The organism is Paracoccus sp. R86501 (assembly GCF_042466435.1).
Classification (GTDB): domain Bacteria; phylum Pseudomonadota; class Alphaproteobacteria; order Rhodobacterales; family Rhodobacteraceae; genus Paracoccus.
The window spans coordinates 891530-1004709 of the sequence record NZ_JAXHPZ010000001.1 but is presented as its reverse complement, the minus strand read 5'-3'; the positions used below and the strand labels follow the sequence as shown (position 1 = coordinate 1004709).

Here is a 113180-nt window from a genome sequence, read left to right as displayed (position 1 = left end):
GATGCCCGACACTGACGGCGCATGGGGCACGACGCGCTTTATGGACCCCGCCGATCTGCGCCACGACATGCATATCACCGTCGTGACGTTCAAACCCGGTGGCTCGATCCCTTTTGCGGAAACCCATGTGATGGAACACGGGCTCTATGTGCTTGAGGGGAAGGCCGTCTATCGTCTGAACCGTGACTGGGTCGAGGTCGGCCCCGGCGACTACATGTGGCTGCGCGCCTTCTGCCCTCAGGCCTGCTATGCTGGCGGACCCGGCCCGTTCCGCTATCTGCTCTATAAGGACGTCAACCGTCACGCGCCGCTTTGGGGCAATCGCTGAGACCCGACAGCAGGGGGTCCGGGGGGCGCGCAGCACCCCCGGCCATCGCGGGACGCAATCAAAGCTTCGTTGCGCTGACGACAGGCGTTTTCGTCCGCGCACGCAACCGCGCCTCGCGCCAGGTAATATAGCTGATCGCCCCGATCATCAGGCCACCGCCCAGAATGACCCATCCGTCCAGAGGTTCGGCAAAGACCAGAACCCCGATCAGGCTTGCCCAGACCAGCTGCAGGAAGGTCACCGGCTGCGTGACCGTCAGGGGCGCGGCCGCAAAGGCCCGCGTCATGGTATAATGCCCGGCCGTGGCAAAGACCGCGACCAGTCCCAGCCAGCCCACCTGCCCCCATGTCGGCGTCACCCATTGCGCCCATGCCAGCGGAGCCAACCCCACCGCCACCGTCAGCGACATCATCGCCACCACCACGGATGCCGGGACCCGTTCCGACAGTCGCTTGGCCACCAGATAGGATGACCCGAACGCGACCGAGGCCATCACCTGCGACAGATGCCCCGCATCCAGCGCCCTCAGCCCCGGGCGCAGCACGATCAGCGCCCCCAGCAGCGCCACCGTGATGGCGGCAATCCGGCGTGCGGCCAGCTTTTCGCGCATGAACAGGGCGGCGCCGATGGTCACGATGATAGGGTTCAAAAAGCCGATGGCCGTGACTTCGGCAATGGTGATGCGCGACATGGCAAAGAACCATGCCACGACCGCCACCACATGCAGGCCCCCGCGCAGGGCGAACATGCCCCAGACCTGCGGGGTAAATCCGCGTCGCAGGGCGGGCCAGACGACCGGCATCAGAAAAACCACCCCGATCACGAAGCGGATGAAGGCCGCCTGAGCGGCGGGCAGTGCCCCGTCCAACCCCCGAACGATGGTGTTGACGCCGACAAAGCACAGCCCCGTGACCAGCATCCAGCCGATCCCGATCATGTCCCGCGAGGTGGTGTTCACGTTTTGCATGATCTGCACCTGCAGCCTTTCCGGCGACATGGCAAGCGTCATGCCGCCTTAGTTGAATGCAAGCCGCAGCGCGATGGCCCACATGACACAGCCTACCCCGACCTCCAGCCACTGCCAGGCGACGGGTTTGCGAAACAGCGGCTCCAGCAGGCGGGCGCCATAGCCCAGTGAAAAGAAGAAAAGGAACGACCCCGTCACCGCCCCTGCCCCGAAAACCCCCGGCATCGGCCATTGCGACGAGATCGCCCCCAGCAGCACCACAGTATCCAGCCAGACGTGTGGGTTCAGCCATGTCAGCGCCGCGATGGTGGCCAGCGATGCCCCCAGCCCGCGCATCTGGCCCTCGGGGCGCAAGGCCTCTCCGCCACGCCACGCCGCACGGAACGCCCGCAGGCCATAGACGACCAGAAAGACCACGCCGCCCCAACGCATCGCCTCGAACAGCCACGGCCAACGCAGCCCCGCTGTCGCCATGCCCGCGACGCCCAGCACGATCAGCAACGCGTCGGACAGCGCACAGAACAGGCAGATGGCAAAGACATGCTGCCGCAGGATCCCCTGCTTCAGGACAAAGGCGTTCTGCGCCCCGATCGCCAGGATCAACGACAGCCCGGTTCCCAGCCCCGCCAGATATGACAGCATGTCCATCCCCCGTCGTGAAAGGTCGCCGGTGCAGCCCTGCTGCCCGGCGACCCCCTGTGTCATCGAAATGCGGCAAGACCTTACAGGCTGGCCGCGACATCCTCGGAGAGGTCGAAGTTGCCGATGACGTTCTGGACGTCGTCGTCATCTTCCAGCGTGTCGATCAGCTTCATCAGCTTCTGGGCGGTTTCCACGTCGGTGATCTCGGTCGGGGCCTGCGGCTTCCAGATCAGCTTGGCGGTCTCGGATTCGCCCAAGGTGGCCTCAAGTGCGGTGGCGACTTCGTTCAGATCGGTGTCGGCGCAATAGATCCAATGGCCTTCCTCGTCGCTCTGGACGTCGTCGGCACCGGCTTCGATGGCGGCCATCATGACGGTATCGGCGTCGCCCACGCTGGCCGCATAAATGATTTCACCCACACGGTCGAACATGAAGGCGACCGAGCCGGTCTGACCCATGTCACCGCCCGACTTGGTGAAATAGCTGCGGACGTTCGACGCGGTGCGGTTGCGGTTGTCGGTCATCGCCTCGACCAGCAGCGCGATGCCGTTGGGGCCGTAGCCTTCGTAGCGGATCTCGTCGTAATTGTCGCCGTCACCGGCCTGCGACTTCTTGATGGCGCGGTCGATCACATCCTTCGGGACGGATTTCGACTTGGCTTCCTTGACGGCCATCCGCAGACGCGGGTTCTTTTCAGGATCGGGGTCGCCCATTTTGGCGGCCACGGTGATTTCCTTGGCCAGCTTCGAGAACAACTTCGAGCGCTGAGCATCCTGCCGGCCCTTGCGATGCTGGATGTTGGCCCATTTTGAATGACCTGCCATGTCGGGTCGCCCTTCACAATTCAATTGAAAATCTTGCGTGCTTTTAGTCCACAGGACGGGTGCATCGCAAGGCGAACCGGAATGCCACCTGCAGCGTTCGGTGCGACGGCCCGAACGATGGCCAGCACGAGGACACCCATGACCCCCCAACAGATAATGCTTTTCGCCCTTTTGGGCCTGATGATCGCGCTGATGCTCTGGGGGCGGTGGCGATATGACCTCGTGGCCTTCGGGGGGCTGATGGCGGCGGTCCTGATGGGGATCGTCCCGTCCGAGGATGCGTTTTCGGGCTTTGGCAACCCCACGACCCTAATCGTGGCGCTGGTGCTGATCGCGACGGCGGGTCTGAACCGGTCGGGCGCCGTGGCGCGGCTGGCGCGGCTGATCGCATCGCGGCCACGCGGAACCACGGCGCATGTGCTGATCTTCGGCACGGTCGGCGGGATCCTGTCGGGCTTCATGAACAACATCGCAGCCCTTGCCATGCTGATGCCCGTCGATTTGCAGGCGGCCCGCAAGGCCAATCGCCAGACCGGCCTGACGCTGATGCCACTAGCATTCGCGACGATCCTTGGCGGCATGCTGACGCTGATCGGGACACCGCCGAACCTGATCGTTTCCGGCTTCCGCGCCGATGTCTTGGGCGAGCCTTATCGCATGTTCGACTTTCTGCCCGTCGGCGGTGCGGTGGCCGTGGCGGGCATCGCCTTTATCGGGCTGGTGGGCTGGCGGCTGATCCCCGGCGCGCGGGACGACGGTCCAAGCGACGCGGACGGCCCGCAGCGCCGCTATGTCGCGACCCTTGTCGTGACCGAGGCCAGCCTGACCAGCGCCCGCCTGATCGCCGAAGCCCGCGCCGAGGCCGCCAAGGCCAACGTCCGCATCGTCGGATTGCGCCGCCACGGGCAGGACATTGCGGGCAATCTGGACGGGCTGACCATCACCGACGGCGATGTCATCGTCCTGCGCGCCGATCCGCAGGCGCTGGATGAATTCCGGTCCACCAACAACCTTGCCTTCCCCGATGGCCGAATGGAGCCGCGCGCCCGCAAGGATGCCGAAGGACAGCAGCTGATCGAATGCCTTGTGCCGCGCGCATCAGCTATCGCTGCCCGTTCGGTCCAGTCGTTCGGTCTGACGAACCGCCATGACAGCGTGATGATCGGGATGCGCCGTCAGGGCTTGGCACAGCGCCGCGACCTGTCGCGCCAGACGCTGCAATCGGGCGACATGCTGCTGTTGCTGGTCCCCGAAAGCCGGATCGAGGATATGCTGGCCGCCACGGGCCTCTTGCGCATCGATGGCGGCAGCCTCTCGGTCCAGCGCGAACGCCATATGCGTGCCGCCGTCGGACTGTTCGCATTGGCGGTCGCGGCCGCTTCGCTTGGGGTGACGACGATGCCGATCGCGCTTGGTTGCGTAATCATCGCCTATACCCTGTTCGGGGTTCTGTCGGTGCATGAACTGTATGACCACGTCGATTGGCCGGTCATCGTGCTGCTGGGATCAATGATCCCCCTTGGGCTTGCGCTGGACCGGACCGGTGGTTCGGCCCTGATCGCGCAAGGATTGGCCAGCCTGACGCAAGGATACCCCGCATGGATCGCGCTGGTATTGTTGATGGGGGCGACGATGATGCTGTCGGATGTGCTGAACAACAACGCCACCACCATCATCGCGGCCCCCGTCAGCATCCGTCTGGCCGAACAGCTTGGCGTCCAGCCCGATGCCTTTCTTATGGGGGTGGCGGTGGCTGCGTCCTGCGCCTTCCTGACGCCGATCGGGCACCAGAACAACACGCTGATCTTGGGGCCAGGCAATTATCGCTTTGGCGATTACTGGCGGATGGGCCTGCCGCTGGAGATCATCGTCATGGCGGTATCCGTGCCTTTGCTGCTGATCGTCTGGCCATTATAACCCCCGAAACGCAAAACGCGGCCCCGAAAGGGCCGCGAAACACGTCTGCGGTCGGGCCGCAAATGGATTACAGCGCTGCAGCGCCGCCCAGAATACGACGGATCTCGCTTTCGCGGGTCACGCCTTTGGCGGCCAGTTCTTCGTCCGACAGCTGGCTCAGCTTGTTCAGCGAACGCATCTGAGGGCTTGCTTCGGCCAATGTGACCATGAAGCGCCCGATGGCACGGAACGGAGCCAGCAGAGCGCTGGTCGGAAATGCTGCGGTCTTGTGGCCGGCAGTTGCGATAGTCGCCATGTGGAAACTCCTTGCGAATAAGTCGTTTCCTCCCCTGTGGCTATAGATCGTCGTTCCGGCCGCGGATCACAACCGACGATGCTGCATGGCAGCATTGCGATCCGCGAAAGGTTACGCAGGGGCGTCAAAGCGGCCAGATCAGCGGGATCAGCATGGACGCCACCAAGGCCATCAGCAGGTTCAGCGGCAGGCCGACCTTGATGAAGTCGGCAAAGCGATAGCCGCCCGGACCATAGACCAGCGTGTTCGTCTGATAGCCGATGGGCGTGGCGAAACTGGCCGAAGCCCCCATCATCACCGCCACCACCAAGGGCCGCGGATCGACGCCAAGCGAATTGCCCAGACTGATCGCAAGGGGCGTGACGATGACCGCAACGGCGTTGTTCGTCACGGTTTCCGTCAGCGAGGTCGCCAGCATATAGACCGCCAGCACCAAGGCCCAATGCGGCAGCGTCGCCAGCCAGGGCGCGACCTTATCGACAACCAGTTGCACCGCGCCGCTGTTTTCCAGCCCTGCCCCTACGGCCAGCATGGCAAAGATCAACGCCATCAGGCGGCCATCGACGAAGGACAGCGCCTCATCGGCGTCGATGCAGCGCGTGCCCAGCACGACCGCCACCCCGATGAAGGACAGCAGAAGGATCGGTGCGACCTCGAAGGCGGACAAGACGACGACGCCGACCAGCGTGGCCACGACGATGGGTGCATGACGGCGGCGATAGGCGCGATCCGAGGGCGCGGTGACCTCGACCATATCCATGTCGCTGGCAAGACGCTGGATGTCGGTCGAAGCGCCCTCCAGCAGCAGGGTGTCGCCGACGCGCACAACCAGATCGTCCAGCTGACGGCCGATGTTCTGGTTCTTGCGGTGGGCGGCCAGCACATAAACGCCATAACGTCGGCGCAGGCGCATCGACCCGAGGCTGCGCCCGACCATGTGACAGCCCGGCGTGATCAGGACCTCGACGGTCGAGGTCTGGACCGAGGACAGCTTGTCCACCATCCGCAGTTCCTTGTGGGTCTGCAGGCCCAGAACCTCGGACATGGGGGTGCGCAACACGACGCGGTCGCCTTCCTCCAACAGGACGGCAGCCAGATCGCGGCGCAGGGACGCATCGCCCCGCAGAACGTCGATGACGCGGGCGCTGTCGCGGGCGAAGATGTCAACCTCGTCCAGCGTCTTGCCGATCAGGGCCGAACCTTCGGGAATGGCAACCTCGGTGAAGAATTTCATCTTGCTGCGGCCCGACAACAGCTGCGACATCGAATCGCGGTCGGGCAGCAGGCGCGGCGCGAAGATCAGCAGATAAGTCACGCCGACGATGGCCATGGGGAAGCCGACCCATGTGATCTCGAAGATGGTGAAATGCTCCATCCCGGATGCGCGGGCAACGCCATCCACCAGCAGGTTGGTCGAGGTGCCGATAAGCGTCATCGTCCCGCCAAGGATCGACAGATATGACAACGGGATCAACAGCTTGGAGGGGGATTTCCCCATTTCCTTGGCCAGCTGCATGAAGATCGGCATCATCACCACGACCAGAGGCGTGTTGTTCACGAAGGCCGACATCGCGCAGACCAGCACCGAAACCGATGCCAATGTCAGGATCGGATGGGCACCGGCATGACGCGCAGCGCGCTGGCCGATCCAGTCCAGCGCCCCGGTTCGCACCAGACCGCCGACGATGATGAACATGAAGGCGATGGTCCAAGGGGCCGCGTTCGACAGCACGCCCGAAATATGGCTGACATCCAGAATACCAAGGCTCAGCAAGGTCACGGCACCAATGATGGCCGTGACTTCCGGGGGATATGTCTCTCGGATGAACAAGGTCAGCATGGCGATGATGATGAAGATCGTCACCACCGCACCGGTCATCCCGGTCAATTCAAATCCGAACATTCAAAACTCATTCCTTGCGCGGGCCCTGCGCCCCGCATTCGCGGCATATTGCGCCGGAAGACCAAAGCCCCGCAAGCGGTCTTCGCAGGTGCGGCACCCGGCCGGCGGCATGATGACCGCGGGCCGGGCACAGGTGTCAGGCGGGGTGCGTCTGCGCCAACCGCCCACCGTCGCGCACCGGATGGATGGCCTTGGCCATGCCGGTCTTGTCGTCGGTTTCGACCAGCACACCCGACAGCGTCGCCTCGCCATCGGCGGGGGTAAAGCGGTCGCGGGGCATGCCGGTGATGAAGCGGCGCATCGGTTCGGTCTTTTCCATGCCGATGACGCTGTCGTAATCGCCGCACATCCCGGCGTCCGACAGATAGGCCGTCCCGCGCGGCAGGATCTGCGCATCGGCGGTCGGCACATGGGTATGGGTGCCCACAACCAGACTGGCGCGCCCGTCGCAGTAATGGCCCATGGCCATCTTTTCGCTGGTCGCCTCGGCGTGGATATCAACCAGAACGGCCTGCACCATGCCACCCGGCGGATGGGCGCGCAGCACTGCATCAAGCGCCGAGAACGGATCATCATAGGGCCGCGACATGAAGACCTGACCCAAGGCCTGGGTGATCAGCGCCTTTCGTCCGCGCGCATCGCTGATGATCGTCGCGCCCCTGCCCGGAGCGTCGCGGGCGAAATTCAGGGGGCGGATGACCCGCGGGTCTTTTTCGATGAAGGGCATCATATCCTTCTGATCGAAGGCGTGATCGCCAAGCGTCAGGCAATCGGCGCCCGAATCAAGCAGCAGTTGCGCGTGACCGGCGGTCGCCCCGCGCCCTCCGCTGGAGTTTTCGGCGTTGACCACCACAAGGTCGGCCTTCAACCGTGCCCGCAGACCGGCCAGACGTTCGGAAATCGCCCGACGGCCCGCGCGGCCCATTACATCGCCTAGAAACAGAATACGCATTTTGCCGTGCTATGCCAAAGGCGTCCGACCCTCAAGCAGCCGGGACGCGGAAATAGAAAAAGGGCCACCCGAATGGGCGGCCCTTCGAAACATCGCATCCAAAGGATGGATCAGGCGAACTGAACGTTCGTTGCCAACTCGCGACCGTCGCGGCCACGCTCCAGCTCATAGGTCACCTTCTGGCCATCGGCGGGAGCCGACAGACCAGCGCGCTCAAGAGCGGAGATGTGCAGGAAAACGTCCTGACGGCCGCCTTCCGGTTGAATGAAGCCGAAGCCTTTGGTGCTGTTGAACCATTTCACGGTGCCGTTGGCCATCGTGAGATCTCCTGTCAGTATATGCCACCCGCAGTATGCAGTGGCTCGGCTGGTCAGATTAACAAAGCAGACTGAAGCCGGAAGCTAGACAGGATGCAGAGAATTTAACGTAGCAAGGCACCATATAGGGCAAACTGGCCGGACTGGCAAGGGTTGTTACGAAATTGATGGTGCCGGCTGAGGGATTTGAACCCCCGACCCCCTGATTACAAATCAGACGCTCTACCACTGAGCTAAGCCGGCAATCCCGTTGCAAATATCGCGCGTTCACGGCTTGCGCAAGTCATCCTTGCGACCGCCCAGGTTGGTGCGTGCCAGCAGCGCTACGGCCAGGATCCCCACGGCCATCACCACCAAGGCGGCGGGGGCAGCATTGCCCAGGTCTTCCAGACTGGCGCGTTCATGGGTGCGGGTGGCCAGCGTTTCGTAATTGAAGGGCCGCAGCAGCAAGGTAGCGGGCAGCTCCTTGACGCAATCGACGAAGACCAGCAGCAGCGCCGCCCCCACCGATCCGCGCATCAGCGGCAGGAAGACATCGCGCAGGACGCCCGCGTTGTCGCGACCCAACGACCGTGCAGCCATCGGCAAGGATGGCGGCACGCGGGTGAAGGCGCCATCGATGGCGCCCTGTCCGATGGCAAAGAACCGCACGGTATAGGCAAAGACGATGGCCGCCCCCGTGCCGGTCAGCATCAGTCCCGGATCGGTGCCGGTCAGCGCCAGCCATGCGTCCGCCAGACGGTGGTCCAGCGCCGCCAGCGGGATCAGGATGCCCACCGCCAGCACCGCCCCCGGCGCGGCATAGCCGACCGTCGTCACCGGCTGCAGCAGGCGCGGCAGCGCCCGTCCCGACAGCCGCGTGCCATAGACCATGATCAGCGCCATCCCCACCGTCAGCAGCGCCGCCATCGCGCCCAGACTGACCGTGTGCCACGCGGCCTTGCCCAAGCCCGGCGACACCCAACCCTGCGGATAGGCCAGCGCATAGGACAGGATGACGCCCACCGGCAGGACGAACCCCATGGCGAAGGGCAGGATGCAGGCCAGCATCGCCCCCAAGCCCGGCACCAGCGACAACCGCTGGCGCTGGATCGGGCGCGGCTGGCGGGCGCTTTGGTGATAGCGGGCGTTGCGGCGGCCAAAGCGTTCCCACAGCGCCAGAATGACGACGATCAGCAAGATGACGCAGGCGATCTGCGCGGCCCCGCCGGCGTTGCGGCGTTCCAGCCACGTGGTGAAGATGCCGGTGTTCAGGGTCTGGACGCCAAAATAGCTGACGACGCCGTAATCGGCGACGGCCTCCATCATGGCGATGGCGGACCCCGCCACGATTGCCGGCCGCGCCAGCGGCAGACCCACGCGGCGGAACAGCCCCCAGGGGCCGGTGCCAAGGGCACGGGCGACCTCATATGCGCTGCCCGATTGTTCGTGCAGCGCCGCGCGCGTCAGCAGATAGACATAGGGCGCCTGCGCCGCCGCCATGACGACCACTGCCGCCTCCAGCGATCTGATGCGCGGGAACCAGTAGTCGCGGGCGGTTTCCCACCCGAACCAGCCCCGCAGCGCGATCTGCACCGGACCCGAGTAGTCCAGAAAATCCGCCAGCGCATAGGCGCCGATATAGGCAGGCACCGCCAAGGGCAGCAGCAGCAGCCATTGCAGCCAACGCCGCCCGGGAAAGTCGTACATGCTGACCAGCCAGGCCGAGCCCGTCCCCATCGCCGCGGCCAAGGCCCCGGTCCCCACCGCCAGGATGACCGTATTGCCGAAGTATCGCGGCATCACAGTCGACAGCAGATGCGGCCAGATGTTGTCGGTCGGATTGGCGGCGATCCAGACCACCGCCAGCACCGGCATCAGCACAAGTGCTGCCACGATGACGGCAGCCAGGGACCAGCCCATGCCACCCCCCTGTCGCAGGGCGGTGTCGTGACGGCGCCGGGGCGTTCGGTCTGGAGCGGTGCTGGTCATGCCGGTTGCGATATGCCAAAGCGGTTTGACTGTCCACGGCGGACAGGTAATCTGCGCCCGAAAGCGGGCCGCAAGGGTGCGCCAGGAACAAAGCGGGACGGTCACGATGCAGATGGTTTTTCACTTAGGTGTTCACGCGACCGACGGCGACCGGCTGCTCAAGACCCTGTTGAACAACCGATCCGCGCTGCAGAAGGCCGGGACCGAGGTCGTGACCCCGAACCGCCACCGCGGCATGTTCGACGAGGCGTTGAAGTCGCTGGATGGCGGCACCGCCACCGTCGAGATGGAACAGATCATGCTGGACGCCATGCTGGACAGCGACGACACCGCACGGGTGGTGATGTTGACGCCGACCTTCATGGGCGCGCCGGGTCGTGCGGTGGGGCAGGACGGGCTCTATCCGCAGATGGGGGCGCGGGCGGCGGCGCTGGCGCGTCTGTTTCCTTCGGCGCAGGCGGAATTCCACGTGGCGCTGCGCAACCCCGCGACGCTGCTGACGGATGTGCTGCCGCAGGTGGCGGGCGGGGACTACAAAGCCCTGATGCAGGGGTGCCATCCGTTGCAACTGCGCTGGCGCGTGACCATCCAGAACCTGGTCCGCGCCGCGCAAGGCCGCCGCATGGTCGTCTGGTGTCATGAAGACGTCCCGCTGATCTGGCCCGAGATCGTGCGCATCGTCGGCGGTCTGCCCAACAACGTGCCGCTGTCGGGCGGCCTGCTGTACATGCATGAAATCCTTGGCGACATCGGCATCGCGCGGCTGCGCGACGCAATGGGCATTCAGGATCAGGTGTCGGTGACGCAGCGGCGGCAGATCTATGGCGACGTGCTGCAAAAGCACGCCCTGCCCGGCACGCTGGATCAGGTGGTCGAACTGCCCGGCTGGACGCAGGAAATCGTCGATCAGGTGACCGACAACTATCGCGCGGATGTCGCGGAAATTGCCGTGCTGCCGGGCGTCGAATTTATCATGCCGTAAGGGACAAGGGCCGGGACGACGCCCCGGCCCCTTGGTTCAGCCCATGCCCAATGCGGTCTTGTACATCTCGAGGATGGCTTCCTCTTCGGCGATGTCGTCGCGGTCGCGTTTGCGCAGGGCGATGATCTTCTTCATCACCTTGGTGTCATATCCGCGGGCCTTCGCCTCGGACATGATCTCCTTCTGCTGTTCGGCGATGTCCTTCTTTTCGGCTTCCAGCTGTTCGAACTGTTCGATGAACTGGCGCAGTTCGTCTGCGGCCACGCCATAGGCTTGATCGTCCGACATGTCATTCTTCCTTCCTGAGCTTTTGGACGATGTGTTAGGCGGTCTTGTTGCGGGGTGCAATCGCCGCTAGGGGCGGCGCAAGGCTGCCATGAACACGGGCTGTGAACGCAAGGGGACGCGACATGACGATTTTCGACTGGCTGATCTGGACGGGTGCTGCGCTGACGGTGGTTGGCCTTGCCGCCTTGGTCTGGTGCATCTGGACGGTCGCGCGCGCCAAGGCACAGGGTCTGGACGACGAAACCCTGCGTATCCGCATGCGCACGGTGTTGGCCGTCAACATGGGCGCGCTGGCGGCATCCTGCATCGGGTTGATGATGGTGGTCGTGGGTATCTTCCTGGCCCCCTGATCCAAAGGGAAACCAAAATGAGAGTTCTTGCCCAACGCGTGTCAAATGCCTCGGTCCGGGTCGATGGCGACATCATCGGTCAGATCGGCGAAGGTTTGCTGCTGCTGGTCTGCGCCATGCAGGGCGATGACGAGGCCGCCGTCAACAAGATGGCCGCCCGCGTCGCCAAGCTGCGCATCTTCCGCGACGATCAGGGGCGGATGAACCGCGCCCTGGCCGATACCGGCGGATCGGCGCTGGTCGTATCGCAATTCACGCTGGCCGCCGATCTGCGCAGCGGCAATCGCCCCGGCTTTTCACGGGCCGCGGCACCCGATCTGGGCGAAACCCTGTACCGGCGCTTTGCCGACAGCCTGCGCACGCAGGGGATCGCAGTCGAAACCGGGCGCTTCGGGGCGGACATGAAGGTGTCGCTGCTGAACGACGGTCCGGTCACCATCTGGCTGGACAGCGCAGACCGCGCTTGACTTTCGGGGCAACCTGCCCCATCTGCACCCCATCGCCAACCGCTGCCGCGTGAGCAGTCGCAAGCATCGCTTGTCATGGCGGCGATACCAATTCCAGTTTCCCATTCACGCGGGGAGGCATGCAGGCACCCTCGTATCTCGCCTGCACCCCTGCAATACGCCGCGCCATCGTTTGCGCGGCCCATGCCTTGCGTCCGATACGAGGGATGCATGGCTTGAAAGTCTTTGATGGAACAGAACAACACCCGCCGCCGCCCGAACCGTGGTGGCAAGTCGGCCCCGCGCGTCTCGCCCCATGCCATGGCCAACGAAGGCCGCCGCGCCCCCGCGCGCGATCCGCTGGCCACCGGTCCCTTTGCCGATATGGGCATCGACCACCGCATCAATTCGAACATCGATGCGATGGGCCTGAAATCGCCCACTCCGATCCAGGAACAAGGCATTCCGGCCATCGTCGAAGGTCGTGACGTGCTGGGTCTGGCCCAGACCGGCACCGGCAAGACGGCAGCCTTCGGCCTGCCGATGCTGACCCGCCTGATCAAATTCGGCAAGAAGCCCGAACCGCGCACCTGCCGCGCGCTGATTCTGGCCCCGACCCGCGAACTGGCCACCCAGATCGCCACGAACATCGACGCCTATGCCGAAGGCACGCCGATCCGCAGCTTCCGCGTCGTGGGCGGTGCCTCGATCAACGTGCAGACGGAACGTCTGTCGCGCGGCGTTAACGTGCTGATCGCCACGCCCGGTCGCCTGATGGACCTGATCGAACGTCGCGCCATCAGCCTTGAGGCCACCACCTATCTGGTGCTGGACGAGGCCGACCAGATGCTGGACATCGGCTTCATCCACACGCTGCGCAAGATCGCCCGCATGTTGCCGCGCGAACGTCAGACGTTGATGTTCTCGGCCACGATGCCCAAGCTGATGTCGGAACTGTCGGATACCTATCTGACGAACCCGGTCAAGGTCGCCGTGAACCCTCCGGGTCAGGCTGCCAAGCAGATCGAACAGGGCGTCCACTTCGTCGGTCAGGGCGACAAGGCCACCCTGCTGGCCGAATACATGTCCAAGCACACCAACGAACTGTCGATGGTCTTTGGCCGTACCAAGCATGGCTGTGAAAAGCTGGCCAAGCTGCTGGAAAAATGGGGCTTTGCCGTCGCCGCAATTCACGGCAACAAATCGCAGGGCCAACGTGAACGCGCGCTTGAAGCCTTCCGCAAGGGTGACATCAAGGTGCTGGTCGCGACCGACGTTGCCGCCCGCGGTCTGGATATCCCCGAGGTCGCGCATGTCTACAACTTCGACCTGCCGAACGTGGCCGAAAACTATGTCCACCGCATCGGCCGCACCGCGCGCGCCGGTCGTGACGGACGCGCCGTCGCGTTCTGCGCCCCGGCCGAGGTCGGCGAATTGCGCGCCATCGAAAAGGCCATGAAGAACTCGATCCCCGTGATCGGCGGAGAGGTTCCCTTCGGTGCGCCCCCCGCAGGCGGCCTGCAGCGCGGACGCAAGTTCGGCGGCCCGGACAACGGCGGCAACAAGCGCCCCGCACGTCGCCCGTCGCGTGCGCCGAAGGCCCGTCAGGGCTGATCGGTTCAGTCAAACCAGGAAAAGGGCCGCAGGATCAACATCCTGCGGCCCTTTTTTCATACGACGACGGCGTTTCTGTCAGGCGGCGGCGCGCAACCGCAGCCGTGGCAGCGACAGGGCCGCGGTTGCCCAAGCCAAGGCCGCGCAGGTCGCAATAGCCGGGACCATGGTCGATGCGGTGTTGTTCATGAAAGGCCCCGTGATGGCGATCATCAGGCCGCCTGTCAGCATCTGGAACGTCCCGCCAAGCGAGGACGCCAGCCCGGCGATATCGGGATGCGGGTCCAGCGACATCACCATCGCGGTCGGCATCACAAGCCCCAGGAAGGCATAGGACAGGAACAGGCCCGCCATCACCACCGGCAGCGCGTCAAACCCCGACCAGACCACCAGCGTGGTGAACAGGGCCATGCCCGCAAACCCGGTGATCGCGATCGAGATCACCCGCTCCATTCCGAAACGCTCGGCCAGACGACCCGCGAACTGCGAGGCGCTGAAGAAGCCGATGGCATTGGCGGCGAAGGCCAGCGAAAAGCCCGTGGGGCTGAGGCCGTATTGCTGCGTATAGACGAAGCTGGCGCTGGACAGGAACACGAAAAAGCTGGCCATGCCAAAGCCGCCGATCATGGTCAGCCCCATGAAGCGACGGTCGGACAGCAGCCGCTTGGCCCCCGCCCACATGACGGCGCCGCGCACAGGCTGGCGGCGTTCGGGCGGCAGGGTCTCGGGCAGGGCAAAGACGATCAGGCCGAAGCTGAGGATCGATGCGACGGCCAGCACGGCAAAGATCTCGCGCCAGCCGCCCCATGCCAGAACCAGCGATCCGGTCAGCGGCGCCAGCATCGGCGAGATGGAAATCACGATCATGATCGCCGCCATCATCCGCGCGGCGGCAGGACCGGTGGCCACATCGCGGATGACCGCACGCGGCACTGCCATCAGCGCCGCCGCACCCAACCCCTGAACCGCCCGCGCGGCAATCAGCCAGCCAAGGGTCGGCGCCATCGTCGCGGCAATGGTCGCGACACTGAACACCCCCACCCCGATCATCAGCGGCCGCTTGCGCCCCAACGCATCGGCCATCGGGCCATAGATCATCTGCGCCAGCCCGAAGACCAGGAAATAGGCCGTCAGCGTCAGCGCCGCGCCCGCCTCGGAGGTCTCCAGATCGCGCGCCACCTCGGGCAGCGCGGGTAGGTACATGTCGATGGCAAAAGGGCCGACGGCGGACAAAAGGCCCAGCACCAGGGCCATGCGGAAGAACGGATCACGCATCATGGCTGACCTTGTAAAAATTCGGTTCATGGAAATGGGCCGGACGCACCAGCCACCGCGCTTTTGCCACGCACCCCCGTGCCGCGCAACCTTGATGGCCGGACGGGACGGCGCTATGGGCTGCACGCATGGCCAAGTTGTATTTCAATTACTCGACGATGAACGCGGGCAAAAGCACGATGCTTTTGCAGGCGTCCTACAACTATCGCGAACGCGGGATGGACACGTTGCTGCTGACGGCGGCGGTGGACAGCCGCGCCGGCACCGCCCGCATCGCCAGCCGCATTGGCATCGCCGACGAGGCGCAGATCTTCGAGGAAACCACCGATCTGTTCGCCTTGGCGTCCGGCGTCATTCCCGGCATCGCCTGCGTCTTCATCGACGAAGCCCAGTTCCTGACCCGCGATCAGGTCTGGCAGCTGGCCCGGATTGCCGACGATCTGGGTGTGCCGGTCATGTGCTATGGCCTGCGCGTCGATTTTCAGGGCGAGCTGTTCCCCGGTTCGGCGGCTCTTCTTGCCCTTGCCGACGACATGCGCGAGGTACGCACCATCTGCCATTGCGGGAAGAAGGCCACGATGGTCATCCGCCGCGACGGCGAGGGCCGCGCCATCACCGAAGGCCAGCAGGTGCAGGTCGGCGGGAACGAGACCTATGTCTCGCTCTGCCGTAGGCATTGGCGGCAGGCCGTGGGGCGCTGAACGCCCCCGGCAATCGGACCCCGGTGATCAAATTTTCCCCATCGCAGGATGGGCGCGTTGCGGGCCGGGGGGGCATGATGTAACCATCGCCTCAAACAGGCAGAGGACATATCATGCGCGCATTTTTCCTGAAGGTCGCAGCCTTGCTGGCTTTGGCGGCACCCGCGCAGGCATTCGACACAAACGCCACCTCTGCATGGGTCTACGACGTGCAGACGGGCACCGTGTTGATGGAAAAGGACGCCGACAAGCCGATCCCGCCTGCCTCGATGTCCAAGCTGATGACCCTTTACATGCTGTTCGAGGCACTGGACGAAGGCCGTGTCCAGATGGACACCCAGCTGCCCGTCAGCAGCCGCGCCCGCGCGATGGGCGGCTCGACCATGTTCCTGAACGAATTGGACCGGCCGACCGTCGAACAGCTGATCAAGGGCATCATTGTCCTGTCGGGCAACGACGCCTGCGTGGTCGTGGCCGAAGGCCTTGCCGGAACCGAGGACGCCTTTGCCCGCCAGATGACCGAACGCGGCAAGCAGATCGGGTTGGAAAACTCGACCTTCCGCAATTCGAACGGCTGGCCCAACCCCGAACACCGCATGTCGACGCATGATCTGGGCACCGTCGCCCGCCTGCTGATCGAAAAATTCCCTAAGTATTACGAGTTCTTCGGCCTGACCGAGTTCCAATACGAGGATCGCGCGCCCTCGAACCGCTATAACCGCAACCCGCTGCTGAAGCTGGGCATCGGTGCGGACGGCCTGAAAACCGGCCACACGCAGGAGGCTGGCTACGGCCTGGTCGGCTCGGCCGTTCAGGACGGGCGCCGGGTGGTCTTTGTTATCAGCGGGCTGGACAGCGACCGTGCGCGGGCCGAGGAGTCCGAGCGCATCGTCAATTGGGCGTTTCGACAGTTCACCATGCAGAACCTTGTTCCGGCTGGGGAAACCGTCGTCGATGCCCCCGTCTGGCTGGGTACCGACAGCCATGTCGGGCTGACCACCGAAAAGGGCGTCAACGTGCTGGTCCCCGCCGGTGCGCAGGATCAGGTCAAGGTCGAGGTCGTCTATGACAGCCCCCTTCCCGCCCCCATCGCCAAGGGCCAGCAGGTCGGCAAGCTGGTCGTCACCATCCCCGGCACCCGCGACACCGTCACGCCGCTGGTCGCCACCCAAGATGTGCCCGAAGCGGGCTTTCTGGGTCGCATGAAGGGCGCCGTGATGCAGCTGGGTCAGCGCGCCTACAGCGCCGTCCGCAGCTGATGCTGATCAGCTTCGAAGGCATCGACGGTTGCGGCAAGTCCACGCAGGCCCGCCTGCTGGCCGAGGGTCTGCGGGCGCAGGGGCGCGACGTCCTTCTGACCCGCGAACCGGGCGGCAGCCCGGGGGCCGAGGAAATTCGCCGCCTGCTGGTCGAGGGTGCTGGCGAACGCTGGTCGCCCGAGACCGAATGCCTGCTGTTCACCGCCGCCCGCCGCGACCATCTGGAACGCAGCATCCGTCCTGCGCTAGCGGCTGGTCAGGTGGTCGTCACAGACCGCTTTGCCGACAGCACCCGTGTCTATCAGGGCGCGGCGCGGGGTGATCTGCGGTCGATGGTGGACCGGCTGCACGACCTGATGATCGGCACCGAACCCGACCGTACTTTCGTCATCGACATCGCCCCTGAAACCGGGTTTGCCCGCGGCATGGCCCGCGGCGGGGCCGAGGATCGCTTTGAAAGCCTTGGCATCGGGTTTCAGGAACGGCTGGCCATCGGCTTTCGCGCGCTTGCCGCAGAATATCCCGACCGCGTGCGGCTGATCGACGGCAGCGGCACCCCTGAACAAGTCGCCGCCCGCGTGATGGCGGCGCTGTGAAGGCCGATCCGGACGATATCCCCGAACCCGACCGCGTTCCGGGCGCACCGCATCCGCGCCATACGCCCCGCGTCATCGGGCAGGATCACGCCATCGCGGAATTCGTTCAGGCCGCACACAGCGACCGCCTGCACCACGCCTGGCTGCTGACCGGGCCGCGCGGCGTCGGCAAGGCGACCATGGCTTGGGCGATCGCCCGCTGGTTGCTGTCGGGCGCCGAAAGCCCCGACATGCGCGTCGATCCCGACACCCCCGAGGCGCGCCGCATCAGCGCCCTCTCGGAACCGCGCTTGCAGCTGATCCGCCGCCCTTGGGACGACAAGACCGGCCGCCTGCGGGCCGAGATCACGGTCGATGAAATCCGCAAGCTGCTGTCCTTCTATCATTTCTCATCCGCCGAAGGTGGCCGCCGCATCGCCATTATCGATGCCGCAGACGACATGAACATCCCCGCCGCCAACGCCCTGCTGAAGGTGCTGGAGGAACCGCCGAAGGACGCGCTGATCCTGCTGATCGCGCATCAGCCCGCCCGCCTATTGCCCACCATCCGGTCGCGCTGCCGCACCCTGCGCCTGATGCCGATGAAGCCCGCGCAGATGGGCGGCATCTTGGCCGACCAAGGTATCGACGAAGACGCCCAGGCGCTGGCCGCCCTGTCCGACGGATCCGTGGGCGAGGCGCTGCGTCTGGCAGGCCAAGGCGGGCTGGACCGCTATCAACAGCTGGTCGATCTGTTCGCCACCCTGCCCCGCATGGACCGGCTGGCGGCGGCCAAATTCGCTGATGGCGCGGCGGGACGTGCGGGGACCGAGGGTGATCCCTTCGATCTGACCATCACGCTGCTGGACCGCTTCCTGGTCCGGCTGGCCCGCGCGGGCTTGATGGGGGCGCCGCTGCCGCAAGCCGCCAAGGGCGAAGGCGCGCTGATGGCCCGCCTGTCCCCCGACGATCTGGCCGCCCGCATCTGGGCCGAAGCGCAGGCCCGCCTGTCCGCCCGCGCCCGCACCGGTCGGGCGGTCAACCTTGACCCTGCGGCGCTGGTGATGGATATGGTTCTGGAACTGGCGCAATTGCCACCGGCGCAATCCGCCCCGACTGCCAAAGGATGACCTATGCAAGACGCGGCAATTCCGCTGATCGTGGACAGTCATTGCCATCTGGATTTTCCCGATTTCGACGGCGAACATGACGAATTGATCTCTCGGGCGCGGGCGGCTGGCGTGTCGCGGATGGTGACCATCTGCACGCGCCTGCGGCTGGAACCACAAGTGCGGGCCTTGGCCGAGGCGCATGATTGCGTCTTCTATGCCGCCGGCACCCACCCGATGAGCGTGGCCGACGAACCCATGGCAACGGTCGAGGGACTAGTCGCCTTGGCCCAACACCCGAAATTCGTGGGCATCGGCGAAACGGGTCTGGATTACCATTACACCGCCGAAAGCGCCGTGGCCCAGCAGGAAAGCCTGCTGATCCATATCGAGGCCGCGCGCCAGACCCGCCTGCCCCTGATTATCCATTCCCGTGACGCCGATGACGACATGGCCCGCATCCTGACCCGCGAACATAAGGCGGGCGCATTCAGCTGCGTCATGCATTGCTTCAGCAGCAGCGCGGAACTGGGCCGTGCGGCGCTGGATCTGGGTTTCTATCTGTCGATGTCGGGGATCGCCACTTTCCCGCGATCCCAGGACCTGCGCGACATCTTTGCCGCCGCACCTATTGACCGTATCCTCGTGGAAACCGACAGCCCCTATCTGGCCCCGAAACCGCATCGCGGGCGGCGGAACGAACCTGCCTATGTGGCCAAAACCGCCAAGGTTGGCGCAGAGGTCTTCGGGATGGGTTACGCCGATTTCGCCGCGCAGACGACTGCGAACTTCGACCGCCTGTTCTGGAAGGCCGCACAATGATCCGCGCGACGATCCTGGGCTGCGGATCGTCGGGCGGCGTGCCACGGCTTGGGGGACGTTGGGGGGCCTGCGATCCGCAGAACCCCAAGAACCGCCGCCGCCGCTGTTCACTGCTGGTGGAACGCAACGGACCTGATGGCACCACGCAGGTGCTGATCGACACCGGTCCCGATCTGGTGCCGCAAATGCTGGATGCGGGCGTCGCCACGCTGGATGCGGTCGTCTATACCCATGCCCATGCCGATCATGCCCATGGCATCGATGACCTGCGCCAGTTGGTCTTCAACTCCCGCAAGATCCTTCCGCTCTGGGCCGACGAACCCACCGCCGAGGCGCTGCAGACCCGCTTCGGCTATGTCTTCGAAACGCCCGAGGGCAGCTTTTACCCGCCCATCTGCCAGCTGAACCCGATCACGGGCCGCATCGCCATCGACGGCCCCGGCGGCGTGATCGAGATGATCCCCTTCCGCGTCCAGCACGGCGAGATCACCGCATTGGGCTTCCGCATCGGCGGTCTGGTCTATCTGCCCGACGTCTCGGACATTCCGCAGGCGGCTTGGCACCTGATCCAGGACGCGCCGGTCTTTGTCATCGATGCCCTGCGATACGAACCCCATCCCAGCCACGCGCATCTGCAGCAGGCGCTGGACTGGATCGCCGCGGCCCGCAGTCCGCGCGCCGTCCTGACCAACATGCACATCGACATCGACCACGACACGGTCGCGCTTGAAACCCCCGACCACGTGATCCCTGCCTTCGACGGCATGACCATCACCACCACCGCCGACACCCCCGACCTGCCCCCCGCGGCATGAGCGCGCTTTTCACCATCATCCTGCCGGTCTTCCTGATCGTGGGCTTCGGCTATCTGGTGTCGTGGCGCGGCTGGTTCCGCCCAGAAGGCGTTGACGGGCTGATGTCATTCGCCCAGAACTTCGCGGTGCCGACGCTGCTTTTCGCCTCGATGGCACGCCTGGATCTGGGGACCGAGTTTCGTGTCCATCTGCTGATCCCCTTCTATGCAGGTGCCTTCAGCAGCTTTCTGGTCGCTTGGGCGGGCGCCAAGTTCATCTTCAAGCGACCGCCGATGGATTGCGTGGTCATCGGCTTTGTCTGCCTGTTTTCCAACACGCTGCTGCTGGGGGTGCCGATCACCGAGCGCGCCTATGGGCCGGATGCGCTGGCGGGCAACTGGGCGATCATCGCGATGCATTCGCCGCTGCTCTATACCTTCGGGATCACGGTGATGGAGTTCACGCGCGCCCGCGGCAGCGATCTGTCAGTGGGCCGCGTGGCGCTGCGGGCGCTGTCGGGCGTGCTGAGGACGTCGCTGGTGATCGGCATTCTGCTGGGGCTGGTCACCAACCTGCTGATGCAGGCGGGGCTGGTGCTGCCGACGGGCTTCTGGGACGGGGTGGACATGATCGGGCGGGCGGCACTGCCCGCGGCGCTGTTCGGGCTGGGCGGTGTTCTCTACCGCTATCGCCCCGAAGGGGATATGGCGACCATCGCCATGTGCTGCGCCTGTTCGCTGCTGCTGCATCCGGCCATCACCTTCGGGATGGGGCATCTGTTCGGGCTGGATGTGGCGGGGATGCGGTCGGCGGTGCTGACGGGGGCCATGGCGCCGGGGATCAACGCCTATCTGTTCGCCAACATCTATGGCGCTGCCAAGCGCGTGGCGGCCTCGACCGTGTTGGTCGCGACCGCCATTTCGACGCTCAGCATCTGGATGTGGCTGGCGATCCTTCCCTGACCACCAGCCGACAGGTCATTGCGGAGACAGCCCGCGGATGCGTTCGGACCGGCGACGCAGCAGCTCCACCGTCGTCAGCAGCGCGATCGAGAAGATCACCAGCAGCGTCGCCACCGCTAGGATCGCCGGACTGATCTGTTCGCGGATCCCGTTCCACATCTGGCGCGGGATGGTCTGCTGTTCGGGGCCTGCGATGAACAGCACGGCCACGACCTCGTCGAACGAGGTGACGAAGGCGAACAGCGCCCCCGACACGACGCCCGGCAGGATCAGCGGCATGGTGACCCGGAAGAAGGTCACCCGCGGGTTCGCACCCAAAGATGCCGCCGCACGGTTCAGCGACTGATCGAAGCCCACCAGCGTCGCCGTCACGGTGATGATGACAAAGGGAATGCCAAGCGTGGCATGGGCCAGGATCACCCCCAGATAGCTGCCCGCCAGCTTGCCGCATTGGGGGGATAGGCCGAAAATGGTCAGCAGTTCGCAGGGGTTCGAATAGAAGAAGAACATCCCCGTGGCCGTGATGATCAGCGGCACGATCATGGGCGAGATCAGGATCGCCATGATCGTCCGGCGGAAGGGCATTTCCGGACGCGATAGCCCAAGCGCCGCCAACGTGCCAAGTGATGTCGCCACGATGGTCGCGCAGACCCCGATGATGATCGAGTTCTTCGCCGCCTTGACCCATTTCGCATTCGCCCAGGCATCCGCCCACCACGACATGTCGCGGGTGGCGTCGGGCGCCTGCATCCCGAAGGTCAGCAGGCTGTCGTACCAGCGCGTGCTGTATCCTTCGGGATCGAAGGACAGCATCTTGTCGGTGAAGGTGAAATAGGGCTCGGCGTTGAAGGACAAGGGCATGATGACGATGATCGGGGCGATCAGGAAGAAGAAGATCGCCACGCAGATCGCCACATAGGCGTAATGCCAGACGCGCTCCAGCGGGGTTGCATAGGATGGTACGGCCATATCGGTTACCCCAGCTTCAGGTTGTCGACGCCCACCAACCGGTCATAGAGCCAGTAGAGGACAAGAACCGCACCCAGCAGCAGGGCGGCAAGGGCGGCGGCCATCGACCAGTTCAGGGTCGAGGTCATGTGCTGCGCGATCATGTTGGAAATCAGCTGCCCCGAAGAACCGCCGACCAGCGCGGGCGTGATGTAATAGCCGACCGCCAGGATAAAGACCAACATGGCCCCCGCCCCCAGCCCCGGCAGCGTCTGCGGGAAATAGATGCGGCGGAAGGCCGTCCAGCTGGTCGCCCCCAGACTGCGCGCGGCCCGGACATAGGACGGGTTGATCGTCCGCATCACGGAGTAAAGCGGCAGGATCATGAAGGGCAGCAGGATATGCGTCATCGCGATGATCGTGCCCGTCTGGTTGTAGATCATCTGCAACCGCTGGCTGCCGCCGATGACGCCCAGCCAGACCAGGATGTCGTTGATCACGCCCTGCTGCTGCAACAGCACCATCCAGCTGGTGGTGCGCACCAGAAGCGACGTCCAGAACGGCAGCAGCACAAGGATCATCAGCAGGTTCGATTTCCGCATCGGCAGGGTCGCCAGCAGATGCGCGATGGGAAAGCCCAGCACGAAGGTCAGCGCCGTGATCAGCCCCGACAGCCAGAAGGTCCGCCAGAACAGCATCAGATAGACACGCTGGTTTTCATCGACCTGCTGGATATTGCCATCCACGTCGCGTGTCCGGTCAACCGACGCCAGATAGAAGTTCGCGGTATAGGGGGTCGAGACCTCGCGCATGGTCGCCCAAAGCTGCGGGTCGGCCCATTCCTCATCGATCTCCAGCAGGGTCTGCTGATATGGCGGCTCGATCCCCTTGCGGACCTTGCGCCCGGTCGAGGTGAACAGCGAACGCGTCCCCGGCATGTCATAGTTCACACGGGTGCCGACCACGCCGATGTTGCGCGCCTCGGCCGAGGCCTGAAGGTCGGTTGCCAGCGCCTGCCATGCGGCATCGTCGGGCACGGTCCCGCGCTCGGTCTGGGCGAACCAGGCCGAGATGTTCGGCATGTTCGCGGAAAAGCCGTCGTTGTGGAAGGATCGCTGCAGCATCTGGCCGATGGGCACCACGAAGGTGATGACGATGAAGGCCAGCAGGGGCAGCACCAGAAGAAAGGCCTTGCGGCGGGCGCGCGACTGGCTGCGGGCCAGGGCCCGGACCAGCGGTTTGCCATCTGCGGTGGTCAAGGGCTGCGTTGCGACACCGGATGCGGTGGCAGCGACGGCAGCATGCGGATCAAGTGCGGTATTCGCCATGTCGTCCCCGATATTCGGATCCGTCACCCCATGACCGGGGTGACGGCGTTTTGCATCAGGAAGAGGCGAGCCAGCTATTGAAACGCTCGCTCAGTTCGGCGGAATGGTCGGCCCAGAATTCCGGGTCGTCCAGGACGGCGTTTTCAAGGTTCTCGGGCGAGGTGGGCATATGCGGCGCCATCTCGGTCTTGCCGTCCTTGTACATGCCGACCAGCTCGGCCGAGGATTTGCGCGCCGGACCATAGCTGATGTATTGCGCCTGATCGGCCAGCCGCTGCGTGTCGGTGGCGAACTTCAGGTATTCCATCGCGGCTTCGGGGTTCGGGGCATCGACCGGGATCACGAACATGTCCAGATCCATGTACTGGCCGTCCCAGATGACTTCGAAGGGCTGGTTTTCACCGACCATCGCGTCAAAGATGCGACCGTTATAGGCGGTGGTCATGCTGACCTCGCCGTCGGCCAGCAGCTGCACGGGCTGGGCGCCGGCTTCCCACCAGACGACCTCGTCCTTGATGGTGTCCAGCTTGTCGAAGGCACGCTGGACGCCTTCGTCGGTGCCCAGTTCGTCATAGACGTCGGCGGCTGCGACACCATCGGCGATCAGCGCCAGATACAGTGTGCGCTTGGGGTTCTTGGGCAGGCCGCGCTTGCCGGGGAAGGTCTCGGTGTCGAAGAAATCCACGGCCGAGGTCGGCGGGTTGTCCGTGAACTTGGTGGTGTTATAGGAGATGACCGTGCCCCAGACGATGTTCGCCACGGCGCAGTCCAGCAGCGCACCATCGACGAAATCATCGGCAGCGGCGGTGCCATCGGGGGCTGCGGGCAGCATGGCCGGGTCGATCTCGATCAGGGCGCCCTCGTCGCACAGGCGGATGGCGTCTGACACTTCGACGTCGAAGACATCGCCGGTGACGTTATTGGCCTCGACCTGCGCGCGCAGGGGCGTGGCGGGGTTGTCGGCGGCGATCATGTTGACCTTGATGCCGGTCTCTTCGGCGAAGGGCTTGTTGTATGCCTCGACCTGGCTGGCCTCATAGGCGCCGCCCCAGGATACGACGTTCACTTCCTGCGCGGTGGCGCCGAATGCGATGCCGGCCAGTGCGGTGGACATGATAAGCGTGGTTTTCACGGTAAGCTCCCTTGTGGATTTATGCCGGACTTTCTGTCCGTTTTCTTTGCCCCGTCGGGGCGTGGCGGTCTGGCAAAGCCTTGCCGGACCGCAATTCGCGGCTGTGGCGCCGGATCAGATGGGATCCAGCGCGCGGGCATCTTCGGGATGCCAGCCGATGCGGACGGATTGACCGGCCTGCAGATGAGTCTGGCCGATGGTGTTGCGCATCTTCATGACGAAACTGTCCGACCCCGCGACCCGCAGACGCGCGCGCAGGATATCGCCCATATAGATCACCTCGATGACCTGAGCCTCGATGGTATGGGCGCCGGGGGGCATCATCTCGGGCTTGAACTCGACCCGTTCGGGCCGGATCGAGACCGTCGTGCGCTGCCCCTTTTCGCGGATGTTGACGGCGGTCGCGTCGATCAGACCGCCATCGTCCAGCCGCACCAGGGCCTTTTCACCGTCCAGCTGTTCGATCGTGCCGGGCAGTGCGTTGTTTTCACCGATGAAGCCCGCGACAAAGCTGTTCTGCGGGCGTTCGTACAGCTCTGCAGGGGGCGCCAGCTGCTGGATCCGCCCGTCGTTGAAGACGGCCACGCGGTCCGACATGGTCAGCGCCTCGCCCTGGTCATGGGTGACATAGACCACGGTGATGCCCAGCTGTTCGTGAAGGTGCTTGATCTCGAACTGCATGTGTTCGCGCAGCTGCTTGTCCAGCGCGCCAAGCGGTTCGTCCATCAGGACCAGCTGCGGATCGAAGACCAGTGCACGCGCCAAGGCGATCCGTTGCTGCTGACCGCCCGACAGTTGCGCCGGACGGCGGTTGATGAAACTGCCCATCTGCACCATGTCCAGCGCCCGCTTGACGCGGGTCTCGCGTTCATCGCGCGACATGCCGCGCACTTCCAGCGGGAAGGACAGGTTTTCGCCCACCGTCATATGGGGGAACAGGGCATAGTTCTGGAACACCATGCCGATGCCGCGCTTGTGGGGCGGCACCTGATTGATCGGTCTGCCGTCCAGGCGGATCTCTCCGTGGGTGGCGGTTTCGAAACCGGCCAGCATCATCAGGCAGGTGGTCTTGCCCGAGCCTGACGGCCCCAGCATGGTCACAAACTCGCCCTTGCCGATCGAAAGATTCAGGTCTTTGACGACAAGTGTCTGTCCGTCATAGCTTTTTTGCACATGCTCGAATGCGACGAAAGCCTCGCCGTGTCGGTCGTCCAGCAAAAGGCGCTCTCCCTGTTGTCGGTTTCTTGTTCAGCGCTGATGCAGGTTAAGCGGGCATCCGCCAATCATGCAACATGAATTGTATGCCTACATGCCGACGTGAAAGCGCGCCCGACAGGCCAATCGGACCTGGGGCGCGCTCAATTCTTGTGGTGATCGGGGGTCCGGCGGCGTTGCCTGAAATTCAGTCAGGACGCCGACGAAGCGTGCAGATCAGTCGGGACGCTTGGGACCCTTGCGGTGGGGTTTGCCACCAGCGGGCTTTTCAAAACGCGGCTTGCCCTTGGCGGCCCATGCGGGCTTGCCGGCGGCACCGGGCTTGCGCGGACCCGCACCATCGGCCGAGGATTTCTTCTTCCACGCCTTCACCGCGGGCTTGGGGCCTTCGGTGCGCGGGTCGGCCAGACCTGCGTCATCGGGGATCCAGCCGCCCTTGGCCGCCTTGACGCGGTCCTGATGCGAGCCTTCTTCCTTACGGCGGGGTGCAGGCTTGGCGCGTGCAGGACGATCCTCGCGCGGGCCTTCGTACCGGGGCGCACGGGGGGCGCGTTCGATCGGCGCGTCCAGATCCGGGGCGCCTTCCATGCGGCGCATGCTCACCTCGGGGGTGATTTCCATGAAATCGCCGAAACGATCCGCCACTTCCTGTGCGATCTGCACATAGCTCAGGTCCTGCTTGACGCGGATGGCGCCGATGCTGTCACGGGTGATCCCGCCCGCATCGCAGATCTTGGGCAACAGCCAGCGGGCTTCGGCGCGACCCGAATGACCGACCGACATGGTGAACCAGACCGAGGGGCCGAATTCACGCTGCACGCGGGGGGCCATGGGTGCGGGCGGGGCCTGCGTCTCCATCAGTTCCTCGGCGGCGGGGCGACCTTCGCGCCACATGCGCAGGAAAGCCACGGCCACCTGTTCGGCACCGAATTTTTCCAGCAACTGTGCGGCCAGCGGCGCATCCTCGCCCGGCGCGTCGCGCAGGGCTTCGTGGTCCAGCATGCGCTGGTCGTCACGTTCGCGAACCTCGTCAGCCGAAGGCGCCTTGGCCCATTCGGCCACGACCTTGGCGTTCTGCATCAGACGCTGTGCGCGCTTGTAGTCGGACGACGGCACGATCAGCGCCGAAACACCCTTGGAACCGGCACGGCCCGTCCGGCCCGAACGGTGCAGCAGGGTTTCGGGGTTGGTCGGCAGATCGGCGTGGATCACCAGTTCCAGACCCGGAAGGTCGATCCCGCGTGCGGCAACGTCGGTTGCGACACAGACGCGGGCGCGTCCGTCACGCAGCGCCTGCAGCGCGTGGGTGCGTTCCTGCTGGCTCAGTTCACCCGACAGGGCGACGCATTTGAAGCCGCGGTTCGACATGCGCGCCAACAGGTGGTTCACGTTCGCACGGGTCTTGCAGAACACGATCGAGGTCTGCGCCTCGTGCATGCGCAGCAGGTTGAAGATCGCCGGTTCGCGGTCGCGTGCCGTCACGCTGTAGGCGCGATAGGCGATGTCGCCGTGCTGGCGGGCTTCGCCAAGGGCGGCAATCCGCAGCGCGCTGCGCTGGAAGTCGCGGGCCAGCTTTTCGATGGCAGGCGGCACGGTGGCCGAGAACATCAGCGTGCGACGTTCTTCGGGCGCAGCGGCCAGAATATATTCAAGGTCGTCGCGGAAGCCCAGATCCAGCATCTCGTCGGCTTCGTCCAGAACGGCGGCGCGAAGCGAGGTCAGATCGAGGCTGCCGCGGTCGATATGGTCGCGCAGACGGCCCGGCGTGCCGACGACGATCTGTGCGCCCTGCTGCAGGTTGCGGCGTTCGGTGCGGTAATCCATGCCACCGACGCAGGTCGCGATGCGGGCATTGGTCCCGGCATACAGCCATTCCAGTTCGCGTGCGACTTGCAGTGCCAGTTCGCGGGTCGGCGCGATCGCCAATGCCAGCGGACGGTCGCCTTCCAGCGTCTGGCCGTCCAGCAGCAGATCTGCGCCGATCGCCAGACCGAAGGCCACGGTCTTGCCCGAGCCGGTCTGCGCCGAAACCAGCAGGTCGCGCCCCTGAGCGTCATCGGCCACGACGGAGGATTGCACGGTTGTCAGGCTGTCATAGCCCTTGGAAGCCAGCGCCGCCTGAAGCGGTGCGGGGAAGTTCAATTCGGTCATTTGATTCGCCAAATGGGGGGTGTCATTCACCCGATGAGCGGCACCCCGTCGCTGCGACCGGCCCACCCTGCACCCGCCGCCCCGGACATGCGGAGCCAAAGAGGGGTTCCTATGATACGTGGCGCGCAAAGTCCACCGATGATCTCAACTGTTTTTACCCTCGGCTTTTCCTTGACTTGCCCCCGTCGCGCGGCCCTGATGCCGCGACCCCCGAACACAGGTTCCCCGATGCCCCCGACAGCCCATCCCCCGATCAAGGATGCCGCCGCCACATGGGCGCGGATCGCCGCGCTCAGCTTCGGCGGACCCGCAGGCCAGATCGCCGTCATGCACCGCATCCTGGTCGAGGAACGCCGCTGGATCGACGAGGATCGCTTCCTGCACGCGCTGAACTTCTGCATGCTGTTGCCCGGCCCCGAGGCGCAGCAGCTGGCCACATACATCGGCTGGTTGATGCATGGCGTACGCGGCGCGCTGATCGCAGGGGTGCTGTTCATCCTGCCCGGCGTGGCGGCGATCATGGCGCTCAGCCTGATCTATGTCACGCTTGGCGACGTCGGCATTGTGGCGGGGATCTTCTTCGGGCTGAAGGCGGCGGTGCTGGCGATCGTGGTGCAGGCGGTGATCCGCCTTGCAGGACGGGCGCTGAAGGGACCGGCGCTGCGCCTCATTGCGGGGGCGGCCTTCGTCGCGCTTTTTGCGCTGGATGCGCCCTTTCCGCTGGTCATCGCCATGGCGGCACTGGCAGGTGCGCTGATGGGTGGCAGCATGCCACCCGCCGATGCCCGCCCCCTGCCCGCGCAGGATGCAGGCGCCGCCCGCCGCGCGGCGGGTTGGGCGCTGGTGCTGTGGCTGGCGCCCGTGGCAGCGCTGGTCATGCTGCCCCCCGGCAGCGTCTTTACCGACATCGCCACCTTCTTTTCGCGCCTCGCGGTCCTGTCCTTCGGAGGCGCCTATGCCGTCCTTGCCTGGGTCGGGCAAGAGGCCGTGGGCCGCTATGGCTGGCTTGAACCAACCCAGATGCTGGACGGGCTGGGCATGGCCGAAACCACCCCGGGTCCGCTGATCATGGTGCTGCAATTCGTGGGGTTCATGGCGGCGCATGGCGCAGGTCACGCCCATCCGCTGCTGGCCGCCGTGCTGGGCGGGCTGCTGGCGACATGGGTGACCTTCGCGCCCTGCTTCGCCTTCATCTTCATCGGCGCGCCTTTCATGGAGGGGATGCGCCGCAGCGCCCGCCTGTCCGCCGCCCTGCGTGCCGTCACCGCCGCGGTCGTGGGCGTCATCCTGAACCTTGCCCTCTGGTTCGCCATCCACCTGATCTGGTCGCAGACCATCCCGTGGCAGGCAGGTCCGATCCGGGTGGATGCGCCGGTCATGGCCTCGCTGGACCCGGTGGCGGCCCTGCTGTGCGCGGCCACCCTGTTCGTGGCCCTGCGCCTGCGTCCTGGCATGGCGACCCTGTTGGGCGGGGCCGCGCTGGCGGGGATCGCGCTGCAGATGGCGGGTCTGACCTGATCCCCCTTGCGGGCGATCCCGCACCCCGCTAGCCTTCAGATGCAAACCGTTGGGGTGCCCCGTCACCGGGGCTGAGAGGCGACAGCCAACCCATCGAACCTGATCCGGGTCATACCGGCGGAGGGAACGGTGCAGATGATCGCGGGCCCGCCCCGCCCTTTGTTCCCCCTTGCGCCGTCATGTCCCCCGACCGCACAAGGAGGCCATCTTGACCGCCATCGCCCTGACCATCGCCGGTTCCGATTCCGGCGGAGGCGCCGGCATCCAGGCCGACCTCAAGACCTTTTCGGCACTTGGTGTCTATGGCGCCAGCGTCGTCACCGCCCTGACCGCTCAGAACACCCGCACCGTCAGCATGGTCGCCCCCACAAGCGCCGCGATGATCACCGCCCAGATGGACGCGGTCTTCGACGATCTGGACATCCGCGCCGTCAAACTGGGCATGCTGGGGGGCGTCGATGCCATCCGCGCCGTCGCGGAGGGGCTGCGGGGGTGCGACCTGCCCATCGTGCTGGACCCGGTGATGGTGGCGAAATCGGGCGATGCCTTGCTGGATGACAGCGCCATCGGCGCATTGCGTGACATGCTGCTGCCCCGCGCGACCCTGCTGACCCCCAACCTGCCCGAGGCCGCACGCCTGACCGGCACCCCCACCGCCCGAACCCGTGATCAGCGTCTGGATCAGGCGCAGGCGCTGATGGGCATGGGCGCACAGGCGGTGCTGATGAAAGGTGGACATGCAGAGGGGGCCGAATGCCTCGACCTGCTGATGACGCCGGGCGGGGTGGTCGAATTGACCGCCCCGCGTCACCCGACGCGCAACACCCATGGCACCGGCTGCACCCTCTCGGCGGCAATCGCGGCGGGCATGGCGCAGGGGCTGCCGCTGCCCGATGCTGTCGCCATGGCGCATCGCTATCTGCAAGGTGCCATCAGGGCGGCGGATATGCTGTCGGTCGGTCATGGGCACGGGCCGGTGCATCACTTTCACTCGGTCTGGTCCCATGCGTGACATCACCATCATCGGCGCGGGCGTCGCTGGATTGTTCGCAGCCTTTCAGCTGTCGCAACAGGGCTGGCACCCGCGCATCATCGACCGGAACGGCCCCCCCGGTCCGCACGGCTGTTCGTGGTGGGCGGGCGGCATGCTGGCCCCGATCTGCGAAGGCGTCACTGCTGATCCCGTGATCGCCCGCCTTGGCGCGCAGGCCGCCGATGACTGGGCGCAGGTCACGACCGTCACCCGCCGCGGCACGCTGGTCGTCGCGCTGGACCGCGACCGGGCCGAGCTGTCACGCTTTGCCCGCCGCGCGCCGGGCCACGTTGCGCTGGACGGCGCGGCGTTGAGGGGCCTGGAACCCGATCTGGCCAATCACCGCCATGCCCTGCATATCCCGCCCGAGGCGCATCTGAACCCCCGCCAAGCCCTTGCCGATGTGGTCGCCATCCTGCAGGCGCGCGATGTCGCAATTGAAACCGCCGACGCAGAGCCGCAGGACATGGCAGGCCCGGTGATCGACGCCCGCGGCATGGCCGCCCCCCTGCCCGATCTGCGCGGCGTCCGGGGCGAGATGATCGTCCTGCACGCCCCCGACATCACTCTGACGCGGCCCGTGCGGCTGCTGCATCCACGCCATTCGCTGTATGTTGTGCCGCGCGGCGGTGGCATCTTCATGCTAGGCGCGACCCAGATCGAGAGCGACGCCCGTCGCGCCGTCACCGCCCGCGCCCTGCTGGAAATGCTCTCGGCCGCCTATGCGCTGGATGCCCGCTTTGCCGAGGCCAGCGTTCTGGAAACCGGCACCGACCTGCGCCCGGCCTTCCCCGACAATATCCCGCGCGTGACGGTGCGGGGCCGCGTGCTGCATCTGAACGGCCTGTTCCGTCACGGCTATCTGATGGCCCCCGCCCTTGCCCGACAGGCCGCCGATTACCTGACCCATCAAACCCGTGGAGAGTTGATCCATGAAGATTGAGCTGAACGGCACCCCCCGCCAGATCACCGCCTGCAATGTCGCCGATGCGCTGGTCGAATTGGGCTGGGCCGATGCCCGCGTCGCCACCGCCCTGAACGGTGACTTCCTGCCCAGTGCCGCCCGTGCCGACAAGCCGTTGCAGGATGGCGACCGGCTGGAGGTTCTGGCCCCCATGCAGGGAGGATGACCCATGCGTGATTTCTATGGCGTGATGCTGGACAGCCCGCTGATGCTGGGGACGGCGCAATACCCCTCGCCTGCGGTGATGCAGCAGGCCTTTGCTGCATCGGGGGCCAGCGTGGCGACGGTATCGCTGCGGCGCGAAAGCGGTCAGGGGCAGGCCTTCGGGCAGATGGTGCGCGATCTGGGCATCCATATCCTGCCCAACACCGCAGGTTGCCATAACGCGCGCGAGGCGATCACCACCGCCCGCATGGCGCGCGAGATCTTCGAAACCAACTGGATCAAGCTGGAGGTGATCGGCCATGCCGACACCCTGCAACCCGATCCCTTCGGCCTGCTTGAGGCCGCCGAGACGCTGGCCGCTGAAGGCTTCGACGTCTTTCCCTATACGACCGAGGATCAGGTGCTGGCCCAACGCCTGATCGACGCGGGCTGTCGCGTCCTGATGCCTTGGGGTGCGCCCATCGGGTCGGGCATGGGCCTTAACAACCGATACGGACTGCGGACCCTGCGCGCAGCCTTCCCCGACATTCCGATGGTGATCGATGCCGGGATCGGCATGCCCAGCCACGCCGCCGACGCGCTGGAGATGGGCTTCGACGCCGTCCTGCTGAACAGCGCCGTCGCGCAGGCGGGCGATCCGGTGGCGATGGCGCGGGCCTTCGGGCTGGCCGTGCAGGCGGGTGCCATGGCCGCGGGGGCCGACCCGATGGGAATGCGCGACATGGGGGCACCCTCGACCCCACTGATCGGAAAGGCATGGCTGTGATGTTACCGCGTTTCTACCCGATCTTCGACGATGTCAGCTGGCTGGAGCGCGCCCTGCCGCTTGGGGTCAAGCTGGTGCAGCTGCGCATCAAGGATGCTTCGTCTGCCGATCTGCGCGCTCAGATCAAGCGCGGGCTGGCGCTGGCCCGTCAGCATGGCGCGACGCTGGTCGTCAACGACCACTGGCAGATCGCCATCGACGAGGGCGCAGATTGGCTGCATCTGGGGCAGGAGGATCTGGACGAGGCCGACCTGCCCGCCATCCGCCGCGCGGGGCTGCACTTGGGGCTGTCCACGCATGACCATGCCGAACTGGACCGCGCATTGGCCTGCACCCCCGATTATATCGCGTTGGGTCCGGTCTATCCGACGATCCTGAAAAAGATGAAATGGCATCAGCAGGGTCTGGACCGCGTCACCGAATGGAAGCGCCTGATCAGCCCCATCCCCCTGGTCGCCATCGGCGGGTTCAGCGTGGATCGCGCCAAAGGAGCCTTCGACGCGGGCGCGGATGTCGTTGCGGCCGTCACCGACATTACGCTGAACGCGGACCCTGAAACCCGCATCCGCGAATGGCTGACGCTGTGACCCGCTATGCCCGCCAGATGATCCTGCCGCAGATCGGTCCTTCGGGTCAGGACCGGCTGTCACGGGCGCATGTGCTGATCGTCGGCGCGGGTGGGTTGGGCGTGCCTGCGCTGCAATATCTGGTCGGCGCGGGCGTCGGGCGGATCACTCTGATCGACGGCGATGTGATCGAGGAAACCAATCTGCACCGCCAGCCGATCTATCCAATAGCCAGCATTGGCCAACCCAAGGCCACGGCTGCCGCGCAGATCATGACCGCAATGAACCCCGACGTGCATATCGACGCCCGCCCAGAATGGCTGGACCCTGCCAGCACGCCTGCGCTGGTCGCGGGGGCAGATGTCGTGCTGGATTGCGCCGACAGCTTTGCGGTCAGCCTGACGCTGTCGGATGCCTGTCTTGCGGCGCATGTCCCGCTGATTGCGGGGTCAGCATTGGCGACGTCGGGCTATGTCGCGGGATGCTGCGGCGGCGCGCCCAGCCTGCGTGCGATTTTTCCCGACCTGCCCACAGGTGGCGGGACCTGTGCTACCAACGGGGTGATGGGGCCGGTGGTGGGGATGATCGGCGCATTGCAGGCGCAGATAGCGATGGCGGTGCTGCTGAACCTGCCCGACAGCCCCTTGGGGCGGCTGATCAGCTTTGATGCCGCGACGTGGCGCATGGGCGGGTTCCGCTTTGACCGCGCGCCCGAGCCGGACGATCCGCTGCCCTTCATCGGACGCACGCAGATCACGGAACAAGACCTGCTGATCGATCTGCGGACCGAGGCGCCCCCCTTTCACCCCGCTGCCCGCCATGTTCCGCCCGAAGACATCGGCCAGCTGTCCCCGCCCGACGACCGCCGGGTGGTCTTGGCCTGCAAAACCGGACTGCGGGCACATCACGCGGGTCAGGCGTTGCGGGATGCATGGGCAGGCAAGATCGCCCTGCTGGCCCTGCCCGAGGCATGAAAAAAGGGCCGCCCCATCGGGACGGCCCTTCGTCTCAATGCACCGATCTTACCAAGAGGTCAGAACGGCACCTTCGTATTTTTCATCGATGTAGGTCTTGATTTCGTCGCTGTGATAGGCCTCGACCAGCGTCTTGACCCAAGGTTCGTCCTGACGGCCCTGCTGCACCACGATGATGTTCACATAGGGGCTCTCGGCCTTTTCCATCGCGATGCTGTCATTGCGCGGGGACAGACCGGCAGCCAGCGCATAGTTGGTGTTGATGATCGCGATGTCGGCATCGGCCAGCGCACGGGGCAGCTGGGCGGCATCCAGTTCAAGGAAGCGCAGGTTCTTGGGGTTGTCTTGAACATCCAGCGGGCTGGGGACCAGACCCGTGCCCTCGGCCAGCGTGATCACGCCCAGATCCTGCAGCAGCAGCAGCGCGCGGCCACCATTGGTCGGATCGTTCGGGATGGCGACCTGTGCGCCGTCTTCCAGATCGTTGACCGAAGCCAGCGTGTCGGAATAGATGCCCATTGGGGTGGTGATCGTCGTGGCGACCTCGGTCAGGTCGAAGCCGCGATCCTTCATCTGGTTTTCCAGATAGGGGCGGTGCTGGAAGCTGTTGGCATCCAGATCGCCGTCGGCCAGTGCGGTGTTCGGCACGACGTAATCAGAAAACTCGATGACGTCGATGTTCAGGCCCATAGGCTCGGCGACCTTGGCGACCTCTTCCATGATCTCGGCGTGTTCACCCGGGGACACACCGACCTTGATGTCTTCGGCCATGGCGGCGGTACCAAGTGCAAGGGCGGAAACGAATGTGGTCAAACGCAGCATTGTGGCGTTCCTTTCTTGTCTGTTCGGAAAATCAGTGGCCGCGATTGCGGGCGGCGCGGCGGTTGACGCGGGCGGCGATCCATTCGCCAAGCGACTGGACCAACTGCACCAGCACGATCAGGATGACGACAACAGCCAGCATCACCTCGGGCATGAAGCGCTGGTACCCATAGCGGATGCCCAAATCGCCAAGCCCTTGTCCGCCCACAGCACCGACCATGGCGGAATAGCCGATCAGGCTGACGGCGGCCAAGGTCAGGCCAAGAGTGATGCCGGGCAGTGCCTCGGGGATCAGGACCTTGCGGATGATCTGCATCGGCGTGGCACCCATGGCGCGCGCAGCCTCGATCAGGCCTGCCTCGACCTCGCGGATGGCGTTTTCGACAAGGCGCGCGATGAAGGGCACCGCGGCCAGCGTCAGCGGCACGATGGCAGCATTCGTGCCGATCGAGGTCCCGACGATCATCCGTGTGAACGGAATGATGGCCACGACCAGAATGATGAAGGGCACGGAACGCGCGGCGTTGACCACCAACCCCAGCACCTTGTTGACCCAAGGCGCCGACAGCAATTCACCGCGCTGCGAGGTCGCCAAAAACACGCCCAAAGGCAACCCGCCAAGCGTGCCCAGCAGCGCCGAGATGGCGACCATATACAAGGTCTGCAGGGTGGATTCCCACAGGATCGGGATCAGGTTAGCGGACATATCCCAGCACCTCCGTCGTCAGGCCGTGGCGTTCAAGAAAGGCGCGGGCCTCGGGGGCGCGCGGGGCGTCGATCGACAAAAGCAGGTTGCCGAAGGGATGGGGACCGATTTCCTCAATGGCACCGGCAAGGATGTTGGCTGCGATGCCCAGCTCGGTCGCCAGCATGGCTAGCATCGGGTCGGTGGCATGCTGTCCGGCGAATGTCACGCGGATCACCTCTTGTGAGGGGCCGTCGGGGCGGTCCAGCGTCATGCGGGCGGCCACGAAGGCCGGCAGGTTCGCACCGGTGACGCCCGACAGGAACGACCGCGTCGTACCGTGGTTCGGCTTGGCAAAGACATCATAGGTCGGGCCGGATTCGACGATGCGGCCACCCTCGATGACGGCCATATGGCTGGCGATGTCGCGCAGCACGGCCATTTCATGGGTGATCAGCAGGATCGTCAGACCCAGATCGCGGTTGATCTGGGACAGCAACTCCAGCACGGTCTGGGTGGTTTCGGGGTCCAGCGCACTGGTCGCCTCGTCCGACAGCAGGACCTTGGGGCTGGTGGCCAACGCGCGGGCGATGCCGACCCGCTGTTTCTGCCCGCCCGAGAGTTCCGCCGGATAGCGATCACGCAGCGCCGACAGGCCGACCTGATCGACCAGCTGATCGACCCGCGCCTTGATCTGACCCGAAGGCGTGCCCGCGATCTCCAGCGGCAGGGCGACGTTGCCCCAGACCGTCCGTGATGCCAGCAGGTTGAAGTGCTGGAAGATCATCCCGACGTCGCGGCGGATGGCACGCAGGTCACTGCCGCGCGCGCCGCCGACATCGCGACCGGCCACCTGAACACTGCCCTCGGTCGGGCGTTCAAGTCCGTTCACCATGCGCAGCAGGGTCGATTTCCCCGCGCCGGACCGGCCGATGATGCCCGTAACGCTGCCCGTCGGAACCGTCAGCGAGACGTCCTGCAGCGCCATGACCCGGTCGCCGCCCGATTTCGGAAAGGATTTGCCGAGCCTGTCAAAGATGATCGCCGCATTGTCTGGTGGCGTGCCGCTCATGTTGTCCTGCTTATCCTCGGTGCAAAGGGCGACGGGATGCCTGAAAGCGCGACCATGTGCAAGCGTGCCGGGGGTCGGTGTTTTCCAGCCATCAGAACGCAACCCGGTGATCGGACGTTCCACGCCGAACGGTCCGCGGTGGCAAGGCCGTTACACTGGAACGACCTTGCCCCGACCGGCATCCTGCCGGAATGCCGTTCTTATTGCGCGGCTTGCACGAAATCGCGGGCCAGCAGTCCTGTCAGGATCGAGCGCAGCATATCGGGCCGGAACGGCTTTTCGATCAGCGGGGCATGGTCGTATCCTTCGGGCAGATGTTCGCGCCCATAGCCCGAGACAAAGCAGAACTGCACCCCGCGCTGCGTCAGCAGGGCCGCGACGTCATGGACGGCCTCGCCTTTCAGATTGCCGTCCAGCAGGGCGATGTTGACGTGATTGGTGCGGATCTTCTCCAGCGCCTCGGCGACGGTGCGGGCGATGGCGACGACGGTAGCGCCCGCGTCCTCCAATTCATAGCGCAGGTCCAGGGCGACCAGCGGTTCATCCTCGACCAGCAGTACGCGGCAATCCGACAGGCTGACGGGGCGTTCGGTGGCCGGGGCCGAGGTCGCTTCGGGACTGGACTGCAGGGTCTTCAGCGGCGTTACGCCGTCGGACAGGCGGATGGTCCAGACCACGCCTTCGGGGTTCCACTCGACCTCGGCCGAGGCGTTGTCGCCCCCACCCGCCGCCGTGATCAGCGTGGTGCCGAAGCCGCTGCGGGCGGGCGCCGTCACCCTTGGGCCGCCGGTTTCGCGCCATGTCAGCTGCAACTGACCCTGATCCAGCGCCCAATCCAGATGCACCATGCCTCCGGGCGCCGAAAGCGCGCCGTATTTCGCAGCATTCGTGCCCAGTTCATGCAGCGTCAGTGCAAGGCGTAGCATGGTGTCGGGGGCCAGATCCACCAACGGACCGTTGCGCTGCAGCCGTTCGCCGTCCAGCGTCCCCGAACTGATCTGGTCGTCGATCAGCTGATCCAGAGGCGCACTGGTCCATGTGGCATCCGACAGGATCGAATGCGCCCGCGCCAGCGCCTGCAGGCGGCCACCGAAGCTGGTCTCGAACTGGGACAGGCTGTCGGACTGACGCAGGCTCTGGCGGGCAATGGCCTGCACGTTGGCCAGCGTGTTCTTGATGCGGTGGTTCAATTCGCCGATCAGCAACGAACGGACCTCTTCGGCCTGCTTGCGTTCGGTGATGTCCAGGATCTGCAGCGACAGCGACTGCTGGCCCGTGCCGTCCGACAGGACCGAGCCATAGACCTCGCAGCTGATCGCCCCGATGTCGGCGTGATCCAGCTGCAATTCGCCCGAAAAGCGCGGGGCACTGTCGGATGGGGCCTGCAGCCAACCCGACAGCAACTGTTCGGCATCTTCGTCCAGCCAGCCGCATTCGGTGCCCTTGGTGCCCAGCAGATCGCCCTTGGCACGCCCGAACATCCGCTCGGCCCCTTGCGACCAGTCGCGGATGCAGCCCTTGCTGTCCAGCGTGACAAAGGCCAGCGGCGAATTGTCGGCATGGGCACGCAGCTGGGCCATGGCGCGGTCGCGATGCATGGCGATCTCTCGCAGCTCGTCGCGCTGGCGGGCCAGTTCCTTGGCCTGCTTGCCGATGCGGAAGAACACCTCGGCCTTGGATTTCAGGATGACCGGGTCGATCGGCTTGAAGATGTAATCGACGGCGCCGGCCTCGTATCCGCGAAAACGGCGGGCCTCGTCCATCTCGGCGGCGGTAACGAAGATGATCGGCACGCTGCGGGTGCGTTCGGTCGAGCGCATCAGTTCCGCCAGCTCATAGCCGTCGGTGCCGGGCATCTGCACGTCCAGAAACGCCAGCGCATAGTCGTGCATCAGCATCAGCTCCAGCGCCTCGCTGGCCGATCTGGCACGGTTGACGACAAGGCCGTCGCGCCGCAGCAAGGCCTCCAGTGCCATGATGTTTTCGGGGATATCATCAACGATCAGGAATCTGATGGGGTTATGGGGCATTCAGCATCTCCTGGTCGGCGTTGCGGCGCCAGATCCGGTCGGGTTCGTCAAAGGTCGAAAAGGCCGCCGCATGGGCGGAAAAGCGCAGCGTTTCATGGGAACCCAGTCCCAGGAAACCGCCGCGGGTCAGCGCCTCGGCAAACAGCCCAAGCGTGCGGTCCTGCAGCGTGGTGTCGAAATAGATCAGCACGTTGCGGCAGGATATCAGATGCACTTCCGAAAACACCTGATCGGTGGCCAGATTGTGTTCGGTAAAGACGGTTCGCGACCGCAGATCGCGGTCGAAGGCGGCGCGGCCATAGGCTGCGGTGTAGTGGTCCGACAGCGACCCGCGCCCGCCCGCCTTCTGATAGTTCTGCGAAAAGACCGGCAGGCGGTCGATGTCATAGACGCCCGCCTCGGCCTTGGCCAAGGCGCGGCGGTTGATTTCGGTCGCATAGAACAGGGTGCGGTCGAACAGCCCCTCTTCCTTGAACATGATGGCCATCGAATACAGCTCTTCTCCGTCCGCGCAGCCGGCCACCCAGACCTTCAGCGACGGAAAGGTCCGCAGGTGCGGCAGCACATCGCGGCGCAGTGCCAGATAATATTCCGGGTCGCGAAAAATCTCGCTGACCTGAACGGTCATCGCATCGATGATGTCGGGCAGCACCGCGGGTTCGTGCAACAGGCGACCCTGCGCCTCGGACAGGGTCGTACAACCCAGCCTTTCGCGGACCAGATCGGCCCGCCGCGCCAGGGACGCCCGCGAATAGGACCGGAAGTCATAGTGGAACCGCCGGTTCAACGCCTCGAGGAACAGATCCAGTTCGATATCTTCGCCGGGTCCGGCGGGAACGGGTTCGACGCTCATCGGGGCATCCAGACACGGGTCAGCGACAGCAGCTTATCGACGTCAAGCGGCTTGGGCAGGTAGTCATTGGCACCGGCGGCGATGCATTGATTCTGATCCTCGGCCATGGCCTTGGCGGTCAGCATGATGATGGGCAGGGTCTTCCAGCGGTCGATCTTGCGGATTTCACGCGTGGCGGTCAGCCCGTCCATTTCCGGCATCATCACGTCCATCAGCACCAGATCCACCTTGGGCGCAGCCCCGTCGTTGATGCGGCCCAAGGCGTCCAGCGCCTCGCGGCCGTTGCGGGCGATCTGGACGGTGGCGCCATGGGGTTCGAAGACGCCGGTCAGGGCATAGACGTTGCGGATGTCATCCTCGACCACCAAGATGCGGCGGCCTTCCAGCTGGGCATCGCGGTTCAGGGATGCGGCCAGCATCTCGCGCTGCTTCTCGGGCAGATCGCTGACCACCTGATGCAGGAACAGCGTGACCTCGTTGATCAGCCGCTCGGGCGATTTGGCACCCTTGATGATGATCGATTTGGAGTAACGGCGCAGGCGCTGTTCCTCGGCCTCGGACAGGGCGCGGGCGGTATAGACGATGACCGGCGGGAAGGATGCCGTGCCGTCGCCGTCCAGCTGTTCCAGCAGTTCGAACCCCGAAGCATCGGGCAACGTCATGTCCAGCACGATGCAATCGACCGTCTGCGTGCGGCAGACGTCCAGCGCCGCAGCGGCGGTGCCCGCACCCACGGTCTCGACCTCATCGCTGGCCAGCAGCGCTTTCAGGCCCTCCATCTGGGCGGGATCATCCTCGACGATCAACACCCGGCGCAGTCGCTGTTCCATGCGGCTTTCCAGATTACGGATGGCCGTGGCCAGCGTGTCGCGCTGGATCGGCTTCATCATATAGCTGATGGCCCCCTGCGCCAGCGCCTGCTTGGTGTAATCCTCGGCCGAGACCATATGCACCGGAATATGGCGGGTGCTGGTGTCGCGCTTCAGACGGTCCAGCGCCGACAGGCCCGAATGGTCGGGCAGCCCGACATCCATCACGATCGCATGCGGCAGGAAGTGACGCGCGGCGCGCACGGCATCATCGGCACGACCAACGCAAATGCAGCGGAACTGCAACTCCTGCGCCAATTCGTACAGCAGTTGCGCAAAAGCCGGATCGTCCTCGACCACCAGCATGACGCGGTCGCCGGGACGGGTGATGTCGCGGTCGTCCTCGACCCCGTCCAGCGCGCCCAGAATGATGCTGTCATCGGTGATCTCAGGCGCGGCGGGCGCCGTCGGCATGGACCGCGATGCGGTGGGTTTACGCGACGCCGGGGTGTTGGGCAGGATCAGCGTAAAGACGCTGCCCTTCCCGGCCTCGCTGGTCAGCGTTACGCGACCGCCCAGAAGATCCGCCAGTTCGCGCGAGATCGAGAGGCCAAGCCCCGTTCCCCCGAACCGGCGCGAGATCGTGCCGTCGGCCTGACGGAAGGCCTCGAAGACGGCCTCCTGCTGATCGGGCGCGATGCCGATGCCGGTGTCATGAACTGCAAAGGCAATGCCCTGCGGAACCCGCGTGATCTTCAACGTCACCCGGCCCCGTTCGGTAAACTTCAACGCATTCGAGACAAAGTTCCGCAGCACCTGCTCCAACCGCTGGCCATCGGTTTCCAGCGCGGCGACGTCGGGCGCAACCTCGGCGGTCAGTTCCAGCCCCTTGGATTGGGCCTGAACCTCGAAGGCGCGGACCAGCTTCTTGGCGACATCCGCGGGTTCGATGGCATCGCGGGCGACTTCCAGCTTGCCGGACTCGATCTTGGACAAATCAAGGATGTCGTTGATCAGCAGCAGCAGATCCTTGCCCGAGCTCTCAATCGTTTCCGCCCAACGCACCTGTTCCGCCGTCAGCGTCTTGCCCCGGTTCTCGGCCAGCAATCGCGACATGATCAGCAGCGCGTTCAGCGGCGTGCGCAATTCGTGGGACATATTGGCGACGAATTCGGATTTATAACGGCTTTCGCGGGCCAGTTCGGCAGCCTGATCCTCCAGCATGCGGCGCGAGCGGGCCAAGGTGTCGCGCTGTTCCTCAAGCTCCTGCGTCTGGCTTTCCAGCTGGGCGTTCTGCTGTTCCAGTTCGACCTGTTGGGCCTCCAGCCGCTGCTGGCTGTCCTGCAGGGCGCGGGTCTGCTCCTCCAACTCCTCGTTCGAGGAGGCGAGTTCTTCGGAATGGCTGCGCAGTTCTTCGGCCTGAAGGCGCGTTTCCTCAAGCAATTCATGCATCTGCGCGCGATATTGAACGGATCGCAACGCGATGCCCAGCCTGTCGGACGTCCGGTCGAACAGGTCACGCACGCGGTCGGACACCGGCTTGTCGAAGCCCAGTTCCAGCACCGCATTCACGTGCCCGTTGTCCAGCAGTGGTACCAGCACCACGCGACCCGCGCGCCCCCGCGTCAAACCGCTGGACCAACCAAGGGCGGCTTCGGACGGCATCTCCAGTTCCAGGATCTCGGCTTCGGTCATGCAGCGGCCCAAGTGGCCGTCATCGACGGAAACGCGTTCGGCCAGCGCCGCTTCATCGACGCCCCAGGTTGCCAAGCGGCGCAGGCTCTCGCCTTCGCGGGCATAGATCACCGCGGCGCGTGCATCGACGCGCTGCGCCAGACTGCGCAGAACCTGCTGTCCGAAACGTTCCGCCGACAGTTCGCCCTGGATTGCCCGTCCGGCCGCCACCTGCCCTTGCTGCACCCATTCGGTATGCAGCAAGCGTTCGCGCGTCCGCACCATGCCGCGACCGCCAAAGCCCAAGGCCAGAAACACCAGCCCCGCCATCGAACGGTTGGCAATGGCCACACCGGTTCCGAACGACGCCTCGTCGAACATGAAGCCCAGTGCCATGCCCACACAGGCCGCCACCGCCACCAGAACCGGTGCGATCGGCCAGGGGCACATGAAGGACACGACCAGCGGCAGCAAGTAGATCAGCCAGACCGCCGTTCCCAATGGAAATGTCAGGTCGAGGGCGAAGACACCCCCCAGCGCAAGAACGACCGCAGCAAGGATCGTCAGGTTCTTGTTGTCGTACACGGGGGCTCCTGCAGGGGTCGGCGCAATCCGCCAGGTTAACGGTTCCCGTCGAACGCAAAGCGGCGCCGTTTTGTTCATCTTGCGATGATAAATAAATGATAATTTTACTGCGGCGCCGGAACCGCGCCGTCATCCAACATCGCATTCTAGTCTTGCGATGCATCGAAGTCGACCGCAAAGCACCCTGCGCTGCCGTCGCGTCAGTCCCGGCGACCGATCGGCCACATCCGCGACCAGACCCCGTCGTGCTGGATCAACGCATGGTGCAGCGCCGCGCCGATATGCAGCGCCAGCAGCGCGATCAGCAGAAAGGCCGCGATCTCATGCATCTCGCTGGCGGCCTCGGCAAAAGATTTGTTCCGTGCCACCAACGTCGGGATGCCCAGCGCGTCCAACGCCTCAATCGGGTATCCTCCGGCGCGCACCCGCAGATAGCCGGTCACCGGCATCACCACCAGCAGTGCATAAAGCGCCAGATGCGACAGCGCGGCGATCCGGCGCTGCCACATCGGGATCTGTGGTGGCAGGGGCGGTGCGGGATGGGTCATCCGCCAGATGATCCGCACCACCACGATCAGCAACAGCAAAACGCCGATGTTCTTGTGGAACAGGAACAGCACGTCCTGCAATGCCCGTGGCAAACCGTCGCGCACCATGATCAGACCCGCCGGGATCATCAGCAGCACGCCAAGCGCCACCAACCAGTGCAAAAACCGCGCTGTCGCGCCATATCGGGGTTGCCTGTCAGCCATTCCGCGATGGTATCACGCTGCGTCCACAGGGCAAGCGTCCGCTTGACGCCGCGCGGCCCTGTCATATCCTTGCGCGATGGACCCAAGGCCCCTTCGATGACCGCCCAGCCCGAAACGGAACAGCACGCCAGCCTGCCCTCGGGCATGCTTTCTTCAGGCGTGGCTGCCATCGCCCTGACATGGATGACGGCGTTGGTGATGGGGCATCAGCCGCCCTATCTGGCGCCAGCGTTGTTCCTGCCTGCGCTGCTGGTGGTCATGCGGCTGACGCAGCGCCATTATCCGCATGGGCGGTTCGGGGCGGCAAACACCATCACGCTGCTGCGGATGTCGCTGGCGACGGCGCTGCTGGTGTCCGTCGCTGTGGGGCCGGTGACGGGGTGGATGGTGGCGGGCGTCGCGGCGGTGTCGCTGGCCTTGGACGGGCTGGACGGATGGCTGGCGCGGCGACAGGGGCTGACCTCGGGGTTCGGCGCCCGCTTCGACATGGAGGTCAACGCCGCCCTCGCCCTGATCCTGGCCCTGCACGCCCTGCGCGGCGATCCCGTCGGCCCCGAGATCATGGTCCTTGGCGTCATGCGCTATCTGTTCATCGGTGCGGCGCATCTGCTGCCGTGGCTGGCCGCGCCGCTTTATCCCAGCTGGCGGCGCAAGGCGATCTGCGTGCTGCAGATCGCGACGCTGATCGCCCTGCAACTACCCGTCATGCCCGATGGCGTGGGCATCATCCTTGCCCGCATCGCCGCCGCAGCACTGATCTGGTCTTTCCTGCGCGACATCCTTTGGCTGAGGGCACAGCGGTGATGCGCCTGCTGAGCGCCTTGTTGGTGCTGCATCTGGCCACCGCCCTGCCCGATCCACGCGTCCTGCCCGGTCTGGACATGGTGGCGCTGGCGCTGTTGCTGGTCCTTTGCGGTCGCAGGGCGGCGGGACGGCTGCTGCAGGGGCTGGCGACCTTGGCGCTGATGCTGATCGTGGTGCTGCGGTTGGCCGACCTGACCATGGCCGAGAGCCTTGGCCGCCAGTTCAACCCCGTGGCCGACCTGCCGCTGATCGATGCATTGGTGCGCCTGCTGGCTGGCACCGTCGGCGTGCTGGCGGCGGTGGGCGCCTGCATCGGGGCTTTGCTGGTCGGCGGACTGCTGGCATGGGCGATCTGGTGGTCGCTTGGCACCATCCGCCGCGCGGGCGGGCGTGCTGTTCTGCCGGTGCTGGTGCTTGCAGGACTGGCGATGATCACCCCCGCCATGCCCGGCCTGAGGTTCGCACAGGACCGCATCCAGCTGGCGGCGCGGACCGTGACGCAGCTTGCCGATTTCCGCCGTCAAAGCGAAAACGATCCGATGCGACAGCTGTCCGCGCCCCTGTCGCTGATCGACCGGGATGTGCTGGTGGTCTTTCTGGAAAGCTATGGCCGGACCAGCTTTGACACACCCTTCTACGGCGATCTGCACCTGACAACCCTGCGCGAGGCGCAGTCGCGGCTGTCCAAGGCCGGTCTGGCGATGCGGTCGGGATTCCTGACGTCGCCCACGCATGGCGGGCAAAGCTGGCTGGCACATGCCACCTTCATGAACGGAATGTGGATCGGCGATCAGACGCGGTATCAGGCTTCGGTCGCCAGCGATCGCTGGACGCTGTTCGATCACGCGCGACATGCCGGTTTTCGCACGGCAGCCATCATGCCCGCCATTACCCGCCCTTGGCCCGAAGGGACGCGGATGGGTTTCGATACCGTCTTCGCCGCCGGTGATCTGGGGTACCGTGGGCAACCCTTCAACTGGGTCACCATGCCAGATCAGTTCACACTGTTCGCGACCGACCGCATCCGGACGCGCGATCACGATCCACGCCCGCTGTTCGCGCAGGTCGCGCTGATTTCGTCCCATGCGCCCTGGACGCCGGTGGCGCGGATGATCCCATGGCAGGACGTCGAAGACGGCGCGGTCTTTGACGACATGGCCACGACCGGCCCCACCCCGCGTCAGGTCTGGCGGGACCGGGAAATCGTCCGCCAGCATTACCGCGACGCCATCGACTATACCCTGCAGGCGGTGACCGAATATGCCGAACGGCAGGCAGGCGACCCACCCCTGATGGTGCTGCTGGGGGACCATCAGGCGGCCAGCAGCATCGGTCTGGACCAGCGCAGGCAGGTGCCGATCCACGTCATCGGCCCTGCCCCGCTGGTCGCACGCACCGCCGGTTGGGGCCTGACCCCGGGCCTGATCCCCCCCGCCGATGCCCCAGCCATCCCGATGGAGGCCATGCGCGACAATCTGCTGCGGAGCTTTTCGCCGCCCGCGGACGTTCCCCCCGCATGACGCTGAACAAGGCCCTGCAAATGCTGACCGCCCTGCTGCTGCTTGGCCTGCTGTTCGCGGGCCTTGATGGTGGTCAGGCGCTGTCGTTGCTGGCACAGGCGGACCTTGGATGGCTGGCCACAGGGCTGTTGGCGCTGACGGCGCAGACGCTGCTGTCGGCATGGCGGTGGCAATTCACGGCGACGCGCCTTGGCCAGACACTGACGATCGGTCGGGCGATCCGCGAATATTATCTGGGCCAAGTCGTCAATCAATCGCTGCCCGGTGGCGTTCTGGGCGATGCGGGTCGCGCCTATCGCGCCCGCCATGACGGAGGGCTGCGCCGTGCCGGGACCGCCGTCATGATCGAGCGCACCTTGGGCCAATTGGCGCTGCTGGCGATCATGCTGACGGCATTTTTGCTGTACGACGGCCCTCCGCTGCCCGCCACGATCAAAGGCCTGATCACCGCAATCTGCCTTGGCGGAGCGTTGCTGATGACAGCTTTGCTGGTCGTGACGTGGTGGCGCGGATGGCTGGCGGTGGCACGACCCGCCCTGCTGGACCGTGGTGCACTGCCGCGACAGATCGGGCTGAACCTTGCCATCGCAGGCCTGAACATCGCGGGTTTTGCCTGCTGCGCCCATGCGACGGGCACGCTGATGACCGCGCCGCAGGCCGCGCTTTATGTTCCCTTGATCCTGCTGACCATGGTCATCCCGATCACGATCAGCGGTTGGGGCATCCGCGAAGGCGCGGCGGCCACGCTGTTCCCGCTTATCGGGGCCAGCGCCTCGGCGGGGCTAGCGGCCAGCACGGCCTTCGGTCTGATGTTTCTGCTCAGCACCCTGCCGGGCCTGCTGGTTCTGGCGCTGCAAGGCAGCACATCACCCCGATATCCCAAAGCCAATCTGACGGTGGATCCATGACCCGACCCGCGACCTTTGCCCTGCCGGGCGATATCACCACTTTGACGGGGGGATATCTGTATGACCATCAGCTGGTGCAGGCGCTGCGCGATCAGGGACGTTCGATGCAGGTCTTGCAGCTGCCCGACAGCTTTCCGACCCCGGATGCGGCAGACATGGCGCAGGCCGTGGACCAGCTGTCCGCCCTGCCCGCCGATCAGCCGGTCATTATCGACGGGCTGGCCTTTGGCGCCCTGCAGACCGAGGCGCTGGCTTCGGTCCGTGCGCCCATCGTCGCGATGATCCATCACCCGCTGGCGCAGGAAAGCGCCCTGCCCGCCGAACTTGCCGACCACCTGCTGCGGACCGAGCGGGCGAACCTGACGTTGGCACGCCATGTTCTGGTCCCCAGCCCACACACCCGCGACATGCTGATCGAACGCTATGACGTGGCCGCGGATCGCATCACCATCGCGCGTCCCGGCACCAAGGCACGCCAGCATCCTCAGGTGCCGAAGGCCGATCCGGCGATGATCCTCTCGGTCGGGATCCTTCATCCGCGCAAGGGTCACGACGTGCTGGTGCAGGCGCTTGGGATGCTGGGCGATCTGGAGTGGCAGGCGCAGATCGTCGGCAACCCTTGGGATGATGCGCATGTCGGCCAGCTGTGCGACCGGATCGCCCGCAGCGCCATGGGCGACAGGATCACGCTGGCGGGGCGGGTGTCCGACGGCCGGCTGCAGAACCTCTATGGGCAGGCGTCGGTCTTTGCGCTGGCCACCCGGTACGAGGGCTATGGCATCGTCTTCGACGAGGCGCTGTCCCACGGCTTGCCCATCGTCAGCACGACGGCAGGGGCGGTTCCCGGCACGGTTCCCGCCGATGCGGGCCTGCTGGTTCCCCCCGATGACGCAGGCGCCCTGTCTGACGCCCTGCGCCGCATGCTGACCGATGCGCCATTCCACAAGGCGCGCGTGAAAGCCGCGCAGCAGGCCGGCGCAGCGCTGCCCAGCTGGGACGACACCGCCCGCATCGTCGCCCGCGTGCTGGACAGTGTCATGGATGCGCCTGCCTAGTGGACAGTTTGCAGATCCTGCACCACCATGCGCCAAACCACCGACCGGAGAACGCGATGAAATCCCTGTTCCACCTTGCCATCCATGTGACCGACCTGGATCAGGCGCGACGCTTCTATGGCGACATTCTGGGCTGCACCGAGGGTCGGTTGACCGACAGCTGGGTCGATTTCGATTTCTTCGGCCACCAGCTTTCGCTGCATCTGGGCCAGCCTTTCGCGACGACGCGCACTGGCAAGGTGGGCGACCACATGGTGATGATGCCGCATATGGGCGTTGTGCTGGCCCTGCCCGATTGGCTGGCCCTGGCGGACCGCCTGCAGTCGCATGGCGTCGAATTCGACATCCCGCCCGTCATCCGCTTTCAGGGTGAGCCGGGCGAACAGCGGACGATGTTCTTCTTCGACCCCTCGGGCAACCCGATCGAGGTCAAGGGCTTTGCCGATTTCGAAGGGCTTTTCGCATCATGACGCTGCCCACTGTCACGCAAGCCACCCTGCCCATCCATAACAGCAATGACCGCTTTCCGGTCCGCCGCATCTTCTGCGTCGGGCGCAACTATGCCGATCACGCGCGCGAGATGGGCCATGACCCCGACCGCGAACCGCCCTTCTTCTTTACCAAACCCGCCGATGCCGTTCTGACCGACGGCGCCGATCTGCCCTATCCGCCTGCCACCTCGGAGCTGCACTACGAGGCTGAACTAGTCGTGGCCTTGGGCGCGGGCGGCACGGACATCGCGCCGCAGGATGCCACGGCGATGATCTGGGGCTATGCGGCGGGCAACGACTTCACCCGCCGCGACCTGCAGGCGCAGGCCAAGAAGATGGGGCGGCCTTGGGACATGGCCAAGGGGTTCGACCTTTCAGCAGCCATCGGCCCCCTGCATCCCGCAGCCCAGACCGGCCCGTTGGACAAGGGCCGGATGCAACTGCTGGTCAACGGCGATATCCGGCAGGACAGCGATCTGTCGCAGATGATCTGGCCGGTGGCCGATATCATCAGCCACCTGTCGGGGCAGGTCCGACTTGCACCGGGCGATCTGATCATGACCGGCACGCCCGCAGGCGTCGGTGCCGTCACGCGCGGCGATCAGGTGACGGTGCGAATCGAGGGCCTCAGCCCCCTGACCACCCGTATCGCCTAGCCCAGGGAATATCCGGTGCCGCGGACCGTGCGCACCGGATTGTCGCCGCCGTTCTGCATCAGCGCCTTGCGCAATCGGCCCACATGCACGTCGATGGTGCGCGTATCGACATAGATGTCGCGCCCCCAGACCCGGTCCAACAGCTGTTCGCGTGTCCAGACCCTGCCCGGCTTTTCCATCAGCGTGGACAGCAGGCGAAACTCGGTCGGGCCCAGATGCAGCGATTGGCCGGCACGAAAGACGCGGTGTTCGGACGCATCCAGAATGATGTCCGCAAACGACAACCGTTCGCCCATGCTGGCGGGACGCGTGCGGCGCAGCTGGGTGCGCAGACGCGCCATCAACTCGACCACGGAATAGGGTTTCACGACGTAATCATCGGCACCTGTTTCAAGGCCGCGGACGCGGTCGGCCTCTTCGCTGCGGGCCGACAGCATGATGATGGGGATGTTGCGGGTGGCGGGGTCGGCCTTTACCTGACGGCAGACCTCGATCCCCGAGACCTTGGGCAGCATCCAATCCAGCACGATCAGATCGGGCATTTCTTCCTGAACCAGCAGCAGCGCGTCTTCACCATTGTCGGCGACGACGCATTCGAAACCCTCAGCTTCCAGATTGTAGTGCAGGACTTCGCGTTGCGCGCCTTCGTCTTCGACGATCAACACGCAGGGGGCCTGGCGGGACATGGATCAGCCCTCCTTGACGGTGTCAACCATCGGGACGCTGTTGCCCTTGGGGCGCGCCTCGTCGGGCAGTTCGCCGGTCACCAGATAGACCACCTGCTCGGCGATCGAGGTCGCATGGTCGCCCATCCGTTCGACGTTCTTGGCGATGAAATGCAGATGCATGCAGGAGGTGATGTTGCGCGGGTCTTCCATCATATGGGTCAGGAATTCGCGGAACAGCGCGTTGTACATCTGGTCCACCTCAAGATCGCGCTGGCGCACGTCCTGCGCCAGATCGGCGTCGCGGCGGATATAGCTGTCCAGCGCATCCTGCAGCATCTTGTTCACGGCATTGCTCATCCGGCGCAGCGCCATGCCCGCGCCTTCGATGGCGGGCATCTGCGACAGGACCGAGGTGCGCTTGGCCATGTTCTTGGCGTAATCCCCCACCCGCTCCAGCGAGGCCGAGATCTTGATGACGGCCAGCACCATCCGCAGGTCGGTCGCGGTCGGTGCGCGCAGGGCGATCAGGCGGGCGGCATCCTCGTTGATCTGGGCCTCCAGCGCGTCGATGGCCTTGTCGCGGCGGCGGACCTCGTCGGCCAGTTCCTCGTCGCGGGTGTCCAGCGCGGTCGAGGCGTCGGTGATGGCGGCTTCCACCATGCCGCCCATCTTGACGACCAGCGCTTGGATGGTTTCCAGATCACGGTCGAACGCCGAGGAGATGTGCTTGTCGCGGTTCATGATCGCTTCCTTCTGTCGGCTCAGCCGATCCGGCCCGAGATGTATGCCTCGGTCCGGCTGTCGCGCGGTTTGGTAAAAATGTCGTCGGTATCGCCGTATTCCACCAAGTTGCCCAGATGGAAGAAGGCCGTCTTCTGGCTGACGCGGGCGGCCTGCTGCATCGAGTGCGTGACGATCACCACCGAGAATTTCTCGCGCAGTTGGTCGATCAATTCCTCGACCTGGCTGGTGGCGATGGGGTCCAGCGCGCTGCAGGGCTCGTCCATCAGCAGGACCTCGGGGGCGGTGGCGACGGCACGCGCGATGCACAGGCGCTGCTGCTGGCCGCCCGACAGGCCGGTGCCCGGTTCGTGCAGGCGGTCCTTGACCTCGGTCCACAGGGCGGCACCGCGCAGGCTGTTTTCGACGATCTCCTCCAGCTCGGCCTTGTTGCGGGCAAGGCCGTGGATGCGGGGGCCATAGGCGACGTTGTCGAAGATCGACTTGGGGAACGGGTTCGGCTTCTGGAAGACCATGCCGACCTTGGCCCGCAGCTGCACCGGATCGACACGGCGGTCATAGATGTCGTCGCCGTCGATGCGGATCTCGCCCTCGATGCGGGCGATGTCGATGGTGTCGTTCATCCGGTTGATGCAGCGCAGGAAGGTCGATTTCCCGCAGCCCGACGGACCGATGAAGGCGGTTACCGTCTTGTCCAGAATTTCGACGTTCACGTCCTTGATGGCGTGCTTTTCGCCATAATAGACCTGCACGTTCCGGGCCGAGATCTTGATGTCTTGTTGGCTCACGGCGCTCTCCGTTCGGGTCGTGTCATACATTTTTATACGGCCTTCTTGTGCAGGTTACCAACGGCGCTCGAACTTGCGGCGCAGGAAGATCGCCAGCAGGTTCATGCACAGCAGGAAGATCAGTAGGATGATGATGGCGCCCGAGGCCCGTTCGACAAAGGCCGGGTCGCTGCGCTGCGTCCAGTTGTAGATCTGGACCGGCAGGGCGGATGCCGGGTCGAACAGTCCTTCGGGCGGGGCTGCGGGGAATTCGCGCACAAAGGCCACCATGCCGATCAGCAGCAGCGGTGCGGTCTCGCCCAAGGCCTGCGCCAGACCAAGGATGGTGCCGGTCAGGATGCCGGGCATCGCCAGCGGCAGGACGTGGTGGAAGACCGACTGCATCTTGGACGCACCCACCCCAAGCGCCGCATCGCGGATCGACGGCGGCACCGCCTTCAGCGCCGCACGCGTCGAGATGATGATCGTCGGCAGCGTCATCAGCGTCAGCACCAGACCGCCGACGATGGGGGCCGATTGCGGCAGGCCCGCGAAGTTGATGAAGACCGCCAGACCCAGAATACCGAAGACGATGGACGGCACGGCGGCCAGGTTCGAGATATTGACCTCGATGATGTCGGTCAGGCGGTTCTTGGGGGCGAACTCCTCGAGATAGATCGAGGCGGCGACCCCGATCGGCACCGACAGGAACAGCACCACCAGCATCATATAGAGCGACCCGAGGATCGCGATGCCGACGCCTGCCGCCTCGGGGCGTTGGTCGGACGCGTCGGGATTGGTGATGAATTCGCGGTTGAAGCGGGTCACCAGCACGCCATCCTCGGCCAGCGCATCCGCCAGCATCAGCTGCTGGGGCGAGGTGTTGCTGTCCCGCTCGGCGCTTTCCTTGGTGACGCGGCCCTTGAAGTATCCGTCGATCCGGCCGTTCACCAGCACGTTCACCTCGACCGTCTGGCCGATCAGTTCGGGGTCGGCCAGCACGCGGTCGCGCAGTTGGGCAGATGCCTCCTTCGAGACCAGACCCTTGATATCCTTCTTGGACAGGCCTTCGATCTGGCTTTCCATTTGGGCGACCGCCGCATCCAGCGCGTCATCCAGCACGCGGCCATAGGCCAGCGTCAGCACCTTGGACATTTCCGCCGGATCACGGTTGCCCTTGGGGTCCAGCTTTTCGGCGCTCAGCGCGACGGGCATCGACAGATAGGTCTGGCGGAACGCCCCCGAACCGTCACGCACGATCGTCCCCACCAGCACCACCAGCGCGATGACGGCGATGCAGATGGCGATGGCTCCATAGGCGCGGAAGCGTTTTTCGGCGGCGTTGCGGCGGCGGGTGCGCGGATCGACCTCGAACAGGGAAATCTTGGCGGGGTGGTTCGACATATCGGTCATTCGTACTGCTCGCGGTATTTGCGCACGATGATCAGCGCGACGATGTTCAGGCACAGGGTGATGACGAACAGGGTCAGACCCAAGGCGAAGGCAACCAGCGTTTCAGGTGATGAAAAGTCGTTGTCGCCGGTCAGCTGGCTGACGATCTTGACGGTGATGGTGGTCATCGCCTCAAGGGGGTTCAAGCTCATGGTGGCGGCAGCACCGGCACCAAGGACCACGATCATGGTTTCCCCGATGGCGCGGCTGGCGGCCAGCAGGACGGCGCCGACGATGCCCGGAAGGGCGGCGGGCAGCACGACCTGGCGCACGGTTTCGGACGGTGTCAACCCAAGGCCCAGCGCTGCATCCCGCAGGCTTTGCGGCACGGCGTTGATGATGTCATCGGACAGCGAACTGACGAAGGGGATCAGCATGATGCCCATGACCAGACCCGCGGTCAGCACTGATGACGCCGAATTGCCCAAACCCAGCGGTTGCGCGATCCAGTCGCGCAGCAGCGGGCCGACGGTGATCAGGGCGAACAGGCCGTAGACGATGGTGGGAATGCCGGCCAGCAGCTCGACCATGGGTTTGGCAAAGCTGCGGATGCGGGGGCTTGCGTATTCCGACAGATAGATCGCGGCGAACAGCCCGATCGGCACCGCCACCACCAGCGCGATGAACGAGATGTACAGCGTCCCCCACAGCAGCGGCAGCATGCCCAGTTGCGAATTGCCGTCAAAGCGCGGCGTCCATTCGAGCCCAAAGAAGAACTGCTGCCAACTGTATTTCTGGAAGAAGCTGCCGGTCTCGAAGATCAGCGACAGCACGATGCCGATGGTCGTGGCGATGGCGATCATCGAACAGATGATCAGCAGCGACATGACCATCCGCTCGACCGCGTTGCGGGCCTGGAAATCGGCGCCGATGCGGCTGATGCCCCAGCCCAGCCCCAGGATCGCGCCGCCCAACACGGCAAGGCCCGCGATACCGCCCGCCTCGGGGGCGATCTGGCCACCCATGCGCAGCAGCGATACCAGAACGACGATCGCCGCCGCAGGGCCGAAGGTGGTCAAGGCAACGCTGAGGCCGTGATAGGTCGGGCGGCTGTGCAGCACCCGCACGTCAGGGCCTGCGGCACCAAACGCGCGGTTGCGACCGATCAGATATCCGGCGACGGCCAGAAGCAGGCTGGCGATCAAAGCCCAGGACAGTGGCATCGGTGCTGTTCCTTGCTGATGGAAAAAGGTCCGGACCGCGGGATCATACCCCGCGGTCCGCAATGCGTCTTACTGCATGGTCGTTTCGTCGGCGACGGCGGCCTGGGTTTCGGCCAGCTCGGGATCGGAAACCAGACCGTATTCGGCCAGCGGGCCGTCGGGGCCTGCGATTTCATCCGCGACGAAGAATTCGGCGAATTCCTTGACGCCCGGCACTTCGGCGATGTGGGCTTGCTTCACATACATGAACAGCGGACGCGACACGGGGTATTCGCCCGAGGCGATTGTCTCGGTCGAAGGGGTCACGCCGGACATGGTTGCGACCTGCAGAGTGTCGGTGTTGTTTTCATAGAACGACAGACCGAACACCCCGATGCCATTGGGCGAGCTGTTGATGCGTGCCAGCGTTTCCGTGTAATCGCCGTCGATGTCGACCGATTTGCCATCGGTGCGCAGGGTCATGCAGGCGGCCTCGGCTTCGTCTTCGCCCATCTCGGCGGTGAAAGCTTCCATCGCGCCGCTGTCTTCGCAGCCCTTCAGGATGACTTTTTCCTCGAAGACTTCTCGGGTGCCGTGACGGGTGCCGGGCACGAAGGCCAGAATTTCCTGATCGGCCAGATCGGGGCTCACATCCGTCCAGTTGGCGGCGGTGTTGTCAACGATCTTGCCGTCTTGGACGACCTTGGCCGACAGAGCCTTGAACCAATCGGCGGGGGTGAATTCGAAGGCATTGCCATCGGCCAGGTTGGCGAAGACGATGCCGTCATAGCCGATGCGGACTTCCATGATGTCGGTCACGCCATGGGCTGCGCATTCCTCGACTTCGCTGTCGCGGATCTTGCGGCTGGCGTTGGCGATGTCGATGGTGTTTTCGCCGACGCCCTCGCAGAAGCGGCGCAGACCGGTGGACGATCCGCCCAATTCCACGACCGGCGTGGCAAAATCGCTGTTTTCGCCGAACAGCTCGGCCACGATGGTTGAATAGGGCAGCACGGTCGAGGAGCCTGCGACCTGCACCTGATCGCGCGCGGCGGCAGCGCCAGCCGACAGGGCGATCACGGAAATGGCGGTCGCGGTAAAGCCGATGGTCTTCATGCGTGTTCTCCGGGATTGGATGGAACGGAATGTCATGACGGCAGGCCTAGTAAGTTCTGATGACGCCTATGTATGATTTTCGTGACAATCATATGACAGCCACTTGGGCTTCCCGCAGAAAAAAGGCCCCTGCGTCGTATGACGCAGGGGCCGTTCATCAACAAATGCAGGCGTTTCAGCCCCAGTCGGCCTCGAACTCGCGCCATTCGCGCGCGCCCATACCGCTGTCCTGCTGTGTGACGGTTTCCCCCGCAAGGCGACGTTTCAACACGGCGGCGGCCTGTGCGGACAGGCTGACAGCATCCATCCGGTAATCGCGGAAAGCACCGAATGCGGCCGGAACCCAGTCCTTGACGATGTCGCACATGACATCGGCATAGGCGCGGATCTCGTATTGCGCATGGCTGTCGGCACGCAGGCGCAGGAAGTGCAGCAGATTGTGCAGATCGACCTTCCAGTACCACTGGGTATAGATGTTCGTCGGCAGGTTCATCCGCGCCAATTCGCGCGCCAACCCCTGCTGACCGTCCTGGCTTAGCATAAATTCGTAATTGTCATAGCTGCGCATCGCGTCTTCGCGCAGCAGGTTCAACACGCGCTGCGCTTCCTCGCCCTGCAAGACCTCGCCGCGACCCTGATGGTTCTGGCTGGATTGCGCGGCCAGCTTGTCTTCGGCCGGGATATAGAATTCACGGTCCATCACCGAATAGCGGCCCGAATATTCATTGATGTTCGCGGTGCGGTGGCGGATCCACTGACGGGCGACGAAAACCGGCAGTTTGACGTGCAGCTTGACTTCGCACATCTCGAACGGGGTCGAATGCCAGTGCCGCATCAGATAGCGGATCAACCCTTCGTCGTTCTGCACCGACTTGGTGCCCGTGCCATAGCTGACGCGCGCCGCCTGACAGATCGCCGCATCGTCGCCCATATAGTCGATGACCCGCACGAAGCCATGATCCAGCACCGGATAGGCGGTATAGAGATGCTGCTCCATCCCGTCGGCGACGGTCCGAAGGGTCTGGCGCGGAGTTTGGCGCTGTTCGTCGATCTGGGCCTGCTGTTCGGGCGTCAGGGGCATTTGGGGACCTCATGGATGGCAAGCCTTCCTTTGCCATGCGGAACAATCCGCTGCAACCGCGTCGGACGGCGCGGCGTTGATTGGGCCGGCAAGGCGTGCCACCTTGCGCGCCACAAGACAGGAGATCCCATGAAAACCCGCTATCTGCACACGATGGTCCGCGTGAAGGACCTAGAAAAGACGATGGAATTCTTCGGCCTGCTGGGCCTGAAGGAAACCCGCCGCATCGACAACGACAATGGCCGCTTTTCGCTGATCTTCATGGCACCCGAAGGTCAGTCCGAATGCCCGGTCGAACTGACCTACAACTGGGACGGCGACGAAGGTCTGCCCTCGGACAGCCGCCATTTCGGCCATCTGGCCTATAGCGTCGGCAACATCTACGACATGTGCCAAAAGCTGATGGATGCAGGCGTGACCATCAACCGCCCCCCGCGCGACGGGCATATGGCTTTTGTCCGCAGCCCCGACAACATCTCGATCGAGCTGCTGCAGGAAGGCGACAGCCTGTCCCCGCAGGAACCCTGGTCCAGCATGGAAAACACCGGCAGCTGGTAAAGACGCCCGCGCGCGCATTCACCGAGGATGCGCGCGCGACCTTAGTAGATATAGCGGATCTGTTCCGTCCAATACCGCTCGATCCGACGGTGCTGCAGGTTGACCAGATCCAGCATCGGATCCTCCAGAACGCCCGACATCGCCAGATCCTCGGCGTGGCGGATGAACATCCCGCGAACCATATCGCGCACGATCTGCCCTTCCTCGGTCAGTCGCACTCGCACCGAACGCCGATCGGAATCGCAGCGTTCGTGATGGACATAACCCATCGCCACAAGCTTTTTCAGGTTATAGCTGACATTCGATCCCTGATACATGCCGCGGGATCGAAGTTCCCCTGCCGAGACCTCGGCCTCGCCCAGATTGTACAGGATCATGGCCTGCACCGGGGTCAGATCACCGCGGTGCAGCCGTTCGAATTCATCCTTGATCGTGTCCAGCATCAGCCGGTGCATCCGCTCCAGCAACTGCAGCAATTCAAGGTAGGCCACCGTCAGGTCGGACATGTCGTCCGCAAGGTGGCTTTGGTCATTTGTCGGGCGCGGATCGCGCGGGGCCTGTGCGAGCATGGCGGTAAGATGTCCTGTCCTGTTCGTCGTGATTTGACAATCGCGGACAAAAGGAAATCTTGAGTTAATTCTGCAGCACCCCGCCCGAAGATTTCAGAACAATTTTAGCGACCTGCCGCGAATCTTTCCCCGGCATGCGCCGCGATGCGATCAAGCAGCGGCGAGAACATGGCGGCAGCCAGATCGCGCGCGGCTCGCGTGTCCTGCCCGATGCGCGCCGTGACCCATAGATACAGGTCCTGATCGTTTTCACCCAGCATCCGTTCGTACAGATCCAGATCATCCGCCGACAGCGTGGCAAGCTGGTCGTCGGCGAAATGGCCCAGGATCAGGTCCATTTCCTTCATGCCCCGCCGCCAGCTGCGCATATGCAGGCGCTTCAGCCGGTTTTCGGGGGTTTCCATCGTCTCAGCCATGACCCAAAGCCTCTTCCATGCGTTCGATGCGGGCGCAGGCTTCGGCCAGCAACTGACGCAATTCGCGTAGTTCGGACCGCAGGGCCTGACCTGCTGCGGTGTCTTGAGGCCCCGCCCCCTCTGCCGTCAACAGCCAAACGGGCGAAACACCTGCAATCGCGGCGATCCGCCCCAGGATCGAGGGCGTCGGCTCGGCCTGGTCAACCTCCCATCCCTCAAGCGTTTCAGGGCGCAGGCCCAGCTGTTCGGCCATCTGATCGACCGTCAGCCCGACCCCTTCGCGCGCGGCGGTCAGCCGGTCACCCATCGTTGCCACCGGATCGGCATAGCTGTCCATCGTGATCAAACCCCTGCTTGTGGCACATATCGGCAAAGCGTATGCCAAGCCTGCCCACAGTTCAAACGCAGTTCCCATAACGACAGGTGCACCATGGCATTCATTTCCGACCGGCTTGCACGCATCAAGCCCTCGCCCACCATCGCCATGACGACCCGCGCGGCGGAACTGCGTGCCGAAGGCCGCGACATCATCGGCCTGTCGGCGGGCGAGCCGGACTTCGACACGCCCGAACATGTTCGCGACGCCGCCAAATCAGCCATCGACGCGGGCCATACGCGATATACGGCGGTCGATGGCACGCCTTCGCTGAAACGCGCCATCGCAGATAAATTCGCACGCGAAAACGGGCTGGATTACGCGCCATCGCAGATCACCGTCGGCACGGGGGGCAAGCAGATCCTGTTCAACGCGCTGATGGCGACGCTGGACGATGGCGACGAGGTGATCGTCCCCGCCCCCTATTGGGTCAGCTATCCCGATATGGTGCTATTGGCGGGGGGCACGCCGGTTGTCGTCGAATGCGGCATCGATGTCGGTTTTCGCCTGACGCCCGACGCGCTGGAGGCCGCGATCACCCCGCGCACCAAATGGCTGATCCTGAATTCGCCGTCGAACCCGTCGGGGGCTGGTTATGATCGCGCCCAGATGCAGGCGCTTTGCGATGTGCTGCTGCGCCATCCGCAGGTCTGGGTGCTGGCCGACGACATCTATGAACATCTGGTCTTCGACGGCTTCGAATTCTGCACCCCCGCGCAGGTCGAGCCGCGCCTGAAGGACCGCGTGTTGACCATGAACGGGGTCAGCAAATCCTATGCCATGACCGGCTGGCGCATCGGCTATGGTGCCGCCCCCGAAACGCTGATCAAGGCGATGGCCAAGCTGCAATCGCAATCGACCTCGAACCCCTGTTCGGTCAGCCAATATGCCGCCGAGGCCGCGCTGACCGGCCCGCAGGATTACATCCACGACAGCCGCGCGGTCTTCCAGCGCCGTCGCGATCTGGTCGTCGCGGGACTGAACGAATGTCCCGGTCTGGAATGTCCGGTGCCGCAGGGGGCGTTCTATGTCTATCCTTCGATGGAGGGTCTGATCGGGGCGACCTCGGCGGGGGGCACGCTGATCCGCGACGACGAGACCTTTGCCAACGCCCTGCTGGACGAGGAAGGCGTCGCCGTCGTCTTTGGCGCCGCCTTCGGCCTCAGCCCGCATTTCCGCATTTCATACGCGACGGCGGACGATGTCCTGCGTGATGCGGTCGCAAGGATCCGCCGGTTCTGCGAGGGGTGCAACCGCCTTTGACCGGCACGCGTTGGGTCCGGAACACAACCAGGAAAGGACCTCTCATGCTGCCCCACAACGCCATGGTGGTCGTCGCTGACGGCCATTCCGCGACGATCTTTCGCAATATCGCCAAATACGGGATCGAACTGTCAAAGACCCATCATGTGACGCCGGCTTCGCTGTCGAAGCCCGCTCATATGGCGATCCCGGACGAGGCAGCTGCGAACAGCCAGCATGACGAGGCCGCCTTTGCCATCGACCTGACCCATCATCTGAACACTCTGATGTTGCAGCGTGATCTGGACGATGTCGCGATCATCGCCGACCCTTCGACCCTTGGCGTGATGCGCAAGCATTATCACAAGGAACTGCAGTTTCGCCTGCGCCGCGAAGTTGCCAAGACCATGACCAATTCGGACATCCGCAGCGTCCAGACCCTGCTGGACTGAGATCTGACCGACCAGTTAAAAGGGCGCCCCGATGAAACGGGGCGCCCTTTCTGCATCAGAAGATGCCAAGAACATAAAGAACGATGATCACGACGACCGGAACACCCAGAAACCAGGCTGCGATACCCTTCATTGCGTTTCTCCTTACGCGATATGTCGGGTAACGCGGCGTTCTGTCGCGGGTTCCCTCAAAGCGCCGTCCAACCGCCATCGACGCTGATCGAGGTGCCGGTGATCTGGGCCGCCGCATCACTGCACAGGAAGACCGCCGTATCGCCCAGCTGGTCCGTGGTGGCGAATTCCTTGGAGGGCTGGCGTTCCAGCAGGATCTTCTCGATCACCTCGTCGCGGCCCATGTCGTATTTCTTCATCGTATCGGGGATCTGCAATTCGACCAGCGGCGTCAGGACATAGCCGGGGCAGATGGCATTGCAGGTGATCGGCTCGCGCGCGGTTTCTAGGCCGGTGACCTTGCTGAGACCAAGGATGCCATGCTTGGCCGCGACATAGGCCGATTTGAACGGGCTGGCCGTCAGACCATGCGCCGATGCGATGTTGATCACCCTGCCCCACCCCGCCTTGCGCATCATCGGCAGCGCCGCCGCCGTCGTGTGGAAGGCCGAGGACAGGTTGATGGCGATGATCGCGTCCCATTTCTCGGTCGGGAAATCGGGAATGGCGGCGACATGCTGGATGCCCGCATTGTTTACCAAGATGTCGCAGGCCCCCGCCTTTTCGATCAGCGCGCGGCATTCGGCGCCCTTGGACATATCGGCCGCGATGTATCGGACGCTGACGCCATGTTCGGCGGCCATGTCGCGGGCCAGCTGATGGTCGGTGTCGCTGTCGGTAAAGCTGTTCAGCACGATATCCGCACCCGCCTTTGCCAGACGGTGGGCCACGCCCAGCCCGATGCCGGAATTCGATCCGGTGATGATTGCGGTCTTGCCTGTCAGGAATTTCTCGAACATCGGCTGCTCCTCGGGGTTGGCCTCGTCCGGCGTGCTTGGGTCCGGGCGATGTTGCAGGCGCAGCATGGGCAAAAAAAAACGCCCGCACAAGGCGGGCGCAAGTTATGAGGCAGGTTTCATACAGGCAAGAAACCTATCGAGCAGTGCCCTATTTATACGCGAGGAACCGCCCGAGTCCAAGACAGTTCTTCTGCGCTTGGTTGACGCCCCCTTGGCGAGCCTGTTGATAATGCGATCAAAGAAAGACAAACGGGGCGGCGGGCAATGCAAATCTTGGAAATCCTTAACAATTGCGGAACGGATCGTGTCCTCTCGGCGATCGCGGCCTTGACAATCGGTGTTGCAGCAATGCCTCTGGCAAGCCTTGCCGAACCTGCACATGGTCTTGCAATCTATGGCAAACCTGCACTTTCGCCCGATTTTTCCCATCTTCCTTATGCAAATCCTAAGGCGCCGAAGGGTGGCGCAATTCGGCTGGCGGAACCGGGCGGCTTCAATTCCCTGAAGCCCTGGGTGCTGAAGGGCAATCCGGTCTGGGGCGTGGGCGTTCATGTCGCAGAAACGCTGGCCATGCGGTCGATCGACGAGCCCTTCACCGTCTATGGCCTGCTGGCCGAGACGATCGACACCGCCCCCGATAGGTCCTGGGTCGAGTTCACCCTGCGCCCCGAAGCGCGCTTTTCCGACGGCAGCCCCGTGACTGTCGAAGATGTGATGTGGTCCTATGAGACGCTTGGGATCAAGGGCCACCCCCGCTATCTGGGGACGTGGTCCAAGGTCGCCAGCATGGAACAGACCGGCCCGCGCAGCATTCGTTTCACCTTCACCGAACAGGACCGCGAACTGCCGCTGCTGATGGGTCTGCGCCCGATCCTGAAAAAGGCCCAATGGGAGGGTCAGAATTTCAGCGACTCAAGTCTGGAACCGCCCATCGGCACCGGTCCCTATGTCATCGACCAAGTCGATCCGGGCCGCGCCATCACCTTCCGCCGCAACCCCGACTATTGGGGCAAGGATCTGCCGCTGATGGCCGGGATGAACAACCTCGATACCATCCGCTATGACTATTTCGGCGATGCCAACGCCATGTTCGAAGCCTTCAAGGCCGGCGAGGTGAACGCCTGGCGCGAACTTTCCGCCCAGAACTGGGCCAGCGAATATGATTTCCCGCTGGCGACCTCGGGGGGGATCGTCAAGGAACAGATCCCGAATGAACGTCCCTCGGGGATCATGGGGCTGGTGATGAACACCCGCAATCCGATCTTCGACGACTGGCGGGTGCGTCAGGCAATGATCGAGATGTTCAACTATCGTTTCATCAACCGCACGCTGAACGGCGGGGACGATCCGCGGATCACCTCGTATTTCTCGAACTCGGTGCTGGCGATGTCGCATGAAGCGGCGACCGGTCGGGTGGCCGAACTGTTGCAGCCCTTTGCAGGCGACCTGCCCCCCGGCACGCTTGAAGGCTATGATCTGCCCGAGGGCAGCGAACGCCCGATGGACCGCCCCGCCGTGCGTCGTGCGTTGGCCTTGATGAAGGAGGCGGGCTGGACGGTGCAGGACGGAAAGCTGGCCGATGCCCAAGGCCGCCCGTTTTCATTCGAGATCCTGCTGAACCAGAACGGATCGTCCATGCGGACCGGGTCTGAAACCCAGCAGATCGTGAACATCTATGTCGAGGCCCTGCGCCCGCTTGGCATCACGCCCCGCATCACGCTGCTGGACAGCGCCCAGTATATCGAACGCACCAACAACTATCAGTTCGACATGACCTGGTACGAACGCGGACTGTCGCTGTCGCCGGGCAATGAACAGCGCCTCTACTGGGGCAGCGACGGCGTGGACACCCCCGGCAGCCGCAACTGGATGGGCATGGACAGCCCCGCTGCCGAAGCGATGATCGACGCCATGGCCACCGCCGAGACCGGCGAGGATTACACCGCCGCCGTCAAGGCGCTGGACCGCGTGTTGACCGCCGGACGCTATGTGATCCCGGTCAACTTTTCCCCGTTTTCGCGTCTGGCACATTCGTCGGACCTGAAATACCCCAACGAAATACCGATATACGGAGACTGGCCGGGATTTTTACCGGAAGTCTGGTGGCAGGAGACGAACTGATGCGCATGTTTTGGGTTACACTGCTGGCCTGCATCACGCTGGCCGGATGCAACACAATCGCCGGAGTCGGCGAAGACATAACCGGAGTGGCCCGCTGGTCCCAAGGCGGCATATCCGGAGGAGGTTATTGATGAAGTGGCACCACGTTAAGGAAAACTGGCCTGCCTTCTATGAAGCCATCGTCGACAAATGGCCTCAGGTCGATGACGCCGATCTGGATGAGATCGACGGCGATCAGGGCGCCTTCGTCGCCTATCTGGTCGAGGCGACCGGACAGGATCGCGAAGAAATCCGCGAAGAACTGCGTGAATGGCTGATGGGGGAAATCCCGTCGGACATCATCATGGACCCCAGCCACGACAACCATTCGATCGCGCTCAGTGCCAAATACGTCAATGAGGGCGAAGACGAATACAGCGACGATGCCGCATTCGGCGACGACGGAGAAAGCCCCGACGACGATTGATCGTCGGAAACGGCAGCCGCCCAACCCCATCGGGGTCGGGCGGCGCATTTGTCCTTAGTGGATGATCTGCCTGTCGCTCAGCTTCGACAGCTTGCCGATCTTGACCACCATCAGCGCATAGATCACCGCATAAAGCCCCGCGACGATCAGGCCGACCCACTGGATCTCGAACGGGGTAAAGAAATACGCCCCGACCAGCGCCAGCTGCAGCAGGAAGTGCAGCGGATAGTATGTGCGGTCGCCCAAGCTCTCACGCGACCAGTTCAGGTTCGCGGAATACAGCCGGATCAGGCTGTCCAGCGAATTGACCACGAAGACCACACCCACGAAGATCATGAACCAGTTCAGCCATCCGGGGATGACGACATGCCCCTGATGATAGACGAACAGCACGCAGAACCACAGTCCCAACGGGATGGCGGGCAGCAGCACCATGGCCACCGCCAGCTGCCAGACGCGCAGGCCGCTGACGAAGCGTGCAACGAACTGGCCGATCATGATGCTCCAAGCGAACCACCAGAACAGGTAGAATTCGTGGTAATCCGAGATCGGGGTCGCAAAGCGGCGGATGTGAACGAAGTAATCCATCAGCAGCCCGATGTTGGCATAGAAGTCGTTCATCCCCACGCGGCTGTAGAAGAAGGCGATCATCGCCAGCGCAGTGAATGCCAGCATTCCGAAGCCGTAGCTGGAAACGATGGCCAGCCATTTCATCACCCGCATATCGCCGCTGCTGACGACCGCGGTGGCGATGACGGCGACGACCAGCGTCCAGACCACGCCCATCGGCAGATCGGGGGCATAGGTCGGCAGGTTCGTCATAAACAGGTAACAGGTAAAGGAACAGGTCGCGATGACGGTCAGGTTATAGACCCATTTCACGACCGGGATCTCGAACAACTTCAGCCGCGGCTCGATGGCGACGAAATAGAAGGTCGTGACGAAGTACATCAGCCAGACCAATGGTCCCCACATGCCGAACTCGACCGCCAGCGCATTTGTGAAATCGAAGGCCTCGTCGGCTTCATAGACCGGAAACTCGCTCAGGGGCAGCATGACCAGCCCCATGTCCAGACCGGCGGTGAACAGAAGGGCAATCAGCGTGAACAGGCCGACGGGCTGTTCCCCCTGTACCCGCATGTTGGGCCAGCGGATCAGGACGAACAGCGCGCAGGCCAGCACGCTGAGATATGCAATTGTGATGATCGGCGTCATAGACGATCCTTTTCTTCTTTCGGATTTTATCGCGACGGGGACCGACCCGCATCCGCGCAGTCGCAACCGAAAGGCACAACCGCCGGATCGCTGCCGGCACGGCACTTGGGCGCCGCTGGTTATCTTGGTTCCCGGTCTATATCCGTTAAATTGAGTGATTAGTCAATCAAGAAACCGGATACTCCTTGGGTGGTTCCCTTCCGATGGCCCCGCGCCGCATATTCGACGCCCCCAAGGGTTGAGGTTGCAGCCGCAATCTGACAGATGCTCGGCGCTTAACGTCGGGCTGACGGACAAAGGAACCGTGACCGTGTCGAGCACTCTGAAAATCGCATTGGGCAGCATCCTGGTCGGCCTGGTCGTTCTTGGCCTCAAGACCCTTGCCTGGCAGATGACAGGTTCGGTGGCGCTGTTGTCGGATGCGCTGGAAAGCACCGTCAACGTCGCGACGGCCCTTGCCGCGGTCATCGCCATCCGCGTGGCGCAGCGTCCGGCCGATCAGGGCCATCCCTATGGTCACCACAAGGCCGAGTTCTTCAGCGCCGTGCTGGAAGGGGTGCTGATCATCGTCGCCGCCCTGCTGATCCTGCACGAGGCATGGATCGTCATCCAGAACCCCCGCCCCATCAGCGGTGCAGGCCCCGGCCTTGCCATCAACGCGGTCGCAGGCGTGCTGAACGCCGTCTGGTGCAGCGTGCTGATCCGTCATGGCCGACGGCTGCGGTCACCGGCGTTGGTGGCCGACGGCAAGCATCTGCTGAGCGATGTCATCTCCTCGGGCGGGGTGATGCTGGGGGTCGGGCTGTCGGTGCTGACGGGATGGTGGGTGCTTGATCCGGCATTGGCGATGCTGGTCGGGGTCAACATCCTGTGGTCGGGCTGGAAGGTCATGGCCTCATCCCTCAGCGGGTTGATGGACGAGGCGGTGCCGGACAAGACCTTGGCGACCATCAAGGACATCATCTCGGACAAGGCCACCGGCGCGATCGAGGCGCATGACCTGCGCACCCGTCACGCAGGCATCGTCACCTTTATCGACTTCCACTTGGTCGTGGACGGGCAGACCACCGTCTGCGATGCCCATGAAATCTGCGACCGTATCGAGGCTTCGCTGAAGTCCCATCTGCCCGACGCCCAGATCACCATCCACGTCGAACCGGAACACCATGCCAAGCATTCCGGCGTACTGGTGATCTAGGCCTCCAAGCGCACCCAGACCGGTACATGGTCGCTTGGCTTTTCGCCCGCGCGCGCGTCGCGGTCGACACCGGTTTCGCGCAACAGATCGGCGGCCTGCGGTGACAGCAGCATGTGGTCGATGCGGATGCCGTCATCCTTGTTCCACGCCCCCGCCTGGTAATCCCAGAAGGTGAAGGGCCCGCGCGTGGCCCAAGGTTCGCGGGCGCGGATCGCCTCGGTCCAGCCTTGGTTCACGATAGCGCGGAAGGCAGCGCGGCTTTCGGGGCGGAACAGCGCGTCATCTGTCCATTTCTGCGGATTGGCGGCATCGCGCGCTTCGGGGATGATGTTGTAATCGCCCAGCATGACCACGGGCATTTCCATGGCCAGCAGTTCGGCAGCCCGCAGGCGCAACCGTTCCATCCACGCCAGCTTGTAGTCGTATTTCGGCCCCGGCGCAGGGTTGCCATTGGGCAGATACAGCCCCGCGATGCGCACGGCCTGATCGCCGACGACCGTCGCCTCGATATAGCGGGCCTGTTCGTCACCATCGTCGCCGGGCAGACTGCGGGTTACATCCTCAAGCGGCAGTTTGGAAAAGATGGCGACCCCGTTAAATCCCTTCTGCCCATGGGTTTCGACGGTCCAACCCAGATCCTCGAAATGTTCGCGAGGGAACCCTTCATCGACAGATTTGATTTCCTGAAGGACGACGATGTCGGCATCGGTCTGGGCCAGCCAGTCGGTCAGCGCCTGAATGCGCGCCTTGACGCCATTGATATTGAAGCTTGCGATTTTCATGGGCGCATCTTTAGCGTGGCCCATGCGTTTGGCAACCGGAACCGCGAAAGGATCACCATGCTGCGCGCCCTGTTGCTGGCCATTGCCCTGTTGCCGACCGCGGCGGATGCCCAGCCCCGCCCCGGGACAGGGCTGCTGTCCAACTCATCGCCGTTGCCCGCGACGATCCCCCTGCAGGTCCGGACCGCGGCAGGCCTTGATTATGCCATTGCCCTGACCGATCGTGCCACGGCCAACCCTGTCATCAGCGGCTATCTGCGCGGAGGGGAATTCTTTCGCCTGCTGGTGCCACCGGGGGATCACGCCGTGAACATCACCGCAGGTTCTCCCGACGATTGGCAGGGTGACCAGGGATTTGCGCACGGTCAGGGCGTGACAATTCCATTGGAATTCGTCATCCGCGCCGGGCGCCGCGAAGGGCATCAGATCACAGTGCAAATCGTCGAGGGCGCCATCAGGATCACCGATCAGCGCAATCAGGTCATCTGCCAGATCGCGGAGTGGGACAGCACCCTGCAACAGGATACGACCGGTCGCCGGACCCCGCTGCGCTATCTTGATCAGACGTTGACCACGCGCAGCAGGTTCTGCGACTGATCACATCGAGAAGGACGTCCCGCAACCGCAGCTGCTGGAGGCATTGGGGTTCTCGATCACGAAGCGCGCGCCGATCAGCTCGTCGCTGAAATCGATCACGGCACCGGCAAGGAAGGGCAAGGATACCGGATCGACGACCACACGCTGGCCTTCGTTCTCAAGGATCAGGTCGTCAGCTTCGGATTGGTCGAAGCGGATGTCGTATTGGAACCCTGAACATCCCCCACCGGACACAGCCACCCTCAGCGGCAGTGCATCGCGGTCGGCGTTGATCTGGGCAAGGCGCTGAAACGCGCGTTCTGTGACTTTCGGCGGCAGGTTCATGGGGCGTTCCCGTTTTCGTCCGTAGGGTTGGAATATAGGGTTTCCGACGAACACTCGCAAGGAAGGGCCCTGCCCCGTGACTGCATTCGCGCCATATGCCTGCCAGCCCGCCGACAGCCGCGGGCGACTTCACGATGAAAAACTGTCCACTTTCCGCTCGCCTTGGCAGCGCGACCGCGACCGGATCATCCATTCCAGCGGCTTTCGGCGCCTGAAGCACAAGACGCAGGTCTTTGTCGAACATGACGGCGACGCCTATCGCGGCGATTATTTCCGCACCCGCCTGACCCACACGATCGAGGTCGCGCAGGTTGCCCGCACCATCGCCGGCGCGCTTGGTCTGAACACCGATCTGGCCGAAACCGTCGCGTTGGCCCATGACCTTGGCCACCCGCCCTTCGGCCATACCGGCGAAGACGCGCTGGCGGAACTGATGGCCCCCTATGGCGGCTTCGACCACAATGCGCAGGCGCTGCGGATCGTGACCAAGCTGGAACGCCATTACGCCGATTTCGACGGGCTGAACCTGACGTGGGAAAGCCTTGAAGGCATCGCCAAGCACAACGGTCCGATCACCGGCGATCTGCCCTATGCCTTGGCCGAAGTGAACGCCCAGTGGGATCTGGAACTGCACACCAATGCCAGCGCCGAGGCGCAGGTCGCCGCCGTTGCCGATGACGTCGCCTATAACCACCACGATCTGCATGACGGGCTGCGCGCTGAACTGTTCACCGAGGCCGAACTTTCCGAACTGCCGATCATCGGCCCGGCCTTTGCCGAGGTCGACCAATTGTATCCCGATCTGGACCCCACCCGCCGCCGCTACGAGGCGCTGCGCCGCGTCTTTGGCGTCATGGTCGAGGATGTGATCGCCGTCGCGCAGAACCGCCTGACCGGGCTGCAGCCGCAATCGGTGGATGACATCCGCAATATGGACGGCCCGATCATCCGTTTTTCCAAACCGGTCTATCAGAACATCAAGGCGATCAAATCCTTCCTGTTCCAGCGCATGTATCGCGCGCCTTCGGTCGTGGTCGAACGCGACAATGTCACGCGCATGCTGCACGATCTGTTCCCGCTGTTTCTGGAAGACCCCGCCATGCTGCCCGAACAATGGGGTCAGATGGCGCGTCAGATGAATGACCGGACCGAACGGGCGCGGCTGGTGCTGGACTATGTTTCGGGAATGACGGACCGCTATGCCATCGCCGAACACCAGCGCTTGATCGGACACGACTGAACCATCGGACGGGGGGCCGCGTTGACCGGGCGAAACGACGAACAAGGAAGGATCCTGTCATGATTAATCGTACCGGTTCTGCGAAATGGGAAGGCGGCCTGAAAGAGGGCAAGGGTCAGGTCTCGACCGAATCCGGCGCCCTGTCGGCCCAGCCCTACGGCTTCAACACCCGTTTCGAGGACAAGGCAGGCACTAACCCCGAGGAGCTGATCGGCGCGGCCCATGCGTCCTGCTTCTCGATGGCACTGGGTATGATGCTGGAACAGGAAGGCATCAAGGGCGTCAGCATCGAGACGACCTCGAAGATCTCGATGGACAAGGAGGGCGACGGTTTCGCCGTCAAGAAGGCCCATCTGACCACGCAGATCACTGCCGATGCCGAAGAAGCCAAGGTGCTTGAGATTGCAGGCAAGGCCAAGGAAGGCTGCCCCATCAGCAAGTTGTTGAACGCGGAAATCACCATGGATGCCAAGGTCGCCTGACCCGACCATCCAGCCAATGCGAAACGCCGGCGCGATTGCGCCGGCGTTTTCATGTCAGACCATCATTTCCTTGGTGGCCGTCAGCTTGATGTCGGGGTGATCGCGCCCGACCCGGTCGATGTCCCACTGCAGGCGTGTCAGATAGACCAGATCACCATCATGGTCATGCGCCAGATGGCCCTTGTTGCTTTCGGCAAAGGCATCGACCTTGGCCTTCGGCCCCGCGACCCAACGGGCGCTGGTGAACTGCGACCCCTCGAAGCGGACGGGGATGCCGTATTCCAGCTCGATCCGGCTGGCCAGAACCTCGAACTGCAATGCACCCACGACACCGACGATGAATCCCGAACCGATGGTGGGCTTGAAGACCTTGGCCGCGCCTTCTTCGGCAAACTGCATCAGCGCCTTTTCAAGATGCTTGGCCTTCATCGGGTCGGTCGCCCGCACCGATTGCAACAGCTCCGGCGCGAATGACGGGATGCCGGTGAAGCGCAGCGCCTCGCCCTCGGTCAGGGCATCACCGATGCGCAGCTGGCCGTGGTTCGGAATGCCGATGATGTCACCCGCCCAAGCCTCATCCGCCAATTCGCGGTCGGCAGCGAGGAACAGCACCGGGTTCGAAATCGCCATCGGCTTTTTCGTCCGCACATGGGTCAGCTTCATCCCGCGCAGGAAATGACCCGAGGCCATCCGCACGAACGCCACGCGGTCGCGGTGCTTGGGGTCCATGTTGGCCTGCACCTTGAAGACGAAACCGGCGACCGGCTTTTCTTCCGGCGCGACTTCGCGGTCGGCGGTATTCTGCGGCTGCGGCGGGGGACCGTATTCGCTGATCCCCTTCATCAGCTCCTGCACGCCAAAGCTGTTGATCGCGCTGCCGAACCAGATGGGCGTCATATGCCCCTCAAGGAAGGACTGACGGTCAAAGGCGGGCAGCAGCTCGCGCGCCATCTCGACCTCTTCGCGCAGTTTGGCCAGCAGATCGGCGGGCACGCTTTCGGCCAGCTTGGGGTCGTCCAGACCGTTGATGGCGATAGATTCCGCGACCTTGTTGCGGTCGGCGCGGTCCATCAGCTCCAACCGGTCATGCAGCATGTCATAGCAGCCGATGAATTCCCGACCGACGCCGATGGGCCAGCTGGCAGGTGCCACGTCGATGGCCAGGTTTTCTTGGATCTCGTCGATGATCTCGAAGGTATCCCGGGATTCGCGGTCCATCTTGTTACAAAATGTCAGGATCGGCAGATCGCGCAGGCGGCAAACCTCGAACAGCTTGCGGGTCTGGCTTTCCACGCCCTTGGCGCCGTCGATCACCATGATCGCGGCATCCACCGCCGTCAGTGTGCGGTAGGTATCTTCCGAAAAATCGCTGTGACCGGGCGTATCGACCAGATTGAACCGATGTCCGTCAAAATCGAACGACATTGCCGAAGCCGAGACCGAGATCCCGCGATCCTGTTCCATTTTCATGAAATCCGACCGCGTGCGGCGTGCCTCGCCCTTGGCGCGCACCTGACCGGCCATCTGGATGGCGCCACCATACAGCAGGAATTTCTCGGTCAGGGTGGTCTTGCCGGCGTCCGGATGCGAGATGATCGCAAACGTCCGGCGGCGTGAAATCTCGGGCGGGAGTTCGGGGCGATTGGTCATGTTTGCGGCTTTATCGCGCAAAATCGGGCGTGGCAATCGCCGTAATACTTGACCTTTAAGACAAGATTCGAATTTTCCGCATCGAAAACTTGAACGTTTATGGGATTAACATGTTCACTCGGGTCATTAGTGGGAGAGCATGCGATGCATCAGACAGTCGAACAACTGGCACAAATGGTGTCCGCACGCGGCATGGACTGGCTTCAGCGCAAGATCCTTGCGCTGCCCGAAGCCTGCGTCCCTGACCACCCGGACATGCCGGGCCTGGCGACGGCTGCCCGTGTCGCCCCCATTCTATCGGGCTTCCGCGGGCGCATCTCGCCGCTCGAGGTGATCGTCAAGCGGCGTGTCTCAAGCGATATGGTCCGGCAGGCCGCCCAACGCTGTCTTGACGGTGCACGCGATTATCCGACTTTGCAACTGTTTCAGGCGGGAAATTTCATGACCCCGCATGACCCTCTTTGGCAACTGGCCTGTCAGGCGCTGGCGGATGATGGTGGTATTCCCCTTGCCTGCAGACTGGGTGCGGATCGCAAGGACAGGCTGGAAAGCGTTGCCGAACTTGCACTGACCCGACCCTATCGCAATCTGACCAGCGATCAGGTGACGGCCTATGCCCAGATCGTCGCGCAGATCTACGAACTTGGCATGGGTCGTCCGCGGCTGTCGGACAAGCGATCGATCACCAAGATCTATGACACGCTGCGCCAGATGGCGGATTGGGGGATGCAGGAACGTTGCACGACTTCGGTCGCCTGGACCGCGTTCTGCCTGCGCCTGATCGATCCCGACCACGACATCACCGAAGCGGCCGCGGAACTGATGCAGCACCAGCGCAGCGACGGGTCCTTCCCCGCACGCTTGGTCAATGACGACCAGCCGCAAGAATTTACCGATGCGGCCTTCCCGACACTGCTGGCAATTCTGGCACTGCACAGTGCGCTTTATCGCCGCTGGCGCGGGCCCATTCCCGGTCCGGCCCACGGCAGGCCGCTTCACACGGCCGCAAAATCCGCCGCTGAAGATGTCATTCAGCAGCTGGGACAGGATCACCCGACGCTTGAACAAGCCGTTGTTCTGGGGCGTGCCACGGGCCGCGACTGGATCGGCCGCTTGGGCGCGTCGCATTGGATCCTGACGCCCTGCCAGTCGAGCCGTATTGCATCGCTGTGTTTCCGCGATCCGATCTCGGCGCGTCATGTGCGCAATCGCATCAGCCTGCATGACGTGCCCGATCTGAACGATGTCGGCCAGGCCGAAGTCAGCTGGCTGCAGGGCAAGCCCGTCGTGATCAGTACGCCCCTGCCGGAGGCGCTGATGGCGATGTGGTCGCGGGCCGCCGCAGCCGATGACGTCGAGGCCTTCATGTATTTCACCCGGCTGGCCGCGCATTTCCACGGCCGCCCCCTGCCCCGCGTGATCCACCGGATGTCGCATCGCATCGCCAATGCCGCGATGAACCCCGCCGCAGATGCGCCGCTGGAACAAAAGATTGCCCATATCCAGCGCCTCAACCTGATGGCGCAGATCTTCGAGCCTTTCGAACAGCTGGCGGCTGCGGCCTAGAACAGCCCTTCGACCTGACCTTCCGGGTCAAGGCCGATCACTTCGGCAGCGGGATGACGTGGCAATCCGGGCATGGTCATCACCTGACCGCAGATCGCGACGATGAACCCGGCACCGGCATTCAGCCGCACCTCTCGCACAGGGATGATGTGGCCTTCCGGCGCACCGCGCAGTTCGGGGTCGGTCGAAAAGCTGTACTGGGTCTTGGCGATGCAGATCGGCATATGCCCGTGGCCTGCGTCCTGCCAAGCCTGCAATTGTTCAAGAACGCCCGGGGCCGCTTCGGCGTGATCGGCATGATGAATACGCGTGCAGATGGTCTGGACCTTGTCCCACAACGGCATGTCGTCGGGGTAAAGTGGTGTAAAGCCACTGGCCCCCTGATCGATCATCTCGACGACGGCATTCGCCAGATCCTCGGCCCCGGCGCCGCCTTCGGCCCAGTGGCGCGCGACGATCGCATTCACGCCCCGTGCCGCACAGTAATCCTGCATTGCCGCGATCTCGGCCTGACTGTCACCGGCAAAGTGGTTCAGCGCCACAACCACCGGCACGCCAAAGCTGCGCAGGTTGTCGATGTGACGGCCCAGATTGGCGCAGCCGCGTGTCACGGCGCCGACATCCTCGGACCCCAGATCGGCCTTGGCCACGCCGCCGTTCATCTTGAGTGCGCGCACCGTCGCCACCAGCACCACCGCCGAGGGCGAAAGCCCCGCCAGACGGCACTTGATGTTCATGAACTTCTCGGCGCCCAGATCTGCCCCGAAGCCTGCTTCGGTCACGACGTAATCCGACATCCGCAGCGCGGCCTTGGTCGCGATGACGCTGTTGCAGCCATGGGCGATATTGGCGAAAGGCCCGCCATGGACCAGCGCCGGGTTGTTTTCCAACGTCTGGACCAAGTTCGGCTGCAGGGCATCCTTCAGCAGCACCGTCATGGCACCATCGGCCTTCAGGTCGGCGGCGGTCACGGGCTTGCGGTCGTCGTCATAGGCGACGACGATCCGCCCCAGACGGTCCTGCAGATCCTCCAGATCGCGGGCCAGACACAGGATGGCCATGACCTCGGAGGCGACGGTGATGTCAAAGCCGGTCTGACGGGAATAACCGTTCATCGGTCCGCCCAGACCCACAACCGTATCGCGCAGAGCGCGGTCGTTCATGTCCACCACACGCCGCCAAGTGATGCGACGCGTGTCGATGCGCCGCGCATTGCCCCAATAGACATGATTGTCGATCATCGCCGCCAGCAGGTTGTGCGCCGAGGTGATCGCATGGAAATCGCCGGTGAAATGGAGGTTCATATCCTCCATCGGGACGATCTGCGCATAGCCGCCGCCCGCAGCCCCGCCCTTCATGCCAAAGTTCGGCCCAAGGCTGGCCTCGCGGATGCAGATGGTGGCGCGCTTGCCGATCCGGTTCAGCGCATCGCCCAGACCCACGGTGGTTGTGGTCTTGCCCTCGCCGGCGGGGGTCGGGTTGATTGCCGTCACCAGGATCAGCTTGCCCTGCGGTCGGCCCTCAAGCGCGTGGATGGCGTCATGGGTGATCTTGGCCTTGTCATGGCCATAGGGCAGGATCTGATGGTCGTTCAGACCCAGCTTGGCCGCGATCTGGGCAATCGGGCGTTTGACCGCGGCGCGGGCGATGTGGAGATCGGTCGTCATCTGTATGATATTTCCGTTCTTTTCCTGACGGCAGCCCTTAGCGGACCACCATGACCGAGACGGGTGAATGCCGGACCACGGCATTGGCATCGCGACTGACAAGGATGCTGCGCAATTCGTCGGGCTGATGGCTGGCCATGACGATCAGATCGGCCTGATACTTTCGCGCGGACTTCAGGATCGTCTCGGCGACGTTGCCGTGCCCGACATGGGTATGGATGCGCGACGGATCGTCGAACTGGGCGTCGGCAAAAGCGTCCAGCGCCTCTTTCATGGCCTGCAGGACGCGGGTCTCGTATCCCTTGGGCAGGAAGGTGGCGACCATCGAGCTGCCGAAGTCGTGGACGACGCCCAGCAGGTGGATGGTGCCGCTGTCCCCTGCCAGCCGCTTGGCGACCGGCAGGGCCTTTTCCCAGCTTTCGGGGTGCTGAAGATCGATGGGCAGCAGGATGTTGTCATGCATTGGCTTGATCCTTTCGCGGGGCCGGACCCGACGGCAGACGCCGCCGTTGCGCCCAGACCACCAGCATCAGCAGCAGGAAGGAAGGGATATAGATCCAGTATTTCGACGGCGCTTCGACCGGCGCATTGACCGACATGATCGTTTGATCCCAATCTAGACCGGCCTCTTGGGCGGGGCTGTCGAAGGCGACGTTGTCGATGACGACGCGGTCTCCGTCGGTGATCAGGTCGATGCCGGCGGCGGCCAGACGGTCTTCGCCGGTCTCGCCCTCGGGAACTTCAAGCAGGGCGACGAATTCGACCGGGCTGCCGATGTCGTCCAGCCCCGAGATCCGCAGTCGCAGGCCGTCGCCGACCTCGCTGTCACCCAGCGCCTGCACGAATTCGGTCGCGGGGCGTTCCTGATAGGACGGGAAGGCGTATTCCCAGAAGAAGCCCGGCCGGAAGATGCTGAAAGCGATGACCAGCAGCAGCACGGTTTCCCAGATGCGGTTGCGGGCCAGGAACCAGCCTTGGGTCGCCGCCGCGAACAGCAGCATGGCGATGGTCGCCGTCACGAAGACGAATATCCCGTGCAGGAAGTCCACGTTGATCAGCAACAGGTCGGTGTTGAAGATGAACAGGAACGGCAATGCCGCCGTCCGCAGGCTGTAGAAGAAGGCTACGACGCCCGTGCGGATGGGATCGCCCCCCGAAACGGCGGCGGCGGCGAATGACGCCAGACCAACGGGCGGTGTCACGTCGGCCATAATCCCGAAGTAGAAGACGAAGAGGTGCACGGCAATCAGCGGAACGATCAGACCGTTCTGCTGGCCAAGCGTCACGATGACAGGCGCCAGCAGCGCCGAGACGACGATATAGTTCGCAGTCGTCGGCAGACCCATCCCCAGGATCAACGACAGCACTGCCGTCAGACCCAGAATGGCCAACAGGTTGCCGCCCGACAGAACCTCGACCACATCGGCCAGCGCCGATCCGACGCCGGTCTGGCTGACCGCGCCGACGATGATGCCTGCGGTCGCCGTGGCGATGCCGATACCGATCATGTTGCGCGCGCCCGAGATCATGCCGTTGACCAGATCGTTGACCCCTGCGCGGATGGCATGGCCGGTGGTGCTGTTGCCGGTGCGGTCGCTGCCACGCAACAGCACCATCAGCGGACGCTGCGTGACAAGGATGAAGATCATGTAGGCCGTCGCCCAGAAAGCCGAGAGGCCCGGCGACAGACGATCCACCATCAGCGCCCAGACCAGTACCACGACCGGCAGGATGAAGTGCAGACCCGACCGCACCGTCGGTCCCGGCAGGGGCAGCGCGGTGACGGGGGCGTTAGGATCGTCGATCTCGAGGGGTTCTTCGCGCGACGCGATCCACAGCAGACCGACATAGGCGGCGGTCAGCAGCGCAAAGACGACATAGGGCGATGCCTCGCCAAAGGCGGGACGGATCCAACCCATGCCGTAATAGACGGCGATCGACAGCGCGCAGATGCCCGCGATGATGAAGGCGGCGGTCAGCAGACGGCGCAGGATCGGCGGCGGGGTATAGGATCGCGGCAGACCCTCCATCCCGGCCTTCATCGCCTCAAGATGGACGATATAGACCAGCGCGATATAGCTGATGGTGGCGGGCAGGAAGGCGTGGCGGACCACGTCGAAATAGGGGATGCCGACGTATTCGACCATCAGGAAGGCCGCAGCCCCCATGACGGGCGGCATGATCTGACCGTTGACCGAGGATGCAACTTCGACCGCGCCCGCCTTTTCGGAACTGAAGCCGACCTTTTTCATCAGCGGGATGGTGAAGGTACCGGTGGTGACAACGTTGGCGATGGACGACCCCGAGATCAGGCCGGTCATCGCGCTGCTGACCACAGCCGCCTTGGCCGGTCCGCCGCGCATGTGGCCCATCAGCGAAAAGGCCACCTGAATGAAGTAATTGCCTGCACCGGCCTTATCCAGCAGCGCGCCGAACAGCACGAACAGGAAGACAAAGCTGGTGGACACGCCAAGCGCGATGCCGAAGACGCCTTCCGTGGTGATCCACTGGTGGTTGGCGACCTCGGTCAGGGAATTGCCGCGATGCGCGATGATCGACGGCATGTAGGGGCCAAGGAAGGTATAGACCAGGAAGACGGTCGCGACGATCATCAGCGCCGGCCCAAGGCTGCGGCGCGTGGCCTCCAGCAGCAGCAGGATGCCGACGACCGCGACCATCAGGTCGGGGGTGATCGGCGCGCCGACGCGGCGGCCAAGTTCATCGCTGTAGACAAAGACGTACATGGTGGCGACGACCGACAGGATCGCCAGCGCCCATTCCCACCACGGAATGCGGATCTTGGGGCTGCCCATAAGGACCGCCGCGACGACGCCCGCCGCTGCCATCCCGATGAACCAGACCGGCATGCTGGAGGGTGCGCCATAGATGAACAGGCCTGCCAGAAGCACGGGAACGGCGACACCCAGACCTATCTGGAATGGTGACTTTTCAGCAGGATAGGCCATGAAACCCAGAAACATCGCGAAGGCCAGATGCACGGCCCGCGCGTCGGTCGCGCTGATGATTCCGAAGTTCAACATGAACGGCAGGGGCGAGGCGATCCACAGCTGGAACAGCGACCAGCAGAAGGCCACGACCAGGATGAACTTGCCGACGAAACCGGGGGGCGTCCGTGCGCCCGTGTCCGAGGAAGCAACCAGTTCGTCCAGTTCGGCCTGCGACAGCTCTCCGCGGCCCGCTGCCTGCATTTCGACCGCGCTGGCCTGTTGCTGGCGCTTCTTCGTGTCGTCTTCGTCCATCCCGCCCCCTCGTCAATTTGTTGTTTCAATGGCTTCTTATTGAAAGGGCGGCCCCGCAGGACCGCCCCGTTTCAGACCAGGATCACTCGACCCAGCCCTGTTCGCGGTAATACCGCTCGGCGCCCGGATGCAAGGGGGCGCTGTTGCCATCGGCAATCATTTCTTCCGGTTCAAGGTTGGCAAAGGCCGGGTGCAGACCCTTGAAGCGGTCGAAGTTGTCGAAGACGGCCTTGACGACCTGATAGACGGTTTCCTCGGGGATGTCGGCCGAGGTCACGAAGGTCGCCTTGACGCCGAAGGTTTCGGTGTCTTCGTCGTTGCCCGCATACATGCCGCCGGGAATGGTGGCCTTGGCGTAATAGGGGTTATCCTCGACCAGCTTGTCGATGGCCGGTCCCGCGACGGTGACCAGCTTGGATTCGACCGTCGAAGTCGCTTCCTGGATCGAGCCGTTGGGATGGCCGACGGTATAGGTGATCGCATCGACCTGGTTGTCGCCCAGTGCCGCCGACTGTTCTGCCGGACGCAGTTCCGAGGACAGCGAGAAGTCGTCCATCGACATGCCCATGGCATCCAGAACGATCTCCATCGTGCCGCGCGAGCCCGAGCCGGGGTTGCCGACGTTGACGCGCTTGCCCTTCAGGTCTTCGAAATTGGCGATCTCGGAATCGGCGCGGGCGACGACAGTGAAGGGTTCGGGGTGCACGGCAAAGACGGCCCGCAGCTTGTCGAAGGCATCGCCCTCGTAATCCGAGCTACCGTTATAGGCGTGATACTGCCAGTCCGACTGCGCCACGCCCATCGTCATGTCACCCGCCTTGATGGCATTGATGTTGGCGATGGAACCGCCCGTCGCAGGGGCGGTGCAGCGCAGGCCGGTGTCGGCGGTCTGACGGTTGACCAGACGGCAGATCGACTGGCCGACGACGTAATAGACGCCGGTCTGGCCGCCGGTGCCGATGGTGATGAACTGTTCCTGCTGGGCAAGAACCGGCGATGCGGACAACGCGAATGCGGCCCCCATCAGGATCGGTTTCAATTTGCTCATGCGGCTATCTCCCTTAGTTTTTATGACGAGGTCGCCTTGCAACGACCCTCATGCCTGCCGCCAAGGTTAAAGCACCCTGCGGCTTTGACAATCCCCAAGGGCAACCGCGCGGCATATCGACGGGTTCCCGCGCGGCAGGGTCACCGGCTTTTCGTTGTCATGTGCAGGGTTTAAGGGTCATTTCGTCTCAAATTGGCGACAATGATCGCTGGTCATCGTCGGGGTGGGCGCGCCATCGTGGCAAGGGTAGACAGCATCCGCCCGCCACCCTAATGTCGCCCCGTGCAGCGACCGACTGCTGCATGGCATGCCTCGCGCCCAAATTATTTCGGTATTACAACGCCATGCTAGAGTTTGACAGCGTCTCCAAGTCGTTCTGGACGGGGAAACAGCACAAGATCATCCTTGATCGGGCCTCATTTCAGGTCGAACTGGGCAATTCGCTTGGCATCCTGGCGCCGAACGGCACGGGAAAAACCACGCTCATCAACATGATGTGCGGGCTGGAGCAGCCCGACGAAGGCCGCATCCGCCGCAATTGCCGCGTGTCCTTCCCCCTTGGGTTCATGGGCGGGCTGATCACCCGGCACACGGGGAACGAAAACGCCCGCTATATCGCGCGGATCTATGGGCTGGACCCGGATTACGTGTCTGCCTTCACCCGCTGGCTAACCGACATCGACGAATATTTCGACATGCCCGTCGGCACCTATTCAAGCGGCATGCGGCAGCGGTTCACCTTTGCGCTGCTGCTGGCGCTGGATTTCGACATCTACCTGATCGACGAAGGCATGCCGCAGACCACCGATGCGGAATTCAACCGCAAGGCGGGTCGTGTGCTGTTCGACCGGCTGAAGACCGCGACGACGATCGTTGTGTCACACCAGCCGACCACGATCGAAAAGTTCTGTAACCGGGCCGCCATCCTGCGCGATGGCAAATTGTACATGTTCGAGACCTTGGACGAGGCGAAGCAATACTATGACTACACCTCCTAAAGCGCGTCGCTATCACGCTTCGATTTCCGAATCCGTCACGCCCGGAACTGCGCCGCAGACCCATGATCCCGAACCGAGCGCCGCCCCGCAGGCATCGCCCGCGCCCAAGGTCCATCTGGAGGTCAGCCGCAAGACCGCCCCCTCTGCCCCGCAGGATGAAGACGCGCGGTTGCAGAAATTCCTGGCGACCGAACCGGTCGAGGATGGTTTTGGCGACCTGCGCATGACCGAGCCTCAGAACAAGCTTGCCGAAAAGCCTGCCGATCAGGCCGCCGCGTCCGAGGTGACCGAAGAACAGCTGGCCGCCGTGCGGGCCGAAAAACTGACCGAACGCCAGCTGCGCATCGCCGGGCGGATTGCCAAGCTGCACCAGATCGACTTCGCCTCGAACGAAGAGGCCATCCTGCGCCTGCGCGAACGTGGCATCGATCCCTCACAGCGCAGCGCCGTCGGGCGGATCCTGTCGTCGGAAGGCAGCCGTGCCAAGGGCGCCGAGCCGCCCCGCGATCCGAAATCTTCTATCCCTGCCCTGCGCACCCCCGGTTCCGCCGGCCTGCCTGCGCTGACCCCCGGCGACAACCGCGGCAAGACGCCCGCCCTTCCATCGCGCGAGGACCTGACCGAGGAGAAGCGCGCCGCCGAGATCTATCGCATCCAGAAGGATCTGGCGCGTCGCCGTCGTAAGCGGATGATGATGCTGGCCTTCCGCCTGCTGTTCTTCGTCTTCATCCCGACCTTTGCCGTCGGTTGGTACTACGGAAAGGTCGCATCGCCGCTTTATGCGACCTTCACGCAGTTCCAGATCCAGACGGCCGATGGCGGCGGCGGCGGTGGCATGAGCAGTCTTCTGGGCGGATCGGGCTTGGGGACAAACACGGATTCGGTTGCGGTCCAAAGCTATCTGACGTCGCGTGATGCGATGATGCGTCTTGATGCCGACAAGGGCTTTAAGCGCGCCTATCAGGACCCCAGCATGGATCCGGTCAAGCGTCTGGATGCCGATGCGACGAATGAATCTGCCTTCGATGTCTATCAGGATTCGGTCAAGATCGGCTATGATCCGACCGAAGGTGTCCTGAACATGGAAGTCATCGCCCCGGACCCGCAGCTAAGCGTCGAGTTTTCGCGCGCTTTGATTTCCTATGCAGAACAACAGGTTGACGCGATGACTTCGCGTATGCGCGCCGACCAGATGGATGGTGCGATCCAGACCTATCAGGATGCCGAGGCCAAGATGCTGGCCGCCCAGCAGCGCGTGCAAGAATTGCAGCAGACCCTTGGCGTCCTGGACCCCGTCGCCGAAAGCGGCGTCGTCATGAGCAAGGTGACCGAGCTGGAGAGCCAGCTGACCGCCAAGCAATTGGAGCTTGGGCAGCTGCTGGCCAATTCACGTCCAGTCCAGAGCCGCGTGGACGCCGTGCGCGGTGACATCGAGCGGCTGCGCGATCTGGTGTCGGAAACCCGCCTGCAACTGACGCAGGGCAACGACACGCGCACGTCCTTGGCTGCCATCGGTGGCCAACTGCGCGTCGCCGAGGCCGAGATGGCCACCCGGCAAGAGATGCTGGCCGCATCCGCCGCCCAGATGGAATCCGCGCGTATCGAGGCGAACAAGCAGGTCCGCTATCTGTCGCTTTCGGTGTCCCCCATCGCGCCGGACGAAGCGACCTATCCCAAGGCATTCCAGAATACGATCGTGGCCTTCCTGATCTTTTCGGGTATCTACCTGATGATGTCCCTGACGGCTTCCATCCTTCGCGAACAGGTGTCCACATGACCCAACCAAAACACGTCCAGATCGGACAGGTGACCTGCGGAAACGACCTTCCGTTGACCGTCATCGCCGGTCCCTGCCAGCTTGAATCGCTGGACCACGCCATGATGATCGCCGAACAGATGGCCGAGGCCTGCGCCAAGGCAGGTGCCAGCTTTGTCTTCAAGGCGTCCTACGACAAGGCCAACCGCACCTCTCTCTCGGGTCGCCGGGGGCTGGGGATCGAGGAAGGGCTGGACATTCTTGCGACCGTCCGTGACCGCCTTGGCTGTCCGATCCTGACCGACATCCATGACGCAGAACAGGCGATCCGTGCGGCGAAAACCGCCGATATCATCCAGATCCCGGCCTTCCTGTGCCGTCAGACCGACCTGCTGCTGACGGCAGGCCAGACAGGCGCCGTCATCAACATCAAGAAAGGTCAGTTTCTGGCGCCTTGGGATATGCCGAACGTCGCGGCAAAAGTAGCCTCGACCGGCAATGAAAACATCCTGCTGACCGAGCGCGGCGCAAGCTTCGGCTATAACACGTTGGTGGCCGACATGCGGTCGCTGCCGATCATGGCGCGTACCGGCTATCCGGTGATCATGGATGCGACCCATTCGGTCCAGCAGCCAGGTGGGCAGGGCGGATCGTCGGGTGGTCAGCGTGAATTTGCACCCGTCATGGCCCGCGCGGCAGTGGCGCTTGGCGTGGCCGGCGTCTTTATCGAGACGCATGAGGATCCTGATAATGCGCCCTCGGACGGTCCGAACATGATCCATCTGGACCGCATGCCGGCGCTGATCGCCTCGCTGATGGCCTTCGACAAGTTGGCAAAGGCCGATCCGCTGTCCGCATGATCCGCGTCTTGCTGTTCATGCTGATTGGCCTGTTTGCGGCCCCTGCCATCGCGCAAGGGCCGCCGGGCCAATCTGCGCCAAGCGGGGCGATCGCCACGCATGACAACGTCAACACCGACTTGGCGATCCTGAACCGCATTTCCAGCATTCTGGCGCAATTACCTGATTTCGATAAAATAAACGCGCAAGTCGATGCGGGTATCGTCACCCTCAGCGGAGAGGTGACCGAACAGCCCACGGTCGAGCGTCTCAAGACGCTGATCGCCCGCGTCGAAGGCGTCGTGGCCATCGAGGACAGCGTCAACCTGTCCACGGATCTGACCACCCGTCTGGAATCGGTGCGCGAAAGGTTCCAGTCGCGATTGACGCAAGTGATTGCCGGACTGCCCTTCATGGGCTTGGGCCTGGCCGTCGGTGCGGTGATCGTTCTGGCGGGAGGCTGGCTGTCGCGGCGTGAACGGACCTTGGCCAGCATTGCGCCCAATCCCTTCATCGCCGGTTTTCTGGCACAGGCCATTCGCCTTTGCACCTGGATCGTGGCCCTGGTGGTTGCGCTGGATCTGATGGGCGCGCGGGCATTGCTGGGCACATTGCTGGGGGCCGCCGGTATCTTTGGCCTATCGCTCAGCTTTGCGGCACGCGATACGATCGAAGGGTTCGTGGCGACCATGCTTTTGTCGCTGCGCCAACCCTTCAACCCAAACGACTTGGTCGAAGTGAACGGATTGCGCGGACGCGTCATTCGCCTGACCAGTCGCGGCACAACGCTGCTGACGCTGGATGGTGACCATATTCGCATCCCCAATCAGATCATCTACAAGGCAGTTCTGGTCAACTATACCTTGAACCCGGAACGGCGTTTCATGGTCGATCTGACCATTGATCCTGCTGCTGATCTGGGACGCGCACGCGATCTGGTCGTGCGTGCCCTGGGGAATATGGATTTCGTTCTGAAACGTCCCGAACCCGTGGCATGGCTGGATGCCGAGGGTCCCGAACATGTGGTCATCCGTGCCGGTGGCTGGGTATCGCAGGACGGGACCGACTTCGATCTGGCGCGGGGCGAGGCGTTCCGCCTGCTGCGCTATGAACTGAATGCCAAAGGATATCTGCTGCCCGAACCCATCCACCGGATCCGTCTGGAACAACCCGAAGAAGAGGTCCCGTCCCGCATCCGCCCGGTCCGCCCCGCCGATCGCCGCCTTGCCGATTCCAGCCCAGACGAGGCCTTTGAGGAAATGGTCGAACGCGGACGCGTCGATGACGGTCGGGATCTGCTGTCGCCGGGAAGCCGCTAGGCCGCCCGCCCGGCCGCATCCGCCGAGGCCCAAGCCCATTGGAAGTTGTACCCGCCCAGCCAGCCGGTAACATCCACGCATTCGCCGATGAAATACAGCCCCGGCACCTGCAGCGCCTGCATGGTTCTGGCATCCAGATCGCGGGTGTCGATGCCGCCAAGGGTCACCTCGGCGGTGCGATAGCCTTCGGTCCCGACGGGGCGCAGCGTCCAGCGGTTCAGCCGCGCACCCAAGGCATCCAGCACCTTGTTCGACTGATCGGCCAGGCGCGCCTTTGCCAACCCGGACTCTGCAGCGACAGCCTGAGCCAGCCGTTCCGGCAGCAGATGGGTCAGCGCCGTCGAAACGGCGATTTTGCCGCTTTCCTGTTTGCGCTGCTTGAGTGCCGCCGCCACATCGGCCTGCGGGCACAGGTCGATTTGCAGGGGCTCGCCACCTTGCCAGAAACTGGAGATTTGCAAGATCGCAGGTCCGCTGAGACCGCGATGCGTAAACAGCAGCGCATCCCTAAATGAGCCACCTTTGTGATCGATCCGCACGTCAAGCGAAACGCCGGCCAGTGGCTTGCACAGCGCCAGATCCTGTTCGGCAAAAGTCAGTGGCACCAGCGCGGGGCGGGTTTCGGTTATCCGCAATCCGAATTGACTTGCAAGATCATAGGCAAAGCCGGTCGCGCCGATCTTGGGAATCGATTTGCCCCCCGTCGCGACCACAACCCGCTTCGCGCGAATCGTTCCCGACGAGGTTTGTAGGGCGAAGCCATCCAAATCACGCACCACCGATTCGACCGTCGTTTTCAGCCTCAGTTCGGCTCCGGACATGCGATCCAGCAGCATATTGGTGATCTGCGTCGCCTTGCCGTCGCAAAACAGCTGTCCCAAGGTCTTTTCATGCCAGGCAATCCCGGCCTTGTTGACCAATGCGACAAAGTCGGCGGGCGAGTACCGGGCCAAGGCGCTGGCAGCAAATCGACGATTTTGCGACAAAAACCGATCCGGCGCCGTCGCCATATTTGTAAAGTTGCATCGCCCGCCCCCCGAAATGCGGATTTTTTCCGCCGGCGTCGCGGCATGGTCCAGGACCAGAACGCGCTTGCCCTGCCCCAAAGCCGAGCCCGCGCAGAACAAACCGGCAGCACCGGCCCCCAAAATAACGACGTCAAACTGTTCCATGGGTCGCGAGATAGACCCGATTGAAAAAAGTGGCAAGATTTCTGCAAATTTCGACTTGCACCCCCCGAACAGCTTAGCTATTCACCCTCTCACAAGTTGGGGCGTGGCCAAGTGGTAAGGCATCGGTTTTTGGTACCGTGTACCGTAGGTTCGAATCCTACCGCCCCAGCCAATATCTTCTAAGTCATTGAACTAGATCGTCTTATTGAAGACGGACAGCCGATCTGGACCATTGTCCATCATCACTGTCCATCATGGCGTCTGTGTCCCCAGCCAAGGGACCTACCATGGGCATCGCCAATTTCACCTTCCGTCGGGGCGCGATCTACACGTGGCGTCGCCGCATTCCGAAACGTGCCAATTCAGCCGCAGGAAACCTCCAGGTCTCGCTCCGCACCGCTTGCCCGTGGACAGCGCGCAGGCTGGCCGTCATCGTGACAGCGGAAAGTGAGAAGGTATTCGACCGCATGGGAATGGATGGTCTGACGCCAGACGTGGCGCGGCAGTGGCTTGAGACGGTGATCCGCGATGAGCTGGAGGACACGGCAAGGCGCACCCGTGCGGCTTTTCATCTGCCGAAGACCGGCAACCCGGTAGAAAGCGTCCACCACGACCGACTGGCAGGCGAGGCCCTGCGCCTGGTGGCGCGCAAGGGTGCAGAGGTGGATCTGGACGAGGACGAACGTCGCGAACTGACCGCGCGTGGATATTCGGAGGCTGATCTCGATTGGATCAACCACTACCAGCACCACCTTGGACGGGCGGCCGCCACGGAAGCGATGGAGAACAAGATCAGCCGCCGTGTCGCCGAGATTGCAGGCAAGGAGCGTATCAGCGGGCATGAGTTCTTTGATGCCAAGCGCATCTACCTCAACGGGCGCGCAGCGGCGCTGCTGTCCTCGCAGGACAGCCTCGAGAGCGGCTTCGAGGACGCCATGCGGATGGCCAGCCGGATTCGGGAGGGCGAGCAACCTGACGGGCCTCGGACAGCGCCAGAGGCTATTCAGCACCCTGCCCCGGAACCTGAACCCGCCTTCGACCCGGCACTGGAGGCCGTGGCCGATCGCCTAGCGGGCCGTAAGGAAAAGCGCGGACGCGTGACCGACAAGACCGCCTACCAGATCCGCAAGACCGCCGAGCTTCTGCGGGAGGCGACAGGTATAACCGATATTCGGGCGCTGCGGCAAGAACACCTGATGGCATTCAGCAACATCATGCACGCCCTGCCGCCGACCTATCGAAAGACTCCAAAGGAACGGGAGATGACGCTGCAGCAGATCATCGCCGCCACGGAAGCGGCAGGAGGCAAGCAAGGCTTCGCGGCGGCGACGATCAACCGCAACCTCGGTTTTGTTGGCCAGATCATCAAGCATGCCCGCTCGGAGGGCATTCCACTCGATCCCCTTCTGGATACGCGGGACCTGCGCGAAACGGACCCCGAGAATGAACAGGATAAGGTCGCCTCATTCAGTCGCGAGGATCTGAAGCGCATCTTCGCAGGCCCGGTCTGGCAAGGCTGCCTAAGCGCCGGGCGGCGCACGCAGCCCGGTGATGTGGTGATCAAGGATGCGCTCTACTGGCTGCCGCTGATTGCCGCCTACACAGGCGCAAGGCGCGAGGAGATCGCGGGCCTGGCGCGCGAGGACATCATCACCGAGGATGGCATCCCGGCCTTCCACTTCCGCCCGACCGAGATCAGGCGGCTCAAAAACCGCCCGTCGCAGCGCAAGGTGCCGATCCATCCACATCTGCTGGAACTGGGTTTCATGGAACATGTCGGCCATGTCGCAACAGGACAGATCTTCCCTGACCTGAAACAGCGCAAGGGACGCGGCACATTGTCGGATGCGATCAGCTTCAACTGGCACAAGTTGCTGCACGCCCAGCTGGGCCAGAATGCCGCGAAGAAGAACTTCCACTCGTTCCGACACTACGTCACCGACGAGCTGCGCTACCGGCAGGAAGTGCCTGAGCTTTCACGCCACCACCTGCTCGGCCACGCCATCAGTTCCGAGGAAGATCGCCGCTATGGGCAGCGCACGCCCATGCCACTGCTGCAGCCACTGATAAACGCACTGCCGCGCGTGTTCTGATGGCTGAATATCAACCAAGGTGGATGCAGACCAATGCTATTCCTTGCTGCCTAGGTCGTTTTCGGCCTAAAGCCCCGCCGTTGGGATTGGGTGACCACGCCGCGGCGCGGCTTCACCGAAGCGGTCATTCGTGCGTCGCGCAGCATTTTTCGACAGCCAAGGTCTGCTATGCGGGACGAACCGGCCACTTCTAACTTAAGGGGGAGAGGGTAGGATGGGGCTCACGAAACCCACAAAAGGCAGGTAGCCCCACCAAGTGCAATTGGTTCAACGTTTGGCTTGACGCTCGTGAGAAATAACGATGCTACTGCGGTCGCAAGCATTGAGGATCAGCGTTGGGCACCTATTCAGACTTCCGCATTGGAAACTTCCATCTTGAGTCAGGTGGCAACTTCAGCACCACGACACACCAATCTATCTATTTGCCTACGGACAGCGTCACCCTCAACAGGGAGTACGAACCGAAGCAAGTAGAGGGTTTTCGCGCGACATTGCGCTCAATCCTTCCACGCCTAGAGCTTCTCGGATCGACTCTTCCTGCGATCAAACATCGGTTTGACAACCCCTACGTGACTTATGACGAACCGCATGACATTCCATTTGCAGATGTGCTGAAGCTTGTACGGAATGTCGATCTTGCCTCCCTCGTGGAGGACGATAGCACTGATGATCATGCGGGCCTTCTTCCTGCGGAATACCAAAAGCGGTTGGAGGACCCGGTGAATGGTCGCTATGGTCAATCACCGTCTTGGGATCTTAGCACGCTACTTGATCGACTGAATCCCTACGACACACTGCGGGTTCTTGCAGAGCGCCCCGAAAACCTTGATCTGGTCGTCCAATGGGACTTTATGGATGTTGTCGAAAGCGGTTACTTTGAGAGGAAGGACTTCTCCGTCGGTGCGGATGGACAAGGTTTCCTTCTCGTAACCGAAGGCACCAGCGACACTAAGGTGATCCAGCATGCCTTCGCGATCCTGCGCCCCGAGATCGCCGATTTCTTCCAGTTCGTTGACATGGAAGACAACTATCCGTTCGGTGGCCACGGCAACCTAATGAACTTCATGACGGGATTGCGAAGCATTGGGAAGGCCGATGGTGTGCTGGCCATCTTTGACAACGATACTGTCGGCGTCTTATCCCTCGCGGCCCTCAAGAAGCTTGGTGGCATCAACGCGATTAAACTGCCAGACCTCGAAGAGTTCAAAAGCTTTCCAACCATCGGACCGAGCGGCGAGCATCTGGCCGATATTAATGGCAAAGCCGCCGCTATCGAATGCTATCTTAAGCTTCCGCCCGACTGCCGTATAAGATGGACGAACTATGAGCAGCGCGCGGGTACATATCAAGGCTCGATAGACCAGACCCCCAAGGGAAAGAGTGCACAACAGAACGAGTTTCTTAGATCGAGTCGCGCTGACCATTATCCTTTCGAGAAAATGGAAACGGTTCTTGATCTCATCGTCGAAGCTTGCATTGGCTGTTCAGTACAGCAACCTGAATGACTGCAAAGGGCTCTTCACGTTCTTCTGCCACTCCTAGTGACGGGCACGGGTAAAGGGTAGGCTCTGACCTGCCCGAACAGCCCATAGCCGACAGTCGCGCCATGCCCATGCTGCGCTGCGGCATCCTCCAATTCGACCATTGGACACAGGGCGCAGCAGCTCGGGCTGCGAAGAGTTTGCGATGGCGAGCGATGAAGTCGTTTGCAATTGCAACAACAGAATCAGTCCTATTGTCCATATATTAATTTAACGGGATAGAATTCGGGCGGATGGCAGCCCGTGGTTCTGATGTCGAAAAGTATTTTTAGACGAATACTCAAGTTGGTCACTTAGAAATCAAATTCATCTTAACCATAGGCAGCTCTTGGCCCTCAAAGTTCTTTTTGTCCCGCAGGTTGCCGATCGGGTGAGTGCACGCTTAAAGCACCCTATTCAAGCTCTGTTTTCACGGTAATCATTGTGATTTCAATTCTGCAATTTCCCTCCATAGGTAACGATCTACTTCTGTTGCATTCTTGACGTGGTCCATCTTTCCGCAGCAGGAAATAATCTCTGCCGCCCCGAGGGAGTCTATCAATGTGTATCCATTTTGCTCTGCGCTAATCTTGGCGCCACTCTGGTAGCCAGAGTGCGCAACAAAAAAGCCGACAATCGGCGCGCTGCTGCTTCGAAACCATGCCGGCAGGATCCCTATTAGCTCCGCCTTATTGTTCCTGATAGAACTCATTACGTCATTGAATGATTGAATCTTGTCCCTGCTTACCGCACTCCTGTATAATTTTGACTGCCCGACTATTCTGATACCTTTATTTTTCGAAACAAAGATATTTGATCTCGAAAAAGCCGGCACGATAGCAAGAAAGTCAATCCCAAACTCATTACCTGGCGGTGTGATGAATAATTTTGAAGCTCCCAGTTTCTTCATGAGCAGCCCCCCCAAGTACTCATAATTCCGACTGTCATCTAGACTTTCAATCCAACTCACCGCAGCAGATCTGTCTCTAATCTTTTTTCCGATTCTCTTGTCGCCTTTAGATAATGTGTTCCATCTTAGTTTGTAGAATTGTTCGTTGACATAGTTGAAGCTCATAATTCCGCCACTCGCATGATGGGCATAGTCGGCGGCCTTCAGTTCGGCATACAAAGCTCTCTTGTATTTTGACACCTTTTCTTCATGTTCCATTGTATATTTGCCAAGTGACTTTTCTATAGCCTTTAAACACACGGCGTCGATTGAGAACTCTCCCTCAGCAGGTGGTAGGGAAAACACAGATCTAATGATCTCCGGTCTCTTCATCATGGGCGCAACTACAAAAAGGCCGAAAGTTTCTCTTTAGTCTTTATAATCTCATCTAATATTTCTCGCAGTTTCTCTTTATTGTCCTCATTTCCAATAACCGAGAAAGGTGTGTTGTCTAGTTGCTTTTTAGCTTCAGTGAGAACGGAGAAGAATTTGTCTACCGCATTTTTATCGCTTTCACGATCTTCCTCTAATTCATCTAAAATCGCTCGATTGTACGCCTTCTCAACGTCAGCGCCACTCCTAAACTCCATCCAGTTCTTAGGGGATTTATGGATCATATAAGAGATGTTACGAAGGTCGTCACGCTTCGATATCCGACGCCTGCTCCAAGCCTCTTCCATGTCGGATTTAGTTGGCTCTCTATCAATGTCAGATTCGTCGTCATTTTTCTTCGGATAGAACCATGAAACAAACTCATTCAAGTTAGCCGCATCAAGGAATAACTTTTTTGTATCATCCCACTTCATCCACTCCTTGACCGCAATACTACTACGTCCGAATACTTCTTGGAAAAATGGGTATATTCTTTCATCTATATACTTTCCGAACTCAGTCTCTTCTTTAGCTTGAAGGAAGGAGTAATAGCCGCGAACCCATTGAGCCGCACCAAATGCAGAAAGACCGAAGCTCTTTCCAACTTCCGTGAAGCTCAACCCTTGAGCCTCCATCTGTTCTACTATCAACTTTGCCTTATTGAAGGCAGACCACTCCGATATTCCGGAAATATGCCTTATCCCTTGAAACACCCAGGCGGCATTTTTATCAGATTCAACTCCCTCATATAAGAGGCAAGGTATTTGATCAAAAGTTTTCATGATTTCATCAGGTATCTTCTCGCCAGTATCAAGATACCCGTTTATCTGTTTTGCAGAGCAAATACGCCTATTACCTTCTAGAACGATAAAATGATCGTCGTCGATCCTGCGCACAACGACCCTGTCGATGGGCAAATACCCGTTGTGCTCCATTATTGATTTCAGTTTGTCTATATCATGACTAGCTATCAGTCTTTCAGCGGCTTCCTCCTGCGGGCCGCTCTTAATCGCGTCATGGTCTGGAATAAATATCCAATCACTTCCCACAAACCTAGGGTTGTTTGGATCTAGAAATAGCTTAGACAACGGTATGGCGATGTCTGTTAGATCCGCGCCGAGAGGTTTCGCCATAATGTGTTTCCATTTGCTAGGTGCGATTCAGAGCTTTCACATCACTCACAGTGCATCGAAATTCTGCCACGCTCAAGCAACCATACTTTAAGTGATCGTCGGAACGCGTCTGTTGTCAGCACTCGCGAGCTTTGTCCCGTCAGGCTCCGTTCAAATTTTGTGCGGTGCTTTCAGCACCGCTTTCTGTCCTCTATGCAAACAGTGGGAACTACGCCGATGTCACCGCAGCTGCACTATCTTGCTATCTTCGGAAAATTCTCCGGTCCGAGGCCCGATACGACCATGATCTCGCACAGATCCGTTCGAACAGCGCGTATGGCAAGGGTGCTACGCTTGCTACGCAGCACTGGCGCGAGGCCACTCGACGCTCTTGCGCCGGGACAGATGGCCTTGACGCTGCGCTGAGGTCGAACGGCCGCTTCTGCGTTCTGGGACGGCTCATTCGCTGCACCGCAGACAGACTGCTTTCCGCCCTTCGCGACAGACCAAGCGCCTACGGTGCTGCGGCTGCGAAGGGTGAGCACGTCTGCATCCTGAAGCCTCTGTTCGCAGCGCCGCCGTCACGCCGCTCTCCGCCCGAAAAGACGCTCGCCCGCAGTCGCTCTAGGTTAGCACGACTGGTCGCGCTTACGCCAACCGCGGCCGGTGCCACCCGCCGCAGTCCATGCGTTGTCAGGGTGCCTGGTGGCAAGGCCGGGACAGGTCCCGGCCATGATTTAGCTGGGTCAGCAGCAATATATCCAATTCTGGTTGGGTGCCCGTCGCAGGCCGTTCAACGCTCCTTTTGAATCGGGACCGGGGCGTCAGCCGCGGGCCGCAAGGATGCCGACAGGCATCCGCGCAATTGCCCGACAGGGCGATGGAGCGCCTCCCCGGCGCAAGGGGCAGACGGTAGCTCGAAGAGCTACCTACAGTCTGTCACTGTAGCTAGCTTTTGGGGCGCTGAGTTCGTGGGATGAAGTTGAAGCTTAGTTCTTGCCGAACAGGAGAGCAATGACCAACTCGACTTGTGGGGGAACACTAGGAGGGAACAATGTCCTATCAGTTCGTCCATATCGAGTGCTACAGCGCAAAACCAAGACAGGCCAAGCGCGGAAGCGACCATTTCAATTCGGCAGAGCAGGTGTTCGCGGAAGCGGCACGGGAGGCGCGATATTCGGCGCATGTTCCCTCGCCGCGACCGGCGCAGCGGATCGCCGGGACCAGATCGGTAGAGGAGTTGCGCGCGCTTTGGAGATCCCTGACAGCTAACACCAAGGCGATGCAGCCTTCTGGCAAGGGTGACAACAAGCTGCATCCTCAGCGTTTGAGATCGAACGCAAATACGCTCTACACCGAGGTCCACTCACACCCGGCCAGGGTCGAGGATATCTGGGGCGGCAAATCGCCCGAAACCGAACGAGAGGTCAAAACCTGGATCGATCGTGTCCTGAAGCACTTCAAGCAGCGCATGCCAGCGGGCATCGAATACGTGGTGGTGCTTCATACCGATGAGGAGCATGTGCATGTGCATATCCTGGCGCTGAACGTCAAAGATCCGAAGATCGATGCGAACCAGCTTCATGTCGGCAAGCTGGCAGCGGATCTGGTTCGTAAAGGTCCGGAGGCGACGACGCCCATGCCGAGCCTGCCCCGCCCCAAATTGGAGACAAGGCCGAAGAAGCCCAAGAAGTTCAAGCCCAGCAAGAACCGCAAGACGCAAGCCAAGAACGATATCGCTTATCGGGAGAAGATCGCAGCCTGGGACGCTGAATGTGCGGCGTGTGAGAAGCATAATGACGCGCTGCTGGCGGATTGGCGCCAGCGTAACAAGGCCCATCTTCAGGAGTATCGCTGCACAGCGGATCGCCCTGCTGAGAACAAGGCCTATACCGTGGCGCTGCGTGCGTTTCAGGACGACTATCACACGCATGTCGGTGCGCCATGCGGTCTGCTGCGTGATGGGCCGCGCAAGGCCCGCAAGACCACCAAGGAGCATGCCGCCGAAAAGGAGACGGCGAAGCGAAATGCAAAGCTGATCCAGAGCCAGAAAAGCATCCATGAAACCAACCTCAAGTTCGCGCGGCAGAATGCCGCTGCCGAAGCTGCCAATGCGGAAATGCGGGCCGCCCTGGAGGCGAAGGAACGGAAATTTGTGGCGGACGAGGCGAAGCTGGCTGCGGAGAGGAAATCACTGAGCGATCAGAAGGAAGCCTTCATCCGCAAGGCAAAGCTACACGAGGCAAGGGTCACTGCCCGTGAGGAGGCCCTAAAGGCGAAGGAGCAGGATCTGCAGAATGCCTTCGGGGGTCTGAACGCCATCATGACCGGTCTGGAAGACGGGTCGGTGACCGTGACAGACAACAAGATCAACGGACGCGGGCTGGGGAGCTATCTGCGGGATGCATTCTCAAAAGATGCGCCCCAGACGACCGGGCATTCGCTGCTCAGGCGCTTCGTCCGCTTCATCATCAGGTCCTGGAACGCCATCGAAACCCGCGATGGGCCGGAAGTGGAGCAGGACTATCGGGACGGGCCGTCGATGTAGGAAGGAAGGCATCGGCACCACGCTCGCTTGTAATAGACGCGAAGGGCGGGGAGCGGCCTTCGCGAGGCGCGTCCAACCGGTGTAGCCAAGACGTGAAAACGGCCATTCAGCCTCGGCGCAACGCTACTGGCGGCCGTCCCGCCGCAAAGGGCGGGAACTGACTATTGGCCGCGCAAGCTAATCGCGGCGAGTAGGCGCAGATCGCGGTATAGCGCGCCACCCGAGCAGCGCGCGACGCTACAGTGTCCAATCGGCCTTCCTCAAGATCGGCGGCGGTTAATGCGCAAGAGCCAAGTAAAATACCTCCCACAGTCAGAAAGCTTGAAGTGCTAAGCGGTTCTGGCTTATAGATATTTAGAAGCTAACCGGCAGGCCAATAATTTACATCCTAAATTATAGGAAATTAAATTGATTATTCCTCGCGATCCTTTTGACCGTAAAGCTCAGGACGATGCACTTTCAAACGCATTGTTAGAACCCAAGCACACAGCAATCTATTTAGACACTTCATCTTTAATTTGGATGTATCGCTTGGCATACGGTGCAAGAGCCGAGTTCATGGATTGGGCGACTGCAGGAGTTTTAAATGGCAAAGTTCATGTTCCAGCGTGGTCTTTACATGAGCTTCACAAGCACCGCCGCTCCACGGATAAGCTTTTTCCTGCTCGACCAAAAGTAAGTGCAATCGAAAGTGAGCTACGCTTTCTAACCGAGGCAGCATCTCTTTTTGTAGACGACGATCTAGCAACCGCAAAGGCTTTCGTGGGCCGCGCTGGTTACATCGATTTTCTTGAGGAAGCGAAGAATAATCTTATACGCGCTCTTAAAGTTCTTAGAGATGTGGATGTCTCTAAGGTTGAGGATCATATTCTGCCCTTCTTCGAAAAAGCAGCGCTTCAGTCACCGTTGCCTGATTTTGCTGATCTTGCATCTGAATTCGCAGCCAGAGGAGAGAGTCGCATCCCTCCTGGATATAAAGATTCTCGGAAGAAAGGGGACAATGGAAACGAGGGAGGAGATGGCGCAAACCGGTTTGGAGATCTCGCTCTCTGGAAAGAAGTGCTACACCACGCGGAGGCCAGTACGGACATTAAAAAGGTCATCGTTATTACACATGACGGAAAGGAAGACTGGGTATTTTCACCAAATAGATTTATTGATTACAATGGAAACATTCAGCCCAATAATTCAAAGCCAAAGGTCGTAACATGCCCTCACCCAACTCTGTATTCCGAAGCGAGGACGGTAGCGGGACTAGACGAACTGTACATTATAACTATTCCTCAACTAATCCAATTAATTAGCAATCGAGGCGTTGCTAAGGATGTCCAACAACTCGCACGTGCCGTACAGATAGAGCAAGAAGCCGCAGACGCTGAAATCGATAACAGCGGTGAGAGCAGCGATGGCCTTTCAGTGGCGAACGACAGCAGCGACCAAGTTGATGTGCTTGGTGAGGGATCAGCGCAGGCTGATGGGCCAGCGATCGCGCACGATTCAGACATCGACAATCCAGCCCAAGAGCCCACTGCGGAATCAGAAGCAGATGAAGTTCTCGCAGCCTTGAAGGACATGCCTACATCGGCGCTTGCTGATGCCGAATATAAGTTTCTGAAAAGTGAGAACGAAGCTGATACAGTAATTCGCGAATTAAAATCTCATAATTGGTACAGGCAGAATCCCGCCATTGGTAGAGTCGAGGCAATACTCCTCGATCATGATGCGTCGTACGAGCAGATATTTGTCATTGCTCGAAATGTATATCAAGCAGCATGTGGAAACTCTAATGCTGCGGTGCATCTGATGGAAAACCTTGAAGCTTTTCTAAGCCGAATTCCAAGCCCAACAAAAGAAGTTTTATTTTCTGGCTTGATTTTCGAAGCTTATTTTGATTCAAATGGAGATATTAGACATGAAGTGAAGGGTGACTATCTGACGCCACTCTTCGAATGCTCGCAAATTCCTGAGCTAAAAAGCGCTGTTGTTTGGTTTAGGAATTATATAAAACCTTACCAAGGAAGTTATTTAAAGTTACCGGGTGATTTAAATGATTTAGAAATTTTTCAAATTGAAGAGAATGAAGATTTTGTATTACAGATCAATGTTCGTGGAATTAATATTGTAGAGCGCATCAGTGAAGATTTTTCTTTTGATGCGCTTCCCAATGCCGCATCCGAACGTCTTCTTCGAAACGAAATCTCCTCGCACTTTGCTCTTCCTCCTTCACTCATACGCTTCGATTCTTCTTGGGAGGGAGCAAAAGACCTTTCTCATTTAAAGTTCATCACTTGGGAACCAAGTAAAGACTTTGCGTTTCCAGCCTAGGTTGAAAGAGGGGCTGACTAACTTTAAATCCCAGCAATTTACCCACTGCATCAGAGACAGACGAGCTAGCTGGGATGAAGGTTGCATGCCTGTCCTTTCGTCCGCTTTTAGCTCGGTCCATATTCTCACAATGTGATTCACGACGGGAGCTCTCGGCCGAACGCGACGCGTGACCTACTTACATTTAGGTGAAGCTTGGGGCTCAAGCTTTCAGCTGCTCACGAATGGATCAACTGAACAATGGCCTTGCGACCAGCCATTATCGGAACGATGATGGTGCAGCACAAATCGCGATACAGATTTCATCGACATGACGAAATTCTAGTTAGCTCAATGACTTGCGGCTGATCCGGTGGAATCCTACCGCCCCAGCCAATATCTTCTAAGTCGTTGAAGTAGATCGTCTTATCGAAGACGGACAGCCGATCTGGACCATTGTCCATCATCACTGTCCATCATGGCATTTATGTCCCCAGCCAAAGGGACCCGCCATGGGCATCGCCAATTTCACCTTCCGCCGGGGCGCGATCTACACATGGCGTCGCCGCATTCCCAAACGTGCCGATTCAGACGCATCGAACCTTCAGGTGTCGCTCAGGACTGCTTGCCCGTGGACAGCGCGCAGGCTGGCCGTCATCGTGACAGCGGAAAGTGAGAAGGTATTCGACCGCATGGGAATGGATGGCCTGACGCCCGATGTGGCGCGGCAGTGGCTTGAGACGGTGATCCGCGACGAGTTGGAAGACACGGCACGGCGCACCCGCGCGGCCTTCCATCTGCCGAAAACCGGAAACCCCCTGGAAAGCGTTTACCATGACAGGCTCGCGGGCGAAGCTTTGCGTCTGGTGGCACGTAAGGGCGCTGAGGTGGATCTGGACGAGGACGAACGTCGCGAGCTGACAGCGCGGGGTTATTCCGACGCCGACCTCGACTGGATCAATCACTACCAGCACCACCTCGGACGGGCAGTTGCCACCGAAGCGATGGAGAATAAGATCAGCCGCCGCGTGGCCGAGATCGCGGGCAAGGAGCGCATCAGCGGGCATGAATTCTTTGACGCCAAGCGCATCTATCTGAACGGACGCGCAGCGGCGCTGCTGTCCTCGAAGGACAGCCTCGAGAGTGGCTTCGAGGACGCCATGCAGATGGCCAGCCGGATTCGGGAGGGGAAGCAACCTGACGGGCCTCAGGCAGCGCCACAGGCCGTTCAGCACCCTGCCCCTGCCCCTGCCCCGGAACCTAAACCCGCCTCCGACCCGGCACTGGAAGCCGTGGCCGACCGCCTGGCAGGCCGCAAGGAAAAGCGTGGCCGAGTAACCGACAAGACCGCTTACCAGATCCGCAAGACTGCCGAACTCTTGCGCGAGGCGACCGAGGTGGCTGACATCCGCATGCTACGGCAAGAGCACCTGATGACATTCAGCAACATCATGCATGCACTGCCCCCGACCTATCGCAAGACCCCAAAGGAACGGGAGATGACCTTGCAGGAGATGACCTGCCCCCTGCTGGTCCCTCATTCATAACGAGAGTTTGCAGGTTGGATCTGGGTATTCGGTTGCTCTTCCTGGCGCAAGTGCGCCGGGCGCGGAGCCCTCAAAATGCTCAAGCGCACGGCGCGCTTGCTGCGGCGTCTGGTTACCCAAGGACGAGTGCGGCCTGACCGTGTTATAGTCGTAGCGCCACAGGGCCAGCTTGCGCCGCGCGTCATCCAGGCTGTCGAAGATTTCCTCGTTCAGCAGTTCATCCCTGAGGCTACCGTTGAAGCTTTCAACGAAGGCGTTCTGCTGTGGCTTACCCGGATCGATGTAATGCCACGACACCTCGTTCTCGTCGGCCCATTTCAGGATCGCCCGACTGGTGAACTCGGTTCCATTATCGCTGACAATGCAGCCTGGCTTGCCGTAGAGCCGGATCAGGGCACTGAGTTCCCGGACGACCCGTGCGCCGGACAGGCTGGTGTCCGCGACAAGGCACAGGCATTCACGCGTGCAGTCGTCGATCACGGCGAGGATCCGGAACTTCCGCGAGGCACCGAAGCTGTCGGAGACAAAGTCCAACGACCAGCGCGCGTTGACGCCCGCAGCCGATGGCATCGGGATTCTTGTGCCACGCGCTCGCTTGCGACCGCGTCGTTTTTGCACGGACAGCCCTTCCTCGCGGTAGATCCTGTAGAGCTTCTTGTGGTTCATGATCATGCCCTTGCGTTCTAGAAGCACGCCGATCCGGCGATAACCGAACCGACGTCGCTTTCCGGCGATCTCCTGCATCTCCTTGCGGATCTCGACACTGTCCGGCGGGCGTTCTCGCCGGACTGTCTTTGGATCGACACCGACCAGCCTGCAGGCTCGGCGCTGCGAGATATCATGATCCCGTATCACCCGAAGCGCCGCGTCTCGCCGCTTGATCAATGTCGTCAGCTCTTTCCCAGCAGGTCTTTTAGGACGACGTTGTCCAGCATGGTATCGGCCAGCAGGCGCTTGAGTTTGGCGTTCTCGTCTTCGAGCGATTTCAATCTGGCCGCCTCGGACACCTCCATCCCGCCATACTGGGACTTGAACTTGTAGAACGTTGCAGGGCTGAGGCCATGCCTACGGCACACCTCTGCCGTCGGCATGCCGGCTTCCTGTTCCTTGATCATCCCGATGATCCGCGCCTCGGTGAAACGGCTCTTTCTCATGTGTCTGCTCCCTAAGAGTTGGCGCAGACTCTACATTACGGTGAGGGATTTCGCGGGGGGCAGGTCAGCATCCCTCCAACCATGCGGGAGGATCGCCCAGCAAGCGTATAAGGCCACCGAAACCACCATTCATTTCGGATCGATATTGTGCAGCATCTGCCGCATTACCTTGAGGAATATGTCTAAATCACCGGCCGCTACGCCAGACAACAGACCCTCTTCGCAGGACAAGGCTACGGCAAGCAAGGTGTCATGGGTTTTCAAGCCGGCCTCTGACAGCCACCAAAGCCGTTTGCGCGGGTCGTTCGAAGGCTGCTGGGTTCGCAGCAATTCCTTTTCCGACAGATGTTTCAGCGACCGGCTGACGGCTGCCTTATCAAGGCGGATCACGTCGCAGATGCGGCTGGCCGTGATGCCGGGTTCGATGTTCAGCATGGCGATGATGCGCCAATCGACAAGGCTTAGCCCGAAGTCGCGGCGATAGATGGCCGAGGTGTTACGGCTCCAGGCATTGCTGACGGCGTTCAGCAGAAAGGGTGCATAGTGGTCAATGTCCAGAATGCGCGTGCCATCACGATCGCGCGTCGGTGCGGCGATGCGTTCCGGTGGCTCGTCCATCTTATCGGGCTGTCTCACAGGGCTCACCTCAGGATCGATGCGATCTCATAGTCGTGGGCCCTCAGGATGTCACGGGTGGGACGCGCGCCCTTGGCGAACAGCTTGCGTGCCTGCATGTGAGTTCGGGGGTCGTTCACCGTTTCGATGGCCGAGAGGTGGTCGCCCGCAAAGCGCAGGACGGCCCCATCAGCGCGGGTCACGGACAGATCATCAGTGGCGGCGAAACCGGCGATCTGCAGCTTGCTGCTGCCCTGATCCGACCAGAACCACGGCACCGCCGCATAGGGGCCGGTCATCCCCTTGGTCAGCCTGCGCGCGATCAGCCTTGCGTGGTCAGTCGCGGCCTGCACGCTTTCAAGCCGCACCAGCCGCCCCGTGGCGGGGTCGGGAAAAGCCGCGCAATCGCCAAGCGCCGAGATCGCCGGGTCCGAGGTCAACAGCTGCGCATCGGTGCGCACCCCGTTATCCGTTTCAAGTCCCGCTTGCTGGGCCAGCTCGCTGTTCGGACGGACGCCCGCGGCCAGCACGACCAGATCGGCAGGGACGGCTTCGCCGCCCGCCAGAATGCCATCGTCCGTCACCTCTGTAACCGGCGCACCCAGCATGACCCGCGTGCCCATCTCGCGGTGCATGGCCAGAAATCGGTCCGACATCGCGGGCGAGACGACGCGCCCCATCAGGCGAGGGCCTGCCTCGGCCACGATGACGGTCAGGCCGAAGCCGCGTGCGACGGCGGCAAATTCCAACCCGATGAAGCCGCCACCGATGATCGCCACGCTTTTTGCATTCGCCATCGCCTGTCGCAAGGCCAGCGCATCATCCAGCGTGCGCAGGTCCAGCGCCCTTTCGACGCCGGGGAAACCCGGCCGCAGGTTGCGGGTGCCCGTCGCCAGGATCAGATGGTCGTAGGGCACGCTGCCCGCCGCATGAACCACCTGACGGGCGGCGGTATCGATCCGCGTCACGGATGTGCCCAGCATCAGGGTGATGTCCTGGTCGTCGAAATAGCTTTGCGGGCGCAGGCGCAGGCTCTCGGCCTCTCCGGTCTTCAGATAGGCCTTGGACAGCGGCGGGCGCTGATAGGGCAGATGGGTTTCGCTGCCGATCAGGGTGATGGGGCCGTTGTGCCCTTCCTGCCGCAGGCTGACGGCGGCCTGCAGACCGCCCTGCCCCGCCCCGACGATGACGATGCGTTGCATGCTCATCCCTGCTCCTCGGGGATGTGCAGGCGCAGGCCGTCATGCGCCTCGGTCAGCTTGATCTGGCACGACAGGCGCGAGCTGTCCTTCATCTCGGCCATGGCGCAATCCAGCATGTCTTCCTCGCCGTCCATGCGGTCGCCGGTGCGGTCAAGCCAGTCGTCGGCGACATAGACGTGGCAGGTCGCGCAGGCCATCGAGCCACCGCATTCCGCGATGATGCCGTCGATGTTGTTGTTCAGCGCGACCTGCATGGCGCTGTCGCCGGGCTTGGCCTCGACGGTGGTTTCGCGGCCGTCGGGCTGGATGAAGGTGATGTTGATCACGGTGGTCTCCTCAGTTCGGGATCAGTTTCAGCGGCAGCCGGTCAAGCGCGCGAATGGCGTTGTTGGGCCGCCAGACGGCGTCGCCCGCGGGTTCGATGCGGGCGACCTTGCGGGCCATGACGCTTAGGACGGCTTCCAGTTCGCCGCGGGCGATGTTCTGGCCGACGCAGCCGTGGATGCCAGCGCCGAAGGCCATGTGGCCCGTGGGCTTGCGATCGACGCGGAAGGCCTGCGGGTCGCCCCATTTGGCAGGGTCCATGTTGGCCGCGCCCAGCACGCACATGACCTTGGCACCTTCGGGAACGGGATGGCCCGCAATCTGGGTGTCCAGATTGGCGGTGCGCAGGAAGGTATGCACCGGCGAGGTATAGCGCAGCACCTCCTCGAAGCAGGGGCGGATCAGCGATGTGTCGGCCTTCAGCGCCTCCCATTGATCGGGGTTGCGCGACAGGCACCACATGGCGTTTCCGATGCCGGTGACGGTGGTATCGACACCTGCCGACAGGAAGGACCGCACCAGCATGGCGGCTTCCTCAGGCGTGATCTCGCCCGCGTCGGCGGCCTGATAAACCAGCGCGCCGATGCCGTCGTCGGTCAGACGGTCGCGGGCGCAGGCGGCGGTGATCCAGGCGGCGACCTCGGGGGCGCGGGCCATGGCGTGGCGGCGCAGGTCGTTGTCGGGGCCGACGGCGTTGAAGACGATGGCGCCGTAATCGACCAGGTGACGCGGGCTGACATCCTTCATGCCGACGGCCTTGGGAAAGACCGTGGTCGGGAAAGCCTCGGCCAGATCGGCGACGCCGTCGATTTCGGATTGTTCCAGCAGCCGGTCCACCAGCGCTTCTGCGGTCGCGATGAAATCGTCCATCATTGTGCGAACGACCTTGGGCGACAGCGCCTTGGACATCACCTTGCGGGTGCGGGTGTGATCGGGGGGATCGACCTCGAGGATGATCGACGGCGCACGCCACGGCTTTTCCAGCTTGAAGTCGTTCAGGCCGACCCCGCGCGACGACACGAAGTTTTCATGGTCCGAAAACGTCTGGCGGGTTTCGTCATAGCGGCCCACCGCCAGCACCTGATAGCGCGGGATATAGACCACCGGCCCCGCATCGCGCAGCGCCGAATAGAAGGGTTCGGGGTCAAGCAGCACGTCCAGCGCATAGGGATCGACATCCAGCACCGGGATGGACGCGTCGGGGGTCAGCGGCCGGTGGCCTTCGATCAATGTCATGGCATCTTCTCCTTACGCGTTCAGCGCCACGCCGATATGGCGGTTCAACAGGTCGGGTCGGGCCAGCAGCTGGTCGGCAGGCCCGTCATGGACGATGGCGCCATTGGCCATCAGCACGGCGCGGTCGGCGAATTTCAGCGCCGCGCCCGCCTGCTGTTCGACCAGCACGACCGAGCGGCGGCCGTCGCTGGCCAGATCCTCGAAGACCTGCATCAGCTGTTCGCAGATCACCGGCGCCAGCCCCTCCAGCGGTTCGTCCAGCAGCAAGACCTGCGGGCCGGTCATCAGCGTGCGGGCGATCGACAGCATCTGCTGTTCGCCACCCGACAGCTGCGCGCCGCCGTTCCTGCGACGTTCCTTCAGGCGCGGGAACAGGGCATAGGCCTCCTCCAGCGTGGCGGTGCCGCGCATGGCCGACAGCAGGTTTTCCTCGACCGTGAGCGAGGCGAAGATGTCGCGGGTCTGCGGCACCAGCCCCAGCCCGAGGCCGGACCGCTTGTGCGGCGACAGCCCGTGGATGGGTTTGCCGTCCAGCGTGATCGTGCCGTGGTGCAGTTTCGCCAGCCCCATGATGGTCGCCAGCAGCGTGGTCTTGCCCGCGCCGTTGCGCCCGATCACGGCCAGCCGTTCGCCCGGTCGCAGCGTCAGGTTCACGCGGTCCAGCACATGGGTCGGACCATAGCCCGAGGTGACGTCGTTCAGGATCAGACCCTCAGTCATGGCTTCCTCCCAGGTAAAGCTCGCGGACCTTGGCGTCCGCGGCAATGGCGTCGGGCGTGCCCTCGGTCAGGATGCGGCCCTGAACCAGAACGATGATCTGGCGGGCGACGCGAAAGACCAGCTCCATGTCGTGTTCGATGATCAGCACGGCCAGATCGTCGGGCAGGCGTTCGATGGCATCGACGATCAGATGGATTTCCGACGATGGCACCCCTGCCGCCGGTTCGTCCAGGATCAGAACCCGCGGCTTCAGCGCCAGCGTCAGCGCCAGTTCGACCAGCCGCTGCTGGCCATAGGCCAGATCGGCGACCTTGCGATCGGCCAGCGCGCCAAGGGCGAACTGGTCGATCAGATCCGTCACCTCGGCCTCGGTCCGCACATCGCCGTCGGCGCGGCGCAGGAAGCGGTATCCGTGACGCTGGCGTTCCAAGATCGGCAGGCGCAGGTTCTCGCGCACAGTCAGGTCGCGGAACAGCGTCGTGATCTGGAAGGTCTTGGCGATGCCGCGACGGACGCGCTGCGCCTCGTTCAGCTGGCGGATGTCCTGACCGTCAAAGCGGATGGTCCCCGATGATGGCGCCAAGACGCCCGTGACAAGGTTCGCGAAGGTGCTTTTGCCCGCGCCATTGGGGCCGATCAGCGCCTTGCGGTCGCCGGGCCGCAGATCGAAATCGATGTTTTCGGATACGGTCAGCCCGCCGAAGCGCTTGGACAGACCCCTGACCTCAAGACCCTGCATGGCGGCCCCCCTTGAACAGACGTGCGATGGCGGGCGGGGCGGAAATGATGCCCTTGGGCAGGAAGAAGACCACTGCCAGCACCAGCGCGCCGATGACAAACAGCCAGTTGAACGGATCATTGGCCGCCGCCCAGTGGTGGACGAACATGAAGATCAGCGTGCCGATCACCGCCCCGTTCAGCCGTCCGGTGCCGCCAAGGATCAGCATGATCAAAGCCTCGGCCGACAGGGTGAAGGAAAAGCTTTCAAGGCTGACCAGCTGCGTGATCTGCGCCGACAGCGCGCCCGCGATCCCCGCGATGCCGCCGCCGATGCTATAGGCGGTCACGCGGCGCCAATAGACCGAGACGCCGATCGCCGCCATCCGGTCCGGGCTTTCGTGGATGCCGCGCAGCGACAGGCCAAGGGGCGCGCGGGTCAGCAGGCTCAGCGCCGCAAAGACCACCGCCACGACCGCCAGCGCATACCAGAAGCCTGTCTTGCCGACGAAATCGAAGGCGAAGATGCCGAGCACCGGGTCTATACGGATGCCGCGCAGCCCGTCCGCGCCGCCGGTCACATCCCGCGCCTTGTTGGCGATCTCAAGGCAGATCGAGGCGACGGCGATGGTCAGCATGATCAGCGTCAGCCCTTGGGTCCGCATCAGGACCACCCCCGACACGAAGGCCAGAACGGCACCGGCCAAGGCCCCCACCAGCAGACCCGCCATGGGATCGGCCCAGACGTGGATGGCGAAAAGCCCCGCAGCATAGGCCCCGGCACCGTAAAGCGCCGCCTGCCCCAAGGTGGCGATCCCCGCATAGCCAAGCACCAGGTCCAGCGACAGGACCAGCACGATCATGATCAGGATGCGCGTCAGGAACGCCAGGTTGAAGGGCATCGCGAAATACAGCGCGACGGCCAGCCCAAGCAGCAGAACGGATGAAAGACCGGATCTCATGTATGCGCCCTTCCCAGCAGGCCTTGCGGGCGCAGGGCCAGCAGGACGATGACGACGATGAAGAAGACGATGGTGGCGTAATCGGGCACCAGATAGCGGGTGGCCGTTTCCAGGACGCCCAGCCCGATGGCGGCGACGAAGGACCCGGCGATGGACCCCATGCCTCCGACCGCGACGACGATCAGGAACAGCACCATGTAGCGGACCGGGTAATAGGCATCGATCGGCAGGATCTCGGCCCCCAGAATGCCGCCAAGCGCGGCCAGTCCGGCACCCAGTCCGAAGGCCACCATGAAGATGCGGTCGGTGTCGATGCCAAGCGCCGATGCCGTGCCGCGATTGTCCACGGCCGCCCGCAGCCTGATCCCGAACAACGTCCGGTCCAGCAGCAGCCACAGCCCCAGGATGGACCCGAGCCCCGCCGCGATGACCACCAGCCGGTGCACCGGAAGGGTGCGGAAGCCCAGATCGACGCTTTGCTTCAGGCTGTCGGGCAAGGGGATGCTTAGCAGTGACGACCCCTGCCACAGGTTGACCGAGGCGATCATCAGTTATGTCAGGCCGATGGTGGCCAGCACCTGTTGCAGATCGCCGAAGGCATAGATCCGGCGATAGATCACACGCTCCAGCGGCAGCGACACGGCGACGGTGGCGGCAACCGCCAGAATGACGGCGGGCCAGAATGGCAGGCCCAGTTCCTGCGCCATCCAATGGGCGAAGGTGCCGCCCAGAAGGGCAAAGCCGCCATGCGCAAGGTTCACGACCCGCATCAGCCCCATGGTGACCGAAAGACCCACCGAGATCATGAAGAGGATCATCCCGTAGACGACACCGTCCACGGCTATGTTCAGAAGAAGGTTCATAATGTCAGTCCGTTATGGGGACAACGAAGGGCGCGGCGTCTATTGGGTCCAGCCCAGGTCGCCGACGGTCGCGATGACGCCTTTTTCGCGGTTCACCAGCAGGCCGCTGTCGGCGTCACGCTCGACCTCGCGGATATAGACGTTCTGCACGACGGTACGCGTTTCGGGGTCCATCTTGACCGGACCGCGCGGGCTTTCCCATTCCAGATCCAGCGCCGATTGGACGGCCGCCGGGCCATCGCTGCCGGCCGCCGCCACCATCTGATAGATCAGATGCGTGCCGTCATAGGCCCCGACCGAGGCCCAGTTGGGAACGGCATCGGGGTGCAGCTCGGTCAGCTTGGCCTTGAAGTCGTCATTGGCCGCCGAGGCGTGATCGCCCGAATAGTGATAGGCCGTGGTCAGCCCGATGGCCGCATCGCCAAAGCCCTGCAGGTTGACCTCTTCGGTTTCGGCCGTGCCAAGGAACTTGATGCCCGCGTCGGCAAGGCCGTTTTCATTGTAGGTCTTGGTATAGGTGAAGGTCGGCGGCCCGCCCGGCAGGAAGGTAAAGACTGCATCGGGCGCGGCATCGCGGACGCGCTGCACGAAGGGGGTGAAATCGGTGGTCGACAGCGGCATGCGGATGGCGTCGATGACCTCGCCTCCCTGGGCTTCGAAGGCTTGCTTGAAGGCGTTTTCGGCGTCGATGCCCGGCCCGTAATCGCTGACGGTGGTCGCCGCGGTGCGCATCCCCTGCGCATAGGCCCATTCCGCCAGCGGCGCCGAGACCTGCCACAGCGTATAGCTGGTGCGCAGGTAAAACCCGCTTTCCTTGTTGATCGAGGATGTGGCGGCGTTGAAGATGACCGTCGGCGTTTCGCTTTGGTCGATCAGCGGCGCGACGGCCAGCGCGTTGGGCGTGAAGGTGAAGCCTGCCAGGTAATCGACCTGATCCCTGATCAGCAGTTCCTGCGCCAGGCTGCGCGCCTGATCCGGGTTCGGTCCCCCGACGTCCTTATAGACGAACTCGATCTCATGGTCGCCCGCTGTTGTGCCATTCTGCGCGGCATAAGTCTCGATCGCCTGCTGATACTGCTGGCCATAGACTGCGAAAGGCCCGGAAAACGGCGCGATGACACCGACCTTGATGGTATCGCCATACGCCATGCCGGATGCGGCGGTGCAGATCGTGGCGGCAACGACTGTCGAAACGAAACGGTTCATGAAGTCCTCCCTCAATGCCCACATCCCCTCCCAAGGATGCCAGTTGATTACTCAACTAAGCGGAGGATATCGACCGCGGTTGACAAGTCAACTGTTCATTCGGGTGGAGGGGGATGTCAGTCCGGTGGCGTGATGTCTGCGGGTCGGATGCAGGGTCCAGTTCATGGACGTCGGCGGGTTTGTCATTGATCGCGCCGCAGTCGGCGCATTCCGACCGTGCCGTCCCGATCCGTGCTTTCGAATTGGCTTGTCGATTGCCGGATTGAATTGTTTCTGACGACCGGTTTTCTATCGCTGACAATCGCCTGTCCGCTGTTTCGAAATACAAACGGATATCGAATCCATATCCTTACGAATATCTAAAACAGCGCCGACGAATAAAAGCACCGGGGGAGCAGTTGGGGCGCCGTACAATCTTGGCATGCCCCCATGACAACCCCTGATTGCAAGACCTAAACCCGGGTTTCTTACAAGCTGAATTGTACAATCAAAAACCTGCCCTTTTAGATAGGTCTTTGAAACAAAAGCGTAAAATTTTTTGCGGGTTCCATATTATGAATAGACTTATCAAATTTTAACGGTATGTGCTTGAAAGCGGGACAGCGTCGGTCGCGGCCATTTCAGGCCTGATGACCGACCCCGGAACTGGCGGTTCAAGATGCCCTGGCCAGCCCTCCGGTTACGTTTTTCGGTTTGCCTTCGGGGCGCTTTTGGGACGATGATCATGACATATTATTACAAGAAATTCGAGTGGACCGCGTTCACTGAAGCGGACCTGCTGGCCAACGGCAAGAACGGTAGCGATTTCGGCAAGGGCGACTCGTTCGTGATGAGCCACGCCACCGTCAAGATGTTCAACCTATGACAACGACAGCAAACTGTCGGGCGACAGCTGGTACGACTGGTACGACCACTCGGAAGACCGTTCCGGCCAGGACGGCTATGTCAATGGCAAGGCTGTCGGCTGCAAGATGTTCGCCGAACAGTATCACGTCCTGCAAGGCTCGGACGGCAAGACCTATTACATGATCGAAATCAAGATCGAGGGTCATGATTCCGCCGGCGCCGGCAACGGCTATTTCACCTTCTATGGTGCCCAGCCCGCCGCGGGCGTCGAACTGTCGGTTGTGAACACCTGCAACGTCGCCGGGTCGTGGATCGATTATTCCTGCCTTGGCGCGGGCAATTCGGCCCCCCCGAACACCGCCCCGACCTTTACCAACGTGCCCGCAAACGGCGTCTTCTGCGTTGACGAGAACACCAAGCTGGTCGTCGACCTGAACGCCAAGGATGCCGATGGCGACGCGCTGAACTTCTCGCTTGTGGGTGGCGAGGATGCCGGCCTGTTCGAGATCGACGCCCAGACCGGCGTGCTGACCTTCAAGGCGGCCCCCGACTATGAAGCCCCCGGTTCCAAGGACGGCGACAACCTCTACAAGGTCATCGTCGCGGTCGACGACGGCAAGGGCGGCATTTCGCATGCCGAGCTGTCGGTCTGCGTCAAGGACGTGGACGAGCGCCCCAAATGCGTCGTCTATGAAGCCGAGGACATGAAGCTGTCTTGCTATACCGTCAAGAACGCCTCCAGTGCGTCGGGCGGCGAATACATCGCGCTGACCGGCTATAACGGCAGTGCGTCCCAGGTCTTCGGCGGCGCTTCGGGCGAATACGACCTGACGCTGCGCTTCTGGGATGCGGCCCGCGGCGACGGCTATGTCAAGATCCTGGTCAACGGCAAGGAAGTCGGCGTCGCCCGCCTGAACGCTGAAAACAACAAATGGTCCGAGGTCAAGCTCGAGGATCTGAATCTGTCCAAGGGTGATGTCATCACCCTGAAAGGTGCCGGCGTCGGTTGCGAATACGCGATCATCGACAACATCAAGCTGTGCCCCGCAGATCCCGCCATCAAGCCGGGTGCGCTTGAGGGCCGCCTGTTCCTCGACGCCGACAAGAACGGCGTGGACAATGCCGAAGCCGGTGTCGCCGGCGTGACCGTGCAGCTGCTGGACAAAGCCGGCAACGTGGTTGCGACCGCCATCACGGCAGCCGACGGCGGCTATCGCTTTGACGGTCTGCAGCCGGGTGAATACCGCGTCGCCTTCCCGACCGAAGTCGAAGGCCGCGTCCTGACCGATCAGAACGTCGGCACCGACGACCGCATCGACAGCGACGCCAACACCGCCACCGGCATCACCGATGCCGCCATCGTGGCCGAAGGTCAGGTGACCAAGGATGTCGATGCCGGCATCAAGGATCCAAGCAATGCAGCCGTCGAAGGCCGCATCTTCATCGATGCCAACGACAACGCCGTCGACGATGCCGAAGCTGGCGCTGGTGGCGTCACCGTGCGCCTGCTGACCGCAGCTGGTGTCGTGGTCGCGACCACCGTCACCGATGCCGATGGCTCTTATGTCTTTACGGGTCTGGACGCTGGCAAATACGTCGTCGAATTCCCCAAAAGCGTCGATGGCCGCGTGCTGGTCGCCGCCAACGTGGGCGCCGATGACACCATCGACAGCGATGCGAACACCACGACGGGCCGCACCGGCACGATCACCCTCGAGATCGGCGACGTGTCTTCGGACAACGACGCAGGTCTGAAGGATCCGGCAACGGCAAGCCTTGGCAACCTGGTCTTCCTGGACGCCAACAAGGACGGCATCCAGAATGCCTCCGAGGCGGGCGTTCAGGGCGTGGCGGTCACGCTGTTCATGGGTGGCGTCGCGCTGGCCACGACCACGACCGATGCAAGCGGCAACTATCTGTTCACCGGGCTGAAGGCGGGCACCTATACCGTCGGCTTTGCCGAAAAGGCGGGCTTCGACTTCACCGCTGCCAATGTCGGCGCCAACGAGGCGCTGGACAGCGATGCCGATCAGGCGACCGGCATGACCGGACCGATCACCCTGGGCATCGGCCAGACCAACCTGGACGTGGATGCCGGCCTGGTGCTGGAAAACCGCGCCCCCGATGCGATGGACGATGTCGCCAAGACCTGCGCCGACGATGCGGTGACGGTCAACGTGCTGGCCAACGACACCGACCTTGACGGCGACGCCCTGACCATCACTCAGGTCGCGGGTCATGACATCGCCGAAGGCGGTTCGGTCGACGTTGACGGCGTCTCGATCGCGCTGGTCGACGGCAAGCTGGTCTTCGACGGTTCGGCGGCCTATGCCGACCTGACGGTGGGCCAGAAGGCGACCGCGACCTACAGCTATCAGGTTGCCGACGGCGAGGGCGGCTTCGACACCGCCAATGTGGACATGACCTTCTGCGGCGCAAAGAACACCCTGCAGACGATCAAGGACAGCCTGCCCACCAACGGGACCCTGGTCCTGACGGCCGACGCCTCGTTCGACGGCGGCTTCTATGGGGTGACGCTGACGGGCACGGGCGACGATCGCCTTGATGGCAAGTTCTTCGACGTCACCTATTGCGTGTCGGCCTATGAACCGATCCTGCCGAATGTGGTCGTGCCCTATAACATCTATCTGGCCGATGAATCCTCGGTTCCTTCGGGCACCGTTGCACAACCGCAGAACCTGGACATGGTCAACTGGATCCTGAACCAGGGCTTCGAAGACGCCGACAACGGTGACGGCAAGGGTCAGACCTATACCGAGGCCGAAATCCAGGGCGCCATCTGGGGCCTGACCGACAACATCGTCTTCGTGAACAGCGCGATGGGCACTGATGCCAACGCCCGCGAGATCTATGATCTTGCGCTGGCAAACGGCGAAGGTTTCCAGGCGGGCGAAGGCGACATCGTCGGCCTGATCCTTGATCCGACCGCCGCGGCGGAACTGGCTGGCAACAGCCAGCCGCTGATCGTCGGCATCGAATGGGACGCGCTGGAGCAGGACTGCTTCTGCTTCGCCTGATCCGCAAGATCGCGGCGTTCCCGACATGGGGACGCCGCCACGAATTCCGGTCGTCCAAGGGCCGGAACCGGGTCGCCTTCGCAGCGATCCCGCCATTTACAGGACGGCACCTTGGACGGCCGTCCGTTGTTTCGGAGTTCGAACTTATGAAAATGTTCTCGATTGCCGCCGCCGCTGCCAGCATTTCGGCCTTCGCCGCGGGCGTTGCCCATGCAACCGTCCCGGGCTTCGGCCCCCCGCCCCCGTCGGTGACCCCGGTCCCGGAAATCAGCGCCCTGGAAGGCACCGCCGCTCTGGCAGCGCTGGCTGCCATCGTGCTGCTGACCTGGGAGCGTCGCCGCCGCGCCCACTGATCCCGCATTCTATCGGTATCAAGCTTGACAGGCCTGCCATCCGGCGGGCCTGTTCGTCTTAAAACCACCCTTTTCCCGAAGGCCCATGATGAGCGACATGCCCGCCCCCCCGCTTCGTCCACGCGTTGCGCCCTGCGCCTTGGCAGCAGGGCTGCTAGCGTTGGAATTCCTGGTCATCGGGATGATCTTCAAGCATGTCATCGACTTCGATTGCCGGGGGAACTGGGGCATCGCGGCCTGCGGCACCGCCAGCAAAAGCCTTGCCGCGCTTTACTGCATGATTGCCGCCGTCGGACTATTCTCGATGCTGCGGCCCGCGCTGTTCCGGAACCTGCTGATCGACGCGGGACATGATGCGCGGCCTCTGCTGCTGAACCTTGTGGGCTTCGTCCTTGCCATGATCCCGGTTCTGATGCTGCAGGGCGCGACCGGCACCGCGATGATGGCGCCGGCCTTTGCCCTGTGGATCGCGGGCATGGGCCTGATCCTGACGGGTCTTGCTGGATGGCTGGCACCGTGGTCACGCTGGCGCGCATTTCTGGCGCAGACCGGATTTCCCCTGGGTGTCGCGCTGATCGCCAGCGGCCTGGCCCCTGCATTGGCCGTCCGCCTGCAACCGATCTGGCAGATCGAGCGGATCTCGGACGTGACCTTCCGCGTCGTGACCATGCTGATCGAGCCGATGGGCTATGACCTCTATGTCGATCCGGTCCGCAAGCACATCGGCGAGGGGGACTTCATCCTCTCGATCGCCCCCGCCTGTTCCGGGATCGAGGGGATCGCGCTGGTGATGATCTTCGTCAGCCTCTATTTGTGGCTGTTCCGGTCCGAACTGCGTTTCCCCCGTGCCTTTCTGCTGTTCCCGTTCGGCATCGCCGCCAGCATGGTGCTGAACGCGGTGCGCATTGCCGTGCTGCTGCTGATCGGCCTGCACGGCCAGCCCGAACTGGCGGTCGGCGGGTTCCACAGCCACGCGGGCTGGATGATGTTCACCATCGTGGCGCTTGGCATCATCCTGATCGCCCGCCGCGTTCCGGCCCTGCATCGCACCCCGACCCTGAAGGCCGCGCGCACCGCCAGCCTGCCACCGTTGTGGCGTGATCCGGTCGCCGCGCGCATCCTGCCCTTCGCCGTCTTCATGCTGACCGCCGTCGTCGCCCCCGCCATCAGCATGACGCCCGCAATGCTTTATCCCATCCGGGTCATCCTGCTGGCCGCTGCCGTTGCGCTGGTCTGGCCCGTCCTGCGCAACATCGCATGGCGGGTTTCGCCCCTGTCTTGGCTGGCGGGCGGACTGGTAGGGGTGATGTGGGTCCTGATCCCCGTCGCGGCGACCGAGGGTCCCCTGCCCTATGGCACCCTGTCGGGCGGAATGGTCGCCCTGTGGTTCCTGTTCCGCGGCATCGGCACGGTACTGCTGGTTCCCTTGGTCGAGGAGCTGTTCTTCCGCGACTATCTTGAGACCCGCCTGCGCGGATCGGATATCGACAAACCTGCCCCGTTGGCGCGGGTGGTTCTGGCAGCCCTGATCACCGCGGGCCTTTTCGCGGCACTCCATGACCGTTGGGCCGAAGCCTTCATCGCGGGTCTGGTCTTTTCGCTTGTGGCACGCCGCAGCGGCCGCATCTCGGATGCCATCGCGGCCCATGCCGCGGCGAACCTTGTGGTCTTTGCCGTAGCGGCGGCGACGGGGAACCTTGCGATCATCTAGGCGGTCTTTCCTTGGTCCGATCAGGCGGCGCAAAGGGGCCTTGCAGGAAGCCTTGGCCCCAAAGGTTCACGGCATCACCCAAGGACCCCCTAGGAACCTTGGCCCTGCGCCACCGGACCGCACCCACCGGACCGCAACGGCGCAAGGGGCGGATGGACGTCGCAAACAGACCAGCCGATGGCGCAAATGTCGGGGCACGTTCGGCGATCCCTGCCAGACTGCGCGAAAACGGGGCCGGTCGAAGGGAAAGCCAGCGTGATCAGCGTTCTATCGTCAGTCTGGGCACTTCTTGTCGGGGTCGTGCTGATCATGCTGGGCAACGGCATGCATTTCACCTTAATCGGCCTGCGTGGCGGGATCGAGGGCTTTACCTCGGTCGAGCTGGCCATCGTCACCTCGGGCTATTTCGTGGGGTTCCTGTCGGGCGCGCGGCTGACGCCGGTGATGATCCGGCGCGTGGGGCATGTGCGGGTCTTTGCGGCCTTGGGCAGCTTCACCTCGGCGGGGCTGATCGCCCTGCCCCTGATGACCGAGCCTTGGGCCTGGACCATCCTGCGCGCGCTGATCGGCTTTTGCATGTCGGGCATCTATGTCGCGGCGGAAAGCTGGCTGAATGCGGCCTCGACCAACCAGACGCGGGGCAAGGTGCTGTCGGCCTATATGATCGCGCAGACGCTTGGCATCATTGGGGCGCAGGCGCTGCTGACCTTTGGCGATGCGGGCAATTCGGCGCTGTTCATCGTGGCCTCGATCCTTGTTTCGATCTCGTTCGCGCCGATCCTGCTGTCGGTGGCCCCCGCCCCCGTGGTCGAGGTCGCCCGCCCCATGTCGATGACCGCCCTGATGAAGGCCGCGCCGCTTAGCACCGTGGGGATCTTCCTGCTGGGCAGCGTCTATGCCACGCAATCGGGGATGGCGGCCGTCTTCGGGACCAAGATCGGCATGACGGCATCGCAGATCGCACTGTTCGTGGCGATGCTGTTCGCAGGGGCGCTGGTGCTGCAATACCCCATCGGCTGGCTGTCGGACCGCATGGACCGCCGCAAGCTGATCTTCGGTGCCGCAGCCCTTGGGGCGATCTGTTGCGCCCTTGGTGGCATGGTCGAGGGCGCGCTGTGGCCGATGATGGGCGCGGCCTTCTTCGCGGGTGGCGTCACGACACCGCTTTATGCGCTGTTTCTGGCCTATACCAACGACGCCCTTTCGACCGAGGACATGCCGGCGGCCTCGGGCGGGTTGGTCTTTACCTTCGGGATGGGGGCGATCGCGGGCCCGGTCGTGACGGGTTGGGCGATGCAGGGGTTGGGACCGGGGGCGTTCTGGACGGTGCTGGGTGCGCTGTTCACCACCATCGCCATCTATGCCCTGTACCGCATGACGCAGCGGGCGACGGTGCCCGTGGCGCAGACGGAAAGCTATCTTGGCGTCCTGCCCACGACATCGCCGGTCGCCGTCGAGGCCGCAGGCGCATGGGCCGCCGAACAGGCCGAGGCGTCCGAGACCCCGTGATCGCCTGACCGTCCCCGACGCGACGCTCAATGGAAGTCGCGGCTTGGGAACAGATGGCGCGCCTGATCGCGTGGATGGCGCGGGCCGCCGCGCATGCTGCCTCCGACGGGGCGGCGGGTTTCATCGGCACGTCCGTCGTTCACCTGCAGCGTGACGGGATGGCCCAGCTGCGACAGGCGGGGTGACAGATCCTCGATCCGTTCGGCGATGACATGGACGACCTGCCCGTCGCGCTGGACGCGGCCATGAACCCGCAGCA

The 113180-nt window shown here is 62.8% G+C and carries 106 protein-coding genes, 2 tRNA genes and 1 riboswitch (2 of these 109 running past the window's edge); of the genes, 51 read left to right on the top strand and 57 right to left on the bottom strand.

Annotated features, from left to right (window positions below; all coding sequences use genetic code 11):
• Positions 1–328: the final stretch of a bifunctional allantoicase/(S)-ureidoglycine aminohydrolase gene (locus SJY40_RS04955; protein ID WP_378943414.1), read on the top strand. 566 nt of this gene lie to the left of the window's left edge; 328 of the gene's 894 nt are visible here — the last part of the coding sequence; its start codon lies off the left edge, out of view; it ends in the stop codon at positions 326–328.
• 58 nt (positions 329–386) lie between these two features.
• Here SJY40_RS04955 and SJY40_RS04950 read toward each other — a convergent pair whose 3' ends face one another.
• The 3 genes from SJY40_RS04950 to SJY40_RS04940 all read right to left on the bottom strand — a co-directional run bounded on the left by SJY40_RS04950 (position 387) and on the right by SJY40_RS04940 (position 2761).
• Positions 387–1325 (bottom strand): DMT family transporter, encoded by a 939-nt coding sequence (locus tag SJY40_RS04950; protein ID WP_378943412.1) that lies wholly within the window; start codon positions 1323–1325, stop codon positions 387–389.
• A gap of 18 nt (positions 1326–1343) precedes the next feature.
• Positions 1344–1937 carry a LysE/ArgO family amino acid transporter gene (locus tag SJY40_RS04945; protein WP_378943410.1) on the bottom strand — a complete coding sequence of 198 codons (594 nt, stop codon included), beginning with the start codon at positions 1935–1937 and terminating at the stop codon, positions 1344–1346.
• An 80-nt stretch (positions 1938–2017) separates the two neighbouring features.
• The gene (locus SJY40_RS04940) at positions 2018–2761 is read right to left on the bottom strand and encodes a YebC/PmpR family DNA-binding transcriptional regulator (RefSeq protein ID WP_378943408.1); all 744 of its coding nucleotides are present in this window, start codon (positions 2759–2761) and stop codon (positions 2018–2020) included.
• Between the two features lie 156 nt (positions 2762–2917).
• On the opposite strand from SJY40_RS04940, the gene SJY40_RS04935 reads away from it, so the two are divergent.
• The gene (locus SJY40_RS04935) at positions 2918–4678 is read left to right on the top strand and encodes an SLC13 family permease (RefSeq protein ID WP_378943406.1); all 1761 of its coding nucleotides are present in this window, start codon (positions 2918–2920) and stop codon (positions 4676–4678) included.
• A 67-nt stretch (positions 4679–4745) separates the two neighbouring features.
• On the opposite strand, the gene SJY40_RS04930 is transcribed toward SJY40_RS04935, so the two are convergent.
• The 6 genes from SJY40_RS04930 to SJY40_RS04905 all read right to left on the bottom strand — a co-directional run bounded on the left by SJY40_RS04930 (position 4746) and on the right by SJY40_RS04905 (position 10047).
• Positions 4746–4973, bottom strand: coding sequence for a hypothetical protein (locus tag SJY40_RS04930; protein WP_378943404.1), 228 nt, complete (start codon positions 4971–4973; stop codon positions 4746–4748).
• 124 nt (positions 4974–5097) lie between these two features.
• A complete protein-coding gene (locus tag SJY40_RS04925; RefSeq protein WP_378943402.1) occupies positions 5098–6876 on the bottom strand; it encodes an SLC13 family permease in 1779 nt (592 codons plus the stop codon).
• 136 nt (positions 6877–7012) lie between these two features.
• Entirely contained in the window at positions 7013–7828 is an 816-nt protein-coding gene (locus SJY40_RS04920) for a YmdB family metallophosphoesterase (protein WP_378943400.1), read from the bottom strand.
• Between the two features lie 110 nt (positions 7829–7938).
• A complete protein-coding gene (locus SJY40_RS04915; protein WP_378943398.1) occupies positions 7939–8145 on the bottom strand; it encodes a cold-shock protein in 207 nt (68 codons plus the stop codon).
• 168 nt (positions 8146–8313) lie between these two features.
• Positions 8314–8388 (bottom strand) — tRNA-Thr (locus SJY40_RS04910).
• 24 nt (positions 8389–8412) lie between these two features.
• Positions 8413–10047, bottom strand: coding sequence for an ABC transporter permease (locus SJY40_RS04905; RefSeq protein ID WP_378943396.1), 1635 nt, complete (start codon positions 10045–10047; stop codon positions 8413–8415).
• A gap of 175 nt (positions 10048–10222) precedes the next feature.
• Here SJY40_RS04905 and SJY40_RS04900 point away from each other — a divergent pair, with 175 nt between their 5' ends.
• On the top strand, positions 10223–11098 hold the full coding sequence (locus SJY40_RS04900; protein WP_378943394.1) for a hypothetical protein: 876 nt from the start codon (positions 10223–10225) through the stop codon (positions 11096–11098).
• A 36-nt stretch (positions 11099–11134) separates the two neighbouring features.
• Here SJY40_RS04900 and SJY40_RS04895 read toward each other — a convergent pair whose 3' ends face one another.
• Positions 11135–11386, bottom strand: coding sequence for a DUF2312 domain-containing protein (locus SJY40_RS04895; RefSeq protein ID WP_108501488.1), 252 nt, complete (start codon positions 11384–11386; stop codon positions 11135–11137).
• 122 nt (positions 11387–11508) lie between these two features.
• On the opposite strand from SJY40_RS04895, the gene SJY40_RS04890 reads away from it, so the two are divergent.
• The 3 genes from SJY40_RS04890 to SJY40_RS04880 all read left to right on the top strand — a co-directional run bounded on the left by SJY40_RS04890 (position 11509) and on the right by SJY40_RS04880 (position 13796).
• On the top strand, positions 11509–11736 hold the full coding sequence (locus SJY40_RS04890) for a hypothetical protein (protein WP_378943392.1): 228 nt from the start codon (positions 11509–11511) through the stop codon (positions 11734–11736).
• Positions 11737–11753: 17 nt separating this feature from the next.
• Positions 11754–12203, top strand: coding sequence for a D-aminoacyl-tRNA deacylase (gene dtd / locus SJY40_RS04885; RefSeq protein WP_378943390.1), 450 nt, complete (start codon positions 11754–11756; stop codon positions 12201–12203).
• A 300-nt stretch (positions 12204–12503) separates the two neighbouring features.
• Positions 12504–13796, top strand: coding sequence for a DEAD/DEAH box helicase (locus SJY40_RS04880; RefSeq protein WP_378948284.1), 1293 nt, complete (start codon positions 12504–12506; stop codon positions 13794–13796).
• A 78-nt stretch (positions 13797–13874) separates the two neighbouring features.
• On the opposite strand, the gene SJY40_RS04875 is transcribed toward SJY40_RS04880, so the two are convergent.
• Positions 13875–15071: a multidrug effflux MFS transporter gene (locus tag SJY40_RS04875; RefSeq protein WP_378943388.1), complete on the bottom strand. Its 1197-nt coding sequence runs from the start codon at positions 15069–15071 to the stop codon at positions 13875–13877.
• Positions 15072–15199: 128 nt separating this feature from the next.
• Between SJY40_RS04875 and SJY40_RS04870 the strand changes: the two genes are divergently transcribed.
• The 7 genes from SJY40_RS04870 (at position 15200) to SJY40_RS04840 (ending at position 21293) form a co-directional block, all read left to right on the top strand.
• Positions 15200–15772: a thymidine kinase gene (locus tag SJY40_RS04870; RefSeq protein WP_378943386.1), complete on the top strand. Its 573-nt coding sequence runs from the start codon at positions 15200–15202 to the stop codon at positions 15770–15772.
• Positions 15773–15885: 113 nt separating this feature from the next.
• Complete coding sequence (locus SJY40_RS04865; RefSeq protein WP_378943384.1) at positions 15886–17031, top strand: D-alanyl-D-alanine carboxypeptidase family protein; 1146 nt, start codon at positions 15886–15888, stop codon at positions 17029–17031.
• Positions 17031–17627 carry a dTMP kinase gene (tmk, locus tag SJY40_RS04860; RefSeq protein ID WP_378943382.1) on the top strand — a complete coding sequence of 199 codons (597 nt, stop codon included), beginning with the start codon at positions 17031–17033 and terminating at the stop codon, positions 17625–17627. The genes SJY40_RS04865 and tmk overlap by 1 nt, the downstream gene beginning before the upstream one ends.
• The gene (locus SJY40_RS04855; protein WP_378943380.1) at positions 17624–18736 is read left to right on the top strand and encodes a DNA polymerase III subunit delta'; all 1113 of its coding nucleotides are present in this window, start codon (positions 17624–17626) and stop codon (positions 18734–18736) included. Before tmk ends, SJY40_RS04855 begins: the two co-directional genes overlap by 4 nt.
• A gap of 3 nt (positions 18737–18739) precedes the next feature.
• On the top strand, positions 18740–19537 hold the full coding sequence (locus SJY40_RS04850; RefSeq protein ID WP_378943378.1) for a TatD family hydrolase: 798 nt from the start codon (positions 18740–18742) through the stop codon (positions 19535–19537).
• Positions 19534–20352, top strand: coding sequence for an MBL fold metallo-hydrolase (locus SJY40_RS04845; RefSeq protein WP_378943376.1), 819 nt, complete (start codon positions 19534–19536; stop codon positions 20350–20352). The genes SJY40_RS04850 and SJY40_RS04845 overlap by 4 nt, the downstream gene beginning before the upstream one ends.
• Positions 20349–21293, top strand: a complete 945-nt coding sequence (locus tag SJY40_RS04840; protein WP_378943374.1) for an AEC family transporter — start codon at positions 20349–20351, stop codon at positions 21291–21293. Before SJY40_RS04845 ends, SJY40_RS04840 begins: the two co-directional genes overlap by 4 nt.
• Positions 21294–21308: 15 nt before the next feature.
• Here the strand turns inward: SJY40_RS04840 and SJY40_RS04835 are convergent, their stop codons facing one another.
• The 5 genes from SJY40_RS04835 to SJY40_RS04815 all read right to left on the bottom strand — a co-directional run bounded on the left by SJY40_RS04835 (position 21309) and on the right by SJY40_RS04815 (position 28067).
• Positions 21309–22262 carry an ABC transporter permease gene (locus SJY40_RS04835; protein ID WP_378943372.1) on the bottom strand — a complete coding sequence of 318 codons (954 nt, stop codon included), beginning with the start codon at positions 22260–22262 and terminating at the stop codon, positions 21309–21311.
• Between the two features lie 5 nt (positions 22263–22267).
• Positions 22268–23569: an ABC transporter permease gene (locus SJY40_RS04830; protein ID WP_378943370.1), complete on the bottom strand. Its 1302-nt coding sequence runs from the start codon at positions 23567–23569 to the stop codon at positions 22268–22270.
• Positions 23570–23624: 55 nt separating this feature from the next.
• Complete coding sequence (locus tag SJY40_RS04825) at positions 23625–24701, bottom strand: ABC transporter substrate-binding protein (protein ID WP_378943368.1); 1077 nt, start codon at positions 24699–24701, stop codon at positions 23625–23627.
• A 114-nt stretch (positions 24702–24815) separates the two neighbouring features.
• Complete coding sequence (locus tag SJY40_RS04820; RefSeq protein ID WP_378943366.1) at positions 24816–25919, bottom strand: ABC transporter ATP-binding protein; 1104 nt, start codon at positions 25917–25919, stop codon at positions 24816–24818.
• Between the two features lie 213 nt (positions 25920–26132).
• A complete protein-coding gene (locus tag SJY40_RS04815) occupies positions 26133–28067 on the bottom strand; it encodes a DEAD/DEAH box helicase (protein WP_378943364.1) in 1935 nt (644 codons plus the stop codon).
• A 228-nt stretch (positions 28068–28295) separates the two neighbouring features.
• Between SJY40_RS04815 and chrA the strand changes: the two genes are divergently transcribed.
• The 7 genes from chrA (at position 28296) to SJY40_RS04780 (ending at position 34053) form a co-directional block, all read left to right on the top strand.
• Positions 28296–29585 (top strand): chromate efflux transporter, encoded by a 1290-nt coding sequence (gene chrA, locus SJY40_RS04810; RefSeq protein ID WP_378943362.1) that lies wholly within the window; start codon positions 28296–28298, stop codon positions 29583–29585.
• A 40-nt stretch (positions 29586–29625) separates the two neighbouring features.
• Positions 29626–29728: riboswitch (TPP riboswitch) on the top strand.
• Positions 29729–29793: 65 nt separating this feature from the next.
• On the top strand, positions 29794–30597 hold the full coding sequence (thiD, locus tag SJY40_RS04805) for a bifunctional hydroxymethylpyrimidine kinase/phosphomethylpyrimidine kinase (RefSeq protein ID WP_378943360.1): 804 nt from the start codon (positions 29794–29796) through the stop codon (positions 30595–30597).
• On the top strand, positions 30590–31561 hold the full coding sequence (locus SJY40_RS04800) for an FAD-dependent oxidoreductase (RefSeq protein WP_378943358.1): 972 nt from the start codon (positions 30590–30592) through the stop codon (positions 31559–31561). The genes thiD and SJY40_RS04800 overlap by 8 nt, the downstream gene beginning before the upstream one ends.
• A complete protein-coding gene (gene thiS, locus SJY40_RS04795) occupies positions 31551–31748 on the top strand; it encodes a sulfur carrier protein ThiS (protein WP_378943356.1) in 198 nt (65 codons plus the stop codon). The genes SJY40_RS04800 and thiS overlap by 11 nt, the downstream gene beginning before the upstream one ends.
• A 3-nt stretch (positions 31749–31751) precedes the next feature.
• Positions 31752–32513 carry a thiazole synthase gene (locus tag SJY40_RS04790; RefSeq protein ID WP_378943354.1) on the top strand — a complete coding sequence of 254 codons (762 nt, stop codon included), beginning with the start codon at positions 31752–31754 and terminating at the stop codon, positions 32511–32513.
• Positions 32510–33100, top strand: coding sequence for a thiamine phosphate synthase (locus SJY40_RS04785; RefSeq protein WP_378948282.1), 591 nt, complete (start codon positions 32510–32512; stop codon positions 33098–33100). Before SJY40_RS04790 ends, SJY40_RS04785 begins: the two co-directional genes overlap by 4 nt.
• Positions 33085–34053, top strand: a complete 969-nt coding sequence (locus tag SJY40_RS04780; protein ID WP_378943352.1) for a ThiF family adenylyltransferase — start codon at positions 33085–33087, stop codon at positions 34051–34053. Before SJY40_RS04785 ends, SJY40_RS04780 begins: the two co-directional genes overlap by 16 nt.
• 48 nt (positions 34054–34101) lie before the next feature.
• Here the strand turns inward: SJY40_RS04780 and SJY40_RS04775 are convergent, their stop codons facing one another.
• From SJY40_RS04775 to SJY40_RS04745, 7 genes are all read right to left on the bottom strand, one after another.
• Entirely contained in the window at positions 34102–34875 is a 774-nt protein-coding gene (locus SJY40_RS04775) for a MetQ/NlpA family ABC transporter substrate-binding protein (protein ID WP_378943350.1), read from the bottom strand.
• A gap of 31 nt (positions 34876–34906) precedes the next feature.
• The gene (locus SJY40_RS04770; protein ID WP_378943348.1) at positions 34907–35581 is read right to left on the bottom strand and encodes a methionine ABC transporter permease; all 675 of its coding nucleotides are present in this window, start codon (positions 35579–35581) and stop codon (positions 34907–34909) included.
• Positions 35571–36632 carry a methionine ABC transporter ATP-binding protein gene (locus SJY40_RS04765; RefSeq protein ID WP_378943346.1) on the bottom strand — a complete coding sequence of 354 codons (1062 nt, stop codon included), beginning with the start codon at positions 36630–36632 and terminating at the stop codon, positions 35571–35573. The genes SJY40_RS04770 and SJY40_RS04765 overlap by 11 nt, the downstream gene beginning before the upstream one ends.
• 200 nt (positions 36633–36832) lie before the next feature.
• Positions 36833–38662 carry a response regulator gene (locus SJY40_RS04760; protein WP_378943344.1) on the bottom strand — a complete coding sequence of 610 codons (1830 nt, stop codon included), beginning with the start codon at positions 38660–38662 and terminating at the stop codon, positions 36833–36835.
• Complete coding sequence (locus tag SJY40_RS04755) at positions 38652–39515, bottom strand: CheR family methyltransferase (RefSeq protein WP_378943342.1); 864 nt, start codon at positions 39513–39515, stop codon at positions 38652–38654. The genes SJY40_RS04760 and SJY40_RS04755 overlap by 11 nt, the downstream gene beginning before the upstream one ends.
• On the bottom strand, positions 39512–42583 hold the full coding sequence (locus SJY40_RS04750) for a response regulator (protein ID WP_378943340.1): 3072 nt from the start codon (positions 42581–42583) through the stop codon (positions 39512–39514). The genes SJY40_RS04755 and SJY40_RS04750 overlap by 4 nt, the downstream gene beginning before the upstream one ends.
• A gap of 200 nt (positions 42584–42783) precedes the next feature.
• Positions 42784–43335, bottom strand: a complete 552-nt coding sequence (locus tag SJY40_RS04745) for a cytochrome b (RefSeq protein ID WP_378943338.1) — start codon at positions 43333–43335, stop codon at positions 42784–42786.
• A 96-nt stretch (positions 43336–43431) separates the two neighbouring features.
• Here SJY40_RS04745 and SJY40_RS04740 point away from each other — a divergent pair, with 96 nt between their 5' ends.
• Genes SJY40_RS04740 through SJY40_RS04715 form a run of 6 tightly spaced genes read left to right on the top strand, consistent with a single transcriptional unit; the run spans position 43432 to position 48769 of the window.
• The gene (locus SJY40_RS04740; protein WP_378943336.1) at positions 43432–44139 is read left to right on the top strand and encodes a CDP-alcohol phosphatidyltransferase family protein; all 708 of its coding nucleotides are present in this window, start codon (positions 43432–43434) and stop codon (positions 44137–44139) included.
• Positions 44139–45659, top strand: a complete 1521-nt coding sequence (locus SJY40_RS04735) for a sulfatase-like hydrolase/transferase (RefSeq protein WP_378943334.1) — start codon at positions 44139–44141, stop codon at positions 45657–45659. The genes SJY40_RS04740 and SJY40_RS04735 overlap by 1 nt, the downstream gene beginning before the upstream one ends.
• Positions 45656–46567, top strand: a complete 912-nt coding sequence (locus SJY40_RS04730; RefSeq protein ID WP_378943332.1) for a lysylphosphatidylglycerol synthase transmembrane domain-containing protein — start codon at positions 45656–45658, stop codon at positions 46565–46567. The genes SJY40_RS04735 and SJY40_RS04730 overlap by 4 nt, the downstream gene beginning before the upstream one ends.
• Positions 46564–47622, top strand: a complete 1059-nt coding sequence (locus SJY40_RS04725; RefSeq protein ID WP_378943330.1) for a glycosyltransferase family 4 protein — start codon at positions 46564–46566, stop codon at positions 47620–47622. The genes SJY40_RS04730 and SJY40_RS04725 overlap by 4 nt, the downstream gene beginning before the upstream one ends.
• A 56-nt stretch (positions 47623–47678) precedes the next feature.
• Positions 47679–48092 carry a VOC family protein gene (locus tag SJY40_RS04720; RefSeq protein ID WP_378943328.1) on the top strand — a complete coding sequence of 138 codons (414 nt, stop codon included), beginning with the start codon at positions 47679–47681 and terminating at the stop codon, positions 48090–48092.
• A complete protein-coding gene (locus SJY40_RS04715) occupies positions 48089–48769 on the top strand; it encodes a fumarylacetoacetate hydrolase family protein (protein WP_378943326.1) in 681 nt (226 codons plus the stop codon). The genes SJY40_RS04720 and SJY40_RS04715 overlap by 4 nt, the downstream gene beginning before the upstream one ends.
• Here the strand turns inward: SJY40_RS04715 and phoB are convergent.
• From phoB to thyX, 7 genes are all read right to left on the bottom strand, one after another.
• Positions 48766–49455: a phosphate regulon transcriptional regulator PhoB gene (gene phoB / locus SJY40_RS04710; RefSeq protein WP_378943324.1), complete on the bottom strand. Its 690-nt coding sequence runs from the start codon at positions 49453–49455 to the stop codon at positions 48766–48768. The genes SJY40_RS04715 and phoB overlap by 4 nt on opposite strands.
• 3 nt (positions 49456–49458) lie before the next feature.
• Positions 49459–50178 carry a phosphate signaling complex protein PhoU gene (phoU, locus tag SJY40_RS04705; protein ID WP_378943322.1) on the bottom strand — a complete coding sequence of 240 codons (720 nt, stop codon included), beginning with the start codon at positions 50176–50178 and terminating at the stop codon, positions 49459–49461.
• Between the two features lie 20 nt (positions 50179–50198).
• Positions 50199–50996, bottom strand: coding sequence for a phosphate ABC transporter ATP-binding protein PstB (gene pstB, locus SJY40_RS04700; RefSeq protein ID WP_378943320.1), 798 nt, complete (start codon positions 50994–50996; stop codon positions 50199–50201).
• A 24-nt stretch (positions 50997–51020) separates the two neighbouring features.
• Positions 51021–52358, bottom strand: a complete 1338-nt coding sequence (gene pstA, locus SJY40_RS04695; RefSeq protein ID WP_378943318.1) for a phosphate ABC transporter permease PstA — start codon at positions 52356–52358, stop codon at positions 51021–51023.
• Entirely contained in the window at positions 52355–53560 is a 1206-nt protein-coding gene (gene pstC, locus SJY40_RS04690; protein ID WP_378943316.1) for a phosphate ABC transporter permease subunit PstC, read from the bottom strand. The genes pstA and pstC overlap by 4 nt, the downstream gene beginning before the upstream one ends.
• 69 nt (positions 53561–53629) lie before the next feature.
• Positions 53630–54655 carry a substrate-binding domain-containing protein gene (locus SJY40_RS04685; RefSeq protein WP_378943314.1) on the bottom strand — a complete coding sequence of 342 codons (1026 nt, stop codon included), beginning with the start codon at positions 54653–54655 and terminating at the stop codon, positions 53630–53632.
• A 175-nt stretch (positions 54656–54830) separates the two neighbouring features.
• The gene (gene thyX, locus SJY40_RS04680; RefSeq protein WP_378943312.1) at positions 54831–55736 is read right to left on the bottom strand and encodes an FAD-dependent thymidylate synthase; all 906 of its coding nucleotides are present in this window, start codon (positions 55734–55736) and stop codon (positions 54831–54833) included.
• Between the two features lie 129 nt (positions 55737–55865).
• Here thyX and SJY40_RS04675 point away from each other — a divergent pair, with 129 nt between their 5' ends.
• Positions 55866–56294 carry a VOC family protein gene (locus SJY40_RS04675; protein WP_378943310.1) on the top strand — a complete coding sequence of 143 codons (429 nt, stop codon included), beginning with the start codon at positions 55866–55868 and terminating at the stop codon, positions 56292–56294.
• A 41-nt stretch (positions 56295–56335) separates the two neighbouring features.
• Here SJY40_RS04675 and SJY40_RS04670 read toward each other — a convergent pair whose 3' ends face one another.
• From SJY40_RS04670 to SJY40_RS04660, 3 genes are all read right to left on the bottom strand, one after another.
• Positions 56336–56800, bottom strand: coding sequence for a MarR family winged helix-turn-helix transcriptional regulator (locus SJY40_RS04670; RefSeq protein WP_378943308.1), 465 nt, complete (start codon positions 56798–56800; stop codon positions 56336–56338).
• 167 nt (positions 56801–56967) lie between these two features.
• A complete protein-coding gene (locus SJY40_RS04665; RefSeq protein ID WP_378943306.1) occupies positions 56968–57279 on the bottom strand; it encodes a succinate dehydrogenase assembly factor 2 in 312 nt (103 codons plus the stop codon).
• Positions 57272–57616, bottom strand: a complete 345-nt coding sequence (locus SJY40_RS04660; protein WP_378943304.1) for a helix-turn-helix transcriptional regulator — start codon at positions 57614–57616, stop codon at positions 57272–57274. Before SJY40_RS04660 ends, SJY40_RS04665 begins: the two co-directional genes overlap by 8 nt.
• A 93-nt stretch (positions 57617–57709) precedes the next feature.
• Here SJY40_RS04660 and SJY40_RS04655 point away from each other — a divergent pair, with 93 nt between their 5' ends.
• Complete coding sequence (locus SJY40_RS04655) at positions 57710–58918, top strand: pyridoxal phosphate-dependent aminotransferase (protein WP_378943302.1); 1209 nt, start codon at positions 57710–57712, stop codon at positions 58916–58918.
• Positions 58919–58962: 44 nt separating this feature from the next.
• Entirely contained in the window at positions 58963–59349 is a 387-nt protein-coding gene (locus SJY40_RS04650) for a host attachment protein (protein WP_378943300.1), read from the top strand.
• Positions 59350–59537: 188 nt separating this feature from the next.
• On the opposite strand, the gene SJY40_RS04645 is transcribed toward SJY40_RS04650, so the two are convergent.
• Positions 59538–60320 carry a 3-hydroxybutyrate dehydrogenase gene (locus SJY40_RS04645; protein WP_378948280.1) on the bottom strand — a complete coding sequence of 261 codons (783 nt, stop codon included), beginning with the start codon at positions 60318–60320 and terminating at the stop codon, positions 59538–59540.
• Between the two features lie 348 nt (positions 60321–60668).
• On the opposite strand from SJY40_RS04645, the gene SJY40_RS04640 reads away from it, so the two are divergent.
• Positions 60669–62441 (top strand): extracellular solute-binding protein, encoded by a 1773-nt coding sequence (locus tag SJY40_RS04640; RefSeq protein WP_378943298.1) that lies wholly within the window; start codon positions 60669–60671, stop codon positions 62439–62441.
• A gap of 130 nt (positions 62442–62571) precedes the next feature.
• Entirely contained in the window at positions 62572–62907 is a 336-nt protein-coding gene (locus SJY40_RS04635) for a hypothetical protein (RefSeq protein ID WP_378943296.1), read from the top strand.
• Between the two features lie 54 nt (positions 62908–62961).
• On the opposite strand, the gene SJY40_RS04630 is transcribed toward SJY40_RS04635, so the two are convergent.
• Positions 62962–64122, bottom strand: a complete 1161-nt coding sequence (locus SJY40_RS04630; RefSeq protein WP_378943294.1) for a BCCT family transporter — start codon at positions 64120–64122, stop codon at positions 62962–62964.
• A gap of 310 nt (positions 64123–64432) precedes the next feature.
• On the opposite strand from SJY40_RS04630, the gene SJY40_RS04625 reads away from it, so the two are divergent.
• Positions 64433–65320 (top strand): cation diffusion facilitator family transporter, encoded by an 888-nt coding sequence (locus SJY40_RS04625; RefSeq protein WP_378943292.1) that lies wholly within the window; start codon positions 64433–64435, stop codon positions 65318–65320.
• On the opposite strand, the gene xth is transcribed toward SJY40_RS04625, so the two are convergent.
• Positions 65317–66102 carry an exodeoxyribonuclease III gene (gene xth, locus SJY40_RS04620; RefSeq protein ID WP_378943290.1) on the bottom strand — a complete coding sequence of 262 codons (786 nt, stop codon included), beginning with the start codon at positions 66100–66102 and terminating at the stop codon, positions 65317–65319. The genes SJY40_RS04625 and xth overlap by 4 nt on opposite strands.
• Before the next feature lie 15 nt (positions 66103–66117).
• On the opposite strand from xth, the gene SJY40_RS04615 reads away from it, so the two are divergent.
• Positions 66118–66699: a hypothetical protein gene (locus SJY40_RS04615; RefSeq protein ID WP_378943288.1), complete on the top strand. Its 582-nt coding sequence runs from the start codon at positions 66118–66120 to the stop codon at positions 66697–66699.
• Here SJY40_RS04615 and erpA read toward each other — a convergent pair whose 3' ends face one another.
• Complete coding sequence (erpA, locus tag SJY40_RS04610) at positions 66700–67023, bottom strand: iron-sulfur cluster insertion protein ErpA (protein ID WP_378943286.1); 324 nt, start codon at positions 67021–67023, stop codon at positions 66700–66702.
• Between the two features lie 76 nt (positions 67024–67099).
• Between erpA and SJY40_RS04605 the strand changes: the two genes are divergently transcribed.
• Positions 67100–68263: a deoxyguanosinetriphosphate triphosphohydrolase gene (locus tag SJY40_RS04605; protein ID WP_378943284.1), complete on the top strand. Its 1164-nt coding sequence runs from the start codon at positions 67100–67102 to the stop codon at positions 68261–68263.
• 59 nt (positions 68264–68322) lie between these two features.
• The gene (locus SJY40_RS04600; RefSeq protein ID WP_378943282.1) at positions 68323–68745 is read left to right on the top strand and encodes an OsmC family protein; all 423 of its coding nucleotides are present in this window, start codon (positions 68323–68325) and stop codon (positions 68743–68745) included.
• 54 nt (positions 68746–68799) lie between these two features.
• On the opposite strand, the gene SJY40_RS04595 is transcribed toward SJY40_RS04600, so the two are convergent.
• A complete protein-coding gene (locus tag SJY40_RS04595) occupies positions 68800–70395 on the bottom strand; it encodes a peptide chain release factor 3 (protein WP_378943280.1) in 1596 nt (531 codons plus the stop codon).
• 144 nt (positions 70396–70539) lie between these two features.
• Between SJY40_RS04595 and SJY40_RS04590 the strand changes: the two genes are divergently transcribed.
• Entirely contained in the window at positions 70540–71961 is a 1422-nt protein-coding gene (locus tag SJY40_RS04590; RefSeq protein ID WP_378943278.1) for a hypothetical protein, read from the top strand.
• On the opposite strand, the gene SJY40_RS04585 is transcribed toward SJY40_RS04590, so the two are convergent.
• The 4 genes from SJY40_RS04585 to SJY40_RS04570 form a co-directional block, all read right to left on the bottom strand.
• Positions 71958–73634 carry a formate--tetrahydrofolate ligase gene (locus SJY40_RS04585; RefSeq protein ID WP_378948278.1) on the bottom strand — a complete coding sequence of 559 codons (1677 nt, stop codon included), beginning with the start codon at positions 73632–73634 and terminating at the stop codon, positions 71958–71960. The genes SJY40_RS04590 and SJY40_RS04585 overlap by 4 nt on opposite strands.
• 31 nt (positions 73635–73665) lie before the next feature.
• Positions 73666–74091, bottom strand: a complete 426-nt coding sequence (locus SJY40_RS04580) for a universal stress protein (protein ID WP_378943276.1) — start codon at positions 74089–74091, stop codon at positions 73666–73668.
• Positions 74084–76888, bottom strand: coding sequence for a TRAP transporter permease (locus tag SJY40_RS04575; RefSeq protein ID WP_378943274.1), 2805 nt, complete (start codon positions 76886–76888; stop codon positions 74084–74086). Before SJY40_RS04575 ends, SJY40_RS04580 begins: the two co-directional genes overlap by 8 nt.
• 82 nt (positions 76889–76970) lie before the next feature.
• Positions 76971–77936 carry a TAXI family TRAP transporter solute-binding subunit gene (locus SJY40_RS04570; protein WP_378943272.1) on the bottom strand — a complete coding sequence of 322 codons (966 nt, stop codon included), beginning with the start codon at positions 77934–77936 and terminating at the stop codon, positions 76971–76973.
• A gap of 344 nt (positions 77937–78280) precedes the next feature.
• Between SJY40_RS04570 and SJY40_RS04565 the strand changes: the two genes are divergently transcribed.
• From SJY40_RS04565 to SJY40_RS04550, 4 genes are read left to right on the top strand one after another with little or no spacing between them, the layout of a single operon-like run.
• Complete coding sequence (locus tag SJY40_RS04565; RefSeq protein ID WP_072297339.1) at positions 78281–78934, top strand: ABC transporter ATP-binding protein; 654 nt, start codon at positions 78281–78283, stop codon at positions 78932–78934.
• On the top strand, positions 78918–80711 hold the full coding sequence (locus SJY40_RS04560) for a capsule biosynthesis protein (RefSeq protein WP_378943270.1): 1794 nt from the start codon (positions 78918–78920) through the stop codon (positions 80709–80711). The genes SJY40_RS04565 and SJY40_RS04560 overlap by 17 nt, the downstream gene beginning before the upstream one ends.
• Positions 80708–81550, top strand: a complete 843-nt coding sequence (gene kdsA / locus SJY40_RS04555) for a 3-deoxy-8-phosphooctulonate synthase (protein WP_378943268.1) — start codon at positions 80708–80710, stop codon at positions 81548–81550. The genes SJY40_RS04560 and kdsA overlap by 4 nt, the downstream gene beginning before the upstream one ends.
• Before the next feature lie 17 nt (positions 81551–81567).
• Positions 81568–82848 carry a mechanosensitive ion channel domain-containing protein gene (locus tag SJY40_RS04550; protein ID WP_378943266.1) on the top strand — a complete coding sequence of 427 codons (1281 nt, stop codon included), beginning with the start codon at positions 81568–81570 and terminating at the stop codon, positions 82846–82848.
• Here the strand turns inward: SJY40_RS04550 and SJY40_RS04545 are convergent.
• Positions 82845–84020, bottom strand: a complete 1176-nt coding sequence (locus tag SJY40_RS04545; protein WP_378943264.1) for an NAD(P)/FAD-dependent oxidoreductase — start codon at positions 84018–84020, stop codon at positions 82845–82847. The genes SJY40_RS04550 and SJY40_RS04545 overlap by 4 nt on opposite strands.
• A 97-nt stretch (positions 84021–84117) precedes the next feature.
• Here SJY40_RS04545 and SJY40_RS04540 point away from each other — a divergent pair.
• The 3 genes from SJY40_RS04540 to SJY40_RS04530 all read left to right on the top strand — a co-directional run bounded on the left by SJY40_RS04540 (position 84118) and on the right by SJY40_RS04530 (position 87618).
• Positions 84118–84192, top strand: a tRNA-Gln gene (locus tag SJY40_RS04540).
• Positions 84193–84307: 115 nt separating this feature from the next.
• Positions 84308–86113, top strand: a complete 1806-nt coding sequence (locus SJY40_RS04535; protein WP_378943262.1) for a DUF6538 domain-containing protein — start codon at positions 84308–84310, stop codon at positions 86111–86113.
• Positions 86114–86448: 335 nt separating this feature from the next.
• Positions 86449–87618 carry a HEPN/Toprim-associated domain-containing protein gene (locus tag SJY40_RS04530; protein ID WP_378943259.1) on the top strand — a complete coding sequence of 390 codons (1170 nt, stop codon included), beginning with the start codon at positions 86449–86451 and terminating at the stop codon, positions 87616–87618.
• A 454-nt stretch (positions 87619–88072) separates the two neighbouring features.
• On the opposite strand, the gene SJY40_RS04525 is transcribed toward SJY40_RS04530, so the two are convergent.
• A complete protein-coding gene (locus SJY40_RS04525) occupies positions 88073–88918 on the bottom strand; it encodes a restriction endonuclease (protein WP_378943257.1) in 846 nt (281 codons plus the stop codon).
• 8 nt (positions 88919–88926) lie between these two features.
• The gene (locus tag SJY40_RS04520; protein WP_378943254.1) at positions 88927–90087 is read right to left on the bottom strand and encodes a hypothetical protein; all 1161 of its coding nucleotides are present in this window, start codon (positions 90085–90087) and stop codon (positions 88927–88929) included.
• 1033 nt (positions 90088–91120) lie between these two features.
• Here SJY40_RS04520 and SJY40_RS04515 point away from each other — a divergent pair.
• The 3 genes from SJY40_RS04515 to SJY40_RS04505 all read left to right on the top strand — a co-directional run bounded on the left by SJY40_RS04515 (position 91121) and on the right by SJY40_RS04505 (position 96465).
• Positions 91121–92614, top strand: coding sequence for a hypothetical protein (locus SJY40_RS04515; RefSeq protein ID WP_378943252.1), 1494 nt, complete (start codon positions 91121–91123; stop codon positions 92612–92614).
• A 408-nt stretch (positions 92615–93022) separates the two neighbouring features.
• Complete coding sequence (locus tag SJY40_RS04510) at positions 93023–94939, top strand: PIN-like domain-containing protein (protein ID WP_378943249.1); 1917 nt, start codon at positions 93023–93025, stop codon at positions 94937–94939.
• 491 nt (positions 94940–95430) lie between these two features.
• A complete protein-coding gene (locus SJY40_RS04505; protein ID WP_378943247.1) occupies positions 95431–96465 on the top strand; it encodes a DUF6538 domain-containing protein in 1035 nt (344 codons plus the stop codon).
• Here the strand turns inward: SJY40_RS04505 and SJY40_RS04500 are convergent.
• The 11 genes from SJY40_RS04500 to SJY40_RS04450 form a co-directional block, all read right to left on the bottom strand.
• Positions 96460–97619, bottom strand: a protein-coding gene (locus tag SJY40_RS04500) for an IS3 family transposase (protein WP_378943244.1) whose coding sequence is annotated in 2 segments (ribosomal slippage) — positions 96460–97370 and positions 97370–97619 — 1161 coding nt in all. Because the reading frame shifts where the segments join, the coding sequence is not laid out codon by codon here. The two genes, SJY40_RS04505 and SJY40_RS04500, sit on opposite strands and share 6 nt — an antisense overlap.
• A 129-nt stretch (positions 97620–97748) precedes the next feature.
• Positions 97749–98237, bottom strand: a complete 489-nt coding sequence (locus tag SJY40_RS04495; protein WP_378943242.1) for a MarR family winged helix-turn-helix transcriptional regulator — start codon at positions 98235–98237, stop codon at positions 97749–97751.
• A 23-nt stretch (positions 98238–98260) separates the two neighbouring features.
• Positions 98261–99442: an NAD(P)/FAD-dependent oxidoreductase gene (locus tag SJY40_RS04490; RefSeq protein WP_378943239.1), complete on the bottom strand. Its 1182-nt coding sequence runs from the start codon at positions 99440–99442 to the stop codon at positions 98261–98263.
• Complete coding sequence (locus SJY40_RS04485; RefSeq protein WP_378943237.1) at positions 99439–99762, bottom strand: 2Fe-2S iron-sulfur cluster-binding protein; 324 nt, start codon at positions 99760–99762, stop codon at positions 99439–99441. The genes SJY40_RS04490 and SJY40_RS04485 overlap by 4 nt, the downstream gene beginning before the upstream one ends.
• Before the next feature lie 10 nt (positions 99763–99772).
• Positions 99773–100996 carry a cytochrome P450 gene (locus SJY40_RS04480; protein WP_378943234.1) on the bottom strand — a complete coding sequence of 408 codons (1224 nt, stop codon included), beginning with the start codon at positions 100994–100996 and terminating at the stop codon, positions 99773–99775.
• Between the two features lie 12 nt (positions 100997–101008).
• Entirely contained in the window at positions 101009–101716 is a 708-nt protein-coding gene (locus tag SJY40_RS04475) for an ABC transporter ATP-binding protein (protein WP_378943231.1), read from the bottom strand.
• Positions 101709–102455 carry an ABC transporter ATP-binding protein gene (locus SJY40_RS04470; RefSeq protein ID WP_378943229.1) on the bottom strand — a complete coding sequence of 249 codons (747 nt, stop codon included), beginning with the start codon at positions 102453–102455 and terminating at the stop codon, positions 101709–101711. The genes SJY40_RS04475 and SJY40_RS04470 overlap by 8 nt, the downstream gene beginning before the upstream one ends.
• Positions 102442–103395, bottom strand: a complete 954-nt coding sequence (locus SJY40_RS04465) for a branched-chain amino acid ABC transporter permease (protein ID WP_378943226.1) — start codon at positions 103393–103395, stop codon at positions 102442–102444. Before SJY40_RS04465 ends, SJY40_RS04470 begins: the two co-directional genes overlap by 14 nt.
• Positions 103392–103943 carry a branched-chain amino acid ABC transporter permease gene (locus SJY40_RS04460; protein ID WP_378943224.1) on the bottom strand — a complete coding sequence of 184 codons (552 nt, stop codon included), beginning with the start codon at positions 103941–103943 and terminating at the stop codon, positions 103392–103394. Before SJY40_RS04460 ends, SJY40_RS04465 begins: the two co-directional genes overlap by 4 nt.
• A gap of 3 nt (positions 103944–103946) precedes the next feature.
• Positions 103947–104258, bottom strand: a complete 312-nt coding sequence (locus SJY40_RS04455) for a hypothetical protein (RefSeq protein ID WP_378943221.1) — start codon at positions 104256–104258, stop codon at positions 103947–103949.
• Between the two features lie 39 nt (positions 104259–104297).
• Positions 104298–105464: an ABC transporter substrate-binding protein gene (locus tag SJY40_RS04450; RefSeq protein WP_378943219.1), complete on the bottom strand. Its 1167-nt coding sequence runs from the start codon at positions 105462–105464 to the stop codon at positions 104298–104300.
• 724 nt (positions 105465–106188) lie between these two features.
• Here SJY40_RS04450 and SJY40_RS04445 point away from each other — a divergent pair.
• From SJY40_RS04445 to SJY40_RS04425, 5 genes are all read left to right on the top strand, one after another.
• The gene (locus tag SJY40_RS04445) at positions 106189–106329 is read left to right on the top strand and encodes a hypothetical protein (RefSeq protein ID WP_378943216.1); all 141 of its coding nucleotides are present in this window, start codon (positions 106189–106191) and stop codon (positions 106327–106329) included.
• Between the two features lie 106 nt (positions 106330–106435).
• Positions 106436–109348: an SdrD B-like domain-containing protein gene (locus tag SJY40_RS04440; protein WP_378943214.1), complete on the top strand. Its 2913-nt coding sequence runs from the start codon at positions 106436–106438 to the stop codon at positions 109346–109348.
• Positions 109349–109494: 146 nt separating this feature from the next.
• The gene (locus SJY40_RS04435; protein ID WP_378943211.1) at positions 109495–109701 is read left to right on the top strand and encodes a hypothetical protein; all 207 of its coding nucleotides are present in this window, start codon (positions 109495–109497) and stop codon (positions 109699–109701) included.
• 88 nt (positions 109702–109789) lie between these two features.
• Complete coding sequence (gene xrtE, locus SJY40_RS04430; protein ID WP_378943209.1) at positions 109790–111412, top strand: exosortase E/protease, VPEID-CTERM system; 1623 nt, start codon at positions 109790–109792, stop codon at positions 111410–111412.
• Between the two features lie 255 nt (positions 111413–111667).
• Positions 111668–112921, top strand: coding sequence for an MFS transporter (locus tag SJY40_RS04425; RefSeq protein WP_378943206.1), 1254 nt, complete (start codon positions 111668–111670; stop codon positions 112919–112921).
• A gap of 26 nt (positions 112922–112947) precedes the next feature.
• Here the strand turns inward: SJY40_RS04425 and SJY40_RS04420 are convergent, their stop codons facing one another.
• Positions 112948–113180, bottom strand: the end of a protein-coding gene (locus SJY40_RS04420) for an error-prone DNA polymerase (RefSeq protein WP_378943204.1). The gene runs 3100 nt beyond the window's last position; the window shows 233 of its 3333 coding nt (coding positions 3101–3333); its start codon lies off the right edge, out of view; it ends in the stop codon at positions 112948–112950.

What these genes read in the sequence shown, in the direction of transcription:
- SJY40_RS04950 (WP_378943412.1), bottom strand. Translation starts at nt 1,325, where the DNA reads ATGTCGCCGGAAAGGCTGCAGGTGCAGATCATGCAAAACGTGAACACC.
- SJY40_RS04945 (WP_378943410.1), bottom strand. Translation starts at nt 1,937, where the DNA reads ATGCTGTCATATCTGGCGGGGCTGGGAACCGGGCTGTCGTTGATCCTG.
- SJY40_RS04940 (WP_378943408.1), bottom strand. Translation starts at nt 2,761, where the DNA reads ATGGCAGGTCATTCAAAATGGGCCAACATCCAGCATCGCAAGGGCCGG.
- SJY40_RS04935 (WP_378943406.1), top strand. Translation starts at nt 2,918, where the DNA reads ATGCTTTTCGCCCTTTTGGGCCTGATGATCGCGCTGATGCTCTGGGGG.
- SJY40_RS04930 (WP_378943404.1), bottom strand. Translation starts at nt 4,973, where the DNA reads ATGGCGACTATCGCAACTGCCGGCCACAAGACCGCAGCATTTCCGACC.
- SJY40_RS04925 (WP_378943402.1), bottom strand. Translation starts at nt 6,876, where the DNA reads ATGTTCGGATTTGAATTGACCGGGATGACCGGTGCGGTGGTGACGATC.
- SJY40_RS04920 (WP_378943400.1), bottom strand. Translation starts at nt 7,828, where the DNA reads ATGCGTATTCTGTTTCTAGGCGATGTAATGGGCCGCGCGGGCCGTCGG.
- SJY40_RS04915 (WP_378943398.1), bottom strand. Translation starts at nt 8,145, where the DNA reads ATGGCCAACGGCACCGTGAAATGGTTCAACAGCACCAAAGGCTTCGGC.
- SJY40_RS04905 (WP_378943396.1), bottom strand. Translation starts at nt 10,047, where the DNA reads ATGGGCTGGTCCCTGGCTGCCGTCATCGTGGCAGCACTTGTGCTGATG.
- SJY40_RS04900 (WP_378943394.1), top strand. Translation starts at nt 10,223, where the DNA reads ATGCAGATGGTTTTTCACTTAGGTGTTCACGCGACCGACGGCGACCGG.
- SJY40_RS04895 (WP_108501488.1), bottom strand. Translation starts at nt 11,386, where the DNA reads ATGTCGGACGATCAAGCCTATGGCGTGGCCGCAGACGAACTGCGCCAG.
- SJY40_RS04890 (WP_378943392.1), top strand. Translation starts at nt 11,509, where the DNA reads ATGACGATTTTCGACTGGCTGATCTGGACGGGTGCTGCGCTGACGGTG.
- dtd (WP_378943390.1), top strand. Translation starts at nt 11,754, where the DNA reads ATGAGAGTTCTTGCCCAACGCGTGTCAAATGCCTCGGTCCGGGTCGAT.
- SJY40_RS04880 (WP_378948284.1), top strand. Translation starts at nt 12,504, where the DNA reads ATGGCCAACGAAGGCCGCCGCGCCCCCGCGCGCGATCCGCTGGCCACC.
- SJY40_RS04875 (WP_378943388.1), bottom strand. Translation starts at nt 15,071, where the DNA reads ATGCGTGATCCGTTCTTCCGCATGGCCCTGGTGCTGGGCCTTTTGTCC.
- SJY40_RS04870 (WP_378943386.1), top strand. Translation starts at nt 15,200, where the DNA reads ATGGCCAAGTTGTATTTCAATTACTCGACGATGAACGCGGGCAAAAGC.
- SJY40_RS04865 (WP_378943384.1), top strand. Translation starts at nt 15,886, where the DNA reads ATGCGCGCATTTTTCCTGAAGGTCGCAGCCTTGCTGGCTTTGGCGGCA.
- tmk (WP_378943382.1), top strand. Translation starts at nt 17,031, where the DNA reads ATGCTGATCAGCTTCGAAGGCATCGACGGTTGCGGCAAGTCCACGCAG.
- SJY40_RS04850 (WP_378943378.1), top strand. Translation starts at nt 18,740, where the DNA reads ATGCAAGACGCGGCAATTCCGCTGATCGTGGACAGTCATTGCCATCTG.
- SJY40_RS04845 (WP_378943376.1), top strand. Translation starts at nt 19,534, where the DNA reads ATGATCCGCGCGACGATCCTGGGCTGCGGATCGTCGGGCGGCGTGCCA.
- SJY40_RS04840 (WP_378943374.1), top strand. Translation starts at nt 20,349, where the DNA reads ATGAGCGCGCTTTTCACCATCATCCTGCCGGTCTTCCTGATCGTGGGC.
- SJY40_RS04835 (WP_378943372.1), bottom strand. Translation starts at nt 22,262, where the DNA reads ATGGCCGTACCATCCTATGCAACCCCGCTGGAGCGCGTCTGGCATTAC.
- SJY40_RS04830 (WP_378943370.1), bottom strand. Translation starts at nt 23,569, where the DNA reads ATGGCGAATACCGCACTTGATCCGCATGCTGCCGTCGCTGCCACCGCA.
- SJY40_RS04815 (WP_378943364.1), bottom strand. Translation starts at nt 28,067, where the DNA reads ATGACCGAATTGAACTTCCCCGCACCGCTTCAGGCGGCGCTGGCTTCC.
- chrA (WP_378943362.1), top strand. Translation starts at nt 28,296, where the DNA reads ATGCCCCCGACAGCCCATCCCCCGATCAAGGATGCCGCCGCCACATGG.
- SJY40_RS04800 (WP_378943358.1), top strand. Translation starts at nt 30,590, where the DNA reads ATGCGTGACATCACCATCATCGGCGCGGGCGTCGCTGGATTGTTCGCA.
- thiS (WP_378943356.1), top strand. Translation starts at nt 31,551, where the DNA reads ATGAAGATTGAGCTGAACGGCACCCCCCGCCAGATCACCGCCTGCAAT.
- SJY40_RS04790 (WP_378943354.1), top strand. Translation starts at nt 31,752, where the DNA reads ATGCGTGATTTCTATGGCGTGATGCTGGACAGCCCGCTGATGCTGGGG.
- SJY40_RS04780 (WP_378943352.1), top strand. Translation starts at nt 33,085, where the DNA reads ATGGCTGACGCTGTGACCCGCTATGCCCGCCAGATGATCCTGCCGCAG.
- SJY40_RS04775 (WP_378943350.1), bottom strand. Translation starts at nt 34,875, where the DNA reads ATGCTGCGTTTGACCACATTCGTTTCCGCCCTTGCACTTGGTACCGCC.
- SJY40_RS04770 (WP_378943348.1), bottom strand. Translation starts at nt 35,581, where the DNA reads ATGTCCGCTAACCTGATCCCGATCCTGTGGGAATCCACCCTGCAGACC.
- SJY40_RS04765 (WP_378943346.1), bottom strand. Translation starts at nt 36,632, where the DNA reads ATGAGCGGCACGCCACCAGACAATGCGGCGATCATCTTTGACAGGCTC.
- SJY40_RS04760 (WP_378943344.1), bottom strand. Translation starts at nt 38,662, where the DNA reads ATGCCCCATAACCCCATCAGATTCCTGATCGTTGATGATATCCCCGAA.
- SJY40_RS04755 (WP_378943342.1), bottom strand. Translation starts at nt 39,515, where the DNA reads ATGAGCGTCGAACCCGTTCCCGCCGGACCCGGCGAAGATATCGAACTG.
- SJY40_RS04745 (WP_378943338.1), bottom strand. Translation starts at nt 43,335, where the DNA reads ATGGCTGACAGGCAACCCCGATATGGCGCGACAGCGCGGTTTTTGCAC.
- SJY40_RS04740 (WP_378943336.1), top strand. Translation starts at nt 43,432, where the DNA reads ATGACCGCCCAGCCCGAAACGGAACAGCACGCCAGCCTGCCCTCGGGC.
- SJY40_RS04735 (WP_378943334.1), top strand. Translation starts at nt 44,139, where the DNA reads ATGCGCCTGCTGAGCGCCTTGTTGGTGCTGCATCTGGCCACCGCCCTG.
- SJY40_RS04730 (WP_378943332.1), top strand. Translation starts at nt 45,656, where the DNA reads ATGACGCTGAACAAGGCCCTGCAAATGCTGACCGCCCTGCTGCTGCTT.
- SJY40_RS04725 (WP_378943330.1), top strand. Translation starts at nt 46,564, where the DNA reads ATGACCCGACCCGCGACCTTTGCCCTGCCGGGCGATATCACCACTTTG.
- SJY40_RS04720 (WP_378943328.1), top strand. Translation starts at nt 47,679, where the DNA reads ATGAAATCCCTGTTCCACCTTGCCATCCATGTGACCGACCTGGATCAG.
- SJY40_RS04715 (WP_378943326.1), top strand. Translation starts at nt 48,089, where the DNA reads ATGACGCTGCCCACTGTCACGCAAGCCACCCTGCCCATCCATAACAGC.
- phoB (WP_378943324.1), bottom strand. Translation starts at nt 49,455, where the DNA reads ATGTCCCGCCAGGCCCCCTGCGTGTTGATCGTCGAAGACGAAGGCGCG.
- phoU (WP_378943322.1), bottom strand. Translation starts at nt 50,178, where the DNA reads ATGAACCGCGACAAGCACATCTCCTCGGCGTTCGACCGTGATCTGGAA.
- pstB (WP_378943320.1), bottom strand. Translation starts at nt 50,996, where the DNA reads ATGTATGACACGACCCGAACGGAGAGCGCCGTGAGCCAACAAGACATC.
- pstA (WP_378943318.1), bottom strand. Translation starts at nt 52,358, where the DNA reads ATGACCGATATGTCGAACCACCCCGCCAAGATTTCCCTGTTCGAGGTC.
- pstC (WP_378943316.1), bottom strand. Translation starts at nt 53,560, where the DNA reads ATGCCACTGTCCTGGGCTTTGATCGCCAGCCTGCTTCTGGCCGTCGCC.
- SJY40_RS04685 (WP_378943314.1), bottom strand. Translation starts at nt 54,655, where the DNA reads ATGAAGACCATCGGCTTTACCGCGACCGCCATTTCCGTGATCGCCCTG.
- thyX (WP_378943312.1), bottom strand. Translation starts at nt 55,736, where the DNA reads ATGCCCCTGACGCCCGAACAGCAGGCCCAGATCGACGAACAGCGCCAA.
- SJY40_RS04675 (WP_378943310.1), top strand. Translation starts at nt 55,866, where the DNA reads ATGAAAACCCGCTATCTGCACACGATGGTCCGCGTGAAGGACCTAGAA.
- SJY40_RS04670 (WP_378943308.1), bottom strand. Translation starts at nt 56,800, where the DNA reads ATGTCCGACCTGACGGTGGCCTACCTTGAATTGCTGCAGTTGCTGGAG.
- SJY40_RS04665 (WP_378943306.1), bottom strand. Translation starts at nt 57,279, where the DNA reads ATGGCTGAGACGATGGAAACCCCCGAAAACCGGCTGAAGCGCCTGCAT.
- SJY40_RS04660 (WP_378943304.1), bottom strand. Translation starts at nt 57,616, where the DNA reads ATGGACAGCTATGCCGATCCGGTGGCAACGATGGGTGACCGGCTGACC.
- SJY40_RS04655 (WP_378943302.1), top strand. Translation starts at nt 57,710, where the DNA reads ATGGCATTCATTTCCGACCGGCTTGCACGCATCAAGCCCTCGCCCACC.
- SJY40_RS04650 (WP_378943300.1), top strand. Translation starts at nt 58,963, where the DNA reads ATGCTGCCCCACAACGCCATGGTGGTCGTCGCTGACGGCCATTCCGCG.
- SJY40_RS04645 (WP_378948280.1), bottom strand. Translation starts at nt 60,320, where the DNA reads ATGTTCGAGAAATTCCTGACAGGCAAGACCGCAATCATCACCGGATCG.
- SJY40_RS04640 (WP_378943298.1), top strand. Translation starts at nt 60,669, where the DNA reads ATGCCTCTGGCAAGCCTTGCCGAACCTGCACATGGTCTTGCAATCTAT.
- SJY40_RS04635 (WP_378943296.1), top strand. Translation starts at nt 62,572, where the DNA reads ATGAAGTGGCACCACGTTAAGGAAAACTGGCCTGCCTTCTATGAAGCC.
- SJY40_RS04630 (WP_378943294.1), bottom strand. Translation starts at nt 64,122, where the DNA reads ATGACGCCGATCATCACAATTGCATATCTCAGCGTGCTGGCCTGCGCG.
- xth (WP_378943290.1), bottom strand. Translation starts at nt 66,102, where the DNA reads ATGAAAATCGCAAGCTTCAATATCAATGGCGTCAAGGCGCGCATTCAG.
- erpA (WP_378943286.1), bottom strand. Translation starts at nt 67,023, where the DNA reads ATGAACCTGCCGCCGAAAGTCACAGAACGCGCGTTTCAGCGCCTTGCC.
- SJY40_RS04600 (WP_378943282.1), top strand. Translation starts at nt 68,323, where the DNA reads ATGATTAATCGTACCGGTTCTGCGAAATGGGAAGGCGGCCTGAAAGAG.
- SJY40_RS04595 (WP_378943280.1), bottom strand. Translation starts at nt 70,395, where the DNA reads ATGACCAATCGCCCCGAACTCCCGCCCGAGATTTCACGCCGCCGGACG.
- SJY40_RS04590 (WP_378943278.1), top strand. Translation starts at nt 70,540, where the DNA reads ATGCATCAGACAGTCGAACAACTGGCACAAATGGTGTCCGCACGCGGC.
- SJY40_RS04580 (WP_378943276.1), bottom strand. Translation starts at nt 74,091, where the DNA reads ATGCATGACAACATCCTGCTGCCCATCGATCTTCAGCACCCCGAAAGC.
- SJY40_RS04575 (WP_378943274.1), bottom strand. Translation starts at nt 76,888, where the DNA reads ATGGACGAAGACGACACGAAGAAGCGCCAGCAACAGGCCAGCGCGGTC.
- SJY40_RS04570 (WP_378943272.1), bottom strand. Translation starts at nt 77,936, where the DNA reads ATGAGCAAATTGAAACCGATCCTGATGGGGGCCGCATTCGCGTTGTCC.
- SJY40_RS04565 (WP_072297339.1), top strand. Translation starts at nt 78,281, where the DNA reads ATGCTAGAGTTTGACAGCGTCTCCAAGTCGTTCTGGACGGGGAAACAG.
- SJY40_RS04560 (WP_378943270.1), top strand. Translation starts at nt 78,918, where the DNA reads ATGACTACACCTCCTAAAGCGCGTCGCTATCACGCTTCGATTTCCGAA.
- kdsA (WP_378943268.1), top strand. Translation starts at nt 80,708, where the DNA reads ATGACCCAACCAAAACACGTCCAGATCGGACAGGTGACCTGCGGAAAC.
- SJY40_RS04550 (WP_378943266.1), top strand. Translation starts at nt 81,568, where the DNA reads ATGCTGATTGGCCTGTTTGCGGCCCCTGCCATCGCGCAAGGGCCGCCG.
- SJY40_RS04545 (WP_378943264.1), bottom strand. Translation starts at nt 84,020, where the DNA reads ATGGAACAGTTTGACGTCGTTATTTTGGGGGCCGGTGCTGCCGGTTTG.
- SJY40_RS04535 (WP_378943262.1), top strand. Translation starts at nt 84,308, where the DNA reads ATGGGCATCGCCAATTTCACCTTCCGTCGGGGCGCGATCTACACGTGG.
- SJY40_RS04525 (WP_378943257.1), bottom strand. Translation starts at nt 88,918, where the DNA reads ATGATGAAGAGACCGGAGATCATTAGATCTGTGTTTTCCCTACCACCT.
- SJY40_RS04520 (WP_378943254.1), bottom strand. Translation starts at nt 90,087, where the DNA reads ATGGCGAAACCTCTCGGCGCGGATCTAACAGACATCGCCATACCGTTG.
- SJY40_RS04515 (WP_378943252.1), top strand. Translation starts at nt 91,121, where the DNA reads ATGTCCTATCAGTTCGTCCATATCGAGTGCTACAGCGCAAAACCAAGA.
- SJY40_RS04505 (WP_378943247.1), top strand. Translation starts at nt 95,431, where the DNA reads ATGGGCATCGCCAATTTCACCTTCCGCCGGGGCGCGATCTACACATGG.
- SJY40_RS04495 (WP_378943242.1), bottom strand. Translation starts at nt 98,237, where the DNA reads ATGGACGAGCCACCGGAACGCATCGCCGCACCGACGCGCGATCGTGAT.
- SJY40_RS04490 (WP_378943239.1), bottom strand. Translation starts at nt 99,442, where the DNA reads ATGAGCATGCAACGCATCGTCATCGTCGGGGCGGGGCAGGGCGGTCTG.
- SJY40_RS04480 (WP_378943234.1), bottom strand. Translation starts at nt 100,996, where the DNA reads ATGACATTGATCGAAGGCCACCGGCCGCTGACCCCCGACGCGTCCATC.
- SJY40_RS04475 (WP_378943231.1), bottom strand. Translation starts at nt 101,716, where the DNA reads ATGACTGAGGGTCTGATCCTGAACGACGTCACCTCGGGCTATGGTCCG.
- SJY40_RS04470 (WP_378943229.1), bottom strand. Translation starts at nt 102,455, where the DNA reads ATGCAGGGTCTTGAGGTCAGGGGTCTGTCCAAGCGCTTCGGCGGGCTG.
- SJY40_RS04465 (WP_378943226.1), bottom strand. Translation starts at nt 103,395, where the DNA reads ATGAGATCCGGTCTTTCATCCGTTCTGCTGCTTGGGCTGGCCGTCGCG.
- SJY40_RS04460 (WP_378943224.1), bottom strand. Translation starts at nt 103,943, where the DNA reads ATGATCGCCTCGGTCAACCTGTGGCAGGGGTCGTCACTGCTAAGCATC.
- SJY40_RS04455 (WP_378943221.1), bottom strand. Translation starts at nt 104,258, where the DNA reads ATGAACCTTCTTCTGAACATAGCCGTGGACGGTGTCGTCTACGGGATG.
- SJY40_RS04450 (WP_378943219.1), bottom strand. Translation starts at nt 105,464, where the DNA reads ATGAACCGTTTCGTTTCGACAGTCGTTGCCGCCACGATCTGCACCGCC.
- SJY40_RS04445 (WP_378943216.1), top strand. Translation starts at nt 106,189, where the DNA reads ATGACATATTATTACAAGAAATTCGAGTGGACCGCGTTCACTGAAGCG.
- SJY40_RS04440 (WP_378943214.1), top strand. Translation starts at nt 106,436, where the DNA reads ATGTTCGCCGAACAGTATCACGTCCTGCAAGGCTCGGACGGCAAGACC.
- SJY40_RS04435 (WP_378943211.1), top strand. Translation starts at nt 109,495, where the DNA reads ATGAAAATGTTCTCGATTGCCGCCGCCGCTGCCAGCATTTCGGCCTTC.
- xrtE (WP_378943209.1), top strand. Translation starts at nt 109,790, where the DNA reads ATGAGCGACATGCCCGCCCCCCCGCTTCGTCCACGCGTTGCGCCCTGC.